At 61.9% G+C, this 114,209-nt stretch carries 98 protein-coding genes and 2 other RNA genes (1 of these 100 only partly in view); 35 read left to right on the forward strand and 65 right to left on the reverse strand.

The window, feature by feature from the left end:
- Positions 1-287, reverse strand: partial view of a thymidylate synthase gene (locus EFR00_RS18455; RefSeq protein ID WP_077992984.1) — the 5' end (the start) only. It extends 508 nt beyond the left edge of the window; the window shows 287 of its 795 coding nt (coding positions 1-287); the start codon lies at positions 285-287; its stop codon lies off the left edge, out of view.
- Between the two features lie 111 nt (positions 288-398).
- Here EFR00_RS18455 and ssrA point away from each other — a divergent pair.
- The 4 genes from ssrA (at position 399) to EFR00_RS18475 (ending at position 1,977) form a co-directional block, all read left to right on the forward strand.
- Positions 399-761, forward strand: a transfer-messenger RNA (tmRNA) gene (ssrA, locus tag EFR00_RS18460).
- 128 nt (positions 762-889) lie between these two features.
- The gene (locus EFR00_RS18465; RefSeq protein ID WP_009996660.1) at positions 890-1,405 is read left to right on the forward strand and encodes an SspB family protein; all 516 of its coding nucleotides are present in this window, start codon (positions 890-892) and stop codon (positions 1,403-1,405) included.
- Positions 1,406-1,453: 48 nt separating this feature from the next.
- Positions 1,454-1,648 (forward strand): DUF4169 family protein, encoded by a 195-nt coding sequence (locus tag EFR00_RS18470; protein WP_009996659.1) that lies wholly within the window; start codon positions 1,454-1,456, stop codon positions 1,646-1,648.
- A gap of 104 nt (positions 1,649-1,752) precedes the next feature.
- Positions 1,753-1,977: a ribbon-helix-helix domain-containing protein gene (locus tag EFR00_RS18475; protein WP_009996656.1), complete on the forward strand. Its 225-nt coding sequence runs from the start codon at positions 1,753-1,755 to the stop codon at positions 1,975-1,977.
- A gap of 65 nt (positions 1,978-2,042) precedes the next feature.
- On the opposite strand, the gene EFR00_RS18480 is transcribed toward EFR00_RS18475, so the two are convergent.
- The 3 genes from EFR00_RS18480 to EFR00_RS18490 form a co-directional block, all read right to left on the reverse strand.
- Complete coding sequence (locus EFR00_RS18480; RefSeq protein WP_077992985.1) at positions 2,043-5,747, reverse strand: AsmA family protein; 3,705 nt, start codon at positions 5,745-5,747, stop codon at positions 2,043-2,045.
- An 89-nt stretch (positions 5,748-5,836) separates the two neighbouring features.
- Positions 5,837-7,249: an FAD-binding oxidoreductase gene (locus EFR00_RS18485; RefSeq protein WP_077992986.1), complete on the reverse strand. Its 1,413-nt coding sequence runs from the start codon at positions 7,247-7,249 to the stop codon at positions 5,837-5,839.
- 149 nt (positions 7,250-7,398) lie between these two features.
- Positions 7,399-8,433: an aldo/keto reductase gene (locus EFR00_RS18490; RefSeq protein WP_077992988.1), complete on the reverse strand. Its 1,035-nt coding sequence runs from the start codon at positions 8,431-8,433 to the stop codon at positions 7,399-7,401.
- Between the two features lie 92 nt (positions 8,434-8,525).
- Here EFR00_RS18490 and EFR00_RS18495 point away from each other — a divergent pair, with 92 nt between their 5' ends.
- Together EFR00_RS18495 and EFR00_RS18500 are read left to right on the forward strand one after the other, a co-directional pair.
- Positions 8,526-9,428, forward strand: a complete 903-nt coding sequence (locus EFR00_RS18495; protein ID WP_009994485.1) for a LysR family transcriptional regulator — start codon at positions 8,526-8,528, stop codon at positions 9,426-9,428.
- Between the two features lie 233 nt (positions 9,429-9,661).
- Positions 9,662-10,747, forward strand: coding sequence for an AbrB family transcriptional regulator (locus EFR00_RS18500; RefSeq protein ID WP_077992989.1), 1,086 nt, complete (start codon positions 9,662-9,664; stop codon positions 10,745-10,747).
- Positions 10,748-10,761: 14 nt separating this feature from the next.
- Here the strand turns inward: EFR00_RS18500 and EFR00_RS18505 are convergent, their stop codons facing one another.
- Positions 10,762-11,655 carry an AraC family transcriptional regulator gene (locus EFR00_RS18505; RefSeq protein WP_077992990.1) on the reverse strand — a complete coding sequence of 298 codons (894 nt, stop codon included), beginning with the start codon at positions 11,653-11,655 and terminating at the stop codon, positions 10,762-10,764.
- A gap of 45 nt (positions 11,656-11,700) precedes the next feature.
- Between EFR00_RS18505 and EFR00_RS18510 the strand changes: the two genes are divergently transcribed.
- Entirely contained in the window at positions 11,701-12,108 is a 408-nt protein-coding gene (locus EFR00_RS18510) for a DUF2000 family protein (RefSeq protein WP_077992991.1), read from the forward strand.
- Positions 12,109-12,209: 101 nt separating this feature from the next.
- Here EFR00_RS18510 and EFR00_RS18515 read toward each other — a convergent pair whose 3' ends face one another.
- The 11 genes from EFR00_RS18515 to EFR00_RS18570 all read right to left on the reverse strand — a co-directional run bounded on the left by EFR00_RS18515 (position 12,210) and on the right by EFR00_RS18570 (position 26,438).
- Entirely contained in the window at positions 12,210-12,875 is a 666-nt protein-coding gene (locus EFR00_RS18515) for a YiaD family glycine zipper/OmpA-like lipoprotein (protein ID WP_004673336.1), read from the reverse strand.
- A gap of 250 nt (positions 12,876-13,125) precedes the next feature.
- A complete protein-coding gene (locus EFR00_RS18520; RefSeq protein ID WP_077992992.1) occupies positions 13,126-14,124 on the reverse strand; it encodes a flagellin N-terminal helical domain-containing protein in 999 nt (332 codons plus the stop codon).
- A 270-nt stretch (positions 14,125-14,394) separates the two neighbouring features.
- Positions 14,395-17,550, reverse strand: a complete 3,156-nt coding sequence (locus tag EFR00_RS18525) for an efflux RND transporter permease subunit (RefSeq protein ID WP_077992993.1) — start codon at positions 17,548-17,550, stop codon at positions 14,395-14,397.
- Positions 17,547-18,746, reverse strand: a complete 1,200-nt coding sequence (locus EFR00_RS18530; protein ID WP_077992994.1) for an efflux RND transporter periplasmic adaptor subunit — start codon at positions 18,744-18,746, stop codon at positions 17,547-17,549. The genes EFR00_RS18525 and EFR00_RS18530 overlap by 4 nt, the downstream gene beginning before the upstream one ends.
- A 274-nt stretch (positions 18,747-19,020) precedes the next feature.
- The gene (locus tag EFR00_RS18535; RefSeq protein WP_077993001.1) at positions 19,021-19,932 is read right to left on the reverse strand and encodes an adenylate/guanylate cyclase domain-containing protein; all 912 of its coding nucleotides are present in this window, start codon (positions 19,930-19,932) and stop codon (positions 19,021-19,023) included.
- Between the two features lie 122 nt (positions 19,933-20,054).
- Entirely contained in the window at positions 20,055-20,468 is a 414-nt protein-coding gene (locus tag EFR00_RS18540; protein WP_077993003.1) for a type II toxin-antitoxin system VapC family toxin, read from the reverse strand.
- Complete coding sequence (locus tag EFR00_RS18545; RefSeq protein WP_010061195.1) at positions 20,465-20,728, reverse strand: antitoxin; 264 nt, start codon at positions 20,726-20,728, stop codon at positions 20,465-20,467. The genes EFR00_RS18540 and EFR00_RS18545 overlap by 4 nt, the downstream gene beginning before the upstream one ends.
- A 78-nt stretch (positions 20,729-20,806) precedes the next feature.
- The gene (locus tag EFR00_RS18550) at positions 20,807-22,357 is read right to left on the reverse strand and encodes a SpoVR family protein (RefSeq protein ID WP_039620973.1); all 1,551 of its coding nucleotides are present in this window, start codon (positions 22,355-22,357) and stop codon (positions 20,807-20,809) included.
- Positions 22,354-23,628 (reverse strand): YeaH/YhbH family protein, encoded by a 1,275-nt coding sequence (locus EFR00_RS18555; RefSeq protein WP_038690084.1) that lies wholly within the window; start codon positions 23,626-23,628, stop codon positions 22,354-22,356. The genes EFR00_RS18550 and EFR00_RS18555 overlap by 4 nt, the downstream gene beginning before the upstream one ends.
- A gap of 12 nt (positions 23,629-23,640) precedes the next feature.
- Positions 23,641-25,584 carry a PrkA family serine protein kinase gene (locus EFR00_RS18560; protein ID WP_038690085.1) on the reverse strand — a complete coding sequence of 648 codons (1,944 nt, stop codon included), beginning with the start codon at positions 25,582-25,584 and terminating at the stop codon, positions 23,641-23,643.
- Positions 25,585-25,961: 377 nt separating this feature from the next.
- Entirely contained in the window at positions 25,962-26,438 is a 477-nt protein-coding gene (locus EFR00_RS18570) for a VOC family protein (RefSeq protein WP_077993004.1), read from the reverse strand.
- 249 nt (positions 26,439-26,687) lie between these two features.
- On the opposite strand from EFR00_RS18570, the gene EFR00_RS18575 reads away from it, so the two are divergent.
- The gene (locus EFR00_RS18575; protein ID WP_077993005.1) at positions 26,688-29,168 is read left to right on the forward strand and encodes an ATP-dependent helicase; all 2,481 of its coding nucleotides are present in this window, start codon (positions 26,688-26,690) and stop codon (positions 29,166-29,168) included.
- A gap of 24 nt (positions 29,169-29,192) precedes the next feature.
- Here the strand turns inward: EFR00_RS18575 and EFR00_RS18580 are convergent, their stop codons facing one another.
- Positions 29,193-29,540, reverse strand: a complete 348-nt coding sequence (locus EFR00_RS18580; protein WP_077993096.1) for a hypothetical protein — start codon at positions 29,538-29,540, stop codon at positions 29,193-29,195.
- A 244-nt stretch (positions 29,541-29,784) separates the two neighbouring features.
- Here EFR00_RS18580 and pncA point away from each other — a divergent pair, with 244 nt between their 5' ends.
- A complete protein-coding gene (pncA, locus tag EFR00_RS18585; RefSeq protein WP_051649896.1) occupies positions 29,785-30,411 on the forward strand; it encodes a bifunctional nicotinamidase/pyrazinamidase in 627 nt (208 codons plus the stop codon).
- Positions 30,412-30,423: 12 nt separating this feature from the next.
- Here the strand turns inward: pncA and EFR00_RS18590 are convergent, their stop codons facing one another.
- Positions 30,424-32,016: a hypothetical protein gene (locus tag EFR00_RS18590; protein WP_077993098.1), complete on the reverse strand. Its 1,593-nt coding sequence runs from the start codon at positions 32,014-32,016 to the stop codon at positions 30,424-30,426.
- Between the two features lie 159 nt (positions 32,017-32,175).
- On the opposite strand from EFR00_RS18590, the gene EFR00_RS18595 reads away from it, so the two are divergent.
- Positions 32,176-32,841, forward strand: a complete 666-nt coding sequence (locus EFR00_RS18595) for a dihydrofolate reductase family protein (RefSeq protein WP_077993007.1) — start codon at positions 32,176-32,178, stop codon at positions 32,839-32,841.
- A 9-nt stretch (positions 32,842-32,850) separates the two neighbouring features.
- On the opposite strand, the gene EFR00_RS18600 is transcribed toward EFR00_RS18595, so the two are convergent.
- Positions 32,851-33,114: a DUF2164 domain-containing protein gene (locus EFR00_RS18600; RefSeq protein ID WP_038690092.1), complete on the reverse strand. Its 264-nt coding sequence runs from the start codon at positions 33,112-33,114 to the stop codon at positions 32,851-32,853.
- Positions 33,115-33,247: 133 nt separating this feature from the next.
- On the opposite strand from EFR00_RS18600, the gene EFR00_RS18605 reads away from it, so the two are divergent.
- Complete coding sequence (locus tag EFR00_RS18605; protein ID WP_009989009.1) at positions 33,248-33,979, forward strand: AzlC family ABC transporter permease; 732 nt, start codon at positions 33,248-33,250, stop codon at positions 33,977-33,979.
- A gap of 3 nt (positions 33,980-33,982) precedes the next feature.
- Positions 33,983-34,291 (forward strand): AzlD family protein, encoded by a 309-nt coding sequence (locus EFR00_RS18610; RefSeq protein ID WP_038690094.1) that lies wholly within the window; start codon positions 33,983-33,985, stop codon positions 34,289-34,291.
- 25 nt (positions 34,292-34,316) lie between these two features.
- Here the strand turns inward: EFR00_RS18610 and EFR00_RS18615 are convergent, their stop codons facing one another.
- Entirely contained in the window at positions 34,317-36,152 is a 1,836-nt protein-coding gene (locus tag EFR00_RS18615) for an aminopeptidase P family protein (protein WP_077993101.1), read from the reverse strand.
- 278 nt (positions 36,153-36,430) lie between these two features.
- On the opposite strand from EFR00_RS18615, the gene EFR00_RS33075 reads away from it, so the two are divergent.
- Positions 36,431-36,604 carry a hypothetical protein gene (locus tag EFR00_RS33075; RefSeq protein ID WP_009996123.1) on the forward strand — a complete coding sequence of 58 codons (174 nt, stop codon included), beginning with the start codon at positions 36,431-36,433 and terminating at the stop codon, positions 36,602-36,604.
- Between the two features lie 406 nt (positions 36,605-37,010).
- Here EFR00_RS33075 and EFR00_RS18620 read toward each other — a convergent pair whose 3' ends face one another.
- The gene (locus tag EFR00_RS18620; RefSeq protein ID WP_009996126.1) at positions 37,011-37,889 is read right to left on the reverse strand and encodes a 50S ribosomal protein L11 methyltransferase; all 879 of its coding nucleotides are present in this window, start codon (positions 37,887-37,889) and stop codon (positions 37,011-37,013) included.
- A 68-nt stretch (positions 37,890-37,957) separates the two neighbouring features.
- Positions 37,958-38,560, reverse strand: coding sequence for an SCO family protein (locus tag EFR00_RS18625; RefSeq protein ID WP_077993009.1), 603 nt, complete (start codon positions 38,558-38,560; stop codon positions 37,958-37,960).
- Positions 38,561-38,940: 380 nt separating this feature from the next.
- Between EFR00_RS18625 and EFR00_RS18630 the strand changes: the two genes are divergently transcribed.
- Together EFR00_RS18630 and EFR00_RS18635 are read left to right on the forward strand one after the other, a co-directional pair.
- Positions 38,941-40,905, forward strand: coding sequence for a methyl-accepting chemotaxis protein (locus EFR00_RS18630; RefSeq protein ID WP_077993010.1), 1,965 nt, complete (start codon positions 38,941-38,943; stop codon positions 40,903-40,905).
- 2 nt (positions 40,906-40,907) lie between these two features.
- A complete protein-coding gene (locus tag EFR00_RS18635) occupies positions 40,908-41,375 on the forward strand; it encodes a chemotaxis protein CheW (protein WP_004668786.1) in 468 nt (155 codons plus the stop codon).
- 293 nt (positions 41,376-41,668) lie between these two features.
- Here EFR00_RS18635 and EFR00_RS18640 read toward each other — a convergent pair whose 3' ends face one another.
- Positions 41,669-42,163 carry a CreA family protein gene (locus tag EFR00_RS18640; protein ID WP_077993011.1) on the reverse strand — a complete coding sequence of 165 codons (495 nt, stop codon included), beginning with the start codon at positions 42,161-42,163 and terminating at the stop codon, positions 41,669-41,671.
- A 107-nt stretch (positions 42,164-42,270) separates the two neighbouring features.
- Complete coding sequence (locus EFR00_RS18645; RefSeq protein ID WP_077993012.1) at positions 42,271-42,861, reverse strand: 3'-5' exonuclease; 591 nt, start codon at positions 42,859-42,861, stop codon at positions 42,271-42,273.
- 281 nt (positions 42,862-43,142) lie between these two features.
- Between EFR00_RS18645 and EFR00_RS18650 the strand changes: the two genes are divergently transcribed.
- Positions 43,143-43,679: a GNAT family N-acetyltransferase gene (locus tag EFR00_RS18650; protein WP_077993015.1), complete on the forward strand. Its 537-nt coding sequence runs from the start codon at positions 43,143-43,145 to the stop codon at positions 43,677-43,679.
- 32 nt (positions 43,680-43,711) lie between these two features.
- Here EFR00_RS18650 and ligA read toward each other — a convergent pair whose 3' ends face one another.
- The 9 genes from ligA to EFR00_RS18695 form a co-directional block, all read right to left on the reverse strand.
- Entirely contained in the window at positions 43,712-45,868 is a 2,157-nt protein-coding gene (ligA, locus tag EFR00_RS18655; RefSeq protein ID WP_077993018.1) for an NAD-dependent DNA ligase LigA, read from the reverse strand.
- Between the two features lie 364 nt (positions 45,869-46,232).
- A complete protein-coding gene (locus EFR00_RS18660) occupies positions 46,233-46,760 on the reverse strand; it encodes a DUF6886 family protein (protein WP_038692705.1) in 528 nt (175 codons plus the stop codon).
- Between the two features lie 87 nt (positions 46,761-46,847).
- On the reverse strand, positions 46,848-48,521 hold the full coding sequence (gene recN / locus EFR00_RS18665) for a DNA repair protein RecN (RefSeq protein ID WP_038690111.1): 1,674 nt from the start codon (positions 48,519-48,521) through the stop codon (positions 46,848-46,850).
- Positions 48,522-48,526: 5 nt separating this feature from the next.
- A complete protein-coding gene (locus tag EFR00_RS18670) occupies positions 48,527-49,396 on the reverse strand; it encodes an outer membrane protein assembly factor BamD (RefSeq protein ID WP_170961440.1) in 870 nt (289 codons plus the stop codon).
- 270 nt (positions 49,397-49,666) lie between these two features.
- Positions 49,667-50,623, reverse strand: a complete 957-nt coding sequence (gene lpxC / locus EFR00_RS18675) for a UDP-3-O-acyl-N-acetylglucosamine deacetylase (RefSeq protein ID WP_038690115.1) — start codon at positions 50,621-50,623, stop codon at positions 49,667-49,669.
- Between the two features lie 262 nt (positions 50,624-50,885).
- The gene (gene ftsZ / locus EFR00_RS18680) at positions 50,886-52,616 is read right to left on the reverse strand and encodes a cell division protein FtsZ (protein ID WP_038690117.1); all 1,731 of its coding nucleotides are present in this window, start codon (positions 52,614-52,616) and stop codon (positions 50,886-50,888) included.
- 56 nt (positions 52,617-52,672) lie between these two features.
- On the reverse strand, positions 52,673-54,004 hold the full coding sequence (ftsA, locus tag EFR00_RS18685) for a cell division protein FtsA (RefSeq protein ID WP_004668807.1): 1,332 nt from the start codon (positions 54,002-54,004) through the stop codon (positions 52,673-52,675).
- Positions 54,001-54,933 carry a cell division protein FtsQ/DivIB gene (locus EFR00_RS18690; RefSeq protein ID WP_039621002.1) on the reverse strand — a complete coding sequence of 311 codons (933 nt, stop codon included), beginning with the start codon at positions 54,931-54,933 and terminating at the stop codon, positions 54,001-54,003. The genes ftsA and EFR00_RS18690 overlap by 4 nt, the downstream gene beginning before the upstream one ends.
- Complete coding sequence (locus EFR00_RS18695; RefSeq protein WP_009994312.1) at positions 54,921-55,847, reverse strand: D-alanine--D-alanine ligase; 927 nt, start codon at positions 55,845-55,847, stop codon at positions 54,921-54,923. The genes EFR00_RS18690 and EFR00_RS18695 overlap by 13 nt, the downstream gene beginning before the upstream one ends.
- 425 nt (positions 55,848-56,272) lie before the next feature.
- Here EFR00_RS18695 and EFR00_RS18700 point away from each other — a divergent pair, with 425 nt between their 5' ends.
- Positions 56,273-57,202 (forward strand): UDP-glucose 4-epimerase family protein, encoded by a 930-nt coding sequence (locus EFR00_RS18700; protein WP_077993021.1) that lies wholly within the window; start codon positions 56,273-56,275, stop codon positions 57,200-57,202.
- 3 nt (positions 57,203-57,205) lie between these two features.
- Here EFR00_RS18700 and murB read toward each other — a convergent pair whose 3' ends face one another.
- From murB to EFR00_RS18790, 18 genes are all read right to left on the reverse strand, one after another.
- Entirely contained in the window at positions 57,206-58,180 is a 975-nt protein-coding gene (gene murB, locus EFR00_RS18705; RefSeq protein WP_038690123.1) for a UDP-N-acetylmuramate dehydrogenase, read from the reverse strand.
- Positions 58,177-59,592 (reverse strand): UDP-N-acetylmuramate--L-alanine ligase, encoded by a 1,416-nt coding sequence (gene murC / locus EFR00_RS18710; RefSeq protein ID WP_077993024.1) that lies wholly within the window; start codon positions 59,590-59,592, stop codon positions 58,177-58,179. Before murC ends, murB begins: the two co-directional genes overlap by 4 nt.
- Complete coding sequence (gene murG, locus EFR00_RS18715; RefSeq protein ID WP_077993025.1) at positions 59,589-60,713, reverse strand: undecaprenyldiphospho-muramoylpentapeptide beta-N-acetylglucosaminyltransferase; 1,125 nt, start codon at positions 60,711-60,713, stop codon at positions 59,589-59,591. The genes murC and murG overlap by 4 nt, the downstream gene beginning before the upstream one ends.
- A 4-nt stretch (positions 60,714-60,717) precedes the next feature.
- A complete protein-coding gene (gene ftsW, locus EFR00_RS18720; protein WP_038690129.1) occupies positions 60,718-61,872 on the reverse strand; it encodes a putative lipid II flippase FtsW in 1,155 nt (384 codons plus the stop codon).
- Between the two features lies 1 nt (position 61,873).
- Positions 61,874-63,286, reverse strand: coding sequence for a UDP-N-acetylmuramoyl-L-alanine--D-glutamate ligase (murD, locus tag EFR00_RS18725; protein ID WP_077993027.1), 1,413 nt, complete (start codon positions 63,284-63,286; stop codon positions 61,874-61,876).
- 7 nt (positions 63,287-63,293) lie between these two features.
- Positions 63,294-64,394 (reverse strand): phospho-N-acetylmuramoyl-pentapeptide-transferase, encoded by a 1,101-nt coding sequence (gene mraY / locus EFR00_RS18730; RefSeq protein WP_038690133.1) that lies wholly within the window; start codon positions 64,392-64,394, stop codon positions 63,294-63,296.
- 21 nt (positions 64,395-64,415) lie between these two features.
- Entirely contained in the window at positions 64,416-65,855 is a 1,440-nt protein-coding gene (locus EFR00_RS18735; RefSeq protein WP_077993029.1) for a UDP-N-acetylmuramoylalanyl-D-glutamyl-2,6-diaminopimelate--D-alanyl-D-alanine ligase, read from the reverse strand.
- The gene (locus EFR00_RS18740; protein WP_183738691.1) at positions 65,852-67,372 is read right to left on the reverse strand and encodes a UDP-N-acetylmuramoyl-L-alanyl-D-glutamate--2,6-diaminopimelate ligase; all 1,521 of its coding nucleotides are present in this window, start codon (positions 67,370-67,372) and stop codon (positions 65,852-65,854) included. The genes EFR00_RS18735 and EFR00_RS18740 overlap by 4 nt, the downstream gene beginning before the upstream one ends.
- A gap of 6 nt (positions 67,373-67,378) precedes the next feature.
- On the reverse strand, positions 67,379-69,136 hold the full coding sequence (locus EFR00_RS18745) for a peptidoglycan D,D-transpeptidase FtsI family protein (protein ID WP_077993030.1): 1,758 nt from the start codon (positions 69,134-69,136) through the stop codon (positions 67,379-67,381).
- Entirely contained in the window at positions 69,136-69,612 is a 477-nt protein-coding gene (gene ftsL / locus EFR00_RS18750; protein WP_009992807.1) for a cell division protein FtsL, read from the reverse strand. The genes EFR00_RS18745 and ftsL overlap by 1 nt, the downstream gene beginning before the upstream one ends.
- Before the next feature lies 1 nt (position 69,613).
- Positions 69,614-70,639 carry a 16S rRNA (cytosine(1402)-N(4))-methyltransferase RsmH gene (gene rsmH / locus EFR00_RS18755; RefSeq protein ID WP_077993032.1) on the reverse strand — a complete coding sequence of 342 codons (1,026 nt, stop codon included), beginning with the start codon at positions 70,637-70,639 and terminating at the stop codon, positions 69,614-69,616.
- A 17-nt stretch (positions 70,640-70,656) separates the two neighbouring features.
- Entirely contained in the window at positions 70,657-71,094 is a 438-nt protein-coding gene (gene mraZ, locus EFR00_RS18760) for a division/cell wall cluster transcriptional repressor MraZ (protein ID WP_038690144.1), read from the reverse strand.
- Between the two features lie 426 nt (positions 71,095-71,520).
- Positions 71,521-71,918: RNase P RNA component class A (gene rnpB / locus EFR00_RS18765), an RNA gene on the reverse strand.
- Between the two features lie 51 nt (positions 71,919-71,969).
- Complete coding sequence (locus EFR00_RS18770; protein ID WP_077993036.1) at positions 71,970-73,145, reverse strand: NAD(P)/FAD-dependent oxidoreductase; 1,176 nt, start codon at positions 73,143-73,145, stop codon at positions 71,970-71,972.
- Between the two features lie 11 nt (positions 73,146-73,156).
- Positions 73,157-74,341: an NAD(P)/FAD-dependent oxidoreductase gene (locus tag EFR00_RS18775; RefSeq protein WP_077993037.1), complete on the reverse strand. Its 1,185-nt coding sequence runs from the start codon at positions 74,339-74,341 to the stop codon at positions 73,157-73,159.
- 81 nt (positions 74,342-74,422) lie between these two features.
- The gene (locus tag EFR00_RS18780; RefSeq protein WP_038690147.1) at positions 74,423-75,043 is read right to left on the reverse strand and encodes a lytic transglycosylase domain-containing protein; all 621 of its coding nucleotides are present in this window, start codon (positions 75,041-75,043) and stop codon (positions 74,423-74,425) included.
- 262 nt (positions 75,044-75,305) lie between these two features.
- Positions 75,306-76,067: an N-acetylmuramoyl-L-alanine amidase gene (locus EFR00_RS18785; protein ID WP_009990755.1), complete on the reverse strand. Its 762-nt coding sequence runs from the start codon at positions 76,065-76,067 to the stop codon at positions 75,306-75,308.
- Positions 76,064-76,771, reverse strand: a complete 708-nt coding sequence (locus tag EFR00_RS18790; RefSeq protein WP_077993105.1) for a J domain-containing protein — start codon at positions 76,769-76,771, stop codon at positions 76,064-76,066. The genes EFR00_RS18785 and EFR00_RS18790 overlap by 4 nt, the downstream gene beginning before the upstream one ends.
- A gap of 475 nt (positions 76,772-77,246) precedes the next feature.
- On the opposite strand from EFR00_RS18790, the gene EFR00_RS18795 reads away from it, so the two are divergent.
- From EFR00_RS18795 to EFR00_RS18805, 3 genes are all read left to right on the forward strand, one after another.
- Positions 77,247-78,458 carry a pyrophosphate--fructose-6-phosphate 1-phosphotransferase gene (locus EFR00_RS18795; RefSeq protein WP_038690148.1) on the forward strand — a complete coding sequence of 404 codons (1,212 nt, stop codon included), beginning with the start codon at positions 77,247-77,249 and terminating at the stop codon, positions 78,456-78,458.
- A gap of 57 nt (positions 78,459-78,515) precedes the next feature.
- Positions 78,516-79,151, forward strand: a complete 636-nt coding sequence (locus EFR00_RS18800) for a LysE family translocator (RefSeq protein WP_039621028.1) — start codon at positions 78,516-78,518, stop codon at positions 79,149-79,151.
- 115 nt (positions 79,152-79,266) lie between these two features.
- The gene (locus EFR00_RS18805; RefSeq protein WP_077993039.1) at positions 79,267-80,217 is read left to right on the forward strand and encodes a lytic transglycosylase domain-containing protein; all 951 of its coding nucleotides are present in this window, start codon (positions 79,267-79,269) and stop codon (positions 80,215-80,217) included.
- Between the two features lie 386 nt (positions 80,218-80,603).
- On the opposite strand, the gene EFR00_RS18810 is transcribed toward EFR00_RS18805, so the two are convergent.
- Positions 80,604-82,025 (reverse strand): serine hydrolase domain-containing protein, encoded by a 1,422-nt coding sequence (locus EFR00_RS18810; RefSeq protein WP_077993042.1) that lies wholly within the window; start codon positions 82,023-82,025, stop codon positions 80,604-80,606.
- A gap of 196 nt (positions 82,026-82,221) precedes the next feature.
- On the opposite strand from EFR00_RS18810, the gene EFR00_RS18815 reads away from it, so the two are divergent.
- From EFR00_RS18815 to EFR00_RS18835, 5 genes are all read left to right on the forward strand, one after another.
- Entirely contained in the window at positions 82,222-83,466 is a 1,245-nt protein-coding gene (locus tag EFR00_RS18815; RefSeq protein WP_077993044.1) for a BtaA family protein, read from the forward strand.
- Positions 83,463-84,137: a class I SAM-dependent methyltransferase gene (locus EFR00_RS18820; protein ID WP_039621036.1), complete on the forward strand. Its 675-nt coding sequence runs from the start codon at positions 83,463-83,465 to the stop codon at positions 84,135-84,137. Before EFR00_RS18815 ends, EFR00_RS18820 begins: the two co-directional genes overlap by 4 nt.
- 127 nt (positions 84,138-84,264) lie before the next feature.
- Positions 84,265-85,062: a glycoside hydrolase family 25 protein gene (locus EFR00_RS18825; protein ID WP_038690157.1), complete on the forward strand. Its 798-nt coding sequence runs from the start codon at positions 84,265-84,267 to the stop codon at positions 85,060-85,062.
- A gap of 89 nt (positions 85,063-85,151) precedes the next feature.
- Positions 85,152-86,375, forward strand: a complete 1,224-nt coding sequence (locus EFR00_RS18830; protein WP_038690159.1) for a lytic murein transglycosylase — start codon at positions 85,152-85,154, stop codon at positions 86,373-86,375.
- 199 nt (positions 86,376-86,574) lie between these two features.
- Entirely contained in the window at positions 86,575-87,480 is a 906-nt protein-coding gene (locus EFR00_RS18835) for a DMT family transporter (RefSeq protein ID WP_077993046.1), read from the forward strand.
- Positions 87,481-87,939: 459 nt separating this feature from the next.
- On the opposite strand, the gene metF is transcribed toward EFR00_RS18835, so the two are convergent.
- From metF to EFR00_RS18855, 4 genes are all read right to left on the reverse strand, one after another.
- On the reverse strand, positions 87,940-88,842 hold the full coding sequence (metF, locus tag EFR00_RS18840; protein ID WP_038690163.1) for a methylenetetrahydrofolate reductase [NAD(P)H]: 903 nt from the start codon (positions 88,840-88,842) through the stop codon (positions 87,940-87,942).
- A gap of 1 nt (position 88,843) precedes the next feature.
- A complete protein-coding gene (locus tag EFR00_RS18845; protein ID WP_077993107.1) occupies positions 88,844-89,869 on the reverse strand; it encodes an ArsR/SmtB family transcription factor in 1,026 nt (341 codons plus the stop codon).
- Between the two features lie 162 nt (positions 89,870-90,031).
- Positions 90,032-91,681, reverse strand: coding sequence for an energy-dependent translational throttle protein EttA (gene ettA, locus EFR00_RS18850; RefSeq protein WP_077993048.1), 1,650 nt, complete (start codon positions 91,679-91,681; stop codon positions 90,032-90,034).
- 98 nt (positions 91,682-91,779) lie between these two features.
- On the reverse strand, positions 91,780-92,520 hold the full coding sequence (locus EFR00_RS18855; RefSeq protein WP_009989543.1) for a ribonuclease T2 family protein: 741 nt from the start codon (positions 92,518-92,520) through the stop codon (positions 91,780-91,782).
- A 223-nt stretch (positions 92,521-92,743) separates the two neighbouring features.
- Here EFR00_RS18855 and EFR00_RS18860 point away from each other — a divergent pair, with 223 nt between their 5' ends.
- The 4 genes from EFR00_RS18860 to EFR00_RS18875 are packed head-to-tail and all read left to right on the forward strand — an operon-like array spanning position 92,744 to position 97,538.
- Positions 92,744-93,694 carry an alpha/beta fold hydrolase gene (locus EFR00_RS18860; RefSeq protein ID WP_077993053.1) on the forward strand — a complete coding sequence of 317 codons (951 nt, stop codon included), beginning with the start codon at positions 92,744-92,746 and terminating at the stop codon, positions 93,692-93,694.
- A 13-nt stretch (positions 93,695-93,707) separates the two neighbouring features.
- Complete coding sequence (locus tag EFR00_RS18865) at positions 93,708-94,664, forward strand: DMT family transporter (protein WP_077993055.1); 957 nt, start codon at positions 93,708-93,710, stop codon at positions 94,662-94,664.
- Between the two features lie 16 nt (positions 94,665-94,680).
- A complete protein-coding gene (gene caiB / locus EFR00_RS18870) occupies positions 94,681-95,883 on the forward strand; it encodes a succinate--glutarate CoA-transferase (RefSeq protein ID WP_077993057.1) in 1,203 nt (400 codons plus the stop codon).
- Positions 95,880-97,538, forward strand: coding sequence for a thiamine pyrophosphate-binding protein (locus EFR00_RS18875; protein ID WP_077993059.1), 1,659 nt, complete (start codon positions 95,880-95,882; stop codon positions 97,536-97,538). The genes caiB and EFR00_RS18875 overlap by 4 nt, the downstream gene beginning before the upstream one ends.
- Before the next feature lie 66 nt (positions 97,539-97,604).
- Here the strand turns inward: EFR00_RS18875 and EFR00_RS18880 are convergent, their stop codons facing one another.
- From EFR00_RS18880 to EFR00_RS18890, 3 genes are all read right to left on the reverse strand, one after another.
- The gene (locus EFR00_RS18880) at positions 97,605-97,949 is read right to left on the reverse strand and encodes a RidA family protein (RefSeq protein WP_009982628.1); all 345 of its coding nucleotides are present in this window, start codon (positions 97,947-97,949) and stop codon (positions 97,605-97,607) included.
- Positions 97,950-98,022: 73 nt separating this feature from the next.
- Positions 98,023-98,361, reverse strand: coding sequence for a protein tyrosine phosphatase family protein (locus tag EFR00_RS18885; protein WP_012484529.1), 339 nt, complete (start codon positions 98,359-98,361; stop codon positions 98,023-98,025).
- 71 nt (positions 98,362-98,432) lie between these two features.
- Positions 98,433-99,272 carry a DUF4432 family protein gene (locus EFR00_RS18890; RefSeq protein WP_077993061.1) on the reverse strand — a complete coding sequence of 280 codons (840 nt, stop codon included), beginning with the start codon at positions 99,270-99,272 and terminating at the stop codon, positions 98,433-98,435.
- A gap of 255 nt (positions 99,273-99,527) precedes the next feature.
- Here EFR00_RS18890 and EFR00_RS18895 point away from each other — a divergent pair, with 255 nt between their 5' ends.
- On the forward strand, positions 99,528-100,928 hold the full coding sequence (locus EFR00_RS18895) for a L,D-transpeptidase (protein ID WP_077993063.1): 1,401 nt from the start codon (positions 99,528-99,530) through the stop codon (positions 100,926-100,928).
- Between the two features lie 70 nt (positions 100,929-100,998).
- Here EFR00_RS18895 and EFR00_RS18900 read toward each other — a convergent pair whose 3' ends face one another.
- The 6 genes from EFR00_RS18900 to EFR00_RS18925 all read right to left on the reverse strand — a co-directional run bounded on the left by EFR00_RS18900 (position 100,999) and on the right by EFR00_RS18925 (position 108,783).
- Entirely contained in the window at positions 100,999-101,712 is a 714-nt protein-coding gene (locus EFR00_RS18900; RefSeq protein WP_038690185.1) for a ParA family protein, read from the reverse strand.
- 336 nt (positions 101,713-102,048) lie between these two features.
- Positions 102,049-103,203 (reverse strand): iron-containing alcohol dehydrogenase, encoded by a 1,155-nt coding sequence (locus tag EFR00_RS18905; RefSeq protein WP_077993065.1) that lies wholly within the window; start codon positions 103,201-103,203, stop codon positions 102,049-102,051.
- Positions 103,200-104,585 (reverse strand): aldehyde dehydrogenase family protein, encoded by a 1,386-nt coding sequence (locus tag EFR00_RS18910; RefSeq protein ID WP_039621060.1) that lies wholly within the window; start codon positions 104,583-104,585, stop codon positions 103,200-103,202. The genes EFR00_RS18905 and EFR00_RS18910 overlap by 4 nt, the downstream gene beginning before the upstream one ends.
- A gap of 242 nt (positions 104,586-104,827) precedes the next feature.
- The gene (locus EFR00_RS18915) at positions 104,828-106,192 is read right to left on the reverse strand and encodes a glutamine synthetase family protein (RefSeq protein ID WP_077993067.1); all 1,365 of its coding nucleotides are present in this window, start codon (positions 106,190-106,192) and stop codon (positions 104,828-104,830) included.
- 144 nt (positions 106,193-106,336) lie between these two features.
- Positions 106,337-107,893 (reverse strand): amino acid permease, encoded by a 1,557-nt coding sequence (locus tag EFR00_RS18920; RefSeq protein WP_077993109.1) that lies wholly within the window; start codon positions 107,891-107,893, stop codon positions 106,337-106,339.
- A gap of 119 nt (positions 107,894-108,012) precedes the next feature.
- A complete protein-coding gene (locus tag EFR00_RS18925) occupies positions 108,013-108,783 on the reverse strand; it encodes an N-formylglutamate amidohydrolase (RefSeq protein WP_077993070.1) in 771 nt (256 codons plus the stop codon).
- Between the two features lie 168 nt (positions 108,784-108,951).
- On the opposite strand from EFR00_RS18925, the gene EFR00_RS18930 reads away from it, so the two are divergent.
- The 5 genes from EFR00_RS18930 to EFR00_RS18950 all read left to right on the forward strand — a co-directional run bounded on the left by EFR00_RS18930 (position 108,952) and on the right by EFR00_RS18950 (position 113,939).
- On the forward strand, positions 108,952-109,824 hold the full coding sequence (locus tag EFR00_RS18930) for a MurR/RpiR family transcriptional regulator (protein ID WP_077993073.1): 873 nt from the start codon (positions 108,952-108,954) through the stop codon (positions 109,822-109,824).
- Positions 109,825-110,011: 187 nt separating this feature from the next.
- The gene (locus EFR00_RS18935) at positions 110,012-111,115 is read left to right on the forward strand and encodes an ABC transporter substrate-binding protein (RefSeq protein WP_009995026.1); all 1,104 of its coding nucleotides are present in this window, start codon (positions 110,012-110,014) and stop codon (positions 111,113-111,115) included.
- 71 nt (positions 111,116-111,186) lie between these two features.
- The gene (locus EFR00_RS18940) at positions 111,187-112,080 is read left to right on the forward strand and encodes an ABC transporter permease (RefSeq protein WP_038690195.1); all 894 of its coding nucleotides are present in this window, start codon (positions 111,187-111,189) and stop codon (positions 112,078-112,080) included.
- Entirely contained in the window at positions 112,077-112,865 is a 789-nt protein-coding gene (locus EFR00_RS18945; RefSeq protein ID WP_077993076.1) for an ABC transporter permease, read from the forward strand. Before EFR00_RS18940 ends, EFR00_RS18945 begins: the two co-directional genes overlap by 4 nt.
- 12 nt (positions 112,866-112,877) lie before the next feature.
- The gene (locus EFR00_RS18950) at positions 112,878-113,939 is read left to right on the forward strand and encodes an ABC transporter ATP-binding protein (RefSeq protein WP_077993079.1); all 1,062 of its coding nucleotides are present in this window, start codon (positions 112,878-112,880) and stop codon (positions 113,937-113,939) included.
- Positions 113,940-114,209: the final 270 nt, after the last annotated feature.

Raw genomic sequence — 114,209 nt, forward strand, 5'->3', positions numbered from 1 at the left:
GCACCATAGACCGGGCCGAGGTCGCCGTTCTCATCGGCCCACTCATCCCAGATCGAGACGCCGTTCTCCTTGAGATAGCGGATATTCGTCTCGCCCTTCAGGAACCACAAAAGCTCGTGGATGATCGAGCGCAGATGCAGCTTTTTCGTGGTCAGCACGGGAAAGCCTTCTTCGAGATCGAAGCGCATCTGGTAGCCGAAAACCGAGCGGGTGCCGGTGCCGGTACGGTCACCCCGGTCGGAGCCATTTTCAATCACATACTTCAGGAGATCGAGATATTGCTGCATGGCGCGCTGATTCCGTTTTCTCCAATTTAAGCCTTCGCTTTCAGGAAACCAATCGCCGGCAGGCATTTTCCAGTCCTTTCTGCCGCCGGAGGTAAAGCTTTTATGACGTTTGCCCTTTCCTTGGGCGAAGGAAATCACTATATCAACCCTGCCGGCTTTCGGGCCGGCTATGGCAATAAATGAGCGGTGTAATAAACCTATTGGACCCGGGGGCGGTACCCGGCGCCTCCACCAAAAACCGGCGGCATTGAAGGCCGGCTTTTGATGGGGGCGAAACAGGATCGACAAGGGTGTAAAGATCGACTTTTTGCTCGGCATTGTACCGCCGTTATCGGGCTAAAATTGTAGTTGCAAACGACAACTATGCGGAAGCTCGTCTCGCTGCTTAATCGCGGTGTGACACTTCAATCAAAGTCCTAGTGGTTCGCACCTCTAGGCGGGGTCCGAAGGCACCTGGCAACAGAAGCCTTCACCTTCTCCCTGCTGACGAAATCATGTATGCTGCGAAAAAACGTGACTCGGCTCCGGTCTTTCCCAAGGCGCCCGGACGTGGCATATAACCTTGTGAAAAGACTTCCGAACCGACGAAAGACAGGAAAAGCATGGGGCAGGATCATATCCGCTACGACATTCTGGCGCAGGATGCACTTCGCGGCGTCATCCGCAAGGTTTTGGCGGAAGTCGCAACAACGGGCCGTCTGCCCGGCGACCATCACTTCTTCATCACCTTCCTGACGGGTGCGGCCGGCGTCCGCATTTCCCAGCACCTGAAGTCGAAATATCCAGAGCAGATGACCATCGTCATCCAGCACCAGTTCTGGGATCTGAAGATCACCGAGACGCATTTCGAAATAGGCCTTTCCTTCTCCGACGTTCCGGAAAAGCTGGTCATTCCGTTCAATGCGATCCGCGGCTTCTACGATCCTTCCGTCAATTTCGAGCTCGAATTCGATGTGCCGCTCGCCGATGGCGAGGAGCTGCCGTCCGGCGAGATCACCGCCTATCCGGTCGATGCCGCAGGAAAGCCTGACGAAACCGCCGGCGCAAAACCGGCCGACGGTGAAGAGAAAAAACCGGGTTCCGTCGTCTCGCTCGACTCCTTCCGCAAGAAGCAGTGATTTCAAAGGGAGGCCCTGCCTCCCTTTTTAAGGGATTTCAGCCACCGCATGAGCGCCGAAATCATCAATCTGCGCCAGTTCCGCAAGAAGCAGGCCCGCTCCGAGAAAGAGAAACAGGCCGAGCAGAACCGTATTTCCTTCGGACGCACCAAGGCCGAAAAGCAGCTCACCCGCAGCCTGAACGACAAGGCCGACAAGGCCCACCGCGATGGCCGGATCGAGACGGATGATGACGGCGCATGAGGCTTCACGCAAAGCTTGAAAAGCCGAAAACGAATCTGCGATCAGCCACTTGCACGATTTTCTTGAATCGACCTTCGAAGCCGGTTGCGATGTGAACGTCCTTCATGATCCGCAAGCACTCGGCAACACTGCATGGCCATCGCACCAGTTTTTCGCTGGAAGATGAATTCTGGGCCGAACTGAAGACAATCGCGGCTGGGCGCTCGATGTCGCTGGCCGCGCTGATTTCCGAGATCGACGACCACCGCCAGCCAGACAGCAACCTGTCGTCGGCGCTGCGGCTCCATGTGCTTTCCTGGGCGAAGGCCGGCGGTAGCCGCCAGCCATGATGCCGCGATTGCCCATCAAAATCTGCGTCGATTTCCGATAAGACCCACGGACCTTCCAAGCGCCTTCATTGCGCCTGAACGTCCGGCAGCTGATCGAAGTTGAGCTGACCGGGCTGCACCTGCCCGCTGCGCCGCGCCGCTTCCGCGGCCGCCCTCGCCTGCGCATCGGCCTTGTCCCTGGCTTCCGCCGCGCGCGCAGCCTCCGCCTCGGCGGCCGCCTGCTGCGCCGCCGCTGCCTGTGCCAGCGCGCGCAGCCGCTCTTCCTCCGCCTGCCGCTGCCGCTCGATCTCGGCGGCCCTGACGCGCTCGGCGGCATTGAAGCGGTAGAGCGCGGTCTCGCGACGCAGCCGCTGCTTTTCGAGCACGATCGCCTGCAGCCGCTCGACGCGCCGCCGTTCGCGCTCGAAGGCGCGCAGCGAGAGGTAGCTAGTGATATCGGTCACATCCATCGTCTTGCCGGGCGACGGCAGCATGCCGGAGAAATTTAGCCTCAGCGCCGGTTCTGCGCCGGGAAGCGCCTCCGTGCCCGGATTGAGACCGATGCCGACCGTTGCGCTGATGCGCTCTTCCGGCAACGCGATCTGTGCGTCGGCGGTGACGCGGGCCAGATCATTGGCGACGGTGACATTCTGTACCCTCAGCGTCCCGTCGGTAATGTTGAAGGGAACTCCAAGCGGCGGCAGCTTCGCTTCGCCGTTGTTGAGCAGCGTCTCGACGATCGGATGTACCTTGCCGGCATTGATCTGTTCCTGCATCGTGTCGGTCGCGGCAAGCAGCGGCGGAAGGATGGCAAGGTTCAACCCGCGTATGCTGGTATCGCCGAGCCTCAGCTCCCCCGAACCATTGAGCGAGCTGGCAATCTCACCGATCGTCTTGCCCGAGGCCTCCATCGACAGTGACAGGTCGAACTTGCCATTGGCGATCGGCGCACCGTCACGCAGCCAGACGACGCCGGCAAGATCGGAATCGGCAAGCGCAAGCTTCGTCTGCAGGAAGCCGGTGCCGTCGGCATTGGTGAAGAGCAGGTTGCCGGAGAGCTTGCCGCCGTCCCAGTTGCCGGCCATGTCGTTGAGCTGCAGTTCGTCGCCCTTATAGGCGACGTTGCTGGTAAAATCGGACACCGCCGTTTCCGGCAGGCCCGGCCAGAACTGCTTGGCCGAAAGCTTCACCTTGACGTCGACATCCTTGAAGACGGGCAGGCCGAGCGGGGCCTTCGTCAAGGCGCCATTGGCGGGATCGACGATCTGGCCGAACACTGCCTCGCCAAGCCAGCCGGCGTCGGCTTTGGAGATCGTCAGCGCGCCGCTCGCCGTCGGCTTCGCAGCCTTCCGGTCGAAGCTCAGCGCTCCTGAAAACTCGTTGTCGGCCGCATGCCCCTTTATATCGGATAAGGCGATCTTGTCGCTGTCGACGGCGGCATTGACCTGCAGGCCGAACGGCAATCCCGTCCCGGTCTGCGGCAGGGCGATGCCGTTCATGATGAGATAGGGGTCGATATCGGCGCTATCGAGCGAAATCGCGATCTGACCATTCATGAAACTCTCCGGCCGGACATCGACCTTGCCGTTGGCGGTAAACGAAGTCCGGTCGGTGGCAAAGGTCAGCGCCGCATCGGCGGGATCATTGCCCGATGCCTTCACCTTGAGCGTCAGGCGGCCGTTGGCACCGACTTCGACCGGCAGCGGGTCGAGCCCGGCCTGGCCGAAGAGGATCGACGGCACGGCGTTTTCGAGCGTCGCCTCGAGGCTCGTCGTGCCGTTGCCGGTCAGCGCCAGCAGATCGGACATGCGATAGTCGAGATTGACACGGCTGCCGTTCGCCACACCGGCCAATGTCACCGTCAGCGCATCGCCTTCGTCGCCGCCGAGCGTCAGCGCTCCGCGCAATGCCGTATTGCCGTACCAGCCGGCATTGCGCACCAGCCGGTCGAGCACCGGGTGGTGCGGCAGATGCTCGCGCAGCATGGTGAAGAAGCCGCCGGGATCGGCCGATTTGAAGGTGATCTCACCCGCACCCTTGTAGTCGAGCAGCGAGCCTTCCGCCCGGCCCGTCGCCGTCAGCTCGGCGCCCGCGAGGTTCTTGACCGACAACCGGTCGACCGCAAGCGCCCCGTCAGCGATCGTGAAGGTGGTCTCGACATTCTCGGCGTCGACGCCGAAAGCGGTGAACTTGTCGGCCTTGAGCTGGGCGGCGATCTTGTGATCGAGGACATTGTCGCCGGCGTCCTGCCCGGTCGCGAGGCCGGCCAGCGCCTGCAGCGCGTCGAGATCAAGCGTGTCGCCATTCAACGCCACAGACAGGGTCGGCGTCTGGCCGGAAACCGCCTGCCGCTCCAGCCGGCCTTTCAGCGTCGCCGATCCCATGGCGATTTCGAGGTTTTCGAAACGCTGCAATTCATGGGTGAGGCTGACATTGGCGGAAAAACCCGCCTGCCGCAATTGCCGGATGGCCGGGTCGACCGAGCCGGCAAGCCAGGAGGCAAGCCCTGTTGGCTGGTTCGAGGCCACCACGATCTGACCGTTGAACGAGGGCTCGCCCTGAAGCAGGAGCTTGCCCTTGCCTTCCACCTGGGTGCGTCCCGGCAGCGTGCCGATGGCGCTGTTGATCATCCAGCCCGTTCCGGCCGGCTCCAGCTCCAGTTGCACATCGCGCAATGTCGTGTCGCCGGCGACGATCGCCGGCAACTTGACGCTTGCCTTGCCCGGCACTTGCGGGATCGGCACCTGTGCGACGATATCAATCAGTGAATTCAATCGCTGCCGCGCCGAAACCGCAGGATCCCGCGTCGTCTTGCCGGCCGCGCCTTCATTGCCGATGCGGTTGACATCGATTTGCTGGCCGTCAGCGGTCAGCAGGAATTCCGGCGCATTGCCGGTATCGAGCGTCGCCTCGCCTGTTATGACATAGGGATCGTCCGTCGGGCCGATCTCCATCCGGTATTCAGGGATGCGGATGCGTTCATTGGTGAGTTCGAAGCGACCCTTGACCCGCGGCGGCTGCTCATTCTTGTTGGCCGACTTGGCGCTGTTGCGGTTTTCGATCGCTGCTGAAAGCTGGCCCTGGTAATTCGGCTTGCGGTCGACGAGCTTCAGCTCGCCATCGAGATCGACGCTGACCGGCTGCTTGTCCGGGGAAAGTTTCGTGCGCATGCGCAGCACGCCTTTCTCGTCCGGCTGGCTGCTCGAGATCGAGAAATTCCCGTGTTCGCCGTCGAGCGCCGCATCGCCCTCGATGCGCCAGGGGCCGGCGAGCGACTTGGCCGACATCTCCGCATTCAGGCCGGTGATGCGGCGGCCCCGGCCCGACTGGTCGTCGATGAACTCGACCTCGCCGCCGCTGACATGCACATTTTCAAGGACGACCGTCTTTGCCGGAATTTCGGCGCGGCTGCCGCGCATCCAATCGAGTGTGCCGTCCTTGAGCAATCTCAGACGCACCTTCGGATTGACGACCCGCATATCGAAGATCAGCGCCTCGCCCGACAGGAAAGGCGCGAGCTCCGCATCCATGGAGAACTGCTCGACCCTGACGATCGGCGTGCCGTCGGCTTCCTGGCCGACGCGCACGTCATGCAGCGTGACCGACGGAAACGGCAACAGGCGGGCATCCACCGTGCCGTGGACGGTAACTTTCTTGCCGATGATGCGGCTTGCCTGATCCTCAAAGTTCTTGCGGAAATCCGTCCAGTCGATGAACAGCGGCGCAAGCAGCGCCACAAACAGCGCTACGACGATCACTCCCCCCAGAAAGACGAGGAACCGGCCTAACAATGCAAGGATTCTCCATTCGGGATTCTGTTGCCGACACTAGCGCTATTCATGCCGGGGGCAAGGCCCAAGTTCATGAGAATATTCCGTTTTCAGCCATGGTGGAAAATCTTGCCGGGATTGAAGATGCCGTCCGGATCGAGCGCCTGCTTCACCTGTCGCATCAGATCCACCGTTCCTCCGAGCTCCTGCTCCAGAAAGGCCATCTTGCCTTGGCCGATCCCGTGTTCGCCGGTGCATGTCCCGTCCATGTCGAGCGCCCGCCGGTTGAGCCGTTGCACGAAGCTTTCGGCGACGGCGATGTCTTCGGCGCTCTTGTCGTCGAACAGCAGGAGCACGTGGAAGTTCCCGTCGCCGGCATGGCCGACGATCGGACCGAGCAAGCCATGCGCCTCGATATCCGCCTGCGTCTGCGAAACGCAATCGGCAAGCCGCGATATCGGAACACAAACATCGGTCGAAAGTGCGGCAAGCCCTGGAGCCAGCGCCCTGGCCGACCAATAGGCGTCGTGGCGCGCCTTCCAAAGCTTGGTCCGCTCCTCGGCATTGGCGGTCCAGAGGAACTCGCCGCCGCCGCATTCGGCGGCGATCTCTGCGAAGGCTGCCGATTGCAGCGGCACCGTTTCGTCGGTGCCGTGGAATTCGAGGAACAGCGTCGGGCTTTCGGCATAGGAGAGTCCGGAATAGGCGTTGCACGCCCGCATCTGCACAGCGTCGAGCAGTTCGATACGGGCCACCGGAATGCCCATCTGAATCGTCATGATGACGGCATCACAGGCCGCCTTGATGCTCGGAAAGGCGCAGACGCCGCCGGCTATCTTCTGCGGGATCGCCTGCAGCCGCAGCGTCACCGAGGTCAGGATACCGAGCGTGCCTTCCGCGCCAACGAAAAGCCGCGTCAGATCGTAACCGGCCGAAGACTTGCGGGCGCGCCGGGCGGTGCGGATTTCCTCACCATTGGCAGTAACCGCCGTGACGGCGAGCACATTGTCCTTCATCGTCCCGTAGCGCACGGCATTGGTGCCCGACGCCCGTGTCGACGCCATGCCGCCGATCGAAGCATTGGCACCGGGATCAATCGGGAAGAACAGGCCGGTATCGCGCAGGTGAATATTCAGCGCCTCGCGAGTGATCCCCGGCTCGACCGTGCAGTCGAGATCCTCGGGATTGACCTCGAGCACGCGGTTCATGCGGCTGAAATCGATCGAAATACCGCCATTGGCGGCATTGACCTGTCCCTCCAGCGAGGAGCCGGCACCGAAGCCGATCACCGGCACCTTGTGGGCCGCGCAGACCCTGACCGCCATCTTCACATCCTCGGCGCTCTCGGCAAAGAGCACGCCGTCGGGCAGCTGCGACGGAATATAGGTGGTCGTGTGCGCATGCTGTTCCCGGAAGGATTGGCCGGTCTGGAAGCGCTCGCCGAAGCTCTGCTTGAGAATGCCGAGCACAGCGGCAATGCCCGCCTCGTTGCGTGTGCCGGCCTTTGCGTCCTTCAGCGCCATCTCTTTGATCTCCCTGCCATTCCAAGAAACCACGTCGTGTTTCGTGGGACCAGGCAGGGTATGCGGCAAGTCAAAGCGGCTGTCCAGTTAAGAATGGGAGAAGATTTCATTCCCCTTTTGTCATAGGACGGTCCGCTTTGCCCGAGACCTCAGACGATCGGCGGATTGAGCCGGGCGAAGCCCTCCTGCCGTCGATAGGGGAAATAGGGATAGGGCGCCGTTGTGGCGCTGACTGCGTCGAGCCTTTCGATCTGCTCCTTCGACAGGCTCCAGCCGACAGCGCCGAGGTTCTGCCTGAGTTGCTCTTCGTTGCGGGCGCCGATAATGACGCTCGACACCGTCGGCCGGCCGAGCAGCCAGCTGATGGCGATCTGCGGCACCGTCTTGCCGGTCTCCGTTGCGACGGCGTCCAGCACCTCGACAATGTCGTAGAGCTGCTCGTCGTCAACAGGCGGGCCGTATTGCGCCGTCTCGTGCAGGCGGCTTGCCGCGGGCAGCGGCTCACCGCGGCGGATCTTGCCGGTCAGCCGCCCCCAGGCGAGCGGGCTCCAGACGAGAGCGCCGACGCCCTGGTCGGCGCCGAGCGGCATCAGCTCCCATTCGTAATCCCGCCCCGCCAGAGAATAATAGACCTGATGGGCGACATAACGCGGATGGCCGTGCCGATCGGCGGTCGCGAGCGACTTCATCAGTTCCCAGCCGGCAAAATTGGAAACGCCGACATAGCGGATCTTGCCGGAGGCGATGAGCCCGTCGAGTGTCGCCAGCACCTCTTCGACCGGCGTCGAGGCGTCGAAGGCGTGAAGCTGCAGAAGATCGATATAGTCGGTCCCAAGCCGCCGCAGCGCCTCCTCGGTCGCGCGGATCAGCCGCGCCCGCGACGTTCCCCAGTCCTGCGGCCCCTCGCCCGTCGGCAACGCCGTCTTCGTCGAGATCAGCACGGCATCGCGCCGACCGCGAATCGCCTGGCCGAGCACTTCCTCGGAGGCGCCGGCCGAATAGACGTCCGCCGTGTCAAAAAGATTGACGCCGGCTTCGAGACAGATGTCGACGAGCCGTCGCGCCTCCTCGGCATCGGTATTGCCCCATGCGCCAAACAGCGGCCCGCTGCCGCCGAAAGTGCCGGCGCCGAAGCTCAAGACCGGCACCCTGAGGCCGGATGCACCGAGATTTCTATATTCCATGGCTCTGTCTCCTGTGTTTCTCGTGAGATAGACCCGGCCCCTGTGGTGATATAGATTGCCTTTCAGCAAAGCATTTGTGATTTGAATTCATCATGGGCCACCAGGACATCAACCGCTCCGGCGAGATGGAAGTCTTCGTCAGCGTCGTCGAGCGCGGTGGCTTTTCCGCGGCCGCCGCGGTGCGGCGCATGACGCCCTCCGCCGTCAGCAAGCTCGTCGCCCGGTTGGAGGCACGCCTCGGCGTCCGCCTCGTCAACCGCTCCACCCGCAGACTGCAGCTGACGCCGGAGGGCTGTGCCTTCTACGAGCGCAGCATCGCCATCCTTGCCGATATCGCCGAGGCCGAACGCCAGGCCTCATCCGGCGAGGAAGCGGCAGGCCGCATCCGCATCAACACCAGCGGCTCCTTCGGCAATCATGTACTGGCGCCGCTCCTGCCCGCCTTCATGGCGCTTCATCCCGCTGTGACGCTGGATATTGCCCATACCGACAAGGTGATCGACCTGATGGAGGAGCGCGCCGACGTCGCGATCCGCGCCGGGCCCTTGAAGAGCTCCAGCCTGATCGCCCGGAAGCTCGGCGCCACCGGCAAGATCATCGTTGCCTCGCCTGAATACCTCCGCCGTCATGGCGAACCGCGCACGCTCGCCGATCTCCGTCGCCATTGCCGCATCGGCTTTTCCTATGCCCGCGCCATCGAGGGCTGGCCGATGCGGGAGAGCGGTGAGACGGTGACGATCCCGATCACTCCGGGCATTCAGGTCGGAGACGGCGAAGCCATGCGGCATCTCGCTCTATCCGGCGCCGGCCTTGCCCGACTGGCCGCCTTCACTGTGCGCGCCGATATCGAAGCAGGTCGCCTCGTGCCGGTGCTCGAAGAGGCAAACCCCGGCGATCTCGAGGAGTTCTACGCCCTCTATATCGGCCAGGGCGGCCCACTGCCGGCGCGGGTACGCGCCTTGCTCGATTTTCTCGCCAGCCATGTGCGGCTCTGAGGCATCGGACAAGGCGACTCCATGAAAACAGCGACTTAAGCCGATTACTTGAATCAAACTCGCATCAAATGGCACCGAGAAGCCAGATTTCGCAATTGACCGCGTCCGGGGCACCCCTCTATACCGGGGCCTGCGCCAGCCGGCCGTTGCTGCCGGCCTCTCTTCGTCACGCCGGAGCTTCCTCCCCCCTTCAGCCTCAGGGCTTGGCCCCGGCTATGAAAGATACGGGACACATGCCATCCAGCCGCCTGCTGCGCGAATCCGGCCTGCCGAAATGGGCGCTGTTGCTGGCGCTCTCGACCGCCTTCACCGTCTTCCTCGAGCTCTTCGGGCTGCCCGCCTCGCTGTTGATCGGACCGATGGTCGCCGCCATCGTGCTGGCACTGACCGTCGGCAAGGGAAAGCTTCGCGTGCCGGCCTGGCCGCTGCAATTCGGCCAGGTCCTCGTCGGCCTGATGATGGCCCGCACCATCACCCCCGACATTCTCGGCACCATGGCGAAGGATGCGCCGCTCTTCCTGCTGTTCATCTTCTCGGTCATTGCTATTGCCACCGGCCTCGGCTGGCTGCTGACGCGCTGGCAGGTGCTGCCCGGAACGACCGCCGTCTGGGGCTCCTCGCCGGGCGGCGCCTCGGCCATGGTCATCATGTCGGAAGCCTATGGCGCCGATGCCCGGCTCGTCGCCTTCATGCAATATCTGCGAGTCGTCTTCGTCGCCGTTGGCGCCTCGGTGATTTCACGCCTGTGGGTGGCCGCCGACGGCGCCGAACCGCCGCCGCTTATCCTCTTTCCCGAAGTCGACTGGCCTGCCCTCGTAACGACGGTCGCCTTCGCCGCCCTCTGCGCCTATACGGTGCGGCGCCTGCGTATCCAGGGCGGGATGATCATCGTGCCGCTCTTTCTCGGCGCCTTCCTGCAAGGGATCGGCCTGATGAAGATCGAGCTGCCGATGTGGCTGCTCGCCCTCGCCTATGCGCTCGTCGGCTGGAGCATCGGCTTGCGCTTCACCCGCTCGATCCTTTCGCATGTGGCGCGCGCCCTGCCGAGGGTATCGGCCTGCATCGTGCTGCTGATGGCGCTCTGCGGCTGCATGGCCGTTGCGCTCCATGTCTTCGCCGGCATCGACCCGCTGACGGCCTATCTCGCCACCAGCCCCGGCGGCGCCGATTCCGTCGCCATCATCGCCGCCTCCAGCAATGTCGACGTACCCTTCGTGATGGCGATGCAAACCGGCCGTTTCCTCGTCATCCTGCTGATCGGCCCGACCCTCGCCCGCTTCATCGCCCGCCGCTCAGGGCTCGCGGAAAATCCCGTATAGGACGCACGCCTGTCCTATAGCCGGGCCGGCGACACTTTCCGATTTTCGGAATTATGCGCCAGCGCCGCCCACTGCCCGGGCGTCATGCCGTAGGCCTTCTTGAAGTGGCGGTTGAGATGGCTCTGGTCGGCAAAGCCCGTTGCCGCCGCCGTGTCCGAAATGCCCTCACCGGCACCGATCATGGCGCGAGCCTGCTGCAGCCGCCGCATCAGGAGGTAGCGATGCGGGCTCGTGGCGAAGGCCGCCCGGAAGTGCCGCGACAGTGCAAAACGATCGAGCCCAGTGACCGCTTCCAGTTCGCCGGAATGAACCGGCCGTGTGGCATGCGCTTCAAGATAATCGCGCGCCGCCCGTGTCTGCCGCCAGGCGATGGCCCCGAGCGGCCGGCGCGGCAACCGCGCGTGCCGTGACAAGCCGCCCGTCACCCGCGACACGAAATCGTCGACGAAGAGCTCGTCCAGCTCGCGGTCGAGTTCGCCGAGCGCGGCAAGTAGCACGCCGGCCAGCGCCGGATCGCCGATGACCGGTTCATCGACGAACGGCAGGCCAAGGCCCTCCGCCTCCAGGCATTCGAGCAGCAGCGCCGGCTCCAAATAAAGCATGCGGTATTGCAGCCCGTCCTCCGTTCCCGCCCCGCCGTCGTGTTCCTCGTCGGGGTGCAGCACGATCACCTGCCCCGGCAGGCTGAAGCGCCGCTCTCCGCGATAGCGAAAGGTCTGCACGCCTTTCACGGTGACGCCGAGTGCATAGGTGTCGTGCCGGTGCGGCTCGAACGCATTGCCGGAGAATTGCGCGCCGATGCGCTCGATGCCGGGAAAGGCGGGTGCGGTCAGAATGCCGTTGCCGGATGGTCCCGTGCACAAACGTTCAAGACCTTCGAAGATCTGCGGCTGTAGAAGCTGGCTCAACGCCCTAGACACCCCGTATTCCATGCATAGGTGAAAGACTGTCCAATGTTTGATACCAAAATTGCCGTCGTCCTGCGAAACAATCTTGCCGGCTGGCAGAAGCTGAACGTCACCGCGTTCCTGATGACCGGCATCGCCGGCAGGCATCCCGAGATTATCGGCGAGGCTTACGAGGACCGCGTCGGCAATCTCTACAACCCGCTGTCCATCCAGCCGATCATCGTGCTATCGGCCGACGAGGCGACGATGTCGGCAATCCACCGCCGCGCGCTGGAACGCGATGTCACCGCCTCGCTGTTTATCGAGGAGATGTTCGCGACCGGTCACGACGCCGCCAATCGCGCCGTCTTCGCCGAATATGCGCCCGACGATGCCAAGGTCGTCGGCATCGCGCTACGCGCCGACAAGAAGATCGTCGACAAGGTCACCAAGGGCGCGACGATGCAGCATTGAACACATGTCAGCGGGCCCGGCACAAGATGCGAAGCACGTTGACGCTTTAAAAGAAAAGGCCGGGAGCGACCCGGCCTTTCGTACACTCTGTCGGCACAGGCTCAGCCCTGGGTGATCGGCGCGATCTGGATTTCGACGCGGCGGTTCTGGGCGCGGCCCGCCTCGCTTGCATTGGAGGCGACCGGCTGGGACGGGCCGAAGCCGACGGCGGAGACGCGGCGCTGGTCGATGCCCTGGCCGCCGAGATAATCGGCAACCGAAAGCGCACGGCGCTGCGACAGATCCTGGTTGTGTTGCAGGCTGCCGGTCGAATCCGTATGGCCGTTGACGTCGATCAGCGTCCGATTGAACTTGCGCAGCACGATCGCCACCGAATTCAGCGTCGGATAGAAGCCAGGCTTCACCGCATCCTGGTCGACGTCGAAGGTGATGTTCGAGGGCATGTTGAGGATGATGTTATCGCCGTTGCGGGTCACCGAAATGCCGGTGCCTTCGAGCTGGGCGCGAAGTTCGGCTTCCTGCTGGTCCATATAGTTGCCGATCGCACCGCCGGCGAGCGCGCCGATGCCGGCGCCGATCAGCGCCGCATTGCGCTTGCCGTGCCCGCCGCCGCCGACGGCGACACCGACGAGAGCGCCGCCAAGCGCACCGAGCGCCGCGCCCCCCGCCGTATTGGAAACCTTCTGTTCACCGGTATAGGGATCGGTCGTCGTGCAGGCGCTGAGATAGCTTGCTGCGACAGCCAGAAGTATGAATTTCTTGATCATGGACAGGACGGTCTCCGTTCAAAGCTGATGCGAGCAAATGGCAAGGATTACGGCAAGAAAATGAAGAGGTTCCCTTGATAGGAGAATTTCAGGCGCCGAAATAGCAGCCATGTTGCTTGAATGCGCGGATATCACCAGTTTTAGCAACTCGATCAGGATGACGGGCAGCAGTCGCGACGATCAGCCCTCATGGTAAGGAAGCTCGGGGCGTCTCGAACCACGAGGGCGGGTAGCTGGGTGATCTCACCTCTTAGAAGTTCTGGAACAGCTGCCGCACCGTATCGTAGGTCGCGTTGGCGATGTTCAGCGACTGCAAGCCGAGCTGCTGCTGCGTCTGTAGCGCCTTGAGCTTGCTGGCCTCCTCCTCCATGTCGGCATCGACCAGCCGGCCGATGCCGGCGGTGATGTTGTCGTGCAGTTTGGCGGCGAAGTCGTTTTGCAGCTCGATGCGTTTTTCCAGCGCGCCGAAGGCCGAGCCAACCGTCGTCAGCTGCGTCAGCGCCGCATCGACGACACTGATCATCTCGCCGATCTGCCCTTGCGTCGTCGCGGCCGATAGCGAAATGACGACCTGGCCGGCGGTGGTGCCGTTCTTGCTGGTCATCAGCACGTAATTCTGCGAGGTCCCGAGTTCGCTAGCGAAATGGGCCGAGGTCAGGACGCCGTATTCGCCGGAGCCGGTCGCCCGGTCATCGATCAGATAGCGCGCATCCTTGGAGCTCGTGGCTCCAACCGGCGTATTGTCGATATGGTAGCTCAGCATGCCGACTGAAACCGTGCCGTCGGCATTGCGGATAAAGGAGGCCGGAATTTGCCGCGGTTGCGTCGGCGTGGCGTCGTTGTTGAGGACGACCCAGTTGTCGCTGTTGAAGGTCGCCGATTCAGAGACGCTACGCAGCTGCTCCTGCAGTTGCTTGAGCTCTTCGTTGATTTTCGTCTTGTCGACCCCATCCTCGGTCGCGGCGACTAGCTTTGCTTTGATCTCTGAGACAACGTCGACGACGTTCTGGACGCCGGTATAGGCGGTACCCATCGTCGCCGCCGCCATGCCGAGCGCATCCTGAATTGCCGAGACCGCCTTGTTGTCGGTCCGTGCGGTGGTGGCGATCGACCAGTAAACCGCATTGTCGGCCGCTTTCGCCACACGCATGCCCGTCGTGATGTGGTTCTGCGTGACGGTCATATTGCGGTTGATATCGCGCAGCACATGGAGCGCCGCATCGATGGAGACGCGCTGATAAATACTCACGGGAACTAAACTCCAAAAACACAACAGAACGCAACTGAACCAGGAATGAACCATCCGCGCGGACACTCATGTCCGGGGTCGCTGAATCCAGCGCGTTGCGGCCTTCGAGAAACGGAGAAGACCAGTTGGTTCCTGGTCACGATCATTGCCGCTTATACTTAACAAACGGCTAATCTTCAGACGAAATTTATCTTATTTGGCAAGGCTTGATATACCATAACAAACCCCGCCGAATGGGAATCCGGCGGGGGATTCAGTCTGATGCAAGCCTCATTCTGCGGCTTGCAGCTGCTCTTCGTCTGGTGCGGCGCGAGGCCGGGTGGCGACCGTCATCTCCTCGTGCAGGCGCGCTTCCTCATGGGCGTGCGGCTTGGCGAAGCGGGCAAGCAGCAGATAGGCGACCGGCGTGATGAACAGCGTTACCAGAGTCGCGAAACCGAGACCGCCGACGATCACCCAGCCGAGTGCCACGCGCGCCTCCGCACCTGCGCCATGGGCGAAGACCAACGGCACGCCACCGAGAATGGTGGCGATCATCGTCATCATCACAGGGCGAAGGCGCAGCGCGCAGGCCTTCTCGATCGAGGAGCGCACGTCCTCGCCCCTGTCGCGCAGCTGATTGGCGAATTCGACGATCAGAATGCCGTTCTTGGCCATGACGCCGACGAGCAGCACCAGGCCGATCTGGCTGTAGATGTTGAGGCTGGAGCCGGTGATAACAAGCGCGAAGACGGCGCAGGCAAGGCCGAGCGGCACCGTTGACATGATGATCAGCGATGACAGCACGCTTTCGAACTGCGCCGCCAGCACCAGGAAGATGATGACGATGGCGAAACCGAAGGTCAGCGCCATGCCGTTCGAGTTCTCTTCCAGCGTCGCGGCTTCGGCAAGCGGCAGCAGGCGCGCGCCCGGCGGCAGCAGCGGCTCGGCGAGTTCGGTCACCTGCTTGACGGCATCGCCGAGCGACATGTTGTTCTTCAGGCCGGCTGTGATCGCGACGGAGGCGAGCTGCTGCTCGCGGTTCAGCTGCGGCGCAACCGAGCCTTCCTTCATCGTGGCGATGACCGACATCGGCACGATCTTGCCGTCGCCTGTCTTCAGGAACACGTTCTCGAGATCTGTGGGATCGTCGATAGGCCGCGTCGTCGAGGTCAAAAGCACGGGATAGGACTCGCCGTCGACGAAGACGTCGACCACCGAGCGCCCTTCGAGCAGTGACTGGATCGCCGTCGAAAGCCCGGTGATGTCGATGCCGAGGTCTGAGGCGCGCTCGCGGTCGATCGCCACCGATACCTGCGCTTGGCTCGGTTCGTTGGTCAGGCGCGGCGTATCATATTGGCCGGTGGCCTCGAGCGCCTGCACCAGCTTGGCGGCCGCAGCAGTCAGCGCCTCGTGATCATTGCCGACCAGCGCCATCTGCACGCCGCTGCCGGCGCCGCGAATACGCAGACTGTTGGAGGAGATCGCGTTGCCGCGCAGCGCCGGCACCTTCGCCGCCGCCTGGTTGATGTCGGCGACGATCTCGGCCTGAGTCCGGTGGCGTTCACCCCAGGGAGCGAGCGTCAGCACCATGAAACCGCTATTCAGCGAACCGCCCTGGCCGGAGATCGAAAAGACGTTGCGAATGTCGCCGCTGTCGACCAGCGGCTGCAGATATTCCTCGACGAGCTGCATCTTGTCGCGGGTATATTCGAGGCTCGATCCCTGCGGCGTCGTCAGCCGCATCATCACCATCGACCGGTCCTCTTCCGGCGTCAGCTCGCTCTTGACCGTGGAAAAGGCGATGACCGCTGCACCGGCAAAGATTACCGAGAACAGGATGACGACCCCGGGCGCGTTGAGACAGCCATGCAGCGCCCATTTGTAGAGACGGGCAAGCGCGCCGCCGAAGCGGCCGAGCGCACCGTGATCCTCAATCATCGGCTTCGTCAGCATGCGCGAGGCGAGCATCGGGCAGAGCGTCAGCGCCACGATCGATGACAGCCCGACCGAGAAGGCGAGCACGAAGCCGAATTCGCGGAACAGGCCGCCGACCTGTCCCGGCAGGAAGGAGAGCGGGATGAACACGGCCGCCAGCGTCGCGGTCGTGGCGACGACAGCGAAGAACACCTCGCGCGTGCCGAGCACGGCGGCCGCGCGCGGCCCCATGCCCTCGGCGCGGCGGCGCACGATGTTTTCGAGCACAACGATCGCGTCGTCGACGACGAGGCCGGTCGCCAGCACGATGGCGAGCAGCGTCAGAATGTTGATCGAGAAGCCGACCATGTAGATTGCCGCCAGCGTGCCGATCAGCGCCACCGGCATGCTGACCGCCGGGATCAGCGTCGCCCGCCAGTCGCGCAGGAAGAGATAGATGACGGCGGTGACGATGACGGCGGCGAGCACCAGCGCCAGCACCACCTCATGGATCGCGCCCTGGATGAAGACGGCGTCGTCGCTGGTGATGGCGATCGTCGTTCCCTCCGGCAGCGTTTTCGATAATTGCTCGACGGCGGCCTTGATGCCGGTCGAGATATTCAACGTGTTCGATTGCGCCTGGCGGATGATGCCGAGGCCGATGCCGGGCTTGCCGTTGGAGCGCAGTGTCGTGTCACCGTCGCGCGGCCCAAGCGTCACCGTCGCGACGTCGCCCAGCCGGACGCGGTCCTGCAGCATAACATTGGAAAAATCCGCCGGCGTCTGCAGGTTGGCGGTGGCGCGCACGACGATATCCTGCGTCGCACTCTTCAGCGAACCGGCCGGCACATCGAGCGCGGCATTGTCGAGCGCCTTCGTCAGGTCGCCGATGGTGAGCCCGCGGCTCGCCAGCGCGCCCTGATCGACATCGACGCGGAAGACCTTCTCCTGGTCGCCATATTCCTCGACGTCGGCCACGCCGTCGACGGAAGCCAGCCGATCGATCACCTCGTTCTCGACGAGCTGAGTCAGGTCGTCCATGTTGAGGTTGGTGGAGGTGACGGCAAGGCGCATGATCGCCGAGGAATCCGAATCCGCCTTGACGATCTGCGGCGCATCCGCCTCGTCGGGCAGGTTCTGGGTGATGCGGCCGATCGCATCGCGCACGTCGTTGGCGGCGACTGCGAGATCGATCGCATCGGAAAATTCGAGCGTCACGCGGCTCTGGCCGAAGGAAGAGGTGGACGAGATCGATTTCAGGCCGCTGACGCGGGCGACTGCACCCTCGATCACCTTGGTCAATTCCTGGTCGATCGTCTGCGGCGATGCACCGTCGAAAGTGGTGCGCACGGTGACGACGGGACGGTCGACATCCGGCAGCTCGCGCACCTCGACGCCGACATAGGCCGCGAGGCCGGCAACGACCATCAGCGTGTTGAACACCAGCGCCAGGATAGGCCGGCGAACGAAAAGCGCGGTGAAGCTCTGCTTTCCCGACGATCCGCCCTGATGAATCTCGGTCACGCTCATTGGGTCGCGACCTCCGCATTCGCGGCGACATCGGCGGAAACACGCACCGCCCCGCCCTCACGCACGCGCTGCAGGCCCTGCGTTACGATCTTGTCACCGTCCTTGAGATCGCCGTTGACGAGAATGAAGTCGGGATTGCGTTGCACAACGCTGACCCGCACCTTATGCGACTTGTCGTCAGTCACCTGCCAGACGAAGGAGCCTTGCGCATCCCACTGCACGGACTGCGGATCGACCGCCGGATATTTGTCGCCGGGGAATTTCATGCTGACGCTGAAGGACATACCGGCGCGCAGCTCGTCCGACGAGTTGTCGATCCGGGCGCGCAGGCGCAGCGTGCGGCTCGCTGCATCGATGCGGTTATCGACGGCCTCGATCACGCCCGAGAACATCTGCCCCGGCTTTGCCACCGACATCGCCTCGACCGGCTGGCCGACCGCCACCGTATTGGCAAAGCGCTCCGGCACCCAGAAATCGACAAGGATTTCCGAACGGTCGTCGAGGGTGACGATCGGCGTCGTCGTCGTGACGTTGTCGCCGATATTGACCGGCACGATGCCGACGATGCCGTCGATCGGCGCCACGATATTGCGCCGCGCGAGATTGAGCTCGGCCGCCTGCAGTTGCAGGCGGGCGCCCTGCTCGGCGATCTCGGAATCGAACACGTCCATGCGCGACACGCTGGACTGGATGTTGTGATAGAGATTGGATTTTTCGACGGCGGCCCTAACCGCCACATCCGCCTGACCGCGGGCGATCACCTGCTCCTCGCTGTCGAGCTTGGCCAGCACCTGGCCGGCCTTCACCCTGTCGCCCGACTTGATGAGAATCTCGCGAATCGTCCCGGATGCCTGCGGCGTCACGGCAACCGAGCGGATCGCGTCACCTGTGCCGATGGCGTTCAGCCGATCGTTGACGACGCCCTGGACGACAGCCTCGGTCGCGACGAGAATCGCGCTGTTGCGCCCGCCGCCACTGCGGCGGTTCTGCCCCTGGCCCTCGCCCTGGCTACGCCGCTGGCCCTGCGCCCCAGCATCTGCTGTCTCTTCAGCCTTCGGTGCGATCTTGGAAACGAGGCTCTCTGGAATGCCGGCATCGCGCATCATATCGCCGGCACCCGGCATAAAGAATACCCATGCGGCAAAGCCGGCAATAATGACGATGAGCGAAAGTACGAACTGCTTCCAAAAGGCCATTCACGTCTCCGGAGGGACTCGAGGTTGGACCAGGGTCGGTCGAAAGAGGCGCTGTGGGGTCGAAGTCCCCCAGGGATCAAGAACCCTGTTGATGCGACAATATCGCGCGTTTACAGCTTAACGGCAAGCATAAGCACCCGGCATTACCGATTTGTAATATCAGCAAAGAATGGAAATCACCGCGTCGCTCACTTTTGCTTGAACAAGCTTGCAAACGTCTTGACGAAGCCGGGTTCCAGGCAAGATTGCTCAGCGCAACCAGTGCCGGTGAATGTCACCGACGCATTGACCACCGCAGGCCGAGCACCGCCGCCAGCCCCAGCACAGGCCACACCGCCCAGAAGCGTCCTTCCCAGGTGAAGAGGTTGATGCCGATGATGCCGAGTGCCACGATCACCAGCGCCGCGAGCTTACGATCGAAGAGGGTCTGGCCACGGTTCCAGGCCAGCGCCGCAACGACGGCGAGCGCAAGCACGGGAAAGCGCGCCCAGAAAACGCCCTGCCACGACAAAAGATTGATACCGATCAGCACGGCGGCGATGACGCCGAGCATGGCATACAGTCTTCGTCCGCCCGGAGCCGGACTTGTCTCCGCCCTGACCGCGGCCGCCGGCAATGGCCGGGCAGCGGCAGGCCGCTCGGCAGACGGCGCCTCGTCACTGCCGTCGCCGATCCTCACCGCATAGCTCGGCACGCCTTCCTCGACATTTTTGACCATCAGCGGCCCGAGAAATTCGAAACCGACGGCCACCTTGTTGCGAACCTGGTCGTACACCGTACTCGATATAACGATTCCGCCCGGCGCCGCCGAGGCCTGCAGCCGCGCGGCGATGTTGACGCCGTCGCCATAGATGTCGTCGCCCTCGACGATCACATCGCCGAGATTGAGGCCGATACGGAACAGCATGCGCCCGTCGTCCGGGCGGCGGGCGTTGAAGCCGGCAAGTTCGTTCTGCGTGTCGACGGCTGCACGCACGGCCTCGACCACGCTCGGGAAATCGGCGATCAGCCCATCGCCCCAGGTGTTGACGACACGGCCGCCATGGCTTTCGATCAGCCGCCCCATCGCCTCCCGGCAGCGCTTCAGCGTTGCAAGCGTCCCCTCCTCGTCGGCTCCCATCAGCCGCGTATAGTCCTGCACGTCAGCACAGAAGATCGTCGTCAGCTTGCGCCGCGTTTCACCCATGGTCCTTCGTCTCCGCGCTGTCCGACCCGGAGGGATCGCAACGACAGCAGATTACGAAGGCTTTGCCTTTGTTGCCACCGGTAATTGCTGATCGATCATCCATCATTCCTGATGTAAGCGGTTCAGCTTCTTCCGCCCGTCCAGTCATCGACCTTTAAAGGCTCAGAAATGTGAGCGAAAGCCTTGTCACGCGTGACGAGGGTTGCCGCGGTCGCGACGGCATGAGCGGCAATCATCATGTCCAGGGGCGCCAGAATCGTGCCTTTGGCTTCACAGGCGGCGCGCAGGTCACCATAGGTTCGCGTGACGTCGTGATCCCAGGGGAGAACATCGACCCTGAGAAGGAATTGCCTTACCCGCTCGGATAGCGCCTTCGGATAGCCTCGCTTGGCAAGACCGTAGAGCAATTCCCCTTCCGTGATCGATGAGATGACGATCTCGTCCATTGGAAGCGTCGCCAGTCTTTTAAGTATCTCCGGCCGATCGCCTTTGATGACATGACTGGCGATATTGGTGTCGAGCATCCATGCCGTCATTCCTTCCAACCTTCGAACGGATCCCGATCTTGCGAAGGTTGGCGACGATCGGCCGGTCCAAGGAAATCGTCCGGAATCGGATCCTTCCGATGGAGTTCGAAAAGGCCATCCCATGAATCCGGCTTGCGCGATAATATGACATCACCGGTCTTCGGATCACGACGAACGAACACTTCGCTCTCCTCAAAGCGAAACTCCGCAGGGAGCCTCACCGCCTGGCTGCGGCCGGTCGTAAAAATCTTAGCCGTTTTCGTTGCCATGACAGCCTCTCCATTGCGATAGCTATCGTGATATATATCAGCGACTAGCAACAGACAAGCATGCCACCGGTGCCGCGATTATTGAACGATCTTACGCGGGCTCGCCGTGTGCTCCCTCGCCACCGTACTGGAACCGTCGATTTCCTGGAGCAAGACGTCGTAGCCCCAGAGATCGGCGAGATGCTGCAGGACAAGCTTCGTGTCGTTTTCCTGAAGATAGCAGCCGTTCATGACGATATGCTGCAGCAGCAGCCGGCGATCGCCGGCGAGGTCGACATCGACGATATCGATTGCCGGATCGGTCCAGCCGATATCATATTCGCGGGAGAGCTGGCGGCGGATGCGCAGGTAGCCCCGCTCATTGTGGATCGCCGAAACCAGCACACCCTCGGCCTGTTCCGGATCGTCGTAGAGATGGAAGAGCCGCAATTGCCGGATGAGGTTCGGGCTCAGGAACTGGCTGATGAAACTCTCGTCGCGGTAATTGGCCCAGATGTCGCGCAGGACCGCCATCGCATCGCCGCGGCCGGCGATGTCAGGGAACCACGTGCGATCCTCTTCCGTCGGCTTCGTGACGATCCTCTCGATATCCTGCATCATCGCAAAACCAAGCGCATAGGGATTAAATCCCGAGAACCGTCGATCGTCATAGCTTGGCTGGAAGACGACATTGGCATGCGACTTCAGAAATTCGAGGAAGTTCCCGTCGCTGATCTGCCCCCGCTCGTGAAGCCGGTTCATGATCTGGTAGTGGACGAAGGTTGCGGTTCCCTCATTCATGACCTTCGTCTGCCGCTGGGGATGGAAGTATTGCGCGACATGGCGGACGATGCGAAGAATCTCGCGCTGCCAGGGCTGCAGTCGCGGTGCAGATTTCTCAAGAAAATACAGTATATTATCCTGAGGCAGGCCGAGCGCGGCGCGACGCTTCTCCAAGCCGATGTCACCGGCCTTTTTCGCCTTGCCGACGGGAACCGTGCGCCACAGGTCGTTGAACATCTGCTCTTCGTGGGCGCGGCGCTCCTGCTGCCGCTTCTCCTCCTGACGAAGATCGATGGCGGTCTTGCCCGCGTACCGATGCACCCCGTGCGACATCAGCGCATGCGCTGCATCAAGCGTCCGTTCGACTGCCGTCTCGCCGTAACGTTCCTCACAACGCGTGATATAACCCTTTGCGAAGTCGAGGTAATCGAGAATACCCTCGGCATCGGTCCAAAGCTTGAAGAGATAATTGTTCTTAAAGAAGTGATTATGACCGAAGGCGGCATGGGCGGTGACAAGCGTCTGCATCGTCGCCGTGTTCTCCTCCATCAGATAGGAGATGCAAGGGGAGCTGTTGATGACGATCTCGTAAGCGAGATCGCGCATACCGCGACGGTAGAAGGTCTCATGATGCGCGAAGTGTTTACCGAACGACCAGTGCCGGTAAAAGAGCGGCATGCCGGTTGAGGAATAGGCATCCAGCATCTGCTCCGACGTAATGACTTCGATCTGGTTCGGATAGACGTCGAGGCCGAGTTCGCCGAGGGCGATCTCCTCGCAGGCATCATGAATGCGCTGCAGTGTTGCGAAGTCCCAGTCGGCCCCCTCGAACAAAAGCCGGTCTCTCGGCCTCACCGTCATGGTCATGGCGTCACCTTTGACTGTGCGTCACGTTTCTGGAACAGGTCGTGGAAAACAGGGAATATCTCGCCTCGCCGGCAGACTTTCCGCATCGACAGCGGCAGCGGCTCGGAACGGATCCCGTCATAGAGCATCCACAGCGGTGACCGGGATATGGATGAATCCCCGCCTTCCTCACCGACTTCGATATAGGCGAAATACTGGCACAGCGGCAGAATTTCGCGCAACAACTGCCCGGTCAGGTTTCCGTCCGAATGGGCGTTATCGCCGTCCGAAGCCTGGGCGCCGTAGATGTTCCACTCGGCCGGATCGAAGCGCGCCGCGATGATTGCCCGCATCGCCGCAAGGGCGCTGGAAACAAGCGTGCCGCCCGTCGCCGGACCGTAGAAGAAGGTTTCCTCGTCGACCTCTTCGGCCCTGTCGGTATGACGGATGAAGACGATTTCCACTTTCTTGTAGCGTTTCGACAGGAAAAGATAGAGCAGCAGATAAAACCGCTTGGCCAGGTCTTTCATGTGCTCCGACATGGAGCCCGAGACGTCCATCAGGCAGAACATCACTGCCTTCGCCACAGGCTTCGGCTCGTTTTCGAAGCGGCGATACCGAACGTCGAGCGGATCGATATAGGGAATGCGCCGGCTTTTCTCCGTCAGCGATTTTAGCTTTGCCTCAAGCGCCAGACGGCTCTCGTCGTCCTCGCATTCCTCGATCTGCCGCTGCAGCGCTTCGATTTCCTCGCGGCGCGGACGGCCAAGCGCGACACGGCGCATCATCGCAAGCTTCGTCGTGCGGCCGACGGCGATGTTGGAGGGCGATCCCGAAACCGAATAGCCGGCCCGGAACGGCGTTTCCTCCTCGGTTTCGGCTAGACGCCGCTTGGCGAGATCGGGCAGTTCAAGATCGTCGAGGAACACATCGAGGAATTCCTCCCGCGTCAGGACGAAACGGAAGCCGTCCTCACCATCGCCTTCGCCCGCATCCTTTGGTTTTCCACCCCTCCCGCTCGGCGGCCGCGGAATGATGTCGCCTTCGACGAAGGCCCGGTTTCCGGGCAGGATGTGATCGGCAATACCGCCCTCACCCCTGCGCAGGCTCGGTTCGGCCATCCCATCGATCGGCAGGCTGATCTCCCCGCCGTCGAGCACGTCTCGAATGTTTCGGTTTTGCAGCGAACGTTTCACCGCCTGCTGCACGGCTCCCTTCATGCGTCGAAGGAACCGCTGACGATTTTCCAGACTTTTACCGCGCGGATTTAGCCGCCGGTCGACAATGTGCATAATGGCTCCGCATTAACTTGCCTGTTTGACGCGCATGTACCATTCGACAAGGCGCCGAACCTGCCGCTCCGTGTAACCTCGCGCGGCCATGCGCGAGACGAATTCGCTATGCTTCTTTTCGGTTTCCGAATCCTTCTTCGATCCGAAGGAAATGACCGGCAAAAGATCCTCGACCTGAGAGAACATACGCTTCTCGATGACTTCCCGGATCTTCTCGTAGCTCGTCCACGACGGATTTTTTCCGCCGTTGGCTGCCCGCGATCGCAACGAGAACTTGACGATCTCGTTGCGGAAGTCCTTCGGATTGGCGATTCCAGCCGGCTTTTCGATTTTCGTCAGTTCCTGATTGAGGAGCTCGCGGTCGAGAAGCTGGCCGGTATCGGGATCCTTGAAGTCGACATCTTCGATCCAGGCATCGGCATAGTCTACGTAGCGGTCGAACAGGTTCTGTCCGTAGTCCGCATAGGATTCAAGATAGGCCTTCTGGATCTCGTTGCCAATGAACTCTGCATAACGCGGCGCAAGATCGGCCTTGATGAATTCCAGATAACGCTTCTCGACATCGTCGGGAAACTGCTCGCGACGGATCGCCTGTTCCAGCACATACATCAGATGGACGGGATCAGCGCCGATATCCGTGGTGTCGTGATTGAAGGTGGAGGCGAGCACCTTGAAGGCGAAGCGGGTCGATATCCCGTCCATGCCTTCGTCTATGCCGGCAGCATCCCGGTATTCCTGAACGCTGCGGGCGCGCGGATCGCTTTCCTTCAGGCTTTCGCCGTCATAGGTGCGCATCTTCGAGAAGAAGGTCGAGTTCTCATGCTTGCGCAGGCGAGAAAGCACGGAGAAACGCGCCAGCATTTCGAGCGTTGCCGGTGCGCATGGTGCATCCGCCAGTTCGGATCCCTCGATCAGTTTCTCGTAGATTTTCTGTTCCTCCGTCACCCGGAGGCAATAGGGCACCTTGATCACGCAGATACGGTCGATGAAGGCCTCGTTGTTCTTGTTGGCCTTGAAGGTCTGCCATTCCGCCTCGTTCGAATGCGCGAGGACGATGCCGGAGAAGGGTATGGCACCGATATTTTCGGAGCCGATATAGTTGCCTTCCTGCGTTGCCGTCAGCAGTGGATGCAGCATCTTGATCGGCGCCTTGAACATTTCGACGAATTCGAGAATGCCCTGGTTGGCGCGGTTGAGCCCGCCGGAATAGCTGTAGGCGTCGGGATCGTTCTGCGAGTAGGTTTCCAGCTTGCGAATATCGACCTTACCGACCAGCGAGGAAATGTCCTGGTTGTTCTCGTCGCCGGGCTCGGTCTTGGCGATCGCAATCTGGCGCAGCCGCGAAGGTTGTATCCTGACCACGCGGAATCGGGAAATATCGCCGCCGAAATCGTCGAGCCGCTTCAGGCACCAAGGGCTCATCAGCCCGTTCAGGCGCCGCAGCGGGATGCCATACTGCTCCTGGAGGAGCGAGCCCATCGTCTCAGGATCGAAGAGGTTGAGCGGGCTCTCGAACACGGGACTGATCTCGTCGCCCGCTTTCAGCACGTAGATCGGATGGACCTCCATCAACTGCTTCAGCCGCTCCGCCAGCGATGACTTGCCGCCGCCGACCGGGCCGAGCAGATAGAGAATCTGCTTGCGCTCCTCGAGTCCTTGCGCCGCGTGCCGGAAGAACGAAACAATGCGTTCGATGGTCTCTTCCATGCCGTGAAAGCCGGCAAACGCTGGATAGACCCTTATAGTCCGGTTCATGAAGATCCGGCCGAGGCGCGCATCCCTGGCGGTGTCGACCATCTGCGGCTCGCCTATGGCAGCGAGCAGGCGCTCCGTCGCATTCGCATAGGCGATCGGTTCTTTTTTACAGAGGTCGAGATATTCCGAAACCGAGATGTCGGTCTCGCGGCGCGCTTCATAACTGCGCGTGAACGCATCGAATACGGATTCACTCAGCATGGGACCTCCATTAAGGTTATGCCGCAGGCTCTAAGCCGTATAACCATCGAGATGGCCACGGCGTTCCTAAGAATCAATAGTTTCGTAGGTATATTCGACGCTCACCGGCTGTTTGTGGCAATGCACAAAAAATTGCATGCACCGGTATTTTTTTACTCTACGAAACTGTTTCATATTGTAGTTGAGAAAAGGCCCATCGCGATATCAGCACATTTAGCGACGTGACATGACTGTCAAAAAGGTGTGCAATGGCGCCGGTGATTCGAGCTGCGGGAAATCGGCGGCCGACAAGCCCGGTCGGTACGGGTGGCGAATCGCGCTCTCTTCCTCCGACAGAATAGCACGGGCGCATCGTGACCACGCGCCCGCCCGCGCCGTCAGCCGTTGAACGCCTTTTCCAGCGCGGCGATATCGATCTTGACCATGCCGAGCATCACCTCGCTCACCCGCCTCGCCCGCTCGCGATCGCTGTCAGCGACCATTTCCGAAAGCACCCGCGGCACAATCTGCCAGGAAAGACCCCAGCGATCCTTCAGCCAGCCGCAAGCCTCAGGCGTGCCGCCATTGGCGAGAAAAGCATCCCAGACCCGATCGATCTCGGCTTGGCTTTCCAGCAAAACCGCGATCGAGAAGGAGTGATTGAAGCTGTCGAGCGGGCCGGCCTTCATCGCCAGGAAAGCCTGGTCGCCGAGGGTGAACTCGATCAGCTCGACGCTGCCGGGAGGACCGCTCGGCGTTTCCGCCGGCAATATAGTCGTGCGGCCGATCCTGGAATCGGGGATGATGGATATGTAGAATTCGACAGCTTCGCGCGCTTGCTCCGCGAACCAGAGATTTGAGATGACCTTCGGCATGAAACTTCCTCCTGATGGCTTTCGGCGGGATGATCCGGATCGTTGTTCGATGATCCAAGGACGTCGATCCGGCGCCGGCGCCGACAGCTGCCGCATAAGTTTTTCGGCAGTCGCCGCGGTCCCAGCCGCCACATTCCGATCCGTTGCCGCAGTGCCGTGGCGGCGAACCGCCTGGGATCGCGGCAGTCCGGGAATGAAAGCAGAACATCTTTTCTGGTCTTTCCCTCCCGAATCACTACATTACGCGCCATGAGCAATAGTTTTGACGACATCCCCTTCTTCGACGAAGAGCCGGGCGAAATGGCGCGCAAGCCGCAGCCGCCTGCCGCACCCGCCGGAAGGGCGCCCGCTGCCGGCGGCGGTATCGCCGCCCGCGCCATGGCGGCGCGAGACGGCGGCAAGCGACCGGATTACCTCGCGGGCCTCAATCCCGAACAGACGGAAGCCGTGGAAACCTTGGAAGGTCCGGTTCTCGTCCTTGCCGGCGCCGGCACCGGCAAGACACGAGTACTGACCACGCGCATCGCCCACATCCTCAATACCGGCCGCGCCTTCCCATCGCAGATTCTCGCCGTCACCTTCACCAACAAGGCCGCCCGCGAGATGAAGGAGCGCATCGCGCTCCTCGTCGGTGGCGCCGTCGAGGGCATGCCCTGGCTCGGCACCTTCCATTCGATCGGCGTCAAGCTTCTGCGCCGTCACGCCGAACTCGTCGGCCTCAGCTCCGATTTCACCATTCTCGACACCGACGACGTCGTCCGCCTGATCAAGCAGCTGATCCAGGCCGAAGGTCTTGACGACAAGCGCTGGCCGGCCAAGCAGTTCGCCGGCATGATCGACACCTGGAAGAACAAGGGTCTCGGCCCGGCCGATATTCCCGAAGGCGACGCGCGTGCCTTCGCCAATGGCCGCGGCCGTGATCTCTATTTCGCCTATCAGGCGCGCCTGTCGACGCTCAACGCCTGCGATTTCGGCGATCTGCTGATGCATCCGATCGCGATCTTCCGCAAGAACCCGGATCTCCTCAAGGAATATCACGGCCGCTTCCGTTATGTCCTCGTCGACGAGTATCAGGACACCAATACCGCACAATATATGTGGCTGAGGCTACTTGCCCAGCGCAGCAAGGGCGAGCCGCAGAATGTCTGCTGCGTCGGCGACGATGACCAGTCCATCTACGGCTGGCGCGGTGCCGAGGTCGACAATATCCTGCGCTTCGAGAAGGATTTCCCCGGCGCCAAGGTGATCAAGCTCGAGCGCAATTATCGCTCGACCGAACATATCCTCGGTGCGGCCGCCCATCTGATCGCCCATAATGAAGGCCGCCTGGGCAAGACGCTGTTCACCGACCGCGCCGATCCCGACGACGTCAAGGTGCAGGTCCACGCCTCCTGGGATTCGGAGGAGGAAGCCCGCGCCATCGGCGAAGAGATCGAGCAGCTCCAGCGGGGCAAGCATCTGCTGAACGACATGGCGATCCTCGTGCGCGCCTCCTTCCAGATGCGCGAGTTCGAAGACCGCTTCGTCACCCTCGGCCTCAATTACCGGGTCATCGGCGGCCCGCGCTTCTACGAGCGCTTGGAAATCCGCGATGCCATGGCCTATTTCCGCCTGGTCGCCCAACCGGCCGACGACTTGGCTTTCGAGCGCATCATCAACACGCCGAAGCGCGGCCTCGGCGACACGACGGTGCGGGCCCTGCATGATTATGCCCGTGCCCGCGACATCCCGATGCTGGCGGCGGCGGCCGACATGATCGAGACCGACGAGTTGAAGCCGAAGGCGCGCAAAGCCCTCTTCGACGTGATTCAATCTTTCCGCCGATGGCAGGAACTGCTTGAAAACACACCGCATACCGAACTTGCCGAGCAGATCCTCGAGGAGTCCGGCTATACCGATATGTGGAAGAACGACAAGAGCGCCGAAGCGCCCGGGCGCCTTGAAAACCTGAAAGAACTGATCCGCTCGATGGAGAGCTTCGAGTCGATGCGCGGTTTCCTCGAGCACGTCTCCCTCGTCATGGATGCAGAGACCAACGAGAACCTCGACGCCGTTTCGATCATGACGCTGCATTCGGCCAAGGGCCTGGAATTCGATACCGTCTTCCTGCCCGGCTGGGAGGAAGGCCTGTTCCCGCACCAGCGCTCGCTGGATGAAAGCGGCCGCGCCGGCCTGGAGGAGGAACGCCGGCTGGCCTATGTCGGCATCACCCGCGCCAAGCGCCGCTGCCACATCTGGTTCGTCTCCAACCGCCGCATCCACGGCCTCTGGCAATCGACGCTGCCCTCGCGTTTCCTTGACGAGCTGCCGGAAACCCATGTCGAGGTCGCCGAGATGGAGCAGAGCTACGGCGGTTACGGCCGCGGCGGCTACGGCCAGTCCCGCTTCGACAAGGCCGAACCTTTCGCCAACTCCTATTCCACGCCCGGCTGGAAACGTGCCCAGGCCAACAAGACCGATGCCACGCGCGACAACTGGGGCACCCGCTCCGGCCACGCCGTCGAACGCATCGGCTATGGCGAAAGCGGCCCGAAGGGACGCACGATCGATGGCGAGCTGGTGGCGAAGTCGACCTCGTCGGAGCCGTCGCGCTTCACCCTTGGCGATCGCGTATTCCACATGAAATTCGGCAATGGCAACATTACCGGCATCGAAGGCAACAAGCTGACGATCGACTTCGACCGTGCGGGGCAGAAGCGGGTGCTGGACGGTTTCGTCGAGCGCGTCTGACCGCGTGACGAACCGCAGGAACAGTCACCCGAACATCCGCATACTGCTGAGCCCGAGGATATCGTTCAGCAGAGCGATCCCCATTCCGATGGCGACGATCGACAATCCGATCAGGAACAGCCGACGCGCCCGGTCGTATTTGACGGCGAGCAGCGAGTCTCGCGCCAAAAGATCGGCAAACACCTTTACCTGAATGGCGATGCCGACGGTCAGGAATGCCATCGGCAGCAGATCGACGGGGCTCCAGTCATTCGGGTTGGAAACCCACAGACTGATGAAGTTGAGCGAGAAACCAAGAATGATTCCGGTTGCCGTTAACGATCCGTTGCGGAAGGTTGCATCGATCTTTTCATCTGTCTGGGGTTCGGACATGGGTCTCGGTCTCGGCTGGCTGCTGAGGCAAGAAAGGCAGAAATCGGGGCGGCCGACAAGGCCGCCCTCTTTGCCGGACGCAACCGGCACCTATCGCATTGGTTGAATTAGCAAATTCTTTTCCGCCGACTGCTACCAACAGTGTAAGAATTAACGCTTGCATGCGGGCTTCCGGGAATTCAGTAGTTGATGCATTCGGTGCATTTGGCATTTGCATTGCCATAACGCGAAGGGATTGGCCTTGATGAAAGCGCTGCTGCTCGTCGATATCCAGAACGGCTTCTGTCCGGGAGGAAACCTGCCGGTGCCGGACGGCGACAAGGTCGTTCCCGTCGCAAACAGGCTGATCGACAGCGGCAAATACGATCTGATCGTCGCTTCGCAAGACTGGCACCCGCCCGGCCACGGCAGCTTCGCCTCCGCCCATCCGGGTGCCGCCCCCTTCGAGATGGGGGAATTGTCCGGCAAGCCGCAGATGATGTGGCCCGACCACTGCATCCAGGGCACGCTCGATGCCGAACTGCATCCGGAGCTCAAATCCGAAGAAATCGACCTCATCCAGCAGAAGGGCGAGGATCCCGGGATCGACAGCTATTCGGCCTTCCGCGACAATGACCGCGACGCTTCGACCGGCCTTTCCGATTTCCTTGAAGATCAGGGTGTGACCGACCTCGACGTCTGCGGGCTGGCGACCGATTACTGCGTCAAATTCTCCGCCCTCGACGCGCTGGAGATGATGCCGGGCTTGCGCGTGCGCTTCATCGAGGACGCCAGCCGCGGCATCACGCCTGAAGGAGTCGCCGCCGCCATCGATGAGATGCGGGCGCACGGCATTGCCGTGATCAACAGTGCGGATGCCTTGCGCGAATGAACCGCCAATCTCCTATTTCAACAGATAGGCATCGAATGTCTCATCGCTGCCGGCAACGGGGCCGAAACGCTTGACGAGGGTCGTCTCGCTCCGGAATGCGGAAATCTCCTCCGGCGTCAGAGACAGCAGCCAACTGTAACTTTCGCGCAATGAGACGGGCGCGGCAATTCGGTCAAGCCGCTGTGAGAGAAGAATGACGATGGGCGCGCGCTCGCTCTGCTGCAGTTGCCGCGCCGTCTGCAGTATATCGGCAAGGCTGAGCGAAAGCCGCGCATTGCGGGTATACCGCACGATCCCGCCGAACCGTTGCTCCCGTAGAAGATAGGTGCGATTGGGGATGTAATAGGGCAAGGGTTCCACGAGATAATCGGGATCCGCCATGATGATCGCATCCTTGAGGTCCGGGCGCGATTGAATGAACGACCCGAGATCCCGGGCTCGGCTCAGCGGAATGTCGGTGAAGAGGAACTGATGGATCTTTTCGATACCGGAGGCTACCTGCAGCGCCAGCAATATTATGAGGCACAGACGCCCGATCTTGACGACGCCACCAGCTGCCTCGACACCGGCTATACCCGCGGAACCGGGCCGAGGCGACGTGGTCAAAGCAGTGATGCCGATCATGAAGATTAGCCATAAGGCCTGATGTCTGTAGTTGCCTGGGTAGACAAGCGTAAAAAGCAGCGAAAGCCCTAGGAGAACCGATGCGGCCGCGAACATCGCCGGCGGCCGGTTGGCCAGCCCAAGCAGACTGCCATAGATGAGCACCGCCATCAGCGAGGCGAAAACCCGAGCAAGCAATGGATCGGCCAAGACCAGTCGAAGGATCCTGTCGGGGTAGAACTCCATGAAATAGGAAGGCGCCCCGGCAAAGGCATAAAGGACTAGCGGAGCGAAATTCTTGCCTGCGAGATCGTTCTGCCCGGCATCGTTGAAGGTCGGATAGACTGTAATGACACACAGAAGAACGCCGACCGCGGCAAAGGCTGCGGCTGTCGCAAAGGCGCGATATGCCGACAGAAAAGGTCTTGGACGCGCAAGGATCAGATCGAAAAACCAATAGGCAAGAAAGCCGCCGACCAGCACGACCGAGTGGACGTTGGTATTTGCCAGCAAGGCAAACAACAGGCCGAGCACCATGCCGTTGCGCATTCCCCTCTCCCAGCTCAGGACGATAAGGAAGACCAAAAGCATGCTGATGCCGTAATTTCGCGACATCGCGGCGTAGTCGAAAACCGAAAAGCTGCTGAACAACGACAGCAGCATAATCGAGCGCGGCAGTTCAAGCCTGAAAACAAGAAGGTAGGCCGAGGCGGCCGCGATCGTCAGTGCGACGATTTTCAGGACGACCGGTGAGCCGATGACAAGATAAGCGGCGCGCAACAGGATATACCAGAGAGCCGGATGACCTTCGCCCTGCATCTGACGAAGCATGTCGACGAAATTCTCTCCCTGAAGGGCCAGCGACAAGGCGCGAACCTCATCGCGCCACACGGTTTCTGACCAACAAAGCGCGGATGCCAGCGCAAACCACACCAGAAAGATCAACGTCTTGCAGAGCGTTGTTGATCGAGGTTCATCGATTTTAGAGACAATAACAGCCAACGGAAGCAATCCGGTCATCGAAAATGCCGTGACCATAGCGGCGCCCCGATAATTTGACGTTAAGGTGAAATATACTCGCCGGATTGATGCGTCCGGTGTCGGTTCGGCTTATATCGATCCGTCCTTGCTTCTGAACGAACCAAACATGGGAGTTGAGAGATGAGAAAGCTTGTGACTGCGGCCTTCGTGAGCCTGGACGGCGTTATGCAGGCGCCCGGCGCGCCCGAGGAAGATCCGACCGGCGGCTTCAAACTTGGCGGCTGGACCGTCAATTACTGGGACGAGCCGATGGGGGACTTCATGGACGGGATCTTTACCGATCCCTTCGCTCTGCTGCTCGGCCGCAAGACCTACGAGATCTTCGCCGCGCACTGGCCCTTTGTCGGGCAAGACGACCCCATCGGAAAGGTCTTCAATGCCGCGACCAAATATGTCGCGACGACATCGCAAGAGCCGCTCACCTGGGAAAATTCCGTTCCGCTGCGCGGCGATGCCGCCGCCGAAATCGCCCGGCTGAAGCAGGAGGACGGCCCCGACCTGCTGACGCAGGGCAGCAGCGGCCTGTTGCAAACGCTGCTGGCGCACGACTTAATCGACGAACTCCGGCTCCTGACCTTCCCGCTCATCCTCGGCCCCGGGAAGCGCCTGTTCGGCACGGGCGCCACACCGGCAGCGCTGAAGCTCACCGCCAGCTCGGTATCGACGACGGGCGTCACCATGAGCGTCTATCAGCGCGCCGGCGAGGTCAAGCCCGGCAGCTTCGCGATGCAGGATCCCTCGCAGGCCGAACTGGCGCGTCGGGAGCGGATGAAGCGCGAGGGGTGAAGCGCCGGCTCAGGCGCCCGCAGCCTTGTTCTTCTCGTCACGCTCGAGCAGATAGATGTCCTCGGCGAGGTCCTCCATCTTCTTCGAAAGGGCGGCGTGTGCATCGCGAACACCCTGATTGTAATAGTGAGCGCCGATCTCCTCGGCGAAGAAGTCGAGCAGGAACTCCGCCGGCAGCGCGCCGATCGGCTGGTCGAGTTCCGTCTCGAAATAGCGGCGGATGCGCGAGACGATCGCCGCTTTCGCTTCCTTGGTAAATTCGATCTTCTTCATAGGCACCCTCTCCGCCGGTTACGATCAGTAGGTTGATGCTTCAGCGAAATCGATTGATCAATCAACGAAATTCAATTGCCGTTGCAGATCGCAGACCATAAGGGAAAACTGAATTTCCAAAAGGATCATCCAGATGAATCGCGCCGACTTTGTTGAAGGTTTGCGAGGAGGCTCCGCCGTTGCGCTGGCGTCGGCGCCCTTCGGCGCTCTGTTCGGGGCGCTGGCGGTCGAAAACGGGATGTCGCTTGCCGAAGCCGCCTTCATGAGCGCCACGGTCTATGCCGGCGCCAGCCAGATGGTCGGCATCGAGCTCTTCGGCCACAATGTCCACGCCTGGCTGATCGTGCTGTCAATCCTCGCCGTCAATTTTCGCCACGTGCTCTACTCGGCGGCGCTCGCGCGCTATATCGGCCATTTCACGCCGGTGCAGAAATTCTTCACCTTCTTCCTGCTCGTCGATCCGCAGTTTGCCGAAGCTGTGAAGCGCAGCGAGGCCGGAAAACCGCTGACCTTCGCCTGGTATTTCGGCTTCGGCATCATCATCTACATTCCATGGGTGCTGATCAGTGTCGCCGGCGGCATGCTCGGCGGCTTCATCGGCGACCCCAAGGCGATCGGCCTCGACATCCTGCTGCCGGCCTATTTCCTCGGCATCGTCCTCGGTTTCCGCAAGCGCGACAATTTCCTGCCCGTGGCGCTCGTCAGCGCGGTGGCTTCCGTCCTCGCCTATCGTTATGTCGGCTCGCCCTGGCATGTGAGCCTCGGCGCGGCTGCCGGTATCGTGCTCGCCGCCCTGCTGCCATTGCCCCGGCAGGAGCCGGATCTGGAAGCCGATGCCCTGCAATCCGAAGTGCATGAGGTCTGAGCCATGGAATTCGATCTTCACATGGCGCTCGTCATCCTCGCCGCCGCTGCCGCCACCTTCGCCACCCGCATCGGCGGCTATGTCCTTATCACCCGAATGAAGAGCATCCCGCCGCGCATGGAGGCGGCGCTGAACGCCGTGCCGGCCGCTGTTCTGACGACGCTGGTCGCACCTGCCTTCTTCATCGGCGGCTGGGATACGAAGCTGGCGCTCGCCGTCGCTCTCTTTGTCGGCCTGCGTTTCACCCATACATGGATGCTGGTCGCCGCCTGGATCGTCGTGATGATCTGGCGCCATAGCGCCGGCGTCTAACGCCGGCGCTATGGCGCGATTATCCCTAATACTCCAAGGGCAGCGTCGCGTTCTCGAGCCATGCCCTGACGTCGTGATCGTGGATCAGCGGCATCAGCGCCTCGCGCGTACGGTGGTGATAATCATTGAACCAGTGCAGCTCGTCATGAGTCAGAAGCTCGGGGATGACGAGGCTGCGGTCGATAGGGCAGAAAGTCAGCGTCTCGAAGCCGAGCATGGCCATGTCGCCGCCCTCGATCTCCTCGGCGCCGCGCACATAGATCAGGTTTTCGATGCGGATGCCGAAGCTGCCGGGCCGATAATAACCCGGTTCGTTCGAAAGGATCATGCCGGGCAGCAGCTCCTGCGTCGAAAGCCTGGAGATGCGCTGCGGCCCCTCATGCACCGAGAGATAGGAGCCGACGCCGTGGCCCGTACCATGGGCGAAATCGGCCCCCGCCCGCCACAGCGCGATACGGGCCAGCGGATCGAGGTCGCAGCCGCGCGTACCCCTAGGAAAACGCGCCGTGCTGATCTGGATCATGCCCTTCAGCACCAGCGTGAAGAAGCGGCGATGCTCCTCCGAAACCGCGCCTATGCCGACGGTGCGGGTGATGTCGGTTGTGCCGTTGATATATTGCGCGCCGGAATCGATCAGGAAGAGTTCGCCGGCCTCGATCATCCGGTCGGTCTCGGTCGTCACGCGGTAATGCATGATCGCCGCATGTTCGCCGGCGCCCGATATCGTATCGAAGGAAATGTCCTTCAGCGGGTTCTGCATGTTCTGGCCGACGCGGGCACGCGCCGCTTCGAGCCGTTCGGCAGCGGCGATCTCGCTGACCGTGCCGGGTTTTTCCTGCGACAGCCAGTAGAGGAATTCCACCATTGCCGCCCCATCCTGCAGATGCGCGGCGGCCGAGCCGTTGATTTCGACGTCGTTCTTTACCGCCCGCGGCAGCTTGGCGGGATCGGCCCCTTCCACCGCCTCGCCGCCCGCCTTGCGGATGATCTCGGCGAGGGCATAGGAAGCGATATCGGGATCGATCAGCACGCGGCCGCCATCCCTCGAAACAGCGACAAGCCGCTCTTCCAGCGCCAAAGGCGGCAGCTGGGTGCAGATCTGCCCAAGATAGGCCTCCGGTTCGATGCCGGTCTTGCGCTTGTCAAGGAAGAGCTCGGCCCGCCCGTCGGCAAGGATGATGGCGCGCGCCAGCGGATGCGGCGTGTGCGGCACGTCGGCGCCACGGATGTTGAAGATCCAGGCGACCGACGAGGGATCGGCAATCAGCACCGCAGCGAGGTTCTTCTTCGTAAGATTGGCGGCGATCGTCGCGATCTTGTCGCTCGCCAGCACGCCGGCCTGGGCGACATTCTGGATGGTCACGGCGCCGAGCGGCTCGGCCGGCCGGTCGTTCCAGAGCCTGTCGAGCGGGTTGTGCGGCAGGAAGGTGAGTGTGCCGCCGATCTCCGCAAGCGCCTTTTCCAGACGGCGAACCTCGGCGCCGGAATGCAGCCAGGGATCGATGCCGAGTTTGAGACCCTTGGCGCCATTTGCGGCAAGCCAGACATGCGGCGGCTCGTTGACCAGATCGCCGCCTGAAAACACCGTGCCGTCGACCTGTTCGGCAAGCTGCGTCACATAGCGCCCGTCGACGAAGACGATCGCCTGCGCACGCAGGATGAGCGCAACGCCCGCCGAACCGGTAAAGCCCGTCAGCCATGCCAGCCGCTCCGAGCATGCTGGAACATATTCGCCGTTGAATTCATCGGCGCGCGGCACGAGGAAGGCGTCGATGCCCAGCGAATCGAAAGTCGCGCGCAGTGCCGATACCCGTTCCCTGCCGAAATGCGGCGTGGAGGTGACGTCGAAGGACTGAAACATGCTGAAAACCCGAATGTTTGAGACGAATCCGGTTAATGGGATGGCGGCCATGTTAGCGAAATTTCAATCGATGGGGAGAAAAAGCGACGAAACGAGTCGAAAGCGTCGAGCCCGCTCAGCATTTTGACAGAACTGTGACGACAAAAGTCAATTTGGCACGCGCATTGCATTGGCCGCATGGCTCCCATGAGCAAAACCCTCTGCCTCCGCATTTCAGAATAGCTATATAGACGCCATCGAACGGTTCGGACGAACCAGCAAACAAAGGATTTTTTGAAATGACCGCCTCTCTCTCGCGCTTCGCATACAGCAGCCCGGTGCAGGCTGGCGAACGCCAGACCGTGCGTCACGTGATCGGCGCCCGCCGCCCGCAGAACGAGGATAGCCTCAAGCTGCTCGGTGCCGGCCAGCGCGTCACGCGCCACCAGGGCGCCACAAGCTACGCGTTCTGAACCTGAAAGCCGTCCGTCTCCTCCCCGGACCGGCCTATTGGAATGCAGTAGAGCCCGCTCGAGCGCTCCTCCTCCTTCGAGCTCGCGGGCATTGACCGGATAGACCGGTCCAAGGCGGTGCCACTGGCGCCGCCTTTTTTGTTGTGCTGGGCAAGTTCTGCTATTTTCGGGGTAGCGCAGAGCGGTTTCGCATCGGCGAGATGCACAACCTCTCCTCCCTCATCCCTGTGCTCGTCACAGGGATCCAGCGCGCCCAAGTCCTTGGGCGCAGGAGACTCTTCAAGGTCTGATGGAGTCTTTCACGGCGCGGACGCGCCGTGGCTGGATTCCTGTGACGAGCACAGGAATGAGGGTGGGGAGAAGACGCCGCGCCTCAACAAGCGGACTGCAGACCCAGCCCAAAAACTCACGGCCGGTCTAAATGGATCGTCACCCAGCCGTTCCGCCAGATCGTCCTGACGTGCCGGAGCCTCGCGCCGCTATAGGCGGCAATCACCTTCCATCGCTGCGCAGCCAAAATCCCCGAAAGAATCACCGAACCGCCCGGCGCAAGATGGGCGGCAAGCTGCGGCGCCATGCGGATCAGCGGCCGGGCGAGGATGTTGGCGATGATGAGATCGAACGGACCATGCTCGGAAAAGGCCGTGGAATGAAAACCCGGCGCGGTTCTGGTGACGATGCCCGAGGCGATGCCGTTGCGGCGAACGTTTTCGGCCGCCACCCGCGTTGCAATTGGGTCGATGTCGGTGGCCAGTACCGGTATGTTCTTGAGCTTACGCACCGCAATCGCCAGCACACCGCTGCCGGTGCCGAGATCGAGCGCGTTGCGGACGCGGCGGGATCGCACCACACGATCGATCACTTCGAGGCAGCCGGCCGTCGTGCCGTGATGGCCGGTGCCGAAGGCCTGGCCGGCATCGATCTCGATGGCGATGTCGCCGGGGCGGACCTTGTCGCGGTCATGCGAGCCATGCACTAGAAAACGCCCTGCCCTGACCGGCTTCAGTCCTTCCAGCGATCTCACCACCCAATCAACGTCGGGGATGACCTCCCGCAGCAGCTGAGCATCGGGAAAGGCGCTTTGCAGCGCCGCTTCGATGCGAGAGCGCACGTCCGCCTCGTCCTCGGTCATCATGTAGACCGAGGCCTCCCAAATATCCTTCTTCTCATCGATTTCAGTGGTGCCGATGGCAAAGTCTTCTTCGCCGAAGACTTCGCTCAGGAGGTCGAGGATCGATTCGGCCTGGCTTTCGGTCGTCGACACGTAGAGGCGGATTTCACTCACGTTAGGCGGTCTTTCCCGTTTCCGTTGCCCGCCACCGGTCGAGCCAGCGCCCTATCACGCTGAAGCTGTCACCCTTTGCTGACGAGATTCTCCAGCTTCTTTACCGCCGTGTCCGGGTTTTCGCCATAGGCGATCGTCCCCGCAAATCGTCCAGCCGAATCAAGAAGGAAAACCGAGGCATAATGATCCATCGTATAGTCGCCGTTCGGATCCTTATCGTCGACAGGCACCTTCTTGGCGTAAATGCGGAAACCTTTGATGACCTCGGTGACCTTATCCGGCGGACCGGAAATGCCGATGATGCGCTTGGAAACATTGGAGACATATTGATTGATAACTTCGGGCGTGTCGCGCTCGGGATCGACGGTCACGAAATAGGCCTGCAGCTTGGTTCCGTCCGGATCGACCTTCTCCATCCAGCCGTTCAACTCGTACAGCGTCGTCGGGCAAACTTCGGGGCAATGGGTGAAGCCGAAGAACAGCGCCGTCGGCTTGCCGCGCAGCGCCTGCTCGGTGATCGGCTGTCCGCTTTGGGAGACGAGCGTGAAAGGCACGCCATAGGGAGCTTCCGCCACCACGTCTTTCGATGTGTCGAGATTGAGTGTGACCCAACCGAGAATCCCGGCCAGTATCAGGACGCCGACCCAGATGGCGATGCGGAATGTCTTCATTGGCACTGTCCTCGTCCGGGCCGAATATGTCCGGCTGCTCTTGCCCGCTGATATAGTCCCGACCAGACGGGCGCAATTCAACATTATGTTTTCTGACCCGTGATGAATTGTCTCACCGACCAAGCCCGCCGGCAACGGGCTATCCATCGATCAGTCCCGGAGATGGAGCAAAAAATCACATGCTTTTAATGGCGGAGGCCTATCAGCGATCTCAAGATAAACATCGTTAGGAAAGACTTAAGCCGTCCTATCTATATTTAACATTGCGTGCGGCCCCATCGAGCCGTTCTGACATGAAGTCTGCCGCGTGGCGAAAACCCCGGACATCCGCATGAGGGTAGAAAAGCATAAACCCGAGCGGTTTGTGGAAGGGTCTTTTCATGACGAATTCAGCAGTGCGCAAGAGCCTGTCGGTCAGCCAGCGGCTCTGGACGCTCGGCGGCGCCGCTTTTGTGGGTTTCGGAACGATGCTCGCCGTCGGCTGGTACGAAAACACGCGCATCGACGCCGGCCTGCGCCGCGCCACCGAGATCCAGGCGAGTGTCGACCGTATCAACGACATGCGGCTTGCCAACCTGACGATGGTGCTGGCCGCCATGGACATCATCGTCGACAAGGATGACAAGGCGGTAGCGCCGGAGCGTATCAAGCTGATTGCCGATTCTCTGGCCGTCCTATCCAACGGCTCGAAAGACATACGTCTGCTGGCCGACGAGATAAATGCCGGCGCCCTGCTGAAGAACTACGACGCCGACGTCGCCGAGATGGGCAAGGCGATCCAGACCGATCTCGTCGCGCTGGTCCAGCAAGGTGCGCCCGACGCGGCGTTCGACAAGATCGACGACACGATCGACGGCGCCGGCGAGGAGCTGACGAAGACGCTCGACAAGCTTGCCGCCGATGGTGCCGTATTTGCCCATCAGCATGTCCAGGCCGCCAATGCCATATCGCAACGTGCCCTCTTCCTGCAGATCGGACTCGGCATCCTCGCCATCCTCACCATGAGCGTCCTGCAATATATCCATGGCGGATCGATCCGCCGCGGCATCACAGCCGTGAGCGAAAGCATGCGGCGCATCATAGGCGGCGATCTCACCAGCAACGTTGCGGAAAAGGCCCGCGGCGACGAGATCGGCGACATGGCCCGCGCCGCCGACGCCTTCCGCCTTGCCGCCATCGAAAAGCGCGACCTCGAAGCGCAGAGCCAGAACGACAGGCAGCGCAGCGACGCCGAGCACCGCGCCCGCGAAGCCGCCAAGCTTGCCGACGCCGAGGCCCTGAACGCCGCCGTCGCCGCGCTCGGCGCCGGCCTCACCCGTCTGTCGGGCGGCGACGTTACCGTTACGATCGACCAGCCGTTCCGCGAGGAGCTGGAGCGTCTGCGCCTGGATTTCAATCAGACGACGGCGACGCTGCGCAAGGCGATGAGCGACATTGCCCTCAACAGCAGCTCGATCGAAGCCAACAGCCGTCAGATGCGCGCCGCAGCCGACGATCTTGCCAAGCGCACCGAGCAGCAGGCCGCTTCGCTGGAAGAGACCTCGGCCGCCCTCGACCAGATCACCGCCACCGTCCGCAATGCGACCAACCGCGCCGAGGAAGTCGGCCACATGGTCTCGCATACCCGTCAGAACACGGCGAAATCGGACATCGTCGTCGGCGATGCGATGGCCGCGATGGAACGGATAGAAGGTGCTTCCCGTGAGATCGGCAAGATCATCAACGTCATCGACGAAATCGCTTTCCAGACGAACCTGCTGGCGCTCAACGCCGGCGTCGAGGCGGCGCGTGCCGGTGAGGCCGGCAAGGGCTTCGCCGTCGTTGCCCAGGAAGTGCGCGAACTCGCCGGCCGCGCCGCGGGTGCTGCCAAGGATATCAAGGCCTTGATCGGAAAATCCGGCGAGGAAGTGAAGATCGGCGGCGAACTGGTAACAGCCGCCGGTGAAGCGCTTCGCCAGATCGGCGAAGATGTTCTGCGCATCGACGAACATGTTAAATCAATCGTAACCTCTGCGCGCGAACAATCGGTCGGACTGAACGAGATCAACACATCGATCAGCCAGATGGATCAGGTCACGCAGAAGAACGCGGCCATGGTGGAAGAGACGAACGCCGCAAGCCATACGCTCGCCATCGACGCGGAAAACCTGACGCAGCTGATCAAGCAGTTCAAAACCGGCGAGGGCATGAGCGCCCGGCAAACGCCGCGAGAGGCAACCGCCGCCTCGCATTCGAGACCTTCTCCCGCGCGCAGCCTGATCGGCAAGGTCGCGGGCGCATTCAACGGCGGCTCTGCTGCCAAAGTCATCGCCTCACCCGCCGGGGACAACTGGGAAGAATTCTGACCATGAACAACAACGCCATCAAACAGTCGGGCGCTTATCTCGAAATCGTTTCGTTCCATCTGGGCGACCAGGAATTCTGCATCGACATCATGGCCATCCGCGAAATCCGCGGCTGGGCACCGGTGACGCCGATGCCGCATACTCCGCCTTACGTGCTGGGCCTCATCAACCTGCGCGGCGCGGTGATCCCGGTCATCGACATGGCCTGCCGCCTTGGCATGAAGATGACCGAACCTTCGGAGCGCTCGGCAATCATCGTCACCGACATCGCCGGCAAGCTGGTGGGGCTGCTGGTCGAGCAGGTTTCCGACATGATGACCATCAAGAGCGAAGACCTGCAGCCGCCGCCGGAAATCATCCCGGAAGCCCAGCGCGCCTTCTGCCGCGGCATCGTCGCGCTTGAGAAGACCATGGTCTGCTTCCTCAACCTCGATACCGTGATTGCCGACGAGCTGAATCAGGCGGCTTGAAATTTATCGCTGAACGGAATGCGAAGGCCCGGCTCGTCCGGGCCTTTTTGTTTGAAAAGACCGACTTGCCACCAATCTCTTCAGAGCCATGGCACGGCCCATCCTCCCTCATCTCTGTGCTCGTCACAGAGATCCAGCCACCGCGCGTCCGCGCGGTGAATGACCTCACTTGCAGCAGATAGAAGAGTCTCTTGCGCCCAAGGACTTGGGCGCGCTGGATTCCTGTGACAGGCACAGGAATGAGGGCGAGGAGGAAGCAATGCACTGCCCCGAGATCGAACGCTACCCTCGCCTTATTGCGGCTTCCCATTCTTCCAGGTGACGTTCTGCCCGTAGAGCGGAATCGTCGAAATCGACATCTTCGCCGAGCCATCCGTCAGCTCCCTGGAATGGGCGAGGTAGATCAGCGTGTCGTTCGCCTTGTCATAGATGCGGTTGACGACCAGCGTCTTCCAGATCAGCGACATGCCTTGGCGGAACACTTCGCTGCCGTCTTTGGACACGTCGATATTGCCGACCTCGATCGGTCCGGTCTGCCGGCAGGCAATGGAATTGTTAGACGGATCTTCGAACCAGTTGCCTTTCTTGAACCTGTCGATCAGGCTGCGGTCGAAATACGTGACATGGCAGGTGACCCCCTTGACCTCGGGATCGGAGACTGCCTCGACGATGATGTCGTTGCCGATCCAGTCAACCCCGACCTTACCGACGACTTCGGCCGAGACGGCGCCCGCTGAAAGCGCGAAAAGAGAGAGGGCAGCAAAGAAAAGGTTGCGCGGCTTGGACATGGCAGCTCCCTGGAGCGCCGCGCGTCCGACGGGACGCGCCAAAGGCGCTCTATCGCTTGATCGGCGCCTTCTAGATAAGCACGCGCCCCTGCTTTGCAAGAAACCGCTCAGGCCTTTCGGCAAGTGCAGGGGGCATAGCCGCGCGCCATCAGCCGCCCCGGCGTCATGCCGATCAGTGCCGGGATCGCCTCGACGGCTTTCGCCTTGACTGCCTTGGCCATCTCGATCGCCGCTGCCGCGCAAACGGCGGCATCCTCGGCGGCGTTGTGGTGCATGAAGCGCAGGCCGAGATGCTCGGCGATCAGGTTCAGCCGGTGCGAGAGAAAATGCGGCCAGATCCGCTGCGCCATCTTCAGGCTGCAGAGGTAGGTCAGTTCGGGATAGGACTGCCGGTAGAGATCGAGGCTCGCCCGCCAGACGCTGAAATCGAAGGCGGCATTATGCGCAATCATCGTCGCGCCCCTGAAATCGTCATGGAACTCATCCATCACCTCGGGAAACTCCGGCGCATCCTCGACATCTTCCGGCCGGATGCCGTGAATGGCGATGTTCATCCCGGAAAAGCGCATCTCCCGCGGCCGGATCAGCCGTTCCTCGACGCGTATCACCCTGCCCTCTTCGATCCAGGCAAGGCCGACGGAACAGGCGCTGCCGCGCTGCTCGTTCGCCGTCTCGAAATCAATCGCAATGGTCTTCAATGCCGCGTCCGAATCGTTTCACCTGCCACAGGAATAGCGCTCGGCTTGCGGCCGCGCAAATTGCCCACGCGCGTCGGTTGACATTTCGCGACAGATATCCAAAATTGCTACTCATGATCGGTTCCGTGACCATGGCAGCGCTTATCCATCACACCACGACCCTTGAAGGGTATGCCGGAGCAATGGCGCGTTAACAGCGATCCGATCACCCCGAAACCCTGCTGAGGCGAGCAGGGTTTTCGGAAACCGGCTCTCCTCTTGAACCCCAAGGAGAGCATCCAATGTCCGAAAATGAAGAGAATGGACCGAGCCGCCGAGCGCGCTTGCCGGAGGGCATCCTGGTGCGTTCAGTCCGCCTTTCCGATGCGGAAGAACTCACCGATCTCATGAATTTGCCGGGCTACCGCGCCGGCACGTTGCGGCCGCCCTACCAAAGGGTCGAAGAGGTTCGCAAGCGCATGGAAAATCCCTCGCCGGGCGCGCTCAATCTCGTCGTCACGCTGAACGGCAAGATCGTCGGCAATTGCGGCCTCAACCGTCTCGGCGGCCGCCGGCAGCACGTCGCCAGCGTCGGCATGGGCGTGCATGACGATTTCACCGGCCGCGGCTTCGGACGCATCCTGCTCGGTGCGATGGTCGAGGCCGCCGACGACTGGCTTGACGTCAAGCGGCTGGAACTGACCGTCTATACCGACAACGACGCCGCGATCAGCCTCTATGAGAAATTCGGCTTCGAACGGGAAGGCCTGCTGAAGGCCTTCGGCTTTCGATCGGGAGAGTATGTCGACGCCTATACAATGGCGCGGTTGAGACCTTGAACGGACGAGGCTGACGGCCCGCCGTCAGCCTCTCACCCGCTGATCAGCGCCAGCCATTCGTCCTCGTCCATCGTCTGCACGCCGAGTTCGCGCGCCTTGTCGAGCTTGGAGCCGGCGCCGGGGCCGGCGACGACGATGTCGGTCTTCTTCGACACCGATCCCGCCACCTTGGCGCCGAGGCTTTCCGCCCTCGCCTTCGCCTCGTCACGCGTGAATTTTTCCAGCGAACCGGTAAAGACCACCGTTTTGCCGGCGACCGGACTTCCCGCCGTCACCGGCTGTTCGGCCTCCTGTGGCGTCACCTCATCAAGCAGGCGGGTAATCACCTCGATATTGAGCGGCTCCTTGTAGAACTCGACCATGGCGCGCGCCACGACCTCGCCGATGCCCTCGATGGCGTTGAGATCGTTCCAGGCGTCGCCGGACAGCGGTGCTGCTTCCCTCATCGCCGTGGCAAATGCTTCATAGGTGCCGTAGGAGCGCGCCAGCAGCTTCGCCGTGGTCTCGCCGACATGACGGATGCCGAGCGCATAGATGAAGCGGTGAAGCGCGATGCTGCGCCGTTCGTTGATCGCGGCATAGAGCTTGCCGACGCTGACCTTGCCGAAGCCGTCGATATTCTCCAGCTTGGTCAGCGATTGCTGCTGGCGCTTCTCCAGCGTGAAGATCTCGGGCGCGGTGCGGATCTGCAGCGACGCGTCCTCGTGTTCGAAGAAGAAGTCGATCTGCTTCGACCCGAGCCCCTCGATATCGAAGGCGTTACGGGAGACGAAGTGCTTCAGATGTTCCGTCGCCTGCGCCCGGCAGATGAAGCCGCCGGTGCAGCGGCGCACCGAATCCATCTTGCCGGTCTTCTCGTTGACCTCGCGCACGGCATGCGAGCCGCAGACCGGGCAGGTCTTCGGAAACTCGTATGAGCGGGCGTCGGCCGCGCGTTTTTCCATCACCACGTCGAGGATCTGCGGAATGACGTCGCCGGCACGCTGGACGATCACCGTATCGCCCTCGCGAATATCGTGCTCCTCCGGCCGGATACGCTCGCCGCTATTGCCGATGCCCTTGATGTAATCCTCATTGTGCAGCGTCGCATTGGTGACGACGACGCCGCCGACCGTGATCGGCTTCAGCCGCGCCACCGGCGTCAGCGCGCCGGTGCGGCCGACCTGGATCTCGATCTTCTCGACCTCGGTGAAGGCCTGCTCGGCCGGAAACTTGTGCGCCGTTGCCCAGCGCGGCGACCGCGAGCGGAAGCCGAGGCGCCGCTGTAATTCGAGGCTGTCGACTTTATAGACGACGCCGTCGATGTCGTAGTCGAGATCCGGGCGCTCAAGGCCGATCTCGTCATAATGTGCCAGAATGTCGGCGACCGAATTCAGCCGCTTCATCAGCGGATTGACAGGAAAGCCCCAGTCCTTGAAGGTCTGCACCATGCCGAACTGCGTATCTTCAGGCATCTCCGACATCTCGCCCCAGGCATAGGCAAAAAATTTCAGCTTGCGGCTCGCCGTCACCTTGGCGTCGAGCTGGCGGAGCGATCCGGCGGCCGTATTGCGCGGATTGACGTAGGTCTGCTTACCCTCCGCCTCCATCTGCCGGTTCAGCGCCAGGAAGTCGCTCTTGGCCATGTAGACCTCGCCGCGGATTTCGACCACGGCGGGAACGCCCTTCGGCAGCTCGTTGGGGATCTCGGCGATCGTCCGGATGTTGGCGGTGACGTTCTCCCCCGTCGTGCCGTCGCCGCGCGTGGCGGCGGTTACCAGCCTGCCGTTCTCGTAGCGAATCGACATCGACAGACCATCGATCTTCGGTTCGGCGGTAAAGGCGATCGACTGGTCCGGCAGCCGGCCGAGGAAGCGATAGACGCCGGCGACGAAATCCTGCACGTCCTCCTGCGAAAACGTGTTGTCGAGCGACAGCATCGGCCGCGCGTGAGTGACCGGCGAGAAGGTGACGGAAGGAGCGGCACCGACATGCCGCGACGGGCTGTCCTCGCGGATCAGCTCGGGAAACCGCGCCTCCAGCGCATCGTTGCGGCGCTTCAGCGCGTCGTAATCGGCATCCGATATCTCCGGCTGGTCCTTGCCGTGGTAGAGCGCATCATGATGCGCGATCTCCTTGGCCAGCCGCTCGAGCTCGGCGGCAGCCTCTTCGATCGTCAACGTGTCGACGGCGGAACCTTCGGTGGACATCGGACATCACTCCAGGGAATCTGGCCAGAAAATCTGGATTGTTTTTAGAGCAAAATTTCCGGATGAAAAGAGAGACCGAATAGGCTGCATGCCGGATGGCCCGCTATCGGACAGGGCCGCCCACCACTCCGCCCTCATCCCAGTGCTCGTCACAGGGATCCAGCCACGGCGCGTCTGCGCCGTGAATGACTCTCACACAGGTAAGAAGTCTCTCGCGCCCAACGACTTGGGCGCTCTGGATCCCTGTGACGAGCACAGGGATGAGGGCGATCGGGTCAGCGTTCGCGCCAAATTCATACCTCTGGGACGCTTGTCACGGCCTTCAGCGCCAGCAGGAAACACAACAGCTCGCCGCCTCGCCGGCCTATTCCCAGTCTCTCGCATTGCGCAGTCGAATGCCGCTGACATGCAGGCCGGTGTTCCAGAGGTCTTTCAACGGCCGCAGGCTATCGACTGCCCGGAGATCCACCTTGCGTGGCGCAAACTCCTGGTCGAGCCGAGACATGGCGGTCCGCTTGACGGGAACGACGCGTCTGCTGGACACCCACATGCCTGCATCCTTAAGCTCTTCGAAGCCGTCGGACGTCATTTCATAGCGGTGGATCGTCTCCGCCTCGAGCCTGTCCAACCAACGACGCTCGACGAAGGCGACGGCGCGCCAATCACCGAGCCAGCGCCGCCGTTCGGCCTCCGGCGTATCCGGCGTCCCCCACAGTAGGATACGCGGGCAGTCTCGCGGAAAGAGATACATGAAAGCATGATCATCATCGATCGCCCAGACGAGCGGGCCGTTCAGCCATTCCCGGCCAACCGGGCGAACCGAGGGAATGAGAACAGGGCGCGGCTCGAACACCGCGATATCGGGATCATCGCTGAAATGGAAAAGGCGCATGGAAAACGGATCGCGTCTGATCGGGAAGATGCGCATAGCGTGAAGCGCCGTGCTTGTCACGCTACGGCCTTAAATCGGGTTAGGCAATCAGCCGTTGCCGGCCAGCAGCCGCTTGGCGGCCGCCCTCGCCTCTTCGGTTACCGAAGCGCCGGCCAGCATGCGGGCGATCTCCTCGGTGCGGTCCGTCTGAGCCATCGTCGCCACGCGCGTGGCGATCTTTTCCGAACCGTCGTTGGTCGGCCCCTTGGAGATCAGCAGATGAGTCGCCGCCCGCGCCGCAACCTGCGGCGCATGCGTTACCGACAGCACCTGCACCCGATCGGAGAGCCGCTTCAGACGCTGGCCGATCGCATCAGCCACGGCGCCGCCCACACCGGTATCGATTTCGTCGAAGACGAGCGTCGGCGCCGACCCACGATCGGCGAGCGCCACCTTCAGCGCCAGCAGGAAACGCGACAGCTCGCCGCCGGAAGCGACCTTCATGATTGAGCCCGGCCGCGTGCCCGGATTGGTCTGCACATGGAACTCGACGACATCGATACCTTCGGCCAGCGCCTCCTGCGCATCGGTGGTGATCTCGACCATGAAACGGGCGCGTTCGAGCTTCAGTGCCGGCAGCTCGGCCATCACGGCCGCGGCCAGCGCCGTGCCGGCATGATGGCGCTTGTCGGAGAGTGCGCGTGCGGCGGTATCGTAGTTCTCCCGCGCTAGGCCGACCTCGGCTTCGAGGCGCGCGAGCTTCTCCTCGCCCGCGTCGAGATCGGCAAGATCGGCGATCATGCGAACGGCAAGCGCCGGCAGCTCGGTGACCGGCACGGAATATTTGCGCGAAGCGGCTCGCAGCGCGAAAAGCCGTTCCTCTACCCGCTCCAGCTCCCGGGGATCATATTCGGTCTTGCGCAGCGCCGCCTCGACCTCCATCTGGGCATTGGAGAGCTGATCGAGGGCGGCATCGAGCAGCGTCACCGTGTCTTCAAGCAGTCCCGGCGCCTCATGGCTCTTGCGCTCCAGCCGGCGCACCAGCGAGGCGATATGGGGCACCGGTGAGGCATTGCCGTTCAGGAATTCGGAGGCTTCGGCGATATCGCCGGCGATCCGCTCGGCCTTCATCATCTTCTGCCTGCTTTCGGCGAGTTCCTCCTCTTCGCCGTCCTGCGGCGACAGCTTCTCAAGCTCCTCGACGGAAGAACGCAGATAGTCGGCTTCACGCGCCGCGCTTTCCACCTTCTCGCGGTGCTTCTTCAGCGTCCGTTCGCTGTCGCGCCACAGACGATACAGCCGGGAGACCTCTGAGACGTCATCGGTGAGGCCGGCGAAGGCATCGAGCAGGGTGCGGTGGGCATTGGTGTCGACAAGGGCGCGATCGTCGTGCTGGCCATGGATCTCGACCAGCATCTGGCCGGCCTGGCGCATCAGCTGCACGCTGACCGGCTGGTCGTTGACATAGGCCTTGGTGCGCCCGTCCGCCGATTGCTGGCGGCGGAAGATCAGGTCGCCCTCGTCGTCGATGCCGTTTTCTCTGAGCAGCGCGCGGGCGCCGTGGTCCATGCCGACGTCGAACACCGCCGTCACCTGGCCCTTGTCCTCACCATGGCGCACCAGACCGCCGTCGCCGCGCCCGCCGAGCGCCAGCGAAAGACTGTCGAGCAGGATGGATTTGCCCGCCCCGGTCTCGCCCGTCAGCACGGAAAGACCGGTCTCAAAGGCAAGATCCAGCCGCTCGATCAGGACGATATCGCGGATCGAAAGCTGGATCAGCATTGGACTTATGAACCAAGCAGGAGTTTCTTGCCTGCCGCAGCGATCCACGAGCCCTTGTTTTCACGCGGCTCGGCGCCACCGGTCTGCAGCAGCTTGTAGGAATCGGCGTACCACTGGCTGTCGGGGTAGTTGTGACCAAGAACGGCTGCCGCGGTCTGCGCTTCGTCGACGATGCCCATGGCGTAATAGGCCTCAACGAGACGGGCGAGCGCCTCTTCGATCTGGTTCGTATTCGGATATTTCTCGACGACGATGCGGAAGCGCGAAATCGCGGCGAGATATTCCTTCCGCTCCATATAATAGCGGCCGATCTGCATTTCCTTGCCGGCCAGCTGGTCGCGCGCATAGCGGATTTTCGCCTGCGCATCGTCGACATATTCGGAGTTCGGGTAATTGTCGACGACGGCCTGCATCGCTTCGATCGTCTTGGCGGAGGCGCGCTGGTCCTGCGTCACGTCGACGATCTGCTTGGAATAGGTGAGGCCGACGAGATACTGTACGTAAGCGGCATCCTGGGACTTCGGATATTGCGCCATGTAACGGTTGCCCGACGCGAGCGCATCATCGAACTTGCCCTGGCGGTATTTGACGAAGGTGCTCATCACAAGCGCCTTGCGCGCCCATTCGGAGAATGGGTTCTCGCGGTCGATGGCGTCGAACTTGCGCGCCGCTTCCGCCATGTTGCCGGCCTTCATGTTGGCAAGGCCCTGGGTGTAGAGCACATCAGGCGGATCTGTTTCCAGGCCGAGCTTGGTGATGTCGATATCGGGGTCCGACTGGCAACCAGATATAGAGGCGCCTGCGCTGAGCACCAGAAGCGATGCGAACAAAGCGCGCGCTGTCTTCATCATACCTTCAGATCCTGCATAAGCCATTCGAAAGAACCCCACTGCCGCCGCTCGCTCCACGGCAGCTACGCCTCGCTGGCGTTTCTAGCCACAAATGTGCATCGAGAGCAACGCAATGATAAGGCATTAACGCATTTTTGTGGCAGCCGCGGCCGGAAATGCCCGGCTTTTCACCTTCTTGCCGACCTGTTGCAGCTAAGCACCTGCCTTAAAATGCCTATCGCCCCAAACTTGGGGCGACACAAAAAAACCGCCTCCGGGAAAGAGGCGGCCTGGTCTTTGAGAATATGCTGGAGGTCATGCCGACCAGGGAGCGAATTCCGCAGCGCTGACAGCGATCAATTCCCGCGCAGCGACGCGCTGGCGCGGCGTCGAGGTCTCGACCACTTCGTAAGCGGAGGGATCGGCGAGCAGCGCCTTCAGCGCATTGGCGTTCATCTTGTGGCCGCCACGATAGGAACGGTAGCAACCGATAAACTGGACGCCGGCGAGCGACAGGTCGCCGACGGCATCGAGCGTCTTGTGGCGGACGAACTCGTCCTTGGCGTAACGCAGCCCTTCGACGTTGATGACGGTGTTGTCATCCGAGATGACGACGGAATTTTCCAGCGACGAGCCGAGCGCATGGCCCGAAGCCCAGAGCCGCTCTACATCGCGCATGAAGCCGAAGGTGCGGGCGCGGGAAAGCTCGGTCTTGAAGACCGCGGCGCTCATGTCGCCGGCCCATTTCTGCCGACCGATCAGCGGGCAGTCGAAATCGATTTCCACTTCGAAGCGTGTGCCGTCATAGGGACGGAATTCGCTCCAGGAACCGCCATGCTCGATTCGCACCGGCTTGGTGATGCGGATATAGCGACGCTTGACGCCGAGCGAGACAAGACCGACCTGCTCGATCGCCTCGACGAAAGGCAGCGAACTGCCGTCCATGATCGGCATTTCGGCGCCCTGCACTTCGATCACCACATTGTCGAGGCCGAGCGCATAGATGGCGGCCATGACATGTTCGATCGTCGCAACCGAATGCGTCGGTGAAAAGCCGAGCACTGTGCAGAGGTCGGTATTGCCGACCTGCGAGGAGACGGCCTTCAGTTCGGTGATGTCGCCATTGTCATGCAGGCGCTGGAAAACGACGCCGGTGTCCGATTCGGCCGGGTTCAGCGTGATCGAGACATTAGCACCCGAATGGACCCCGATGCCCGAGAGCGTCACGGGACGCGATACCGTCGTTTGAAAACCCAGCAAGCCAATTGCCATAAAATCTGCCTTTATTCTTCCGCTCCAGTGATCTGACCCACGGCGCGGTTATCATTCATTCTGCAGAAGGAGCCTTGTTGAGGAGTCTCCTAGGGCAGTTTCCTTGCACCATACTTACGTGCGCCGGCCTCCCAATCCAAATCACTGTTTCTTTCGCATTGTTACGAAGTCACACAATTGAAATCGCTGGAGAATCCGAGGCCGAAAAACAGCAATGCCCGGGACCTGGATCCCGGGCATAAACGGTGCCGAAGCCCCGATCTCAGTTCGACTGGCGGCGCAGGAATGCCGGGATTTCCAGCTGGTCGTCTTCCTGCATCATCCGGGCCTGCGGAACCGCGCGACCCTGATCGTCGAGATTGCCGCGGCGCGGCGCATAGAGGCTTGCCTCCGGCGACAGCGGACGGCGCTGCTGCGAAGCAGCCGGCGGTGCGGCAGTCATGTCGGCTGCAACCGCGTCATCGTCGCGGCGTCCCAGCGAATTGGTGATTCGCTTGAGCAGACCCATTGGGCCGCGCTCTTCCTGGCCATGCGCGGAAGCCGCCTGCGTGCGGTGGTCGAGCTCGGCCTGGACGACCGGCGGGAAGTCTTCGACCTTCGGCATGCGCATCGGCTCGGGCGCCTGACGAATGACGGGCTCCTGCCGGACCGGCTGCGGCTGGATGGGCTGCTGCTGGATGGGCTGGCTCATCACCGGCTGGCTCATCACCGGCGCCGGAGCCTGCTGCGGCACCTGAGGACGCATGGCCGGAGCCTCCGGTGCAGGCGCGAAGATCTTGCTCTGCGGACGGAAGACTTCCTGCTGCGCAGCAGGCTGCTGAAGCGGTGCGGCGGCACGCGGGGCCGGGATTTCGAGCTCGCGTTCCATCTCGGCTTCGCGGATGGTCTGCGCGATCGGATCAATGGCCTTTGGTGCCTGCATCACCGGCGCAGGCTGAACTGCGGCCGCTGCCGGAGCAACAGCCGCGGAGGGACGGATAGCGGGCTTGGCAGCCGGCTGGAAGTTGCGCTCGGCAGCTTCGCTGATCGCCCGGTCGATACCAGTCGCGACGACCGAGACGCGGATGATGCCCTCGAGCGATTCGTCGAAGGTGGCGCCGAGGATGATGTTGGCGTCGGGATCGACTTCCTCGCGGATACGGGTCGCGGCTTCATCGACTTCGAAGAGCGTAAGGTCGCGACCGCCGGTGATCGAGATCAGCAGGCCCTGGGCGCCCTTCATCGAGGTTTCGTCGAGCAGCGGGTTGGCGATCGCCGCTTCGGCGGCCTGCAGTGCGCGGCCGGCGCCGGAGGCTTCGCCGGTGCCCATCATCGCGCGGCCCATTTCGCGCATGACCGAGCGGACGTCGGCGAAGTCGAGGTTGATGAGACCTTCCTTCACCATCAGGTCGGTGATGCAAGCAACGCCCGAATAGAGAACCTGGTCGGCCATGGCGAACGCGTCGGCGAAGGTCGTCTTGTCGTTGGCAATGCGGAAGAGGTTCTGGTTCGGAATGACGATCAGCGTGTCGACAGACTTCTGCAGTTCCTGGATGCCCATCTCGGCGAGACGCATGCGGCGGCCGCCTTCGAAATGGAACGGCTTGGTGACGACGCCGACTGTCAGGATACCCTTGTTGCGGGCGGCCTGCGCGACAACAGGAGCAGCACCGGTACCCGTACCGCCGCCCATGCCGGCGGTGACGAAGCACATATGCGTGCCGTTCAGGTGATCGACGATTTCGTCGATGCACTCTTCCGCAGCCGCGCGGCCGACTTCCGGCTGCGAACCGGCGCCGAGGCCTTCGGTGACGTTGACGCCGAGCTGGATGATACGCTCGGCCTTCGTCATCGTCAGCGCCTGCGCATCCGTGTTGGCAACGACGAAGTCGACGCCCTGGAGGCCGGCGGTGATCATGTTGTTGACGGCGTTGCCGCCACCGCCGCCGACGCCGAACACGGTGATGCGCGGCTTCAGCTCTGTGATGTCAGGCTTTTGCAGCTTGATTGTCATGGTACCTGTTCCTTCTCTCTCTGGCCGCATCGCCACGCCGGCCAATTACTCAAATTTCAGAAGCTTTCCTTCAGCCACTGGCCCATCCGGGCTATGCGGCTGTTATTTCCCCCAAGCGACATGAGCAGACCGCTCTGTGACGCATGTGTCTCCATGTCCGCCACCTGCGGATAGATCATCAGGCCGACGGCCGTCGAAAAGGCCGGACCCTTGGCCGCCGTCGGCAATCCCGAAACGCCCATCGGACGGCCGATGCGGACATTGCGGGCAAGGATGCGCCGCGCCACTTCGGCGAGGCCGGTCAGCTGGCTTGCACCGCCAGTCAAGACGACGCGCTTGCCGACGATCGGGCTGAAGCCGGAGCGCTGGATCCGGTCGCGGATCAGTTCCATCGTCTCTTCGATTCGCGCCGACACGATTCGCGAAACCAGCGCCCGCGGCACCTGCGACGGCTGGTCGCGATCATCCTCGCCGATCGGCGGGATCGAGATCAGCTCGCGCTCGTCGGAGGAGTTCGAAAGTGCCGAGGCGTGCACGACCTTCAGCCGCTCCGCATCCTCGATGCGAGTCGAAAGGCCGCGCGCCAGGTCTGTGGTGACGTGATGGCCGCCGAGGCCGACGGCATCCGTATGTACGAGCTTGCCTTCGGCAAAGACCGAAATGGTCGTCGTGCCGCCGCCCATGTCGATCGCCGCGCAGCCGAGCTCGACCTCGTCATCGACGAGAGCGGCAAGGCCGGATGCATAGGGCGTCGCGACGATGCCCTCGACCGAAAGATGCGCGCGGTTGACGCTGAGCTCGAGGTTCTTCAGCGCCGAGCGCTCTGCCGTCACCACATGCATGTCGACGCCGAGCGCATCGCCATACATCGCCAGCGGATCGCGGATACCGCGCTCGCCGTCGAGCGAGAAGCCCGTCGCCAGCGAATGCAGCACCGAACGGTCCTGGCGCAGCGATTGCTGGCAGGCGGCCGACAGTACCTTCTTCAAATCGTTGAGCTCGACTTCCTGGCCGCCGAGATCGATCGTCGCCGTGTAGATGTCGCTTCCAAGGCGGCCGGCCGTCAGGTTGACGATCAGGCTCTCGACGGTCAGCCCCGCCATGCGCTCGGCCGCATCGACGGCGAGGCGGATGACGCCTTCCAGCGCGTCGAGGTCGGCGATAACGCCGGTCTTGATGCCGCGGGAGCGCTGGTGGCCGATGCCGATGATCTCGATATTGTGCGTGCGGCCCGGCAGGATCTGGCTTTCCTCGCGCGGCGTCAGCCGGCCGATCATGCAGACGACCTTGGTCGAGCCGATGTCCAGCACCGAAACGATATGAGACCGCTTCGACGAGAGCGGCTTCAGGCGCGGCAGTCCGAAATGGGATGAACCGAACAAGCTCATATATTCTGCCCCGACTTCTTCAATTCCTTCGTACGCTCCGTTACCGCCGCCTGCCGGCGGACCGCCGCTTCCGGCGTCAGCTGGATCGCGGTCCTGTCCGGCAATCTCAGATCGACCGCAGCGATGTCGCGCTCCAGCAGCTGGTGCTGCTCATCGAACTTCGAAAGTGTGGCCAGCGCCTGATCGATGCCGTCTTCCGGCAGCTTGACGATGACGCCGTTATCCATGTGCAGGTCCCAGCGACGTCCCGATATCCAGACATAGGCCTTCACGCGGGCCTTCACGTCGGGCCACTTCGAGAAGGCCTCGTCGAGCGAAGCCGCAGCCGTTTCCGCATCGCGGCCGACGACGAGCGGCAGCGACGAAAACTTGTTGTCGCGCAGCGGCGCGATGACGCTGCCGTTCTTTTCGATCAGCGAAAGCTCCTGCCCGTGCTGCCAGATCGCATAGGCTTGGCGCTCCTTGAGCTTCACCTCGATCGTCTTCGGATAGACCTTGCGGACCTCGACGCTTTCGACCCAGGGAAGATGGGCGATCTTCCGGCGAGCGGCATCGACGTCGAGCGCGACCAGCGAGGTCGTGCCGTCGAGGCCGATCAGCTGCAGGATTTCGATTTCGGAAGTTTCCGAATTGCCGGAGACCTTGACGTCCTCGATCGCAAAACCGGCGGCCGTCGTCGTCGCCTGGGCTACCGCTTCCGTGTGACCGCCGAGCGACATGCCGTAAAGCCCGGTCGCGCCTAAGAAAGCCAGCGCCGCAACGGTGCCGGTATGGGCCGGGATATAGATGCGGCCGCCGCCGAGGCTGATCAGGAAACGAGTGACGCGACGCAGTGGACGCGGCAGGACGAATCGCTCCTCGGCCTCCACGGTCGGAAGCACAGCATGATGGCTGGGACGCCCTATCCTCTTGACCGTCAACGCAAACAAGACGCGTCCTCCACCATCCACCGGAGAAATTCACCAAAGGAATAACCGGCATGGCCGGCCATTTCGGGCACGAGCGAGGTTGGAGTCATGCCAGGCTGGGTATTGACCTCCAGCCAGATGATTTCGCCGTCTTCGGAGAAACGATCGTCGTAACGAAAGTCGGACCGACTGACGCCGCGACAACCGATTGCCTGATGCGCCCTTACGGCCAATGTTTGTATTTTTTGGTAAATATTCGGTGAAATTTTCGCCGGGATGACGTGTTTTGAACCGCCCACCGCATACTTGGAATCGTAATCATAGAAATTGTGTCCCAGCGGCACCACCTCGGTGACGCCAAGCGCAGTCTCGCCCATGACACCGCAGGTCAGTTCGCGGCCGTAGACGTAGCGTTCAACGAGAACCTCCTCGCCATAGTGCCACTCGGGCGAGCTGACGACCTGCGGCGGATGCGCCTGATCTTCCGTGACGATGACGACGCCGAAGCTCGACCCTTCGCGAACCGGCTTCACCACATAGGGCGGCCTCATCGGATGCGCTGAAGGAAAGGCGAAACGGTTGACGACCTGTGATTCGGCAACCGGAATGCCGGCAGCGGCAGCGACAAGTTTTGCCTTGTCCTTGTCCATCGCCAACGCCGAGGCGAGCACGCCCGAATGCGTATAGGGAATTTCCAGATATTCGAGGATGCCCTGGATGGTGCCATCCTCGCCAAAGGGCCCATGAAGCGCGTTGAAGACGACATCGGGCTTCAGCGCCGCAAGTTTCTCGGAAACGTCGCGCGCGACATCGATGCACGTCACCTTGAAGCCTTCGGCTTCGAGGGCTGCTGCGCAAGCCTTTCCCGAGGAAAGGCTGACGGGCCGTTCCGAGGAAAATCCGCCCATCAGGACAGCGACATGCTTGCGACTCATCAACACCCCCAAAAATAACTTTCACTTTTGAAAACGACGCTTGCGCGAAGCTGTCTGCGCCGTTTCGGGCCTTTGTCCGATCTGCATGCATTAGAGCATCATTATGGTTAATGAAGTGTTTACTTTCGTTAACTTCCATCTCGGAAATTGGCGATCTTTTACCTTTTGCTCATTTCGCCACCATTCCGACGCAAGCGGGGGTGGACCCCGAGCGGAGGCGAAAAATCCTATGTCTTCAACAAGATATGGTGCCGCGCTGACCCGCGATGGCCTCAGTCGAAGGACCGAGATGCCATCCCTTAATGGCCGCCGCCCGCAGGATTAATTAATGCGGAGAGCCGCAGCATTCGGTCCGCCCTGCTTTTTTATTGATGCGGGTCTGACTTCCGGTTAGCCAAGGCCGATGGATGAGCAGGGAGAAGATCATGCGATGCCTCGTCACCGGCGCTGCCGGCTTCGTCGGTAGTCCGCTTGTCAAACGGCTGCACGCAGAGAAGATTTGTGATCTGGTGGTCACCACCAGATCCCAAACGTCTGCCTTTCCTGATGATGTCAGGCATTTTCCGATAGACATAACCGACAGGACCGACTGGGCGGCGGCACTTGCAGGCGTCGACGTCATCCTCCATCTTGCCGCCCGCGTTCACATCATGAACGACCGCGCAGCCGATCCGCTGGCGGAATTCCGCCGGACCAACACCGCCGCCACACTCAACCTTGCCGAACAGGCGGCCCGCGCCGGCGTGAAGAGATTCGTCTTCGTCAGCACCATCAAGGTCAATGGCGAAGAGAACGATCGGCCGTTCCGGCATGACGACACGCCGAAGCCGATCGATCCTTACGGCATTTCGAAGCTTGAAAGCGAAATCGGTCTGCGCGAAATCGCCGCCCGCACCGGTATGGAAATCGTCGTCATCCGCCCGCCGCTGGTCTATGGGCCCGGCGCAAGAGGCAACTTCGCCCTTCTTGTCGGGCTCGTCCGCAAGCGGATACCGCTCCCCTTCGCTTCACTGAAGAACCGCCGCACATTGGTGGCTGTGCAAAATCTCGTCGATCTGATCATCACCTGCGCGGCGCATCCGGCCGCCGGCGGCGGGATTTTCCTCGCTGGAGATGGTGAGGACCTGTCGACTCCGGAGCTCATCCGGGGAATCGCGGCGGGGCTCGGCGTCAAGCCGATGCTGGTCCCCTTCCCGTCTGCATTGCTGCACATGGCGGCGAAGTCTGTCGGGAAGGAGGCCGTCTATCAACGCCTTTGCGGTTCGCTGCAGGTCGACATATCCGAGGCACGCAAGGTTCTCGGCTGGACGCCGGTCGTCACGCCGCGCCAAGGCCTGAAACTGGCGGTGAAGTAGCCGTTATTCGCTGGTGACGCCCTGGAACGGGCGCACTTCGCGGCCGGGCATGAAGACACCGAGGCGCTTGATTTCCCATTCGAGCTTGATGCCATCTTTCTCGAAGACCTCGCGGCGCACCTGCTCGCCAAGATATTCGAGATCGTAGCCGGTCGCCTGCCCCATATTGATCATGAAGTTGCAGTGAAGCGACGACATCTGCGCGCCACCAATGACGAGGCCGCGGCAGCCCGCCTCGTCGATCAGCTTCCAAGCCGAGTGGCCGGGCGGGTTCTTGAAGGTCGAGCCGCCGGTCTTCTCGCGCACCGGCTGCACCGTCTCGCGATGATTGCGCACGGCATCCATCTCGGCGCGGATCTGGGCGCGATCCTCTGGATAGCCCTCGAACAGCACCGAGGTGAAGATAAGGTCGGCAGGGGCTGCGGAATGCCGGTAGGAATAGCCCATCTCGGCATTGGAAAGCACATGCTTGTTGCCCTTGCGGTCGACCGCGTTGACCTCGATCAGCCGCTCGCGCGTCTCCACCCCGTTGGCGCCGGCATTCATGCGCGCCGCGCCACCGATGGCGCCGGGAATGCCGTAGTAGAAATGAAAGCCGCCGATGCCGTTGTCCATCGCCATCGCCGCCACATGCTTGTCCGGGCAGATGGCGCCGGCAAGGATGCGGTTTTCACCGGCCAGCTCGACGAAGCCGAAGCCCTTCGCCGACAGGCGCAGCACGACGCCGGGAATGCCGCCGTCGCGCACCAGGATATTGGAGCCGACGCCGATCACCGTCAGCGGCACCTCTTCCGGCAGGATCTTCAGGAAGGCGATGAGATCGTCGACATCATGCGGCTGGAACATCAGCTCGGCGAGCCCGCCGGCCCTGAACCAGGTGACGCGGTCCATGGGGGCATCCGGCGTGATGCGACCGCGGATATCCTTTACACCGTCTCCGAGAGACGCGAGAAGCTTTTCCCCATTCACCTGTTTCATGCGGACTTTCCCGATAGGCCTTCCAGTTGTCTGGGCAGTGCCGCTGCCCAGGATGTGATGCTCCCAGCCCCCAACAAAACCACGAAATCGCCAGGCTTTGCAACCTCTGCAACCATCTGCGGCAGAAGCTCGGCCGAAGACAGGAAGCGGGCGTCGCGATGGCCGCCGGATTTGATGCGCGAGACGAGCGACGTGGAGTCGGCGCCTTCGATTGCATCCTCGCCTGCCGCATAGACGGGCGCCAGAAAAATGCTGTCGGCATCGTTGAAGCAGGCCGCGAATTCCTCGAATAGGCTTGCGAGACGGCTGTACCGGTGCGGCTGGTGGACGGCGATGATGCGGCCCTTGCAGGCCTCGCGGGCCGCGCGCAGCACCGCCTTGATCTCGACCGGATGGTGGCCGTAATCGTCGAAGATCTGCACTCCGTTCCATTCGCCCGTCAAGGTAAAGCGGCGCTTGACGCCGCCGAAGGAGGCAAGCCCCTTGGCGATATCTTCACTCGATATGCCAAGCCGGTTGGCGACGGCGATCGCCGCCGTCGCGTTGGAAATATTGTGCCGCCCGGGCATCGGCATGACCAGCCCCTTGAGCTCGGTCACCTGGCCGGTGCGGCGGCGGCGGATCTCGACATCGAAGATCGAGCGCGTGCCGTCGATTCGCACATTCTTGAAGCGCACGTCGGCCTGCGGGTTCTCGCCATAGGTGATGATCTTGCGGTCCTCGATGCGGCCGACCAGCGATTGTACTTCGGGGTGGTCGAGGCACATGACGCCGAAACCGTAAAACGGCACGTTCTCGACGAACTGCCGGAAGGCGGCGCGCACCGCATCGAAATTGCCGTAATGGTCGAGATGTTCGGGGTCGATGTTGGTGATGACGGCGACATCTGCCGGAAGCTTCAGGAAGGTGCCGTCCGATTCGTCGGCCTCGACCACCATCCACTCGCCCTCGCCCATGCGGGCATTGGTGCCGTAGGCGTTGATGATGCCGCCGTTGATGACGGTCGGGTCGAGCCCGCCGGCCTCGAGCAGGGTCGCCACCAGCGAGGTCGTCGTCGTCTTGCCGTGGGTGCCGCCGATGGCAATCGCATTGCGGAAGCGCATCAGCTCGGCAAGCATTTCGGCGCGGCGCACCACCGGCAGCAGCTTTTCACGGGCGGCGATAAGTTCCGGATTGCTCTTCTTGATCGCCGTCGAGACGACGACGACTTCGGCATCACCCAGATTTTCAGCCCGATGGCCGACGAAGACTTCGATGCCCTTGTCGCGCAGGCGCTGGACATTGGCGCTGTCGGTCTGGTCCGATCCCTGCACCTTATGGCCGAGATTGTGCAGCACCTCGGCAATGCCGCTCATCCCGATGCCGCCAATGCCGATGAAATGGACGAGACCGATCGCCTTCGGCAGTTTCATGCGCGTGTCCTCTTGAATTCTGAGACTGTCTTGCCGGCGGCAATAGCCTCAACCATGTCGGCAAGCAAGTTCGCCGCATCCGGTTTCCCGGCAAGCTTCGCAGCCGCCGCCATGTGCGACAGCTTTTCCGGATCGTTCATCACATGGCTCAGTATAGAGGCGATGCGTTCAGGCGAAAGCTCGGACTGAGCGATCACCTTGGCGCCGCCGGTCGCAGCCAGTGCGGCGGCGTTCGCCGCCTGATCATGATCGAGCGCATGCGGATAGGGCACCAGGATGGCCGGACGGCCGATGACGGAGATTTCCGAAACCGTGGAAGCGCCGGAGCGGCAGATTACCAGATGCGCTTTGGCAAGACGCTCAGCCATGTCGCTGAAAAACGGCGCGATATCCGCACCCATCTGCAGCTGCGCCACACAGCCGCGAACCATCTCCATGTCCTCCGGCCGAACCTGCTGGGTCACCCTGAGCCGCGCCCGCAGCCCGTCGTCGAGCAGGCTGATTGCCGTTGGCATGGCCTTGGAGAAATACTGCGCGCCCTGGCTGCCGCCGAAGACGACGAGATTGAACGGCTCGCCGGGCTGGGAAGGCTGATACGGCTGTTCGGCCGCGGCAAGGATCGCAGGACGCACCGGATTGCCGGTCGCAACCGTCTTGTCGGAAATAACATCGCCGCTTTCCTGCAGAAAGCCGCCGGCAATCGCCTTGACGCGCGGGGCCAGCGCCTTGTTGGCGCGCCCCATGACGGCATTCTGCTCATGCAGCATCGAGGCAATACCGAGCCGCGTGGCGGCCAGCAGCGGCGGCACGGTGGGGTAACCGCCGAAACCGACCACGATAACGGGCTTTAGCCGCTGGATCAGCTTCTTGGCCGCCCGCATGCCGCTCCAGAGGGTCCACAGCGAGCGGGCGACGGCGACAGGGTTCTTCGAACCGATCGTCGCCGACGGTACAACGTGGATCTCCTCGGCGGGGAACTTGCCGGCATAACGCTCGGCCCGGCTGTCGGTGACGAGATGCACCGAATAGCCGCGCTCCTTCAGCTTGAAGGCCAGCGCCTCCGCCGGGAACACATGGCCGCCGGTTCCCCCGGCGGCAAGCAGCACGATGCCTTTGCTCATACGCTTACTCCGCCGGCATGCCGTGCGGGACGCGGAAAAGGCTCCGCTCCTGCGCACGTTTTTCCGGACGATGGCGCGTCAGCGCCAGAATGAAACCGGCGGTGACGCAGATCGCCACCATGGACGAGCCGCCGTAGGAAATCAGCGGCAGCGTCATGCCTTTTGCCGGCAGCAGCTCGAGGTTGACGCCTATGTTGATGATCGACTGGATCCCAAGCTGCAATACCAGGCCGGCGACGGCAAAACGGTTGAAATCATTGCGTTCGCGATATGCATGCGACAAGCCGCGCAGCACCAGCACGGTAAACAGGGCGACGAGCGCAATGCAGAAGACGATACCGAATTCTTCGGCCGCGACCGAAAAGATGAAGTCGGTATGAGCGTCGGGGATGATGCGCTTGACGATGCCTTCGCCCGGCCCCTGGCCGAACCAGCTGCCGCGGATGATCGCCTCACGCGCCGTGTCGATCTGGAAGGTGTCGCCCTCGCCGGTCATGAACTTGTCTATTCGGCCGGCAACGTGCGGAAAGACGTAATAGGCGCTGAGCAGGCCTCCGGCGCCGCCGATACCGAGTAGCACGATCCAGATCCAGGGCATGCCGGCCATGAAGAACATCCCGCCCCAGACGGCCGTCGTCAGGATGGTCTGGCCGAGGTCCGGCTGTGCGACGAGAAGTGCCGCGACGATGCCGAACAGAATGATAGCGAAGAGATTGCCGGGAATTTCAGGCTGGCGCGCATGTTCGGCAAACAGCCAGGCGCAAACGACGACGAAGGCAGGCTTCATGAATTCCGAGGGCTGGATGGATAGGCCGGCGATCCAGATCCAGCGCCTGCCGCCCTTGACCTCCTGCCCGACGAACAGCACCAGCACCATCATGGCGAGCGAAATGATCAGCAGCAGGATCGCGGTTCGCCGCACCTGGCGCGGCGTCAGGAACGACAGCCCGAGCATAACGGCGATCGACGGGATCATGAAGGCCGCGTGACGCTTGACGAAGTGGAAAGGCTCGAGCCCGATGCGCTCGGCGACCGCGGGAGATGCCGCGAAGGACAGCATGAAGCCGATGCCCATCAGGAAGATGAACATCGCCAGGAAGAAGCGGTCGATGGTCCAGAACCAATCGGCCAGAGGCCCACGTTCCGCGCGGCTTACCATGTCATTTCTCTCCTGCTACAGGACCGATCAGCATCGTCGTTCCGTCAAGTGCCGCCACGTGGCTGACGAAGGCATCGCCCCTGACTTCGAAGTTCTTATACTGGTCGAAGCTTGCGCAAGCCGGGGATAACATCACGGCCGAAGCAGCCGCCTCGTCGCGATCCGCGTCGGCTGCGGCATGCGCGACTGCGCGCTCCAGCGTTCCCGAAATTTCGTAGGGAACGGCCTCGCCGAGTGTGGCGGCGAATTCCGCCGCCGCCTCGCCGATCAGATAGGCTTTGGCGATGCGCGGGAAATAGGGAGCGAGCGTCGTGATGCCGCCAGATTTCGGCAGGCCGCCGGCGATCCAGTAGATGCGATCATAGCTCGAAAGCGCTGGCGCCGCTGCATCGGCATTGGTGGCCTTGGAATCGTTGACGAAGACGACACGGCCGCGTCTGCCGACCGGCTGCATGCGGTGCTTGAGGCCGGGGAAGGAGGCAAGGCCGGCGCGGATGTCGTCGGCGGAAACCCCTACGGCAAGACAGGCGGCGACCGCAGCCGCGGCGTTTTGCGCATTGTGGCTGCCGCGCAGCGTCTGAATACCGTCGAGATCGACGAAGGGCAACATGGCACCGCCGGCGGCCTGAATGAGTTTCGTGCCCTCGGCATAGATGCCCTCGGCCACCACGTTGCGGCGCGAGATGCGGACCACCTTAACGCCTGCCCGCTCGACGCGGTCAGCGATCAACGCCGAATGGCTGTCGTCGACGCCGACCACCGCGACATCGCTGCCGGCGACCAGCCGTTCCTTGACGTCGGCATAATGCTGCATCGTGCCGTGACGGTCGAGGTGGTCGGGCGTCAGGTTGAGCAGAATGCCGGCCGAGGGGTTCAGCGTCGGCGCCAGATCGATCTGGTATGACGAGCATTCGACGACGAAATAACGCCCCGCCTTCGGCGGGTCGAGCGTCAGCACCGCTGTGCCGATATTGCCGCCGAGCTGCGTGTCGTAGCCTGATGATTTCAGGATGTGGGCAATCAGCGCCGTCGTCGTCGACTTGCCGTTGGTTCCTGTGATGGCGATGAACGGGCAGTCCGGTGCATGGGCGCGACGCTCGCGCACGAAGAGCTCGACATCGCCGACGATGTCGACGCCCGCGGCCCGCGCGAGATCGACCGTCCAGTGCGGCTTCGGATGGGTAAGCGGCACGCCGGGCGACAGCACGAACAGCGCCTGCTGGCTCCAGTCGATCATGTGCAGGTCTTCGGTACCGATGCCTTCGGCGGAAGCCTTGGCGACGCTGTCGGGATTATCGTCCCAGGCAGTCACATCGGCTCCGCCGGCGATCAACGCACGTGCGGTGGCGAAACCGGAGCCGCCGAGCCCGAAAAGCGCGACCTTCCTGTCTTTCAGCGTCGTGACCGGGATCATCGCCGCCTCACCGGAGCTTCAGCGTCGAGAGGCCGAGCATGGCAAGGCCGACGGCGATGATCCAGAAGCGGATCACCACCTGACTTTCCGTCCAGCCCTTCTTCTCGAAGTGATGATGAATCGGCGCCATCAGGAAGACGCGCCGGCCGGTCATCTTGAAGAAGCCGACCTGGATGATGACCGAGAGCGTCTCCATGACGAAGAGGCCGCCGATGATCGCCATGACGATCTCGTGTTTGGTGGCGACGGCGACGGTGCCGATCGTGCCGCCGAGCGCCAGCGACCCGGTGTCGCCCATGAAGATGGCGGCCGGCGGCGCATTGAACCAGAGGAAGCCGAGGCCCGCCCCGATGACGGCGCCGAGCACGACGGCAAGCTCGCCGGTGCCGGGCACGAAATTGATCTGCAGGTAGTTCGCAAACACGACGTTGCCGGCGAGATAGGCGATGACGCCGAAGGAGGCGGCGGCGATCATCACAGGCACGATGGCGAGCCCATCCAGGCCGTCGGTCAGGTTAACGGCATTGCCGGCGCCGACGATGACGAAGCCGCCGAACACCACGAACATGATGCCGAGATTGATCAGGAAGTCCTTGAAGAAGGGAAAGGCGATCGAGGAGCCGAAGGTCGAGCCGGCGCTCCCCGAGGCAAGGGCGGTGCGCATCATGAAGTAGACGGCGATGCCGGCGATGATGAACTCGATGCCGAGACGGGCCTTGCCGGAAAAGCCCATGTGGCTCTGCTTCGTCACCTTGAGATAATCGTCATAGAAGCCGATGGCGCCGAAGCCGAGCGTCACCAGCAGCGTGGCAACGACATAGACGTTGGAAAGATCGGCCCAGAGCAGCGACGCGCCGACAATGCCGGCCAGGATCATCAGCCCGCCCATGGTCGGCGTGCCAGCCTTCTTGAAATGCGTCTGCGGCCCGTCTGCGCGGATCGGCTGACCCTTGCCCTGCCGGATGCGCAGCGAATTGATGATGGTCGGCCCGAACAGGAACACGATCAATGCGGAGGTGAAGAGAGCGGCGCCCGTGCGGAAGGTAATATATCTGAACAGGTTCAGGAATTTGAAATATTCCGACAGTTCGACAAGCCAGATCAGCATTCAGGGCCCCTTGTTACCCGGTCAACGTTCGCGTTGCGTGTCGGAAAATGCCGGGAACTTGTCAAGAAGCGCGGCGACGATCTTGCCGAAACCGATGCCCAGAGACGATTTCACCATCAACACGTCGCCTGGCGCGACCGAGTTCAGTACATAATCCGTCAATTCGCTGGTCTTTTCGCGATACTCGACATGGACGCTTTCCGGCAATGATTCCTTCAGCGCGGCCATGTCGGCGCCTGCGAGCCAGACATGTTCGATGCCGGCCGCAAGCAGCGGCCCGGCGAGATCGGTGTGAACCTTCTCGGCATACTCGCCCATTTCGAGCATGTCGCCGAGCACGGCGATGCGGCGGCCGCGGCCGGTCGGCTCGGCAGCCGCCAGCAGCGCGATCGCCGCGCGCATTGAGGCCGGGTTGGCGTTGTAGCTCTCGTCGATCAGCGTAAAGCTGCCGTTGCCGCCGCCAATCGAGAGCCGGTGGCGCTTGCCCCTGCCCTTTTCCGGCTTCAGCGTCGCAAGCGCTGCGATTGCCTTCTCGATGTCGGCGCCGACAATCCTGACGACACCGAGTGCGGCAAGTGCATTTTCGGCGATGTGCCGGCCCGGCGCGCCGAGCGCCACCTCGAGCGTCTCGCCGCCGATCGTCAGCCACAGAGTCGAATTCTCGTCCGAGCCGTTGAACTCCGCGAGCCGGAATTCGGCTTTCGCATGCTGGCCGAAGGAATGGATATGCTCGATGCCGAGCGACTGCGCCGTGCGGTCGAGGAAATTGAACTGGTCGTTGTCGCGGTTGAGCACGACATGACCGCCGGATTCGAGCCCTTCGAAGATCTCGGCCTTGGCGGCGGCGATCTCCTTGATGTTCTTGAAATTGCCGAGATGAGCCGGCGCGATTGTCGTGATGACGGCGACGTCGGGGCGGATCATCGACACCAGCGGCCGGATCTCGCCCGGATGATTCATGCCGACTTCGAAGACACCATAATCCGTGTCGCCAGGCATGCGCGCCAGCGTCAGAGGAACGCCCCAATGATTGTTGAAGGAAGCAACAGACGCGTGCACCTTGCCGGAAGGCGACAGCACCTGCCGCAGCATTTCCTTGGTGGTGGTCTTGCCGACCGATCCCGTCACCGCGATGATCCGGGCCCGCGAGCGCTCGCGCGAGGCAAGGCCAAGCTTGCCAAGAGCCGCGAGCACGTCTTCCACGACGATCATCGGCACCGTCAAGCGGCCCATGGCCGGAAGCCTCGCCTCACTGACGACAAGCAGGGAGGCGCCGTTCGCCATCGCCATTGACGCGTAGTCGTGACCGTCGACGCGGTCACCCTTGATCGCGAAGAAGGCTTCGCCCGGGCTGATCGAGCGGCTGTCGATGGAAATGCCGGTGATGCCTTCGGGCAGCGTGCCGAAAGGGCGCCCCGCCATCGCTGCGATCATGTCTTCGGTGGTCCAGAGCCAGCTCAAGATTTCAGTTCCTCCAACGCCTTGCGCACCTCCGCATGATCGGAGAACTGCAGTGTGACGCTCCCGATCGTCTGCCCTTCCTCATGCCCCTTGCCGGCGACGATCAGCGTATCGCCCGATGTCAGCATGGCGACCGCCTCGCGGATGGCGATGGCGCGATCGGCGATTTCCGCGGCGCAAGGCGCGGCTGCCATGATCTCCGCCCGGATCGAGGCCGGCTCTTCCGAGCGCGGATTGTCGTCGGTGACGATGACCACATCGGCAAGCCGGCAGGCGATTTCGCCCATGATCGGCCGCTTGCCGCGGTCGCGGTCGCCGCCGCAGCCGAACACGACGACGACGCGGCCCGTGGTGAAGGGTCGGACCGAGCTCAGCACATTTTCCAGCGCATCCGGCTTATGGGCATAATCGACATAGGCGAGCGCGCCATCTTTCGTATGGCCGACGAGCTCGAGACGGCCGGAGGCGCCGACGAGTTTTTCGAGCGCAGCCATCGCAACTTTCGGCTCGACGCCGGTCGACATGGCAAGCCCGGCCGCGACTAGTGCGTTGGCGACCTGGAAATCGCCGGCCAGCGGAATATCCACCTCGAAGATCTCGTCGCCGATATGGATCTCCGCCATCTGTTTGTGGCGGAAATGCTCGACGCGTTTGAGCGTGAGGTAATCGCCCTTGCGCCCGACGGTACGGACATCATGTCCGGCATCGGCCGCAGCCTTGATCGCTTGGGCCGACCAGGGGTCGTCGGCAAAGATCACCGCCGGCGCACCCTTCGGCAGCAGCGTGTCGAACAGCCGCATCTTGGCGGCCATATAGGCCTCGACGGTCGGATGATAGTCCATGTGGTCGCGGCCGAGATTGGTGAAGGCGGCGGCGGCGAGCTTGACGCCGTCAAGCCGGCACTGGTCGAGACCGTGGCTGGAAGCCTCCATCGACGCATGCGTGACGCCTTCGTCGGCAAGTTCAGCCAGAAGCTTGTGCAACGACACCGGATCGGGCGTCGTCAATGCGCCATATTCGTTGCGCGTCGGCGAAACCACGCCCGTTGTGCCGATCATCGCGGCCGCATGGCCTGCATGCGCCCAGATCTGACGGGTGAACGAGGCGACGGAGGTCTTGCCCGCCGTGCCGGTGACGGCGACCATGGTCTCGGGCTGCCTGCCGTAGAACCGCGCGGCGGCGATCGAAAGGAAGCGACGCGGCTCCTTGACCGCAAGCACCGGAATGGAAGCATCGACCGGCTGGGAGGCGATCGCGACGGCAGCGCCTCGGCCGGCGGCATCGACGATGAAGCCCGCGCCGTCCGCCTTTGTGCCGGCGACCGCGACGAAGGCGTTGCCCGGCGCCACATGACGGCTGTCCGAAGACAGGCCTGAAATATTAAGCAGGCCTGCTGGGCCTTCGAGCTGTGCTTCAAGTTCCGGAAACTGATCTCCGGCCAGGTCTCGCAATTTCATCGAATGCACTTTTCTCTCTTGAAGCCGGTTCACCCCTCGCGAATCGGCGCCGATATTCATTCACGCTCAATAAGACACCAGCAAGGCCGATCCGCCCTCCCCAAATTTCGGCTCGATGCCGAGAATGGGGGCGGCGCGACGGATGATATCACGGGCGATGGGACCGGCCGTACCGGCGGAGAGCGTTCCGCCATATTGCTTTTCGCCTGTCTTCGGCTCGTCGCAGAAGGTGATCACGGCATATCGGGGATTGTCGATCGGGAAGGCGGCAATGAAGGAATTGAAGTTCAGCGACGAGGAATACCGACCGTTCACCACCTTGTCGGCCGTACCCGTCTTGCTGCCGACGCCGAAGCCGGGTACGCGGGCCACGCGCCCGGAACCCTTGTAGCCGTTGAAATCGAGGAGATAGCGGACGGCGTCGCTGGTCGACTTCTTGAGGACCTGCGTGGCGATCTGGTCGGCTTGTTCGCGCGTGCGCGGCAGGAATGTCGGCTCGATTAGCTTGCCGCCGTTGACGAGGGCGGCGGCCGCCACGCCGGTCTGCAGCGCCGTCGTCGAGACGCCGTGGCCGAAGGAAATCGTGATCGAATTGATCTTCTTCCAGACGCGCGGCTGGCTCGGCATCTTCACTTCCGGAAGCTCGGTCTGCATTTTCGTCAGCAGGCCGAGCTTGGTCAGATAATCCTTCTGCGAATCGATGCCGACGATGTCGATGACGCGCGCCGTGCCGATGTTCGACGAATACTGGAAAATCTCAGGCACGGTCAGCCAGCGGCGCTGCCCGTGAAAGTCATGGATGGTGAAGCCACCGATATAGATCGACTTGCTGGCATCGAATGTGTCGGTCATCTTCACCTTGCCGCTGTCGAGCGCCATCGCCAGCGAAAAGGTCTTGAAGGTCGATCCCATTTCGAAGGTGCCGTTGGTCATTCGGTTGAGCCAGCCTTCCTTGGCGCCCTCCTGCGGATTGTTCGGATCGAAGTCCGGCGCCGATGCCATGCCGAGCACTTCCCCGGTATGGACGTCGATGACGGCAGCGCCTGCGCCCTTGGACTGGAAATTGTTGACGGCGTTGATGACCGCATCGCGAACGATGTTCTGCACGCGCAGATCGATCGAAAGCCGCACCGGCTCCAGCGGCTGGTCGCTGGTCATACCGACCGAGGCGAGATCGGCAAGCCCCTGGTCGTCGATATATTTCTCCATGCCGGCGACACCACGGTTGTCGATGTTGACGTAGCCGAGAATGTGCGCGGCGGTCGGTCCGCCGGGATAGAAGCGGCGCTTCTCCGGCCGGAAGCCGATGCCGGGAATGCCGAGCGCCAGGATCTGGCTCTGCTGCTTCGGCGTCAGCTGCCGGCGCAGCCAGGCGAAATGCGAGGTCTTGACCGAGAGCTTCTTATAGGTGTCCCTGACGTCGAGTTCGGGCAGGACGCTCGAAAGCTTCTCCACAGCCTCGTCGACGTCGACGATCTTGTTCGGCTCGGCAAACAGCGAGACGGTGCGGATATCGGTCGCCAGCACCTCGCCGTTGCGGTCGAGGATATCGGGGCGCGAAGCCATCAGCCGGTCGGGCGGCAGGATGCTGGAGACGACCTCCTGATCCTTCATCGCATATTCGACGAGGCGGCCACCGATGACGGCGTAGACGCCCATGAAACCCAAGATCAGCAGACCGACGCGGCTTTTCGCCTGCCCGGATTTTTTCTTGCGCGACCCCTCGATCGCCAGACCGGCGGAGGGGCCGCCGAAACGGTTATAGACGCCGGCGGAGAAATGCGCCTGGCTCTTCAGGACCATGATGCGGGAAAGAAACGACATTATTCCACCGACCCCGTTTCGATCTCGTCTGCCTCATCCTCAACGACACCGTGCTGCTCGACGCCGGCGCGCGGGGCGGGCGTCGGAACGGGCTGCGCTTTGGCAGCACCGCCCGCACCCTTGGCGCTGGCTACGGTCGCGCCTTTGGCGCTGGCCTTGGCCTCCGTCACATCAGGTACGGGAACCTCCGATTTCAGCATCGGCAACTCCTTGGCATGCACGAGCGCCGTCGATTCCGTCGGCTGCAGCTGCAGCTCGGCATTATAGGCATTGACCAGCCGCTCCAGCCGGTTCGGCTGCGATTGCAGCGCCCAGTCGGCCTTGAGAAGGTCGATCGTATCCTTCTCGAGCTTGATCTCGGCTTCGAGGCGGTGAACCTCCTCGAGCTTCAATTCGGCGCGATGCTTGATCGTATAGGTGACGGCGGCAGCTGCCGTCATGACGCCGATGAGCACGAGATCGAACGTCTTCAGCATGTCAACCTCCAAGCTTTCCGAGAGTGGCAAGATTGGGAAACCCGAACAGCGACATATCCGCCGGCTCCGTGGCGGCATCCGTCCTGAGGCCGGCGCGCAGCTTGGCGGAGCGGGCGCGCGGATTGACCTCGGCCTCCGCCTCGCTCGCCGACACCATCGGCTTGCCGATCACCGTGAAAGTCGCAGCCCGCTCATGCGCGGCCGGCAGGTGCCGCGATCCCGTCGCCTTGCCGGCGCGGTCGGAGAAGAATTTCTTAACGATGCGGTCTTCAAGCGAATGAAAGGTGACGACGACGAGCCGCCCGCCGGGTTTCAGCGCTCGTTCCGCCGCAAACAGCGCCTGCGCCAATTCGCCGAGTTCATCATTGACGAAGATGCGCAGCGCCTGGAAGACGCGCGTCGCCGGATGGATCTTGTCCTTCATCTTGCGTGGGGTGACCAGCTCGATGAGACCGGCAAGGTCACGCGTCGTCTCGAACGGCTTTTCGGCACGGCGCTTCTCGATCGCATGCGCGATACGCGGCGCTTGGCTTTCCTCGCCCAGAAAACGAAAGATGCGGATGAGATCGGCGACCTTGGCGCGGTTGACAACGTCGGCTGCCGAAATGCCTGCCGCCGACATGCGCATGTCGAGCGGCCCGTTCTTCTGGAAGGAGAAGCCACGCTCGGCCTCATCAAGCTGCATGGAGGAAACGCCGATGTCGAGAACGACGCCATCGAGCCCGCCCTGCGGCGCATGATCGGCCAGATGCGAGAATTGCGAATGAACGAGCCTGAGACGGCCGCCATGGGCGGCGACCATCGCCTGCCCCGCCGCTATTGCCGTCGGATCGCGATCGAGCGCGATCACCTCGGCGCCGGCGGCAAGAATGGCCGAGGTGTAGCCACCCGCACCGAAAGTACCGTCGAGGATGAGTTTGCCGGGCGCGGGCGCCAGCGCCGCGAGGACCTCTTCGAGAAGAACAGGAATGTGACGAACCGGTCCGCCACCGGCATCAGTTGAACCTCCGCCAGGATTCGCCACCATTCCGTTCCCTCGTCCTTTCAGGAACGCTTGCCCGCCAGCTTGCGCTCCCCACGTGCCTGCGCCTGCGCCGCCAGAAATTCCTGCGGCTGCCAGAGCTGAAAATGATCCGCCCGACCGACGAAGGTCACTTCGTCCGAGATACCGGTAAAGCCGCGGATGAAATCCGTGACCATCAGCCGCCCCTCGGCGTCGAGCTTCATGAAAACCCCGCCTCCATGAATGAGAAGCGACATCTCGTTCGCATCCGGCGAAAACGGATCCTCCGCAGCAATCTGCCGTTCGAATCTTTCGAGAAGATCCGGACCGCCGACGCTGACCGCCGGAAACACAAAGTCCTGGAAGCAATAGAGCTCCTGGACATTGCGCTGCGCCAGCACGGAACGGAACGCCGACGGCACGGAAACCCTGCCCTTGGCGTCGATCCTGTTGGTCGCATTCGAAAGGAAGCGGCTCATCACTCGAAACATCCGTTCCCGCAGGGATCCGGACCAAAAGACGCCCGAAACTCCCGATATCAGGCACAGCTTCGCAAGCCGGATGAGCGAAAACCCCTCCGACGCTCCCAGAGAGGAAGACGCCTTTGCTTTGCGATGAATGGGCAGGTGATTGCCCTGGTGCAGTGCGAGTTTGGGATAGCATGGGACCATATGGGCGTCAATGGGATGCGCCTGCTTTGCAACAGACGCATGATCAAAAATTTATAAGCCGTTAAGTTTAACAAAGGGTTAGGATCACCCTCCCGGAAGGGACGCGCGACGATGCTTTCGCAAAAACGATTTTCGCGCAGCGGATTGTATGAGCATCCGCTTGAAAACTGTCGATTTCAGCGGCTTACACGGAGGTGATTCGTCGAATCGGAGATTTTCGCGCCACGAAAGTTAATCGCCAGTTGGCCTGTAAGCCGGGTTCTGTATGGCTCCGGCGTGAACCGGAACGTGGCAGCCATTCCTCTGGGACAGCGTTCGCACGCTGCCTCGCGCAACCCACCCGGATGACTGGCCTGGAAACCGGCCGGAAGGCCCTTCGGCCCGCCGCGTCATCCCTATTCGGTCTTGCTCCCGGTGGGGTTTACCGTGCCATATCCGTTGCCGGAAATGCGGTGGGCTCTTACCCCACCCTTTCACCCTTACCTGTCATGACAGGCGGTTTGCTTTCTGTGGCACTTTCCCTGAGGTCGCCCTCGCCGGACGTTATCCGGCACCGTGTCTCCGTGGAGCCCGGACTTTCCTCACTCTACCGCCTTTCGGCATTGGTAAAGCGCGGCTGCCCGGCCAACTGGCAGGGCTCCCATAAACGAGAGTGCGCACAATTGCCACCAAAAACGATAGTCTTAGCGAAATTGCGGTGTGAAATCCGTGGAGTAGCCCTGTTGACTGATGCCGCCTGATAAAAGCAGCTCGGCCCCGAGCCTGCCGATTTCGTCCGAACTCTTGGCCGACGTGCCGGCGCAGCCTGTCAGCACTGCGATGGCAGGCGAAGCCGTATAGCCGATCATCGGATAGCCGCTTTGCGTCTGGGAAACGACACAGGCGGCCGTCGAGATCGAAAGCGGCGTCAGATCGGGCGCAAGATCGGCGACGATGCGTTGAAGATGCGTCCGCACGCTCTCCCGCCCCTCGGTCCTGAACCAGGCACGCATCTCCGCCTCGTTGCCGAGCGCCAGATCGTCGGGGTCGCCGCCGATCTTCAGATAGAATTTACCGTCGGGATAACGGATCGGCGGCAGTAGGTAAATATGGATGCCGGGCACATCGACAATAAGCGACGGCATGGCGGCGAGGTGGATGGCATCGGCTTCGCTCACTTCGAAAAGCGTTACCGTCCGGCCATAAACCGTCATCTCAATCGGACGCGGCAACAGATTCTCCGCAATGGAAAATCCTCCAGCAGCCAGCAGTACCTTTTCAGCACGATAGGCCAAGCCGCCGGCGGTCCTGACGACCGCCGAACCACCCTCCTCGCGGATTGAGACAACATTGTCGCGGATGACGGCGGCGCCGGCTTTTTCCGCCAGCAGCGACTGTGCCTTGACCAGCTTGCGCGGGCTGATATGCCCGGCCCCCTTCGCCTCGAAGACGCCGGCGCAGCCATCAGCAAAGGCGAAGAAGGGAAAGGCGTCTTTCAATCCTCCTTCGTCTAGAAGGCTGGTTTCGACACCCAGCGAAACGGCGGCCTGCCTGGTTCTGCCGAGATAATCGCTTCCATCGGGCGCGACGACGACGCAGCCGACCTCCCGATAGAAATCGATGCCGCTGTCGCGAGCGATCTCGCCGTAGCGTCCGATCGAGCGATTGGCGAGCAGCGCCCAGTTGCGGTCGGGATCGATGGTGCGGGTGATGCGCCCCTCATCATAGTGGCTGGCAAACACGCCCTGATGCGTCTTGCGATCGGCCGGCTCGTCCGGCCCGATCACCGCCACGCCGTCCGTCTGCCGGGCCAGATGCCGCGCAGCTGCCGCCCCCATCAATCCGCGGCCGACGATGACATATTTGAATTCGACTGCCATGATGCTCCCTTTCAGGCAAAAACCGGCGTCAGCTCGCCGCCGAAATCCGCTTCACTGAGCACGCCTTCCATCAGCAGTACGGCGCCCAGCCGCCCAAGTTCGTCGGAGGATTTGGCGGCGACGAAATTGCCGCCGGTCAGCACCGCGATGCGCGGCGACTGCGTAAACCCGGCATAGGGATAACCGGTCGGCGTGAAATTCGCCACGCACGGCCCTGATGTGACCGGGCAGCCGGCAAGCGCCGGCATCAGTTGCAGGGCGATGCGGCAGAGATGGTCGCGCTCGGCAGCGCTGCCGTCGGAACGGAACCACGCGCCGGCATCCTCCAGCCGATTGATCGAAAGCGTCTCGGTATCGCCGCCGAGTTTAAGATACATCTTGCCGTCGGGATAACGCACCGGCGGCAGAATATAAATGTGATCCTCTTCCCGGTCCCCGAGAACGATCGTCGACGGCATGTCGCCGAAGACCGCCATCTCGCGCTCACCGATTTCATAGAAGACAACAGTTCGTGCCATCACCCTGGTGTCGACGGGACGCGGCAGCAGCGCGTGGAAATTGCTGAAGCCGCCAGCCGCCACCAGTACCCTCTCGGCGCTGTAGGGCCTTCCGTCGACCTTCACCTCGACATGGGCACCGGCGTCGCGCACGGATGTCGCGGTTGCCTCGATCAGCGTAACGCCACCCTGTTCCGCCAGCCTTGCCTGGGCGCGCACCAGCGCCCGCGGATTGATATAGCCGGCGCGTTTGCGTTCAAAATAGCCGCTGAAATCGGCATCGACGGCAAGATAGGGAAAGCGCCGAGAAAGGTCCGACGATGCGATGGTCTCGATGTCGCTGCCGAGCGTCCGGCTGACGGTCAACGCCCGGTCGATATAGTCCTGCTCGCTCTTGTCAGGCGCTGCAAAGAGGCAGCCGACTTCCGAGAAGAAGGAAATGCCGCTCCTTGCCTCGATCTCACGGTAGCGGTCGAGCGCGCGGGCGGCGAAGGTTCCCCAGGCCAGATTGCCATCGAACGTCCGTGTAATACGCGCCTCGTCGTAGTGGCTGGCGAAGACGCCCTCATGCGATTTGCGCTCAGCCGGCTCGCGCGGGCCGATCAGCGCGATGCCGTCGGCCATCGCAGAGAGATGCCGGGCGGCCGCGGCACCCATCATGCCGCGTCCGATGATGATGAACCTGAAATCGACTGCCATATCCCACCTCGCTAAATTCCAGCGATACCATGGCAATCATCTTGAATCATCCAGCTCTTGTCAGGGATAAGCGCTTCAGGCTCAGAGCATTGCGAGAACCTTGCCGCAATAGGACTTGGACACCGGGTTCATGCGCGTGGCGCCATGACCGGCATTGTATTTGAGGATGGTGTTGCAGGTCTCGCCACCACCGAGATCATGGGCGGCAGCCAGATATTTCATGCCGTACTTGATGTTGGTTTCCGGATCGAACAGGCCCTTGGCGCTGCCGGAATAGCCCATCATGCGGGCAGTTGCAGGCTTTATCTGCATCAGGCCGATTTCACCGTGGCTGCCGCGCGCATTCGGATTGAAATTGCTTTCGATACGGATGACAGCGGTCGCAAGCGCAACCGGTACATTATATTGGTTCGCATATTTGCTGATCAGTGCGGAATAGGAATTGCCGGAAACATTGGCGACGGGATAACCGCTCTGGCGCTCGACCGTCTTCAGTGTGCGTTCCGCCGTCTTGAGCGGACGCTTCGCCGGCTTGACCGCACGCTCCGCTTTCTTCAACGGACGCTCTGTCTTCTTCGCAGGACGCTCGACTTTCTTCACCGGCGCATCAGCTCGCACACCCCAATCATTTGCAAAGGCAAAGCTATTTCCGGCCAGCACCATGCCAACGCATGTTGCAGCAACAACAATCAGTTTTCTCATGTAGTCTTGAACACTCCGACCCAAAGAATTTCCAGACGGCGCGCCTCGCTGTCATAATGAATACCAGATCAATGACCGATCTGTATTCGTGGCAATTCTTATCGCTTCACATAGCGCCCGCGGTTTAACTCGAAAGCAACCCCGAGTACCGCTTGGCGGAGGTTCTTAGACCACCGCAATGAGGAGATAATAGGGAAATGATGTGGCAGGCCGAATTTCGCGTTGCAGTGCGAAATTCGGCGTGTCAGTAATTGTCGAGGAATCAGGAATAACGCGGCAAAGCCGACAGTAGCCGGTGCAACGTGTCGATGGTCGAAAAATCGGCGATGCCATCTATCCGTTCGGGCCGAAAATGCCGCTGGAAAGCTTCCACGTCGCCTGCCGTTTTTTCTGAAAAATGCCCCGTAATTTCAGTGCCGTAACCATAGAGCGACAGCATCGACTGCAGTGCTTCGACGGGTTGGCCGCTATCGCCGCGCTGGAAGAAGCGTCCGCCGGTGATCGTTGCCGGCTCGACCCAGTGCCCGATGCCCGCCCGGTGGAGCTCCGCCCAGGGGAACTTTTCACCCGGATCAACCTTGCGAATCGGGGCGACATCTGAATGCCCAAGCACACGTTCCGGCGCGATCGACCAACGTTTGACACAGTCCCGACACAATTCGATCACCGCCGCGATCTGCTCTTTCGGATAGTCGGGAAGGCCGCCGGGATGGCCGACATTAGCGATCTCGATGCCGATCGACAGCGAATTGATGTCGCTTTCGCCATGCCAACTGCTCTTCCCGGCATGCCACGCCCGCCTGCCCTCCGGCACCAGTTGGATGACCTCGCCATTCTCATGCACGAAATAATGGCTGGAAACCTGGCTTTCGGCGCAACAGAGCCAGTCGAGCGCGCCATCCGGGGTCGGCATGCCGGTATAGTGCAGCAGGATCATATCCGGGCGACGCCCGTCCGCCCGCTCCCCGTGATTGGGCGAGGGCCGGACGCAAGCTCCCGCGTAATCCGCCTCGAAGGAGATCATGCGGCGCGGCGTTCCTTCTCGATTGCCGCATAGGCTGCGTTGAGCGCGGCCATGCGCTCATTGGCTATCACGTGGAATTCCTTCGGCACGCCGCGCGAAATCAGTCGATCGGGATGATGTTCGCTGACGAGGCCGCGGTAACGGCGGCGGATCGTCGGAAAATCGTCGGAAGGCGACACGCCGAGCACCTTATAGGGATCGCCGCCGGCCGAGACATGGCGAGCGGCGATCTGCTCGAAGCGGGTCTCGCTCATCTGGAAGATCTCGCCGATGTGACTGAGGAAATTCAACTCGTTCTCATGAATCAGCCCGTCGGCCTTGGCGATATGGAAGAGACCGTCGAGCACATCTTCCAGCACGGTGCAATTGGCCGCACAGCTAATGCAGAGCGTCGAGAGCCGCTCGGCATAGGCCTCATAACCGGCGACATCCTGACGCGCGAGATTATAAAGTCTGGCGACGTTCTTCGCTTGATCCTGCGGAAACTCGAAGATTTCCCGGAAAGCCTCGACCTCCTTCTCGCTGACGATGCCGTCGGCCTTGGCCATCTTCGCCGAAAGCGCGATGATGGCCACAGAGAAAGCGACCTTCCGCCGTGTTTCCGGATCGCCTTCGAAAACCGTGCGGATGGCCTCGACCACCGCGGACAGCGCATTGCCCGCAGTATTGCCAATGGCATTCACCAGTTTTTCCCAGAAGGACATCGAAAATCTCGCGCGCTTGTCAACCTCAAACAGCTTGACCAAAGAATCGTAGCCTTTGCAAGGCGTCGATTGGTCCTAGGGGCGAACACAGTTTTCACGATTTGGTAATTGTCGCACCGCAGCAAACGATTCACCCCTTGGATTGAGGGAATGGCGCGCCCCTGCCATACCGGCCTCACCTGTCCCAATGCGACTCCGCAATTTCCACAACAGTTGTCGGTCGGCGTCTCCGGGTTGAAACGATTATATCAGCTCTTCCGGCCACAAAGCGTGAAAAGGCGGCGTTTTTCGTAAATTCTTTACTTTACAGGCCCCTTTCCCTGCCGCATCCATGCGCTGATGCATGTCGCCCGGAACTCTACGGCGGCACCGGGACACGGCATGCACAATCAATGGGCAAACGCATCGCATAAACGAAGGTCGATGCGAAGCGCCTTAGCCAGCGCCGCCGCATCGAAACGCCATAGGAGGAATCATGGCCAAGCAGAAAGTTGCAATGCTGACCGCCGGAGGCCTCGCACCCTGTCTTTCCTCCGCCGTCGGCGGCCTCATCGAACGCTACAGCGACGTTGCGCCCGAGCTCGATATCGTCGCCTATAAGTCCGGCTACCAGGGCGTACTGCTCGGCGACAGCATCGAGATCACCCGTCAGATGCGTGAAAAGGCGCCGCTGCTGCACCGCTATGGCGGCTCGCCGATCGGGAACAGCCGTGTCAAGCTCACCAACGCCGCCGACTGCGTCAAGCGCGGCCTCGTCAAGGAAGGCGACAACCCGCTGAGGGTCGCCGCCGAACGCCTTGCGGATGACGGCATCACCATTCTCCACACGATCGGCGGCGACGACACCAACACCACAGCCGCCGACCTTGCTGCCTACCTCGCCGCCAACGGCTACGATCTGACCGTCGTCGGCTTGCCGAAGACGGTCGACAACGACGTCGTGCCGATCCGCCAGTCGCTGGGCGCCTGGACGGCCGCCGAAGTCGGCGCCCACTTCTTCGACAATGTCGGCAACGAGCAGACCGCCGCCCCCCGCACCCTCGTCATCCATGAGGTCATGGGACGCCATTGCGGTTGGCTGACGGCCGCCACCGCCCGCGCCTATCTCCAGCGCACCAGTCGCAATCAATATGTCGACGGCCTGATGATGGATGCGCAACTGAAGGGTATCGACGCCGTCTATCTGCCCGAAATGGCGTTCGATCTCGATGCCGAGGCCGCCCGGCTGAAGGAAGTCATGGATCGCACCGGCCATGCCACCGTCTTCGTGTCGGAAGGCGCTTGCCTCGACGCCATCGTCGCCGAGCGCGAAGCCGCCGGCGAGACCGTCAAACGTGATGCCTTCGGCCATGTGAAGATCGACACGATCAACGTCGGTGCATGGTTCCAGAAGCAGTTCGCCAGCCTCCTGAATGCCGAGCGTTCCCTGGTGCAGAAATCGGGCTATTTCGCCCGCTCGGCGCCGGCGAACGGCGACGACCTGAGGCTGATCCAGAGCATGGTCGACCTCGCCGTCGAAAGCGCGCTCAATAAAGTGTCCGGCGTCACCGGCCACGATGAAGCGCAGAATGGTAAATTGCGCACTATAGAATTCCCGCGCATCAAGGGCGGAAAGGCTTTTGACCTTTCGACGGGATGGTTTGCCGAAGTCATGGACAATATAGGCCAGAAATACAAAGAAGCATGATTGACGGATGGTTAATAAGGTGTCTTTGCTTGTTCCTGAGGAATGGGAGGAGACACCATGTCGTTTGAAGCCTGGCTCGCTTTTGCGGCCGCATCCGCCATTATGCTGGCCATACCGGGACCGACGATACTGCTCGTCGTCTCATATGCGCTTGGCCATGGACGCAGGACGGCGTTTGCGACGGTGAGCGGCGTGGCGCTAGGCGACTTCACCGCGATGACGGCTTCACTCTTCGGGCTCGGCGCCGTCCTCGCCGCCTCAGCCACTCTTTTCACCGTCCTCAAGTGGATCGGCGGCGCCTACCTGATATGGCTCGGAATCAAGCTCTGGCGGGCTCCCGTCATCGGCGAGCCGGTTGCCGACAACGACAATCTTCCGGAGGAAAAATCGCTCAGGATTTTCCTCCACGCCTACCTCGTTACCGCCCTCAATCCGAAGAGCATCATCTTCTTTGTCGCCTTCGTGCCGCAGTTTCTCAACCCGGCTCTTCCCTTCTTCGGGCAGATGGCGATCATGGAAGCGACCTTCCTCGTGCTGGCGATCCTCAACGCTTCCACCTACGCATTTCTCGCTCATAGCGCGCGCGGACTGATTCGCAAGGCGAGCGTCCAGCGCGCCGTAAACCGCACCGGCGGCACGCTGCTGATCGCTGCAGGCGCCGTAACGGCCGGCTATCGCCGTATTGCAGCGTAGAAACATTCCGTGGTTGCCGGAATGCAACGAATAGGTTAATGGGGTCATCGGATTTAAGCTTTTTAGTAACTTTTATAACGCTGCCGGGGCGGCGCGATTTCACGAAAGTGACGGAATGGTAGCGATCGGATTGTCCGGCCTGAAACGCAGTCTTGTCGTTTCTACGGTGCTCTGCTGCGGCGCGATGACCGGCTGCACGAGCGTCGAATACACCTCTCAGGCCGAATTGACAGCCGCTCAGATAGTGGTGCCGACACCCAAGCCCGGCGAAGAGGCAACGCTGGCCGCGATCCCGACGGCCGAGGGCGCAGCTGGCCAGGCGGTCGCAGGCGCCATCCTTCCGCAAACGCAGACATCCCCCGCGCTGACCGCAACGGCGATGCCGACGGTTACGGCCTCTCAGCCCGCTGATCTCACCATGCAGGCAGGCATACAGCCGGCAGCCTATGCGCAGATCCCGCTGACGCCCGAGATGACGGCGATCCAATCCGTCGTGCCGACGCCGCGTCCGGTGACCCCGGCACAGCCGGCGACGCAGCTTGCCTTTGCCGCGACGCCGCAGAACAATGCGCTTGCAGCACTCGCGGCAGTCGACACAACCCCGCGTTCCAGCATGGATTACGGCTTCGACGAATCCGGGCCGATCGATCCGCCGACGGCTCCGCCAATGTTCAGCGACGACGACAAGGACGATGCGCCGACTGTCGAAAAGAGCTTCGTCACCAAGCTCATCCAGAAATATTCGAAAGTCTACGAAATACCCGAGACGCTGCTCCACCGCATCGTCCATCGCGAGAGCCGCTACAATCCGAAGGCTTACAACAAGCGCGGCTATTTCGGTCTCATGCAGATCAAATACAACACTGCCAAATCGATGGGCTATGACGGCGCGCCGGGCGGTCTCTTCGATGCCGAGACCAATATCAAATATGCCGCGAAATATCTGCGTGGCGCGTGGCTCGTCTCCGACAACAAGGAAGACGATGCCGTCCGCCTCTATGCGCGAGGCTATTATTATGACGCCAAGCGCAAGGGCATGAACGACATCGCCCAGGGCAATTACTGACCACCACAATAGAGCCTTTCCTGGTTAGATTGAAGCATTCTGCCGGAGCAGGTTTTCGTCAGGGCAGAGGCGATTGGCGACGGGCATACCCCTTGGTACGTCCGAGCCGATCGCCTCTGATCCTGGCGGAAACATGCCCGGCCCACCGGCCGCACCGCTTCGCCGGCGAAGCGATCAGTGCGTCCGGCGATTCCTAAGTCTTGCAGATTTGCCTGGCAAATCTGCGGGAGGGTTGGCTGAAACGGGCCGGCTGATCGACCGGCCGGCTTGGCCGTAGAACTGGGCTACGACGCGCGCCGGCCGGTCGACCATCCGACTCCGTTTGAGCCAACAGAATGCGTCAATCTAACCAGGAAAGGCTCTAGAAACGGCTTCGATGCTACCGCCTATGGCTGCGTCTGGACCTGCCGCTCTGATCCGGCCTGCTGTTGCGGCACTCCCGATTGCGGCGACGCCGCCAGGACTGCCTTGAGAAGCGTCTGCGGCTGATAACCGAGCCAGCTAGGCGTCAGGCCGAGCCGGACGACGACGAGATTGGCGGACGGCACGATCGCCATGCTCTGCCCATCATGCCCCGTCAGCCAGAACGTATCCTCCGGCAGCCCGAATGCAGCGCTGCGGCCACTGGGGGCGAGCCACGCCTGGCCCTGCGTATACCGGCCGTTCGACGCTGCCGTCGGCGTGCGCATGGCGCCAACGAACCCCTCCGGCAACAGCCGCCGGCCGTTCCAAACGCCATCCTGCAGCAGGAACTGTCCGAAACGCGCCCAGTCATGCGCAGTCGCATAGAGGTAGGAGCTTCCGGTAAAGGTGCCGCGCGCGTCGAGCTCGAAGACGGCGCTGGTCATGCCGAGGGGCGAGAAGAGCGCGTCATGCGGATAGGAAAAAGCTGCCTGCGCATTGCCGACCCTGTCCATCCAGATGCGTGACAAGAGCACAGCCGTGCCGCTCGAATAGCGGAAGCGCTGGCCGGGTGCCGCCTCCATCGGCGCATTGGCCGGCAGCGATACCATGTCGGGATCGAGATAGAGCATGCGCGTCACATCGGCGACGCTGCCATAATCCTCATTGAAGGCAAGGCCGCTCTCCATTCCGAGCAGGTCGGAAACCTTGATCCTGGAACGCTGATCGTCCTTCCACTGCGCCATTAGGTGATCGTCGTCGAAGGAGATCTTGCCGTCGAGCATCAGCCGGCCGAGGATGGCCGCGTTCACCGTCTTCGTCATCGACCAGCCGATCAGCGGCGTCTTCGACGAAAATCCGGGACCATAGGCCTCAGTGACGATACGGCCGTCGCGCACCACCACGATTGCCCGCATGGCCGGGCCGGCAAGTCGGGCATCGGCCAGCACCGCGGCGATCTTCGCGTCCGCATCGCCGACGCTCTCTCCCTGCGGCCATAACGCATCGCTCGTCTCCATCTTGGCCGGCGGATCGAAGGGCGCGGCATTCGCCGCCGCCTCGAAATCGCCGTCCGGCACGCTGGTGCAGCCGAGCCCGCCGCGATAGAGCGCATAACTTGATGCAAAGAGCCCCATGAAGCGCGCCGTTACCCGGCCGTTGTCGCGGTCGACGCTGACGCGCACCAGCCGCAGCAGCGGGTTTCCCGGCGCCTGCACGTCGTCCTCCAGCACGTCTTCGGCGTTGCGCCCGGCAATGAAGACATTGGAGCAGACGATCTTGGCGGCATAGCCGTCGCCGACGCGCAAAAGCTCCGGCGGCCAAGCAAAGAGCCAGGCGGCGCCAGCAACGACGATGAGAACGAGAAGGAGAGCAAGCGCCTTAAGGGCACGCAGGACAAATCGCATGACATTCCTCCGAATGCCCGGAGAGAAGCAGGAATTGCGTGCGGCGGAAAGGGGGCGGCGCGAAGAAGATCCATCGCCTTGATCACTTTCCCAGGAGGATGAGAACGTTTTTGCGCGGCGCCGGCCCACAGGCCACGTCATCAAACTGTAGCAGTGGCGCGCTACACGCCCTGAACGCTAAAAAGGTGACAGACTCATGTCAGAATTTGCACCGGATGCCGGCTTCCGCAAGAACCGGAAACTCAAGGACGCCCTTCTCCGCCACAAGGCTTTTTCGAAGGAAGGTTTCTCCGAGCGTCTCTTCGGCCTCCTCTTCTCCGGCCTCGTCTACCCGCAGATCTGGGAAGATCCGGATCTCGACATGCAGGCGATGGAGCTGAAGCCCAACCACCGCATCGTCACCATCGGCTCCGGCGGCTGCAACATGCTCGCCTATCTCTCCAAGGCGCCGGCCTCGATCGACGTCGTCGATCTCAACCCGCACCATATCGCGCTGAACCGCCTGAAGCTTGCCGCCTTCAAGCATCTGCCGGATCATGCCGACCTCGTCCGCTTCCTGGCGATGCCGAACGAAGAGTCGAACAGCCGCGCCTACGACCGGCATCTTGCCGCCAGGCTCGACGAGGCGACCCGCAGCTACTGGAACGGCCGCAAGTTCGGCCGCCGCCGCGTCACCGTCTTCGACCGCAACATCTATGAAACCGGCCTGCTCGGCCGCTTCATCGGCGCAGCTCACCTTCTTGCCCGCCTGCACGGCGTCAAGCTGCGCGAGATGACCAAGACCCGCTCGATCCGCGAGCAGCGCCAGTTCTTCGACGAGCAGATCGCGCCGCTTTTCGAAAAACCGGTCGTGCGCTGGATCACCGGCCGCAAGAGCTCGCTCTTCGGCCTCGGCATTCCGCCGCAGCAATATGACGAACTCGCAGGCCTTGCCGCCGATCATTCGATCGCGCCGGTGCTGAAGCACCGCCTGGAAAAGCTCGCCTGTCATTTCCCGATGCGCGACAACTATTTCGCCTGGCAGGCCTTCGGCCGCCGCTACGGCACTGAAGAGGAAGGCCCGCTGCCGACCTATCTGAAGCCGGAGCACTATGAGGTGATCCGCGCCAATGTCGACCGCGTCAACGTTCACCACGCAAGCTTCACCGAGCTTCTGGCCCGCGAGCCGGCCGCCTCGCGCGACCGCTACATCCTGCTCGACGCACAGGACTGGATGACCGATGGGCAGTTGAACGACGTCTGGCGGGAAATCACCCGCACGGCGCGCGACGGCGCCCGGGTGATCTTCCGCACCGCCGCCGAAAAGAGCATCATCGAAGGCCGCCTGTCTCCGTCGATCCGCGACCAGTGGGAATACTTCGAAGAGAAGTCACGCGAACTGACCGCGCTCGATCGCTCGGCGATCTATGGCGGTTTCCACATCTACGGGAAGAAGGCGTGAGCAAGGTCGGCACCGAGACGGCGGGAATGAGCGACGAACATGCCAGCCTCATGGATGGCATGTACCGCTACCAGCGTCATATTTACGACCTGACGCGCAAATATTACCTTCTCGGCCGCGACAGCACCATCCGCAATCTTGACGTGCCCGAGGGCGGCACCCTGCTCGAAGTCGGCTGCGGCACCGGTCGCAACATGGCCTTCGCCCACAGGCATTTCCCGACCGCCAAGCTGTTCGGCCTAGACATTTCCCAGGAAATGCTGATTTCAGCCCGTAAGACCTTCGCCACCAAGGCGACGATCCCGGAATTCCGCGTCGCCGACGCCACCGCCTTTACGCCGCGAGAATTCGGCGTCGGCGGTTTTGACCGCATCCTGATCTCCTATGCCCTGTCGATGATCCCGGACTGGGAGCGCGCCGTCGACGCATCGATAGCAGCGCTCAATCCAGGCGGCCAGTTGCACATCGTCGATTTCGGCCAGCAGGAAGGCCTGCCGCGCTGGTTCCGCAGCATGCTGCAGGCCTGGCTTGCGAAGTTCCATGTCACGCCGCGGCCGGATCTTCGCGAGGTTCTTGAGGCGCAGGCACAGGAGCACAATGCGCGATTGTCTTTCGAAACAGTCGGCGGCGGTTATGCCTGGCGGGCGGCTATTATCAGCAAGCGCACATAATTCGCTTGAAACTAACCGATTTTTTACGTTGATATGGTGAAAAGAGGGTTATTCCTCTGCTGGGCTCGTCATTCTCGAAGGTCAGGCTGTGGGGCAAAGAGATCATTCGGTTCACGACGGGATACCCATGCGCCGGCTTTTGTTTTGCGTTCTGCCTCTGGCCATCATGCTCGCCGGCTGTTCTTCCTCCGGTTATGACTACCTCGAAACGGCATCGATCAAGCCCAAAACGCGCTTCAAGGACACCGATCCGCAGAATTTTGGCGAAAAGCACCCGCATCGGAACGATGTGCACGGTATCGACATCTCCAAATGGCAGGGCGATATCGACTGGGCGAGCGTGAAGAATTCCGGCGTTGCCTTCGCATTCATCAAGGCGACGGAAGGCAAGGACAGACTCGATCCCCGCTTCGACGAATATTGGCGCGAAGCCCGCGCCGCCGGCATCCCGCACGCTCCCTATCATTTTTATTATTTCTGTTCCTCGGCTGACCAGCAGGCAGATTGGTTCATCAGCAACGTGCCCAAGGACGCCATGCGGCTGCCGCCGGTGCTCGACGTCGAATGGAACGGCGAATCGAAGACCTGCCGCTATCGCCCCGATCCGGCAACCGTGCGCGCCGAAATGCAGCGCTTCATGGACCGGCTGGAGGCCTATTACGGCAAACGCCCGATCATCTACACCTCAGTCGATTTCCACCGCGAGAACCTCGCCGGCTACTTCCAGGATTATCATTTCTGGGTGCGCTCCGTGGCAAAACACCCGGAAGTGACGTATTCCGACCGCCGCTGGGCCTTCTGGCAATATACTTCGACCGGCGTTGTTCCCGGCATCAAGGGGCCGACCGATATCAACGTCTTTGCCGGCAGCGCGAAGAACTGGAACAACTGGGTCGCGACCGTTTCCAAGGACAGAAATTCTTAGTAACGTCCTTCAATCTTTCTTGCTTCCGTCACATTCCTCTGTGAAAGCGACGGACATCCATTTGCTATTTTGCTATAAGGACCGCATTCATGCACCGCTCGCTCACAAGCCGCTCTGCACTCGCCCTCCTGTTTGCCCTGACCTTTGCCGGCGGCGCCGCGGCCCAGCAGGCGCCTGCCGCCTCCGCCCCCTCGACCGCGCCCTGCGGCGGCGATCTGTCCGCCTTCCTTGACGGCGTCAAGGCCGATGCGATTGCCGCTGGCGCCAGTGCCGCGGCCGCCGACGAGGCGCTTGCCGGCGCCGAGATCGATCCGAAGGTGCTGAGCCGGGATCGCGCCCAGGGCGTCTTCAAGCAGACCTTCCTCGAATTCTCCCAGCGCACCGTCAGCCAAGCCCGCCTAGACATCGGCCGCCAGAAGATGAAGCAATATGCCGACGTCTTCGCCCGAGCCGAGCAGGAATTCGGCGTTCCCGCCGGCGTCATCACTGCCTTCTGGGCGATGGAGACCGATTTCGGCGCCGTCCAGGGTGATTTCAACACCCGCAACGCGCTGGTGACGCTGTCGCATGACTGCCGCCGGCCCGAGCTCTTCCGTCCGCAGCTGATCTCCCTCATCGAGATGGTCCAGCACGGCGACCTCGATCCCGCCACCAACACCGGCGCCTGGGCCGGCGAGATCGGCCAGGTGCAGATGCTGCCGCGCGACATCATCGCCTACGGCATGGACGGCGACGGCGACGGCCATGTCCGCTTGAAGCAGAGCAGCCCTGACGCCATCCTGACGGCGGCGAAATTCATCCAGCACCTCGGCTTCGAGCGCGGCCAGCCCTGGCTGCAGGAAGTCACCCTGCCCGACAATCTGCCTTTCGAGAAATCGGGCCTTGGCGGCACGATGAAGGCGAGCGAGTGGTTCGCGCTCGGCGTCAAGCCGCGCGACGGCAACACCGCTTTCGGCGATCTCGAGGGCGACCTTGTGCTGCCGCAGGGTCGCATGGGACCGGCCTTCATCGCCTACCCGAATTTCAAGATCTATCTCGAATGGAACAAGTCCTTCATCTACACGACGTCGGCCGCCTATTTCGCCACCCGGCTTTCCGGCGCCCCGACCTATCTCAAAGGCACGCCTGAACAAGGCCTCGCCAACGACCAGATGAAGACGCTGCAGACCAAGCTTCAGTCGCTCGGCCACGATGTCGGCGAGATCGACGGCATCCTCGGCTCCGGCACGCGTATCGCCATCCAAAAGGAACAGCAGCGCCTCGGCATACCGGCCGACGGCTGGGCGACGCCTGCCCTTCTCAACGCTCTCTGATCGCCTGAAAATTTACCGCCACCCGCTTCGCAAGAAACGGGTGGCGCCGTTCTCCGCCTGCGCTAAGTCTGTACGAGATTTTGGAGCAATTCCAGCAAAAGCGTGCAGCGGTTTTGCGTCCGGAATTGCGTGGAAACAAAGAGCTGGAACATTATCGTATTCGAAGAAAAACGAAAATGCTCTAGCTGGAGGACTCGGCGTGGACAGCAGAATGAATGCCTGGACGTGGGGGCTGCTGGTCCTGCTCGGCTTGATCTGGGGCGGCTCCTTCTTCTTTGCCCGCATTGCCGTCCAGCATGTGCCGCCGCTGACCCTCGTCTTCCTGAGACTGCTGCTCGCAGCGCTCGCGCTGCATGTCTATATCGCCGCCCGTCTCGACATGTATCCGATCCTCAAGGCCCGCTGGCGGGAATTCCTCATCCTCGGCATCATCAACAATGTCCTGCCGCATGCCCTGATCTTCTTCGGCCAGACCCGGATCGGCGCCGGCCTTGCGGCGATCCTCAACGCGACGACGCCGATCTGGACCGTGCTCATCGCCAATTACCTCACCTCGGACGAGAAACTCTCCTCAGCAAAGATCGCCGGCTGCCTCGTCGGCCTCGCCGGCACCATCGTGCTGATCGGCCCCAGCATCTCCACCGGCAGCGAAGCGCCGCTCTGGGCGCTGCTGCTTCCGGTGCTTGCCGCCGTCTCCTACGGCTTCGCCGCCACCTACGGCAAGCGTTTCAAGGGCGTGCCCTCCCCCGTCACCGCCGCCGGCCAGTTGACCGCCTCCTCGCTGATTGCCTTGGCTCTCTCGCTGCTCGCTGATCGCCCCTGGGAGCTTACCGCGCCGCCGCTCGATGCGCTGCTTGCCATCCTGGCGCTGGCGCTGCTTTCGACGGCCTTCGCTTACATTCTCTATTTCAGGATCATGGCAATGGCAGGCGCCACGAACGCCTCGCTCGTCACTCTGCTGGTGCCGCCGAGCGCCATCGTCCTTGGCGTGCTCTTCCTCGGCGAGAGGCTCAGACTTGCCGAACTCGCCGGCATGGCGCTGATCGGTTTTGGCCTCGTCATCCTCGATGGTCGCGCCTATCGCCTGCTGACGAAACCCGCCTAAAAACAGTTGCATATTCTCTATGTTTTCAACCGTTTGCGCAGCCGCCATGTTTTGGGCGCATAGGTGAATGCGAAATCGCCTGATTTAACGCCTCGTTAAAATCTGTGAACAAAAATTAGGGTCATATTATCGTTTTATCTCAATGACTTGGCAAAACGATCTTCGACTTATCCACCGACCGCTTCGGCAGTGCAGCATAAAATCCGCTTTTCAAGCGACATATTTCAGACATAATATCAGCCGGTTAACGCGAGGAGACAGACATGGGACTCACGCAATCCTTGAATGTTCTGTTGGTCAGTGCAGCGTTTGCTTTCGTCTTATCCATGCTCTTCATCTGAGCCTGGATGACGGACGCGTAACGTTGATAGTGCCTAAACTCCCCTGATCAATCCGCCAATGAAAAAGCGCATGTCCCGCCCGACATGCGCTTTTTCACTTTTGAGCGGAGACGAAAGATCAGGCAGCGGCGCCGGCGCTCTTTGCCGGGCGGCGGGAGAAGCCGAGATTGTCGAGCACGGCGGAGACCAGCGGCGCGCGGTTCATCGTATAGAGATGGAACTCATCGATGCCGCGCCGGACGAGATCCTCGATCTGCTCGGCCGCGACTTCGGCAGCAACCTTCGCCCGCTCCTCGGGCCTATCGTCGTAGCCCGCGAAACGCTCATCGAGGAAAGCGGGAATGATCGTGCCGCAGGCGCCGGCGAAGCGCTTCAGCTGCGTCAGGTTCTGGATCGGCATGATGCCCGGCACAACAGGGATAGAGATGCCGGCAGCACGCACCCGCTCCAGATAACGCTCGAAATTGTCATTGTCGAAGAAGAACTGCGTCAGCGCCCGGTCGGCGCCGTTATCGGCCTTGCGCTTCAGCATCTCGATGTCAGCGGCCGTATCGCGGCTTTCCGGATGCTTTTCCGGATAGGCGGAGACCGAAATCTCGAAATCGCCGATCTCCTTGAGGCCGGCCACCAGTTCGGCTGCATTGGCGTAGCCGCCGGGATGCGGCTGGTACGGAGCGCCCGCACCGCCGGGCGCATCGCCGCGCAACGCCACGAAATGCGTCACGCCGGCCTTGCGGAACGTGTCGATCACCTGATGCGTCTCGTCCTTCGTCGCGCCGACGCAGGTCAGATGCGAAGCGGTGGCAAGCGGCGTCTGCGCCAGGAAACGCGTGACGGTCGACAGCGTCGGCGCCTTGGTGGTGCCGCCGGCGCCGTAGGTCACCGAGACGAAATCCGGGTCCCAGTCCTGCAGCTTGCTGACGGTCTCCCAGAGCTGGCCTTCCATTTCTTCCGATTTCGGCGGGAAGAATTCGAAGGAGATCCCGATGTTGCGCGCCTGCGCTTCGTTTTTCAAAGCCATGTCATACTCTCCCGGCAAATGTAGGTTCGGCGCCTTCGCTTAGTTGCGAAGCCATGAGGCGCCTCGGGTCACGCGCGAGCCAGACGGTGACCGTCAGCCCCTGCCCGCTCTGCTGACCCGGATGAAGATCGACGACCTGCTCGACATCGAGCCCGGCCTTGCGCAGCCAGTCGGACATCGCCTGGTGCGAAAAGCCGAGACGGACATGCGCATGCTCGTCGCGGAGATATTCGAGCGTGTGCGGCGCAAGGTCGATGACAACGAGCCGGCCGCCCGGCCGCAGCATGCGCGCCGCTTCCGCGATGGCAATCTCCGGCTGGTCGAAGAAATGCAGCACCTGATGGATCGTCACCAGATCGAAATCCTGTCCCTCGAACGGCAGGTTCAGAATATCGGCGTGGCGCACCGTCGCCTTGGTGATGCGAGACTTGTCGAGATTGGCGCGCGCCACACTCAGCATGTCGCGGCTGGCATCGACACCGATCGCCCGGCGGTAGAACCTGGCCAGGAGTTCGAGGATACGGCCGGTGCCGGTGCCGAGATCGAGTAATGAATCGATCGGCTGGTTGCCGAGCAGTCGGATGACGGCGGCATCGACTTCCTCATCGGCGGCATGCAGGCGGCGAAGTTCGTCCCATTCCGCGGCGTTGCGGCTGAAATAGGCCTGCGCCCGCTCGGCCCGTTGTCGTTTGACCCCCGACAGCCGCTCGCCGTCACGAAGAACGGTCGGATCGTTTTCGGAGACATGTTTCAGCAAGGCCCGCACCAGCATTGCCGCCTTGCCCTCCTGCTTGAGGCGGAAATAGGCCCAGGCGCCTTCCTGGTAGCGCTCTATCAGTTCCGCTTCACCGAGCAGCTTCAGGTGGCGGGAGATGCGAGGCTGAGATTGCCCGAGAATTTCGGTCAGATCGGTCACCGTCAGGTCGCCGGCGTCGAGAAGCGCCAGAAGACGCAGACGCGTCGGCTCGCCGGCCGCCTTCAAGACGTCCACCAGCCCATCCAGTCCAAGCTTCAAAGGTTCGCTCATCATCGGCCCAATCAAGATATAAAGATATCTTTATGTGATTTGAAAAGCGGTGGCAAGCGGCAATTCGCACTCTCCGCGAAATTGCCTGCTCAAATTGCGACAGGGCCAGATACGAAAAAGCCCCGGCCGAACCGGGGCTTTCTCAATCGAAAAGAGAGACGATCAGCGCGTCAGACGCTTATGGGCCTGGCTCCCCGGGTTGAGGGCATCGGGGCCGAGGCGGCGGACCTTGTCCTCTTCATAATCCTCGAAGTTGCCTTCGAACCATTCGACATGGCCCTCGCCTTCGAAGGCGAGAATGTGCGTCGCCAGACGGTCGAGGAACATGCGATCGTGGCTGATGATGATGGCGCAGCCGGCGAAGTTCTCCAGCGCGTTTTCCAGCGCGCCCAGCGTTTCGGTGTCGAGGTCGTTGGTCGGTTCGTCGAGCAGCAAAACGTTGCCGCCGGCCTTCAGCATCTTGGCGAGGTGAACGCGGTTGCGCTGGCCGCCGGAGAGGTTGCCGACCTTCTGCTGCTGATCGCCGCCCTTGAAGTTGAAGGCGCCGCAATAGGCGCGCGAGTTCATGTCGAACTTGCCGAGCTTGATGATTTCGGCGCCGCCGGAGATTTCCTCCCAGACCGTTTTGTCGCCGGCAAGCGCATCACGGCTCTGGTCGACATAACCGAGATGCACGGTTTCACCGATGCGGATCGAACCGCTGTCAGGCTTTTCCTGGCCGGTAATCATCTTGAACAGCGTCGTCTTGCCGGCGCCGTTCGGGCCGATGACCCCGACGATGCCGCCCGGCGGCAGCTTGATCGACAGGTCGTTGATCAGCGTGCGGCCCTCGAAGCCCTTGGTGATGCCCTCCATCTCGATGACCACCTGGCCGAGCCGTTCGCTGACCGGGATGATGATCTGCGCGTCGCCGGGACGCTGCTTTTCGGCGGCATCCACCAGCTGCTCATAGGACTTGATACGTGCCTTGGACTTGGCCTGGCGGGCCTTGGGGCTGGAGGCGATCCATTCCCGTTCGCGGCTGATCGCCTTCTGGCGCGAGGCCTCCTCGCGACCTTCCTGCTCCATGCGCTTGGCCTTCGCCAGCAGATAGGCCGAATAGTTGCCTTCGTAAGGGATGCCGCGGCCGCGGTCGAGTTCGAGGATCCATCCAGTGACGTTGTCGAGGAAGTAGCGATCGTGGGTAATCATCATCACCGCGCCTGGATAGTCGCGCAGATGCTTTTCGAGCCAGGCGATGGTTTCGGCGTCGAGATGGTTGGTCGGTTCGTCGAGCAACAGCAGATCCGGCTGCGACAGCAGCAGGCGGCAGAGCGCGATACGGCGGCGCTCACCGCCGGACAGGCTGGTGACATCGGCGTCGCGCGGCGGGCAGCGCAGGGCTTCCATCGCCATCTCGACCCGGCTTTCCAGATCCCAGAGGTTCTGGCTGTCGATGATGTCCTGCAGCTTGGCGCCCTCTTCCGCGGTCTCGTCGGAATAGTTCATCATCAATTCGTTGTAACGATCGAGGATCGCCGTCTTCGAGGCAACACCTTCCATGACGTTTTCGAACACCGTCTTGTTCGCGTCGAGACGCGGTTCCTGCTCGAGATAGCCGACCGTGGCACCCTCGGCCAGCCAAGCTTCGCCGGTATACTCCTTGTCCTGGCCGGCAATGATGCGCAGCACAGTGGATTTACCGGCGCCGTTCGGCCCGAGGATGCCGATCTTGGCATCCGGGTAGAAGGAAAGGTGGATGTTCTCCAGGATCTTCTTGTTGCCATAGGCCTTGTTGAGGCCGGACATATGATAGATGAATTGACGTGCCATGCTGCGCTGCTCCGGGCGGGAAACTTCGTTTCGTGCCGCTATGTAGGCGAAACAGCGCCTGTGGGCAACGCCGAAACCCGGTTTAGGCAGGATTCCGGTCAGAAGCCCGCCGCATCCACGACACCTTCATCGCAGCCGAAAGAGGTTTTTCCCGCCCCCTGGATCAGATCGGCAAGGCCGGCGCTTTTCGCCGACGCCGATCCGGCAGCCTCCGAAAGCCCGATCGTCAGGCCGCTGATCATCTTGACATTGCCGGCCCGCCGGCAGCTCATCTTGACGCGGTCGCCGGCGCCCGGCCCGAAGCTCTTGTCGAAAGCCGCCTTGATCGCCTCGGCCTTGACCGGTTTGCCGATATTGGCAGCGAAAAGCTCGCGCACCGCCGACGCGTTGAGCCCACCCAAGAGATGCACGCCGACGCCAAAATAATCCTCGGCGCTCATTTTCGTGCAGGTGCCGTGCTTCGTCCATTCATGCCGTTCCAGGCCGGACTGCGTGCCGGGCATCGCCTTTACCAGCGCCGCCTGCGTCTCGGCGGAAAGCGTGACCTGAGGCAAGCTAGCCCATTTGCCATCCTTGTCAGCGGCCTTCTGATCGTCGCTGACGCCGCAATAATTCTGCCGCATCGGCCAAAGCCCGTGCAGCGAGAAGTTCGTCGCGTCATGGCGTTCGCCGGTCTGGCTTGCGCATTCAGCCTTCTTCTGGTTCGTCTGGCAGAAGGCGGGCTGCCAGCTCGCCGCAAGAATGAAACGGGTGCGCCCGTCGGCCTGCTGCGCCATGGCGGCGCCGGCAAGGGCCATCGATACGGCGAATGTCAAGGTACGCAACTGCATGCTGCTCATTTCAGCCCCCATAGAAGAACAATGCAGGAACAGATAAGCACAGAGAGTAAACGTCAGCAACCCTGAATCGCAATATTCCTGTAATTTGTTATCAATTGCGTCAAACGATTTAAAGTCACACCAAGGACGCTTTGTCACTTTGAGTTGAAGCATAATTGCTCAAATCGATTTCGCTTTGCGGAATTATGCGCTAGCGATCTGCTCTGCGGCTGGAAGGATCCGAATGTTTTCTGAAACGCAATGGCTCTCCGTGCCGGGAGCATCGCTGGCCTATCACCATGCCGAGGCCAGCGGCCCCGCATGCGGCATTCTGTTGATATCGCATGGCCTGGCGGAGCACTCGAAGCGGTATCGCCGCTTTGCCGAGGCGATGGCGGCGCGCGGCTATCACGCCTATGCCCATGATCACCGCGGCCACGGCGAGACGACGGCGCCGGATGCCCCGATCGGCCGCTTCGCACGACGCGATGGCGTCGAACGGGTGATCGGCGACATCATTGCCATGCGCGCTCACGCGGCCTCGCGCCATCCCGGCCTGAAGGTCATCCTCTTCGGCCATTCGATGGGCGGTCTCATCGCGCTCAATACCGCCGTCACCGCTCCGGCCGACTTCGACGCTGTCGCCGTGTGGAATTCCAATTTCGCCGTCGGCCTTGCCGGCCGCGCGGCCCAGGCGATCCTCACCGCCGAGCGCATGCTGAAAGGCTCGGACGTGCCGAGCGGCCTCCTCCCGAAACTCACTTTCGCCGCCTGGGGCCGGTCCATCGCCGACCGCCGCACGGAATTCGACTGGCTTTCGCATATTCCCGAGGAAGTCGACAAATATGTCGCCGACCCTCTTTGCGGCTTCGACGCCTCGGTTTCGCTCTGGCTCGATGTCTTCGAACTAACCTTTCGCGCACCGCAAAGGATCCATCTCGACCGGCTGCGGCGCGACTTGCCGATCCATCTGGTCGGCGGCGCAGAAGATCCGGCGACCGAGCGTGGAAAAGCCGTAGCCTGGCTGTCAAACCATTTGAAAGGCCAGGGCTTCTCCCGTATCAGCACTGAGATATATCAGGACATGCGGCACGAAACGCTGAATGACACCGGCGCAGATGCAGCCATTGCCGCCTTCGCCGACTGGTGTGACGGCGCGGTCGGCAAGAGCCGGAACGGCCAAAATCCCGGATAACGAGAACCCCATCATGAGTAGCACCTCCGCCCGGCCCGTTTCATCCCCCTCCGACGTGACGATGGGGCTTGCTCTGATGTTTCTTTCGGTAATGTTCTCGCCGCTCATCGATATCTTCGCCAAACTTGCCGTCGTCACCATCCCCTCCGCCGAGATCACCGCCGGCCGCTTCGCGGTGCAGGCGCTTTGCATGCTGCCGATCGTGATATGGCGGCGCAGCTTTGCCGATTTCTCATGGCGCCAGAGCCTGTTCCATGCCATCCGCGGCGCGATCATCACTATCTCGATGATTTCCTTCGTTACCACGCTGAAATACATGGCGGTCGCCGATGCGATCGCGATCTTCTTCGTCGAGCCGATCATCGTGACGATCCTCGGCGGCATTTTCCTGAAGGAAACGATCGGCTGGCGGCGCTACACCGCCTGCGGCGTCGGCTTTTTCGGGGCGATGCTGATCATCCAGCCGAGTTTCAACGAAGTCGGCTACATTGCGCTCCTGCCCGTCCTCAGCGCTCTCTGCATCGCCATTTTCGTATTGATGACCCGCGTCCTGTCGCACAAGGAAGATCCCTGGGCCATGCAGTTCCAGATGGGCATCTGGGGCCTGATCTTCTGCGCCATCCTGCTTCTTGCCGGCGAAGGAAGCGGCTCCGACATCTTCGATCCCGTCATGCCGGCAGGCAGCGCCTGGTTCTATGTCACCGGCGTCGGCGCCATGGCCGCGATAGCGGGCATCTTCGGCGTCTACGCCTATCGCGCCGCACCGGCTTCGACGCTGGCGCCGCTGCAATATTTCGAGATCGTCTCGGCGACGATCTTCGCATGGCTTGTTTTCGGCGACTTTCCGGATGCGATAAAATGGCTCGGCATCATGATCATCATCGCCTCCGGCATCTACATCCTTTGGCGCGAGCGCCGCTTTGCTTCCAAACCCGTATCCGATACATCTGAGGTGACGCTGGCGCCGTAGATTGCCCGGGAGGACCATGACCGAGAGCCTGACGAAAAAGCCGCCGCTTGCCGGCATCCGGGTGATCGAGCTCGCCCGCGTGCTGGCCGGCCCTTGGGCGGGACAGATGCTCGCCGATCTCGGCGCCGATGTCATCAAAGTCGAAAATCCCGACGGCGGCGACGATACGCGCCAATGGGGCCCGCCCTTCGTCGAAGGTGCCGACGGCGAAAACCTCTCAGCCGCCTATTACCACGCCGCCAATCGCGGCAAACGCTCCATTGCCGCCGACCTGAAAAGCCCAGAAGGCCGGGATCTCGTCCGCCGCCTGGTCGCCACAGCTGACGTGGTGATCGAGAACTTCAAGCTCGGCGGGCTCGCCAAATACGGGCTCGATTACCAGAGCCTGCGCAGACTGAACCCGAAGCTCGTCTATTGCTCGATCACCGGCTTCGGCCAGACCGGCCCCTATGCCAGCCTCGCCGGCTACGATTACATCGTTCAGGGCATGTCCGGCTTCATGTCGATCACCGGCGAGCCGGACGGCCAGCCGATGAAGGCGGGTGTGGCGATCGCCGATATCTTCACCGGCATCTATGCCGTTTCGGCGATCGAGGCGGCCCTGATCCATGCCTTGAAAACCGGCGAAGGTCAGCTCGTCGACATGGCGCTGCTCGATGTGCAATCGGCCGTGCTCGCCAATCAGAACATGAACTACCTCGTCTCCGGCGCCGCACCGACCCGGCTTGGCAACGCCCATCCGAATATCTCGCCCTATGAGGTCGTGCCGGCGGCCGACGGCTACCTCATTCTTGCGGTCGGCAATGACGGCCAGTTTCGCCGCCTCTGCACCATACTCGGCCTCGAGACGATCGCCGACGACGAACGTTTCGCCACCAATAGGGCGCGGGTCGGCAATCGGGCCGAGCTGCGCCGGCTCGTTTCGACCGAAACGCTAAAATGGCAGAAGGCGGATCTGTTGAGGGCCTGCGAAGAGAATAGTGTCCCTGCCGGCGCGATCAATACGATCGAGGAGATGTTCGCCGATCCGCAGGTGCGCGCCCGCGGTCTGCGCATCGACCTTGCGGATGCCGCCGGCACGCTCATCCCGGGGGTCAGGACGCCGGTGGTGCTGTCCGAGACGCCGCTGCATTATGTCAGGCCGAGCCCCCGCCTCGACGAACACAGGGAAGACATACTGGCGGAGCTCGCCGAGCGTGAGAGAAAGGCATCGTCATGAAGAAGACCGGTGGGGAACTGATCGTCGAGGCGCTGAAGGCCAATGGCGTCAAACGCCTCTCCTGCGTACCCGGCGAGAGCTTTCTTGCCGTTCTCGACGCCCTGCGCGACAGCGATATCGATGTCCTCGTCTGCCGCCAGGAGGGCGGAGCGGCGATGATGGCGGATTGCTGGGGCAGGCTAACCGGCGAACCCGGCATCTGCATGGTCACCCGCGGCCCCGGCGCCACCAATGCGTCTGCCGGCCTGCATATATCAAGACAGGATTCGATCCCGATGATCCTCTTCATCGGTCAGGTGCAGCGCGAAGCCCGCGAGCGCGAGGCGTTCCAGGAGGTCGAGTTCCGCCGCGCTTTCACCGAATTCGCCAAATGGGTGGGCGAGATCGACGATGCCGCCCGCATTCCCGAGTTCGTCACCCGCGCCTTTGCGATCGCAACCTCCGGCCGCCCCGGTCCCGTGGTGCTGACGCTGCCGGAGGATATGCTGCGCGACGAAGTCGAGGCGCCCCGCGCCAAGCGTTACACGAGCATCGAGGCGCATCCCGGCCGCAGGCAGGTCGACGATTTCTATATAAGACTGCTGAAGGCCGAGCGGCCGATGGTAATCCTCGGCGGCACGCGCTGGGACGCCGATGCCGTCGCCGATTTCGCAGGCTTCGCCGAGCGTTTCCAATTGCCGGTCGGCTGCTCCTTCCGCCGGCAGATGCTCTTCGATCATCTCCATCCCTGTTACGCCGGCGATGTCGGCATCGGCATCAATCCTGTCCTCGCCAAGGAGATAAAGGAAAGCGACCTGCTGATCCTTCTGGGCGGCCGCATGTCGGAAATGCCGTCCTCGTCCTATACGCTGATCGATATCCCCTACCCCCAGCAATCGCTGGTGCATGTCTATCCCGATCCTTCCGAACTGGGACGCGTCTACCGCCCGGATCTCGCCATCTGCGCCACTCCTTCCGATTTCGTCGCCGCACTCGCCGATCTCGAAGCACCGGCCGAGCCGCACTGGGCGGAGCGCACACAGCGCATGCACCAGGCCTATCTTTCCTGGTCGAAGCCGCCGGCAACCGGCCCGGGCGCGGTTCACATGGGCCCGATCATGGAGTGGCTGGAAGCCAACACCGGGCCGGAGGCGATTTTCACCAATGGCGCCGGCAACTATGCCACCTGGCTGCACCGCTTCCATCGTTTCCGTCGCTTCAACACCCAGGCCGCCCCCACCTCCGGCTCGATGGGCTACGGCCTGCCGGCGGCGGTAGCCGCCAAGCGGCTCTTTCCCGAGCGCGAGGTCATCTGCTTTGCCGGCGACGGCTGTTTCCTGATGCACGGTCAGGAATTCGCCACCGCCATCCGCTACGGCCTGCCGATCATCGCAATCGTCGTCAACAACGGCATCTACGGCACGATCCGCATGCATCAGGAGCGCGAATATCCCGGCCGCGTCAGCAGCACCGATCTCACCAATCCCGATTTCGCCGCCCTTGCCCGCGCCTATGGTGGTCACGGCGAGACGGTGGAGCGGACGGAGGAATTCGCCGCAGCCTTCGAGCGGGCGCGCGACAGTGGCAAGCCGGCGATCATCGAAGTCAAACTCGATCCTGAGGCGATCACGCCGACACGCACGCTCTCGGAAATCGCGCAAACAAAAAGCCGGTAGGCCCGTGACCGGCCCCATTCGGGTTGGTCACGCACCTACCGGCTTTCATACAATCCTGCGGCGATCTCAGTCGATCGCGGCCGTGACGATGAACTCGACCTTGTATTTCGGCGCAGCGAGCTTGGCTTCGCTGGTGGCGCGGGCCGGCGGGTTGGCCGGATCGATCCAGGCTTCCCAGGCGGCGTTCATCTCGGCGAAATAAGCGATGTCGGAGAGATAGACGAGGGTCTGCAGGATCTTCGACTTGTTGCTGCCAGCCGCGGCCAGCAGGCGGTCGACTTCGGCAAGCGAGGAGTTGCACTGATCGGTGACGCTTTCGCCCTCGCCGACCTGGCCTGCGAGATAAACCGTGTTGCCGTGAATGACGGCGCCGCTCATGCGCGCGCCGACGTCGATACGCTTAATGCTCATCATAGTCTCCTGAGTGAATGGAAGGTGACGGCGCTGCGGTTCAGCGCCGGAAAATCGGCAGCCGGACCGGAACCTAGCTGCGGATATGGTGGGTCTTCTGGTAGATCGCCGTCGAGCGGGCGCCGGAGCGGCAATAGCCGAGCATCGGCCGCGGGAATTCGTCGAGTGCATCGACCATGCCCTGCACCGCCTCCTCGGTCACGCCCATCGGCCCAACCGGCACATGAGTGATCTCGAGGCCGAGTTCCCGCGCGCGCGCCTCGATGACCGAGAATGAGGTCTGATCGGGGCTCTCATGGTCGGGGCGGTGGCAGACGATCGATTTGAACCCCAGCGCCTTGATCTCGTCGAGGTCCTCGAGCGTGATCTGGCCCGAAACCGAATATTCATCGTCGATCTGGCGAATATCCATCGTCCTGTCTCCTCATAAATCCTGGGCTGAAGGTCTACGACGGAGGCTGGCGAGCGTCAACAACACTTCACTCACAGGAAGGCAAAGCTCAGCAAGTAGCTGCGGCTTTCGCCGGGCGCCAGCATATTGAATTCGCCGGCCGCCTCGAGCTCGTCACGCAACACCCAGCGATGCGAGACCGGCTCGATTCCAATAATATGGGCCGGCGCCTTCTGGTTCCGCCAGACCTGCAGATAGGGCAGCGTGTCGGCGCCAAAGCGCACACTGAGCGTCCTGCCGCCGATCGCGGCGATCGGTCCGAGGCGAACCTCCGCCAAGCCCGCCTCCGTTGCCGGCGCCGGCACGCAGAAGATGCCGCCCGGCTCCTCGCCGAATGCCCAGGGGAAACCGCCATTCTCTAGCATCCGCCCTTCGAGCCGCGTGCCCGCGTCGAGCCATTTGCCGCCGGTGTTGATGTGATACATCAGGAAGGTCGGCACCGTTCGGTCGCTGATATTGACGACCCGGTCCTCCAGCCGCACTTCGCCGGTGGCCCCGTCGATCCGCCATAACCGCTCGATGCGCTGCGGCAGTCCCTCGACGGTTACAATGTCGATATCGGCGCGGCATTCGGCATTGCCGTTTTCGTATTTCGTCCACAGCACCTTGGCCGCATGGCCGGAGGCCGATCCGTGCAGCGGATAGACCTTGCCGTCGGCCCGGCCGGCAATCGGCTGGCGATGGCGGATATGATCCGGCCCGCAAGTGAAGAGGAAGCCTTCGAGCGAGTGATCGATTCGCGGATCGCCGTCATCGGGAATGGCGCGCTTCGGGGCGATGTCGACGCCTTCGACGATGCATCCTGCGATATCCAGAACCGAAGTTTCATCGAGCATCAGGCGCGGCCCGCTTGCGGCGGCAAATTCGATCATTCGGGTCTCCTCAGGGATTTATCGGCCGCCGTAGGGTTAGGTTTCGCACCGCCATTCGTCAATCCGCGCCGTTTCCATCTTGTGTTTTTGCCGCAACCATGGATTTTGCGGAACTGACGCAGAGACGCAAACGTTTATGAGTAAAAGGAAATCTTAGGGAATTTCATATTTTGTTCAGCACGGTTTCAGAAATTCCACACTAGCGTCAAATTTCGCAGGTGTGTGTCGGCCCAGTCACTGTTCGAGGTGTGAGACGTGAATCGCTTTTTGAAGTCGGCATTTTCGCTTGCGGCCCTGCTGGCAGCCGTTGCCGTTGCAGCGCCGCAAGCCGGCGCGCAGCAGTTTCGTGACCGCCGGCAGAGCGACGTCGTCCTGGTCACGCCAACCGGCGAAATCCTCGACTATGTCCCGCGCGGCTATATTTATGCCCGCGACCGCAGCGGCAATCGCGTGCTGATCGACGACTACGGCAATGTCGTCGCCACCGAGATGCGCGCCCGCGGCTACTACCCGCCACGCCCCGGTCCGAGCGAGGTCTATCCCGACCAGAACGGCAACGATCCCTACTATTCCGACGACAATTCCTATGGCGATACGCGTTATTCCGAACGCGGAGCCGTCACCGGCGGTATTCCGCGAGACGCTGCGATCGAACGCCTGCCGCTCGGCGAGGAGCCCTATCCAGACGACAACAGCATCGGCAATCCGCAATCGGGCGACGATTACGCCTCGATCGATCCCGACCAGCAGATTCCGCCTGCCGACGCGCCCACGACCGCACCCGACGAACCCGTGATCACGCTGAAGAACAAGTCGAAGCCAGAGATCGTCGCGCTGCAGGTCTTCCTTGATCGCGCCGGCATCTCGCCCGGCGTCATCGACGGCCATATGGGCTCGAACGTCACCAAGTCGATCTATGCCTATGACCAGATGACCGGCTCGAAGCTCGACCCGAACGACACCGACGCCATCCTCGAAGAACTGCGCATGAACGGCGGTCTGCCGGTCGTCAGCTACACGATCACGCCGGCCGATGCCGCCGGTCCCTTCGTCGCGGAGATCCCGGAAGACTATTCGCACAAGGCTCTGCTGCCGTCGCTGGCCTATACATCGACCACCGAGATGCTGGCCGAGCGCTTCCACATGGACGAGGCCTTCCTCAAAGAGATGAACCCCGGCGCCGATTTCAGCGTCCCCGGCACGGTCATCAAGGTCGTCAATCCGGGCGAGCCGAAGAGCGGCGAGGTTGCCCGCATCATCGCCGACAAGGGCCGCAAGCAGGTCTTCGCCTATGACGGCGCCGGCAATCTCATTGCCGCCTATCCGGCATCGATCGGCTCCACCGACACGCCCTCCCCGTCGGGCACCGTGACTGTCGAACGCGTCGCGTTCAATCCCGGCTATACCTATAATCCGAAGATCAATTTCCAGCAGGGTGCCAACGATAAGATCCTCAACATTCCGCCCGGCCCGAACGGCCCCGTCGGCACCGTCTGGATGGCGCTTTCCAAGCCGACCTACGGCATCCACGGCACGCCCGAGCCCTCGAAGATCGGCCGCACCCAGAGCCACGGCTGCATCCGCCTGACCAACTGGGATGCGACCGAGCTTGCCAAGATGGTCAAGCCGGGCGTGACAGTCGAATTCGTCGACTGAACTATTCCGACAATAACGCGACAAGGCCGCCGGATCGCTCCGGCGGCCTTGTCGTTTCATGTGGGAGATTTCAGGCGGCCGAGCGGACCATGGGGCTCGTTGCGGAGGCGGATGCCGTCAGCCGGACCGGCAGCTTGCTCATCATCTCCTCGGCGAAACAGATGGCGTTTTCGCGGGCCTTGTCCAGATTGCTGACGCGCGAGGGGTCAATCGTGTGCAGCGTGCCGCCGCAGTCGAAGATGTCCCGGAAGGCGGAGCGCTCAACGATCGCTGTGTCGAGCACCGGCACATGGCGTTCGCTGAGCAGCGACTTGACGAGCTGCAGCGCCCGGGTCGTCACCATCGAATTGACGCGGGTCAGCACCACCGAATGGCCGATCTTGATGCCCGCTTTCTCGTCCAGATACTGCAGCAGTTCGAGCACCTGGGCGCCACCGCGCGCATCCATCGCACAGCCCTGGATCGGGATCAGCACATGGTCGGAAAGGCCGATGGCGGTGGCAAGCAGCGGGTTGCGCGCACCCGGCAGGTCGACGATGAAATAATCGGTATTGTGCTTATTCTCGCTGATATGCTGCGGCAGCGAAGCGGTGGTCACGAAATCGATCACCGAAATATTCGGCACGTGACCTGATATTTCGTGCCAGCGCGAGATCCAATGCTGCGGGTCGGCATCGAGAATGGTGATGCGGAAACCCTTGCGGGCAAGCTCGGTCGCGAGCAGCAGAACAGCGGTCGTCTTGCCGGCGCCGCCCTTGGTGTTTGCGAATGTGATGACGGGCATGTTCGGTCCTCGGAAGGAAATGGTGCGAGCCGGAATTGCTCTTTTACGCACCATCGGAGAGCATCGTGCGGTTAATCCATCCTTTCTAATCATGGTTAACAAATTCTAAACACGCGCGGCAAAACTGCAGCTGGTATTTTTCACATCCCTAAAATTCAGAATGTCCCCGAGATTGACAAAGCCCGGAAAGCTAAAGCATGTCGCGCAAAAATGTGCAGCGGTTTTGCGGCAACGACATGCGCAAAAACAAAGAACTAAAGCGCGAGAGGCGATCTGAAAGATCGCGACGCGCGCTTTAAGCTCTCCGGGCTAATCTGCGGGATAGCTACTCTGATCTCAGAAGCAGTCCCTAAACAGCGTCTTGGTATTTTCGAGCGTCATGGCAACCGGGTTGCCGCCGGCACTCGGATCCTCGATCGCCATGGCCGACAATTCGTCGATGCGGTCGGAGGCGATTCCCATTGCCGTCAGCGTTTCCGGCACGCCGAGATCGGAGCGAAGCTTCAGCACATAATCGTAGAAGCCGTCGAAACCGCCCGAAATGCCGAGGTAGGCGGCGGCCCGGCCGATCTTCTCCTCGATCGCCTTGCGGTTGAAGCGCAGCACCGCCGGCATGACAACCGCATTGGTCATGCCGTGATGAGTGTTGTAAACGGCGCCGATCGGGTGCGACAGCGCATGGATGGCGCCGAGCCCCTTCTGGAAGGCGACCGCGCCCATGGCGGCGGCGGCCATCATGTTGGCGCGGGCTTCAAGATCGGTGCCTTCCCTGTAAGCGCGCGGCAGGAATTCCTTGACGAGCCGCATGCCTTCGAGCGCGATGCCAGCCGACATCGGATGATAGAAGGGCGAGGAATAAGCCTCCAGGCAATGGGCGAAGGCGTCCATGCCGGTGCCGGCCGTGATGATTTTCGGCATGCCGACCGTCAGTTCCGGATCGGAGATGACGACTCCAGGGAGGAACTTTGGATGGAAGATGATCTTCTTCACATGCGTGACGGAGTTGGTGATGACGCTGGCGCGGCCGACTTCCGAGCCGGTGCCCGCCGTCGTCGGCACCGCGACGATCGGAGCAATGCCCTCGAGGTTGGCGCGCGTCCACCAGTCGCCAATATCTTCGAAGTCCCAGACCGGCCGGGTCTGGCCGGCCATGAAGGCGACGCACTTGCCGAGGTCGAGGCCGGAGCCGCCGCCGAAGGCGACGACGCCGTCATGGCCGCCGTCCTTGAAAGCCCTGACGCCGGCCTCGAGATTCTTCTCGTTCGGGTTCGGATCGACATCGGCAAAGATCGCCCGGCCGAGGCCGGCATCTTCGAGGATATCGAGCGCGTTCTTGGTGATCGCCATCGAGGCGAGGCCGCGATCGGTGATCAGCAGCGGCTTTTTGATGCCGAGGCTCTTGCAGGCGCCGGCCAATTCCTTGATGCGGCCCCGGCCGAGCTTGACCGATGTCGGATAGCTCCAGTTTGCGGTGATGTTGCTGCTGCTCATGCTGTGACTTTCTTCAGGTGGAAGGATTTCGGACGGGTCAGATTCTGGAAGCCGATGATCGACAGCGAGCCGCCACGGCCGGTCTCCTTGACGCCGGTCCAGCAGAGCGCCGGATCGAGATAATCCGCGCGATTCATGAAAACGGTGCCGGTTTCGATTTCGCGGCCGAGCCGCGATGCCCGCTCGGCATCCCTCGTCCACAGTGAAGCCGTCAGCCCGTACTGGCTGTCGTTCATCAAAGCGAGCGCCTCCTCGTCACTCTTCACCTTCATGATGCCGACCGCCGGGCCGAAGGTCTCCTCGCGCATGAAGGCCATGGAATGATCGACATCGACGAGGACCTGCGGCGCGAGGTAGGCGCCGCCGTCATCCTGTGGGAAGAGCTTCGGATCGACCAGCGCCTTGGCGCCCTTGGAAACCGCGTCGGCGATTTGCTCGCGCACCACCTTGGCGAAGCGCTTGTTGGCCATCGGCCCGAGCGACGTTTCGGGATCTAGCGGATTGCCGAGCTTGTAATTCGATACCCAGGCAACCGATTTCTCGACGAAGGCGTCGTACAGAGACTCGTGCACATAGACGCGTTCGATGCCGCAGCAGCACTGGCCTGAATTGTAGGTGGCGCCATCCATCAGCGTATCGACGGCCGCCTCGAGATCGGCATCTTCCATGACGTAGCCCGGATCCTTGCCGCCGAGTTCGAGGCCGAGACCGGTGAAGGTGCCGGCAGCCGCTCGCTCCATCGACCGCCCGCCTTCCACCGATCCGGTGAAATTGACGAAATTGAAGCTGCCGGCGGCAATCAGCGCCGAGGTCGTTTCGTGATCGAGGAAGACGTTCTGGAACACGTCCTCAGGCACACCTGCTTCGATAAAGGCCTGCACCAGCCTCTCGCCGACCAGCAGCGTCTGCGAGGCATGTTTCAGCACCACCGTATTGCCGGCCATCAGCGCCGGCGCGATCGTGTTGATCGCCGTCATATAGGGGTAGTTCCAGGGCGCGACGACGAAGACAACGCCATGTGGTTCACGCTCGATACGCCGTTCGAACCGCTCGCTTTCCTCGACGACGAGGGGCGCCAACGCATCGGCCGCAATCGAAGCGACATAGTTGGAGCGCTCGTTGAAGCCCTTATATTCACCGCCATACTTGATCGGCCGGCCCATCTGCCAGGCTAGCTCCGGCACGACGGTGTCGGACATCTCGTTCAGCCGCGCGGCACCCTTCAGCACGAGTTGCACGCGCTCTTCGAGCGGCCGTTTCGCCCACGCCTTCTGCGCCTTGCGGGCGCGCAAGACAACTTCCTTGGCGGCGTCGAGCGAAAGTGCCTGACGCTCCGCGTAAACCGATCCGTCGACCGGTGAAATGCATTGGATCATTGCCATGATCGATTTCCGTCCTCGTATTGTTCAAAAATTTCGTCGAGGCCCATAGCCCCTCATCCGCCTGCCGGCACCTTCTCCCCGCTCGCGGGGAGAAGGGGGATAGCAGCTGCCTCTCTGTCCCCATCGACCTCTCGTGTGGCAAGTCCCCTCTCCCCCTATTACGGGGGTCCGAAGGACGGGTCGAGACCCGCGGCTCGACCCCGGTCGGTTAGGGTGAGGGGCAGACAATCCGCAATCCCGTACTAAGCTCTTTCGAACCCGCGCGCCACTTCCCAATCGGTGATGCGGCGGTCGTATTCTTCCTGCTCCCATTCGGCAGCGCGGGTGTAATGGTCGATCACCTCGTCGCCGAAAGCTTTGCGCAGCATTGCCGATTCCGTCATCGCTGTCGTCGCCGCCCGCAGCGTGCGCGGGATTTCGCGAATGTCCTTGCCGCCATAGGCGTCGCCGACGAAGGGAGCCTCGAGCTCCAGCTTGTTCTCGATCCCGTCGATGCCGGCGGCAAGAAGCGCGGCGAAGGCGAGGTAAGGATTGAGATCGGAGCCGCCGACGCGGCATTCGATGCGGATGCCTTTGGTCTCCTCGCCGCAAAGGCGATAGCCGGCGGTGCGGTTGTCCTTGCTCCAGATCGCCTTGGTCGGCGCGAAAGTGCCGGCCATGAAGCGCTTGTAGGAATTGATGTAAGGCGCCAGGAAATAAGTGATCGCGCTCGCATGGGCGAGAAGCCCGGCAACGTAATTATGCATCAGCGGCGACATGCCGTATTTGCCAGCATGGTCGAAGAACAGCGGTTTTTCCTCAAGGCTCCAGAGCGACTGGTGGATATGCGAGGAACTGCCGGCGGCATTGTAGTTCCACTTGGCAAGGAAGGTGATGGCCTTGCCCTTCGACCAGGCGATCTCCTTGCAGCCGTTCTTGATGATCGCGTGGCGGTCGGCCATGGCGAGTGCGTCGGCATAGCGCACATTGATCTCCTCCTGGCCGGCCGAGGCCTCGCCCTTGGAGTTCTCGACCGGAATGCCGGCCCCCTGCAGCCCGGTGCGGATCGCCCGCATCACCTCCTCTTCCTTGGTGGTCTGGAAGATGTGGTAGTCCTCGTTATAGGCGCTGGCGAGCTTGAGGTTGCGGTAGCCGGAGGCATGCGCCGCCTCATAGCTCTGGTCGAACAGGAAGAATTCGAGCTCGGAAGCCATGTAGGCCTTCATGCCCATGTCCTCGAGGCGTTTCACCTGCTTCTTCAGGATCGCCCGCGGCGAATGGGCGACCTCCTCATGTGTGTGATGGTCGAGCACGTCGCAGAGCACCAGCGCCGTGCCCTCAAGCCAGGGGATGCGGCGCAGCGTCGCCAGATCCGGCTTCATCGTATAGTCGCCATAGCCCTTTTCCCAGCTCGTCGCCTTGTAGCCGGAGACCGTCTCCATCTCCATGTCGGTGGCAATCAGATAGTTGCAGCTGTGCGTTTCCTTCCAGGCGCTCTCGACGAAATATTCCGCCTGGAACCGCTTGCCCATCAGCCGGCCCTGCATGTCCACCTGGCAGGCGAGAACCGTGTCGATGCGCCCTTCGGCAACATCCTTCCTGAGATCGTCGATTGTGTAGCTGCTCATGATTGATCCGCCTGAAACTGGGATTGAGAAAATCGGGCAACGAAATCGCATGCGCTCGACCGGACACTGCGGCCCGATGCCATTTCGTTGCCCGGTGGCTGGGCCGCCGAGGCGGCCCAGCCATTCAGAGGGAAGCTTCGATGCTTAGCGTTCGCCGCTTTCGCCGACGGCCGCTTCCGCCGCCGCGATTTCGGCCTGGCGCTTTGCCACTTCGGCGCCGATCGGCGGCCCCTTGAAGCGGCGGCTCTCGAAGCCGAACCAGACGATCCCGGTGACCACGAGGAAGCCGACGGTGATATAGAGCGCCCATTCGTTCGGCGGCTGAATGCCGAGAATGAAGATCAGGATCATCGCGATGATCGTCAGCACCGCAAACAACTTGAAGACGCCCTCGCCGAGGTTCCACGGGCCCATCTTGTCCCATTTCGACGTACCCCAGGCGAATAGGCCGAGAGTGATCGGAATCGCGAAGGAGAAGAACAGGAAGATGACCGTGCACGAGACGACGATCGTATAGACCGGCGTTTCACCGATCGTGACGAGCGAAGAGCCCCAGACGAACAGCACCGACAGGATCGAGCCGGTCCAAATCGCAGCAACCGGCGTGCGGTACTGCGGGCTGACCTTCGACAGCGCCTTAGACGCCGGCAGGCCGCCGTCACGCGAGAAGGCGAAGATCATGCGGGAGACCGAAGTGACGGTGGCAAGGCCGCACAGCCACTGGCTGATGAAGATCGCGAGATAGAGGAGGTCCTTGACAACAGGGTTGACCTGGCTGTCCATCGCCCAGAAGAACACGTTCCAGCCCTGTTTTGCCGCGTCGTCCATGTTCGGCAGCATCAGCACGAAGGCGCACAGCATGATGTAGCCGAAAAGCGCCGACCAGAGCACCGAGGCGACCATGCCGCGCGGCACCGACTCGGCGGCCTTGACCGTCTCTTCCGACGTATGTGCCGAAGCGTCGTAACCGGTGATGGTGTAGATCGGCAGCAGCAGGCCGAGAAGGAAGACCCAGGCGCCCGAATTGGAGGGCCAGACGTTGCCGCCGGCTTCACCGGAATAGTTGGCGAAGGTGAAGAGACGGCTGATCTCGTAGGAGGGCGCCGCGATGAGGCAGACGGCCGCCAGAGCGATCGACGTCGCGAAGATGAGATAACCCGAAAAGTCGGTCAGCTTCGCGGTCAATCCGATGCCCATATGGTTCACCAGCGCCTGCGCGCCGGTGATGATCACCAGGAAGATGATGCGCACCGTCGTCGAATCGGTCAGCCCGAGATAGCTGGTGCCGAACGACCCCATGAAGAAATAATAGGTGCCGACATTGATGGCGCCGAGCACGGTGACGAGGCCGAGCAGGTTGAACCATGCGGTCAGCCAGCCGGTGAAGCGGTTGCCGAGGATCGAGCCCCAGTGATAAAGGCCGCCGGCCGTCGGATAGGCCGAGCTGATCTGCGCCATGGCGACGGCGAAGACGAGCGAGATGAAGCATCCCACTGGCCAGCCGATGCCGATGGCCGCTCCGCCGGCACCGGAGGTCGCCTGCGCCAGCGAATTGATGCCGCCGGAGAGAATGCAGATGATGGAAAATGAGACGGCGAAGTTCGAGAACGAGCTCATGCGTCGTTCGAGTTCCTGGGCATAGCCCATGGAATGCAGGATGTGCACATCCTGCTTCTTGTCCAGTTCGGAATAATCCGACATGACTTCCCCCTGTTCACGATCGGCCGCGGGATTGCGGCCCGGTTCAGTGCCAATTGCCCGCGGCATTTGCGCCGTGCGGACGTTCGCAGTTAGACTGCTCCCTCGGGTCTTCTTTTTTATCAGGCATCCAGGCTTTGCTGGAGCAGCCCTTTTAGATAGTCGGCCATGACCCCTTGGCCGACATCGTCTGCGATGAGGTCGTTGCGGACCTCGATCATTACATTGCGCAAGCCGTTCGAAAGCCCGTGCAGGATCAGCGTGTGGGTCACGCCATCCTCGGGTCCGTAAGGCTGGTTGCGTTCCGTCCTGTAAAGCGGCGCCTCGGCCGCAGTCTTCAGCATCAGGTCAGCAAGGCGGCTGTCCTCATCGTGCAATATGCCGAGCTCGACCGCGCGATCGCGACCGTGATAGACCGGTGTAAAGCTGTGGATCGTCACGATGACGCTGTCCTGCCCCCTCGCCCGCCGATCGCGGATCAGCCCGCGAACGGCGTCGTGAAAGGGCACGTAGAGCGCGTCGGTGCGCGCAAGCCGTTCTTCGGCAGTCAGATCCTTGTTGCCGGGAATGGCATAGATCTCGCTTCTCTCAGGCATGGCCCCAGGCGAGTTCGGCGGCCGGTTGCAATCGTAGATGAGCCGGGAGAAACGCTGGTAGACGAGCGTCGCATCGAGCCCCTGCGATATGCCGCGGGCGACTGAAAGCGCCCCTGGATCCCAGGCAATATGGCTCGCGAGTGCTTCGCCTGGCAGGCCAAGATCGCCGAAATGGACGGGAAGCGTGTTCGAAGCATGCTCACAGACGAGCAGCACCGGGCTCCGGCCGCCGGCGCGTTCGATCCCGACGCAATCGCCGTCGGCTTCACTGAGGATTTTCGGCCGGGCCAGCACCAAAGGCACCACTCCTTAACAAATTCCTTATAGAAAAGAATTCTTCAGGTTCCGACGAGTGTCAAGCATTCCCTGAAAATTTCTTTTCATGACAGTAGTTGACATGGATTGTGACAGCGTTGTTAACTTCGATTGGGAAAATGGCGCCAGACCATCCCGGGGAGCAATCAAGTGACAGTTGCGTCGAAGACGGTTTCGGACGTCATACACTCGCATTTCGGGCTGTTGACGCGTGCTGAAAAGCAATTGGCCGAAAGCCTTCTCGACAATTATCCGGTTTCCGGCCTCGGCAGCATCACCACGATCGCCGAGAATGCCGGGGTCTCGACGCCGACCGTCGTGCGCATGGTGCAGAAGCTCGGTTTCAAGGGCTATCCGGACTTTCAGGCGCATCTGCATCTGGAGGTCGAGGCGACAATATCGAACCCGATCGCTAAGCACGATCGCTGGGCGCAGAACGCGCCGGGCACCCATATTCTCAACCGTTTCGCCGATGCCATCATGGGCAATCTGCGACAGACGCTGACCGATCTCGACACTGCGACCTTCGACAGCGTCGCTTCGCTGCTTTCCGACCGCAAGCGCGGCCTCTATTTCGTCGGCGGCCGCATCACCGGTGCGCTTGCCGAATATTTCTTCACCCATATGCAGGTCATCCGGCCGGCGACGACGCTGCTGTCAGCGAATTCCAGCAGTTGGCCGCAATATGTCCTCAACATGAACGCCGGCGACATTCTGATCATCTTCGACATCCGCCGCTACGAGCAGGAGATGGTGAGCCTCGCCACCGCCGCCCGAAAACGTGGCGCCGAAATCGTCGTCTTCACCGATCAATGGGGTTCACCCGCCGCCAAACTTGCCCGCCACGCCTTCCGCGTCCGGATCGAAGCGCCCTCGGCCTGGGATTCCTCCGTCGTCACTCTTTTCATCGTCGAGGCGCTGATCGAGGCCGTTCAGAACTCCACCTGGGATGAGACGAAGGAACGCATGAAGACACTGGAGGGCTTGTTCGAGCAGAGCAAACTCTTCCGCAAACCGGGTTAGGAGGACACGACCAAGGGAGGAAAAACAATGGCGGATTTTGCGGAAACAGACCGCGCTGTCGCAAATGAAACATCTGTCACAAGCGCCTGCTATTCATGCAAAACCACCGTCATGCAGCCGTCACACAAGCTTCATGTAAGCTCATTAACAGCATCGCCAGACACTGAAAACCCGAAGGAGAACAACAGTGATCTCTAACATTTCTCGACTGCTGTCGCTTTCTACTGCGATCATCGTGGCTTCGACCGCGATTGCCGCAGCTGAACCGAGCGCAGAACTTATCGCCGCTGCCAAGAAGGAAGGCACGCTGACCACGATCGCTCTTCCGCACAGCTGGTGCGGCTATGGCGACGTTATCGCCGGCTTCAAGGCCAAGTACGGTATCGAAGTCAACGAGTTGAATCCGGACGCAAGCTCGGGCGACGAAATCGAAGCTATCAAGGCCAATAAGGGCAACACCGGCCCGCAGGCCCCCGATGTCATCGACGTCGGCCTCTCCTTCGGCCCGTCCGCCAAGAAAGACGGCCTGATCCAGCCTTACAAGGTTTCTACCTGGGATTCGATCCCGGATAGTGCCAAGGATGCCGAAGGCTACTGGTACGGCGACTATTACGGCGTTCTCGCGTTCCTTGTGAACAAGGACCTCGTCAAGGAATCGCCGGCCGACTGGCCAGATCTGAAGAAGAGCGATTATGCAAACAGCGTCGCGCTCGCAGGCGATCCGCGCAGCGCCAACCAGGCTGTTCAGGGCGTTTATGCAGCTGGCCTCTCCGCATCCGGCGGTGACGCGGCCAAGGCGGGCGAAGAGGGTCTGAAGTTCTTCGCCGAGCTCAACAAGAACGGCAATTTCGTACCTGTCGTCGGCAAGGCTGCGCCCTTCGCACAGGGCTCCACGCCGATCATCATCGCCTGGGACTACAATGCGATGTCCTGGGGTGAAAGCCTGAAGGGCAATCCTCCGTTCGAAGTCGTCGTTCCGAAGACGGGCGTCGTCGCCGGCGTTTACGTCCAGGCAATCTCCGCCTTCGCTCCGCACCCGAATGCTGCCAAGCTCTGGATGGAATATCTCTATTCCGACGAAGGTCAGCTCGGTTGGCTGAAGGGCTATTGCCACCCGATCCGCTTCAACGATCTTGCCAAGAATAACAAGATCCCGAAGGAACTGCTCGACAAGCTGCCGCCGGCAGCAGCCTATGAAAAGGCTGTCTTCCCGACGCTCGAAGAGCAGGCCGCCGGCAAGGAAACCATCACCAAGAACTGGGATAGCGTCGTCGGCGCCAACGTTAAGTAAAATCCGATCCGGCCTCCCCGCCCTTAAAGGCGGGGAGGTTTTCTCACTCCGATGCCCAGGATGAGCTTTTCATGAGTACCGTTTCAACGCCGATGGTGAGCAGCGCCCCCTTGATCAACAAAGACCGCGTGATCGACTGGCTGGGCATTACACCCTTCATCATTTTTTCTCTGCTGTTCCTGATCATCCCCACGCTCTATCTCGTGGTGGGCGCATTCCTGACGCCCGAGGGCGATTTCACGCTGAAGAATATCGGCGATCTTTTTACTCCATCGATCATGAGCGCCTACTGGATCAGCATCAAGGTCTCGGTGGCGTCCGCTCTCGGCGGCGCGCTGATCGGCTTCTTCCTCGCCTGGGCCGTCGTGCTCGGCGGCCTGCCCGCCTCGGTGCGCTCGACGCTGCTGACCTTTTCCGGCGTCGCCTCGAATTTCGCCGGCGTGCCGCTCGCCTTCGCCTTCCTGGCAACGCTCGGCCGCACCGGCCTCGTGACGGTGTTCCTCAGAGAATGGTTCGGCTTCAACCTCTACGGCACCGGCTTCAACCTGCTGTCCTTCTTCGGCCTCACCCTCACTTATATGTATTTCCAGATCCCGTTGATGGTGCTGATCCTGACGCCCGCGCTCGACGGCATGAAGAAGGAATGGCGCGAAGCCTCTGAGATTCTCGGCGCCACCAACCGCCAATATTGGACGATGGTTGCCCTCCCGATCCTCTGGCCGAGCCTGCTCGGCACGACGTTGCTGCTCTTTGCCAATGCTTTCGGCGCCATCGCCACCGCCTTTGCGCTGACCGGCAGCTCGCTGAACATCGTGCCGATCCTGCTCTACGCGCAGATCCGCGGCGATGTTCTGCACAATGCCAATCTTGGTTACGCTATCGCGCTCGGCATGATCGTCATAACAGGCGTCTCCAACGTCCTTTACCTCATGCTGCGCATGCGCGCCGAACGGTGGCAGAAATGAAAGCTCAACGGTTCGGCGCCTGGATCGCCATCATTCTCGGCGCTTCCTATTTCATCATTCCGCTGATCGGCACGATCGAGTTTTCGCTGCGCATGCGCCGCGGCGAATATAGCTTAGATGCCTATCAGTCGGTCTTTTCGGACGCTCAGTTCCGCGAGACTTTCGGCTACTCCATGCTGATGGCGCTTCTGACCATTATCTTCGGCATGCTGCTCGTCGTGCCGACGGCCTATTGGGTGCGACTGCGCCTGCCGCAGATGCGCCCGGTCGTCGAATTCATCACGCTGCTGCCGCTGGTCATTCCGGCGATCGTCATCGTCTTCGGCTACCTCAGAATGTACAACTCTTCGTCCTACCTGCCCTTGACGGGTTCGACGACCGGCACCAACGCCCTGCTGGTCTTCTCCTATATCACGCTGTCGCTGCCCTACATGTACCGCGCCGTCGATACCGCCATGCGCGCCATCGACGTCCGCACGCTGACGGAGGCGGCCGAAAGCCTCGGCGCCCGCTGGACGACGATCATGTTCCGCTGCATCTTCCCGAATGTCATGAGCGGCGTGCTCTCTGGCGCCTTCATCACGCTGGCGATCGTCATGGGCGAGTTCACCTTCGCCGCCCTGCTCAACCGCCCGGCATTCGGCCCCTACCTGCAGCTCGTCGGCGCCAACAAAGCCTATGAGCCTTCGGCGCTCGCCGTCATCGCCTTCTCGATCACCTGGCTCAGCATGGGCCTGCTCAATCTCGTTTCCCGTTTCGGCAAAGCCCGCCCGGCAAAGGCTTAAGGTATCCGGCTCATGTCTTTTCTCACACTGAACAACCTCCAGAAATCCTTCGGCCCGGTCCAGGTGGTCCAGAATTTCAACATGAACATTGAGAAGGGCGAATTCATCTCCTTCCTCGGGCCGTCGGGCTGCGGCAAGACGACCGTGCTGCGCATGATCGCCGGCTTCGAAACGCCGACCGGCGGCACGCTGACTATCAACGGCAAGGACCAGAGTGCGCTGAAGCCGAACCAGCGCAATATCGGCATGGTCTTCCAGGCCTATGCGCTATTCCCCAACATGTCCGTACGCGACAACGTCGCCTTCGGCCTCAAGGTCGCTGGCGCCCCGAAGCCGGAAATCGACGCCCGCGTCAAGGAAATGCTCGGCCTGATCAAGCTCGATCACCTGGCCGACCGCTATCCCTACCAGCTGTCAGGCGGCCAGCAGCAGCGCGTCGCACTTGCCCGCGCGCTAGCTGTCAAGCCGCAGGTGCTGCTGCTCGACGAGCCGCTGTCGGCCCTCGACGCCAAGATCCGCGTGTCGCTGCGCGAGGAGATCCGCCAGATCCAGCAACAGCTCGGCATCACCACGGTTTTCGTCACCCACGATCAGGAAGAGGCGCTGTCGATCTCCGATCGTATCGTCGTGATGAACGCCGGCAAGGCCGACCAGATCGGATCGCCCTTCGAGATCTACAACAAGCCGGCAACGCGCTTCGTCGCCTCTTTCGTCGGCACGCTGAACCTTATCGAGGCCCAGGTCGTTGATCCCGACGCTAACCTCATCCAGATCGGCGATCAGAAGATCACACTGAAGCAGTCGGTCGCAGCCCACAAGGCCGGCGAAACCATCTCGCTGGCGCTGCGCCCGGAAGCGGGCTCGCTCTCCGACACCGCCAGAAGCGATACGGCGCTGACCGGCCAGGTCGTCTCGGCCCACTTCCTGGGCTCGGTTATCCGAACCCGCATGAATGTCGGCGGTAACGTCATCTCCTTCGACATGTTCAACAGCCCCGGCGTCACCCCGCCGCAGGCCGGCGAAACGGTGACGCTGCGCTTCATGGCGGCTGATCTGCTGGTCATCCGCGACTGAGTTCACCGATCCCGTTCATGCAAAAGGCGCCTCGAAAGGGGCGCCTTTTTACCAGGGCGACACGGCAAACGGCAACCGTCCACTCATTTGATCCGACCGTGGAAAAGGGAGACCACGGCGCTGCCACACGTCTCTTCTCCCCGGCGGGGACTGTTGCATAACCGGCGTTGCAGCTTGGGTCAGGCGATTGCCGTCATCTGTGCTTGCCCCGCTTCGGTGTGTGGCGGGGTGATGGTGGCTGAATTTGATGATTTGGCAGGCAGCTGGACG

The sequence above is a fragment of the Rhizobium sophoriradicis genome (assembly GCF_003939025.1).
GTDB classification, from domain to species: domain Bacteria; phylum Pseudomonadota; class Alphaproteobacteria; order Rhizobiales; family Rhizobiaceae; genus Rhizobium; species Rhizobium sophoriradicis.

Bases quoted from the DNA above. Each gene is read 5' to 3' on its own strand.
- EFR00_RS18465 (WP_009996660.1), top strand. From the start codon at position 890: ATGGGGCAGGATCATATCCGCTACGACATTCTGGCGCAGGATGCACTT.
- EFR00_RS18470 (WP_009996659.1), top strand. From the start codon at position 1,454: ATGAGCGCCGAAATCATCAATCTGCGCCAGTTCCGCAAGAAGCAGGCC.
- EFR00_RS18475 (WP_009996656.1), top strand. From the start codon at position 1,753: ATGATCCGCAAGCACTCGGCAACACTGCATGGCCATCGCACCAGTTTT.
- EFR00_RS18485 (WP_077992986.1), bottom strand. From the start codon at position 7,249: ATGGCGCTGAAGGACGCAAAGGCCGGCACACGCAACGAGGCGGGCATT.
- EFR00_RS18490 (WP_077992988.1), bottom strand. From the start codon at position 8,433: ATGGAATATAGAAATCTCGGTGCATCCGGCCTCAGGGTGCCGGTCTTG.
- EFR00_RS18495 (WP_009994485.1), top strand. From the start codon at position 8,526: ATGGGCCACCAGGACATCAACCGCTCCGGCGAGATGGAAGTCTTCGTC.
- EFR00_RS18500 (WP_077992989.1), top strand. From the start codon at position 9,662: ATGCCATCCAGCCGCCTGCTGCGCGAATCCGGCCTGCCGAAATGGGCG.
- EFR00_RS18510 (WP_077992991.1), top strand. From the start codon at position 11,701: ATGTTTGATACCAAAATTGCCGTCGTCCTGCGAAACAATCTTGCCGGC.
- EFR00_RS18515 (WP_004673336.1), bottom strand. From the start codon at position 12,875: ATGATCAAGAAATTCATACTTCTGGCTGTCGCAGCAAGCTATCTCAGC.
- EFR00_RS18525 (WP_077992993.1), bottom strand. From the start codon at position 17,550: ATGAGCGTGACCGAGATTCATCAGGGCGGATCGTCGGGAAAGCAGAGC.
- EFR00_RS18530 (WP_077992994.1), bottom strand. From the start codon at position 18,746: ATGGCCTTTTGGAAGCAGTTCGTACTTTCGCTCATCGTCATTATTGCC.
- EFR00_RS18535 (WP_077993001.1), bottom strand. From the start codon at position 19,932: ATGGGTGAAACGCGGCGCAAGCTGACGACGATCTTCTGTGCTGACGTG.
- EFR00_RS18540 (WP_077993003.1), bottom strand. From the start codon at position 20,468: ATGACGGCATGGATGCTCGACACCAATATCGCCAGTCATGTCATCAAA.
- EFR00_RS18545 (WP_010061195.1), bottom strand. From the start codon at position 20,728: ATGGCAACGAAAACGGCTAAGATTTTTACGACCGGCCGCAGCCAGGCG.
- EFR00_RS18550 (WP_039620973.1), bottom strand. From the start codon at position 22,357: ATGACCATGACGGTGAGGCCGAGAGACCGGCTTTTGTTCGAGGGGGCC.
- EFR00_RS18555 (WP_038690084.1), bottom strand. From the start codon at position 23,628: ATGCACATTGTCGACCGGCGGCTAAATCCGCGCGGTAAAAGTCTGGAA.
- EFR00_RS18560 (WP_038690085.1), bottom strand. From the start codon at position 25,584: ATGCTGAGTGAATCCGTATTCGATGCGTTCACGCGCAGTTATGAAGCG.
- EFR00_RS18570 (WP_077993004.1), bottom strand. From the start codon at position 26,438: ATGCCGAAGGTCATCTCAAATCTCTGGTTCGCGGAGCAAGCGCGCGAA.
- EFR00_RS18575 (WP_077993005.1), top strand. From the start codon at position 26,688: ATGAGCAATAGTTTTGACGACATCCCCTTCTTCGACGAAGAGCCGGGC.
- EFR00_RS18580 (WP_077993096.1), bottom strand. From the start codon at position 29,540: ATGTCCGAACCCCAGACAGATGAAAAGATCGATGCAACCTTCCGCAAC.
- pncA (WP_051649896.1), top strand. From the start codon at position 29,785: ATGAAAGCGCTGCTGCTCGTCGATATCCAGAACGGCTTCTGTCCGGGA.
- EFR00_RS18595 (WP_077993007.1), top strand. From the start codon at position 32,176: ATGAGAAAGCTTGTGACTGCGGCCTTCGTGAGCCTGGACGGCGTTATG.
- EFR00_RS18600 (WP_038690092.1), bottom strand. From the start codon at position 33,114: ATGAAGAAGATCGAATTTACCAAGGAAGCGAAAGCGGCGATCGTCTCG.
- EFR00_RS18605 (WP_009989009.1), top strand. From the start codon at position 33,248: ATGAATCGCGCCGACTTTGTTGAAGGTTTGCGAGGAGGCTCCGCCGTT.
- EFR00_RS18610 (WP_038690094.1), top strand. From the start codon at position 33,983: ATGGAATTCGATCTTCACATGGCGCTCGTCATCCTCGCCGCCGCTGCC.
- EFR00_RS18615 (WP_077993101.1), bottom strand. From the start codon at position 36,152: ATGTTTCAGTCCTTCGACGTCACCTCCACGCCGCATTTCGGCAGGGAA.
- EFR00_RS33075 (WP_009996123.1), top strand. From the start codon at position 36,431: ATGACCGCCTCTCTCTCGCGCTTCGCATACAGCAGCCCGGTGCAGGCT.
- EFR00_RS18625 (WP_077993009.1), bottom strand. From the start codon at position 38,560: ATGAAGACATTCCGCATCGCCATCTGGGTCGGCGTCCTGATACTGGCC.
- EFR00_RS18630 (WP_077993010.1), top strand. From the start codon at position 38,941: ATGACGAATTCAGCAGTGCGCAAGAGCCTGTCGGTCAGCCAGCGGCTC.
- EFR00_RS18635 (WP_004668786.1), top strand. From the start codon at position 40,908: ATGAACAACAACGCCATCAAACAGTCGGGCGCTTATCTCGAAATCGTT.
- EFR00_RS18640 (WP_077993011.1), bottom strand. From the start codon at position 42,163: ATGTCCAAGCCGCGCAACCTTTTCTTTGCTGCCCTCTCTCTTTTCGCG.
- EFR00_RS18650 (WP_077993015.1), top strand. From the start codon at position 43,143: ATGTCCGAAAATGAAGAGAATGGACCGAGCCGCCGAGCGCGCTTGCCG.
- ligA (WP_077993018.1), bottom strand. From the start codon at position 45,868: ATGTCCACCGAAGGTTCCGCCGTCGACACGTTGACGATCGAAGAGGCT.
- EFR00_RS18660 (WP_038692705.1), bottom strand. From the start codon at position 46,760: ATGCGCCTTTTCCATTTCAGCGATGATCCCGATATCGCGGTGTTCGAG.
- recN (WP_038690111.1), bottom strand. From the start codon at position 48,521: ATGCTGATCCAGCTTTCGATCCGCGATATCGTCCTGATCGAGCGGCTG.
- EFR00_RS18670 (WP_170961440.1), bottom strand. From the start codon at position 49,396: ATGGCTTATGCAGGATCTGAAGGTATGATGAAGACAGCGCGCGCTTTG.
- lpxC (WP_038690115.1), bottom strand. From the start codon at position 50,623: ATGGCAATTGGCTTGCTGGGTTTTCAAACGACGGTATCGCGTCCCGTG.
- ftsZ (WP_038690117.1), bottom strand. From the start codon at position 52,616: ATGACAATCAAGCTGCAAAAGCCTGACATCACAGAGCTGAAGCCGCGC.
- ftsA (WP_004668807.1), bottom strand. From the start codon at position 54,004: ATGAGCTTGTTCGGTTCATCCCATTTCGGACTGCCGCGCCTGAAGCCG.
- EFR00_RS18695 (WP_009994312.1), bottom strand. From the start codon at position 55,847: ATGAGTCGCAAGCATGTCGCTGTCCTGATGGGCGGATTTTCCTCGGAA.
- EFR00_RS18700 (WP_077993021.1), top strand. From the start codon at position 56,273: ATGCGATGCCTCGTCACCGGCGCTGCCGGCTTCGTCGGTAGTCCGCTT.
- murB (WP_038690123.1), bottom strand. From the start codon at position 58,180: ATGAAACAGGTGAATGGGGAAAAGCTTCTCGCGTCTCTCGGAGACGGT.
- murC (WP_077993024.1), bottom strand. From the start codon at position 59,592: ATGAAACTGCCGAAGGCGATCGGTCTCGTCCATTTCATCGGCATTGGC.
- murG (WP_077993025.1), bottom strand. From the start codon at position 60,713: ATGAGCAAAGGCATCGTGCTGCTTGCCGCCGGGGGAACCGGCGGCCAT.
- ftsW (WP_038690129.1), bottom strand. From the start codon at position 61,872: ATGGTAAGCCGCGCGGAACGTGGGCCTCTGGCCGATTGGTTCTGGACC.
- murD (WP_077993027.1), bottom strand. From the start codon at position 63,286: ATGATCCCGGTCACGACGCTGAAAGACAGGAAGGTCGCGCTTTTCGGG.
- mraY (WP_038690133.1), bottom strand. From the start codon at position 64,394: ATGCTGATCTGGCTTGTCGAACTGTCGGAATATTTCAAATTCCTGAAC.
- EFR00_RS18740 (WP_183738691.1), bottom strand. From the start codon at position 67,372: ATGAATATCGGCGCCGATTCGCGAGGGGTGAACCGGCTTCAAGAGAGA.
- EFR00_RS18745 (WP_077993030.1), bottom strand. From the start codon at position 69,136: ATGTCGTTTCTTTCCCGCATCATGGTCCTGAAGAGCCAGGCGCATTTC.
- ftsL (WP_009992807.1), bottom strand. From the start codon at position 69,612: ATGCTGAAGACGTTCGATCTCGTGCTCATCGGCGTCATGACGGCAGCT.
- rsmH (WP_077993032.1), bottom strand. From the start codon at position 70,639: ATGGTGGCGAATCCTGGCGGAGGTTCAACTGATGCCGGTGGCGGACCG.
- mraZ (WP_038690144.1), bottom strand. From the start codon at position 71,094: ATGAGCCGCTTCCTTTCGAATGCGACCAACAGGATCGACGCCAAGGGC.
- EFR00_RS18770 (WP_077993036.1), bottom strand. From the start codon at position 73,145: ATGGCAGTCGAATTCAAATATGTCATCGTCGGCCGCGGATTGATGGGG.
- EFR00_RS18775 (WP_077993037.1), bottom strand. From the start codon at position 74,341: ATGGCAGTCGATTTCAGGTTCATCATCATCGGACGCGGCATGATGGGT.
- EFR00_RS18780 (WP_038690147.1), bottom strand. From the start codon at position 75,043: ATGAGAAAACTGATTGTTGTTGCTGCAACATGCGTTGGCATGGTGCTG.
- EFR00_RS18785 (WP_009990755.1), bottom strand. From the start codon at position 76,067: ATGATCTCCTTCGAGGCGGATTACGCGGGAGCTTGCGTCCGGCCCTCG.
- EFR00_RS18790 (WP_077993105.1), bottom strand. From the start codon at position 76,771: ATGTCCTTCTGGGAAAAACTGGTGAATGCCATTGGCAATACTGCGGGC.
- EFR00_RS18795 (WP_038690148.1), top strand. From the start codon at position 77,247: ATGGCCAAGCAGAAAGTTGCAATGCTGACCGCCGGAGGCCTCGCACCC.
- EFR00_RS18800 (WP_039621028.1), top strand. From the start codon at position 78,516: ATGTCGTTTGAAGCCTGGCTCGCTTTTGCGGCCGCATCCGCCATTATG.
- EFR00_RS18805 (WP_077993039.1), top strand. From the start codon at position 79,267: ATGGTAGCGATCGGATTGTCCGGCCTGAAACGCAGTCTTGTCGTTTCT.
- EFR00_RS18810 (WP_077993042.1), bottom strand. From the start codon at position 82,025: ATGCGATTTGTCCTGCGTGCCCTTAAGGCGCTTGCTCTCCTTCTCGTT.
- EFR00_RS18815 (WP_077993044.1), top strand. From the start codon at position 82,222: ATGTCAGAATTTGCACCGGATGCCGGCTTCCGCAAGAACCGGAAACTC.
- EFR00_RS18825 (WP_038690157.1), top strand. From the start codon at position 84,265: ATGCGCCGGCTTTTGTTTTGCGTTCTGCCTCTGGCCATCATGCTCGCC.
- EFR00_RS18830 (WP_038690159.1), top strand. From the start codon at position 85,152: ATGCACCGCTCGCTCACAAGCCGCTCTGCACTCGCCCTCCTGTTTGCC.
- metF (WP_038690163.1), bottom strand. From the start codon at position 88,842: ATGGCTTTGAAAAACGAAGCGCAGGCGCGCAACATCGGGATCTCCTTC.
- EFR00_RS18845 (WP_077993107.1), bottom strand. From the start codon at position 89,869: ATGAGCGAACCTTTGAAGCTTGGACTGGATGGGCTGGTGGACGTCTTG.
- ettA (WP_077993048.1), bottom strand. From the start codon at position 91,681: ATGGCACGTCAATTCATCTATCATATGTCCGGCCTCAACAAGGCCTAT.
- EFR00_RS18855 (WP_009989543.1), bottom strand. From the start codon at position 92,520: ATGAGCAGCATGCAGTTGCGTACCTTGACATTCGCCGTATCGATGGCC.
- EFR00_RS18860 (WP_077993053.1), top strand. From the start codon at position 92,744: ATGTTTTCTGAAACGCAATGGCTCTCCGTGCCGGGAGCATCGCTGGCC.
- EFR00_RS18865 (WP_077993055.1), top strand. From the start codon at position 93,708: ATGAGTAGCACCTCCGCCCGGCCCGTTTCATCCCCCTCCGACGTGACG.
- caiB (WP_077993057.1), top strand. From the start codon at position 94,681: ATGACCGAGAGCCTGACGAAAAAGCCGCCGCTTGCCGGCATCCGGGTG.
- EFR00_RS18875 (WP_077993059.1), top strand. From the start codon at position 95,880: ATGAAGAAGACCGGTGGGGAACTGATCGTCGAGGCGCTGAAGGCCAAT.
- EFR00_RS18880 (WP_009982628.1), bottom strand. From the start codon at position 97,949: ATGAGCATTAAGCGTATCGACGTCGGCGCGCGCATGAGCGGCGCCGTC.
- EFR00_RS18885 (WP_012484529.1), bottom strand. From the start codon at position 98,361: ATGGATATTCGCCAGATCGACGATGAATATTCGGTTTCGGGCCAGATC.
- EFR00_RS18890 (WP_077993061.1), bottom strand. From the start codon at position 99,272: ATGATCGAATTTGCCGCCGCAAGCGGGCCGCGCCTGATGCTCGATGAA.
- EFR00_RS18900 (WP_038690185.1), bottom strand. From the start codon at position 101,712: ATGCCCGTCATCACATTCGCAAACACCAAGGGCGGCGCCGGCAAGACG.
- EFR00_RS18905 (WP_077993065.1), bottom strand. From the start codon at position 103,203: ATGAGCAGCAGCAACATCACCGCAAACTGGAGCTATCCGACATCGGTC.
- EFR00_RS18910 (WP_039621060.1), bottom strand. From the start codon at position 104,585: ATGGCAATGATCCAATGCATTTCACCGGTCGACGGATCGGTTTACGCG.
- EFR00_RS18915 (WP_077993067.1), bottom strand. From the start codon at position 106,192: ATGAGCAGCTACACAATCGACGATCTCAGGAAGGATGTTGCCGAAGGG.
- EFR00_RS18920 (WP_077993109.1), bottom strand. From the start codon at position 107,893: ATGTCGGATTATTCCGAACTGGACAAGAAGCAGGATGTGCACATCCTG.
- EFR00_RS18940 (WP_038690195.1), top strand. From the start codon at position 111,187: ATGAGTACCGTTTCAACGCCGATGGTGAGCAGCGCCCCCTTGATCAAC.
- EFR00_RS18945 (WP_077993076.1), top strand. From the start codon at position 112,077: ATGAAAGCTCAACGGTTCGGCGCCTGGATCGCCATCATTCTCGGCGCT.
- EFR00_RS18950 (WP_077993079.1), top strand. From the start codon at position 112,878: ATGTCTTTTCTCACACTGAACAACCTCCAGAAATCCTTCGGCCCGGTC.